The following is a 110,409-nucleotide window of genomic DNA, read 5'->3' on the forward strand; positions in this document are numbered from 1 at the left end:
CCTGATGTGCCGCTCATGCCAGTACCAAGGCACAGTGACATCTGGAACCATCTTTGACAAGACGCGCACACCGCTGCGTGTCTGGCTGGCTGCAGCTTGGTACCTGACCAATCAGAAACAAGGCGTGAGCGCCCTGGGGCTGCAGCGCGTATTGGGTTTGGGGAGCTACCAGACCGCCTGGACCATGCTGCACCGGTTTCGACGTGCCATGGTCCGCCCGGGCCGGGACAAGCTCAAGGGGCTTGTGGAGGTGGATGAAACGTACCTGTCCATCACGGATCGCAAGAATCCCGCCACCCCTGCAGGGCGCAAGAGCAGCACCACCAAAGTGTTGATGGTCATGGCGGTGGAGATCGTGGAGCCCAAGGGGTTTGGGCGCATCCGGTTACGCCGCATTGACCGAGACGCCGCCACCCACGTAATCCCCTTTGTGCAGGAGGACGCGCCGGCTACGCTGCTCACGCTACCGCGATGCGTTTTCGAGTGAACGTGCCACGCGGTTGACTGCGCCGTGGGTTAGATGCGACTCGACCATCGCACGGCTGAATTCTCCAAGTGGGCGGCAGCCTCGAAACAGCGTAGCACCCGCTAGGAAGGCTGACGCGTACCGGAAGATGTCGAATTCAGTTCTCCATTATTGGCCGGAAAGATCGATATTCCTTCACGTTGATTTTGAATATCATCTGCCTTAATTTCATTGTTTCCGACCGGATACGCCAATGACCGAATTAATAGCTGTCGTCACAATCACCTTGCTGGCCGTCATCAGCCCTGGGCCGGACTTTGCAACGGTTACGCGCAATAGCTTGATGCTGTCGCGCCGCGCGGGCGTGCTGACCGCATTGGGCATAGGCTTAGGCATACTGGTACATATCACCTATACGTTGATCGGCGTGGGCCTGCTAATCCAGCAATCGCTTTGGTTGTTTAACACCATCAACTGGTCGGTGCTGCCTATCTAATTTATCTCGGCATAAAAATGCTGTGCACGAAAGCTGGCGGCGCACTGACCGAAAAGCGTATGGCGCCGCTCTCGGATGGCGCTGCGCTGCGTACCGGTTTCCTGACCAATACGCTGAACCCCAAAGCCACGGTATTCATCGTCAGCCTGTTTATGCAGGTGGTGCGGCCCGACACTCCGCTGGCAGTGCAGATTGGCTATGGCGCTTTCATCGCTGCGGCGCACATGGGCTGGTTTAGCCTGGTGGCCTTATGCTTCTCTGCCGGTGCCGTGCGCGATCGTCTGCTGGCTTTCCGCCATTGGATCGACCGTGCCTTCGGCGGGCGGCTGGTCGGCTTCGGAGTACTGATAGCGGTGGCCCGGCGCTGATTGCGTCGGGCATTGCCCTCGCTGCGCGTGCCTTCCTTTTAGCGTGAGCCATGTCGCAGTAAGAGTTGGAGTACAGCGATTGATGCCCGCTTTACGGCCAGTGTTATGCCGAATTGCGGGCTCGACAACCTAACGATTGGCATCTATTGCGATTCTCGAATAGGTAGCAAGTTCAAGAATGTTTTCAGAATCGGCGCAATGTGATCGTGACGGTAGATACAACTGACCGGTACAGTGGCCTTGGAGCCCACGAGTTCAGTGAAGCCGAAGTCAGGCCACGAAATCATGGCTACTGTCTCGGGAACAATTGTCACGCCGACGCCGGCCAACGCCAGAGCCATGGCTGCATTGACGTCTTCAACTATGGCGACAACCTTTGGCTCCACTCGCGCGTTTTTGAATACGCCGATGACTTCGTCTGCGAAACTGGGGCGTCCTTCTCGCGGGAACAGGATCAAGGGCTCGTTACGAAGCGCGCTGCAATGAACTTGCTCACCAAACGAGCGAGCGCGCGACTTTTGCGCACCCAGAAATAGCCTCTCATTGGTTACGTTTCGGACAACTACACCCTCCTGATAGGGGTAGAAACGCCCGAACCCGATATCGATGGTGCCAGCGTCCAGCGCTTCAATCTGGCGGTTCTTGCTCATCTGCGTCAAGGACACAGTTGCCGAGGGAGCAACCGACAAGAGTTGCCGCAGCAGTAGCGGTAGCGTATGCAAAACGACGGTTCCGAAATAGGCGACGCGCAATTCCCCGATTTCACCGCGCGATGCTGCACGTGATCTCACCCTTGAGATCTCGGTAACGTGCAGTAGGCGCCTGGCATCCTCTAAAAATGTTGTACCCGCTGCCGTCAATTCGACGCCGCGGTGCGTGCGTTCAAACAGCACCACGCCGAGATCCTGTTCCAGGGCCTGTATTTGGCGGGTAATGGGCGGCTGGGAAATATGCAGGCGTCTTGCCGCAGCACCGATATTTCCCTCTTCTGCGACCGCGATGAAATAGCGAAGCTGCCGAAATTCCATTTAAGACCTCTGGTTTTCCCTAGGGGTGGACACCGCTAAGCCATACCGATCCCGTATTGCAAAGGCTAAAAAAAGGTATTGGACCGCATGACACGCGAATCTTAGCATTCATGTTTGAAGCACCAACTCATCGGTGTTTCAACCATGAGATCTTGAAAGGAGACGAGTCATGGATAAACGAGTTGCCGAGGTCGCAGGCGCGATCGTCGAGGCAGTACGCAAAATTTTGCTGGACAAGCGCGTCACGGAAGCCGAATACCGCGCGGGTGTCGACTATCTCACCGAGGTCGCACAGACGCGGGAAACCGCGCTGCTTCTGGACGTTTTCCTGAACAGCACCATCATCGAAGGCAAGGCGCAGCGCTCGCGGACCTCTGCGCCTGCGGTCCAGGGGCCGTACTTCCTGGAAGGTGCTCCTGTAGTTGAAGGCGTCCTCAAGACCTACGATACCGACGACCACAAACCGCTGATCATTCGCGGTACGGTGCGCTCGGACACGGGCGAGTTGCTCGCTGGCGCTGTCATCGACGTGTGGCACTCGACGCCTGATGGCTTGTACAGCGGGATCCACGACAACATCCCCGTGGACTACTACCGCGGAAAACTCGTGACGGATTCCCAGGGCAACTATCGCGTGCGCACCACGATGCCAGTGCCATACCAGATCCCCTACGAGGGGCCGACTGGGCGTCTGCTGGGCCACCTGGGCAGCCATACCTGGCGTCCGGCGCACGTGCACTTCAAGGTGCGCAAGGACGGTTTCGAACCGTTGACCACGCAATACTACTTCGAAGGGGGCAAATGGGTGGACGATGACTGCTGTCACGGCGTCACCCCCGACCTGATTACGCCCGAGACGATCGAGGACGGGGTGCGGGTCATGACCCTGGACTTCGTAATCGAGCGTGAGCAGGCCGAGCAACGCAAGTCGGCTACGGAGACAGTGGCATGAAGATCGAAGCGATCGATGTGACGCTGGTGGACGTCCCAGCTTCGCGTCCCATCCAGATGTCGTTTACCACGGTGCAGAAGCAGAGCTATGCGATCGTGCAGATCCGTGCGGGCGGGCTTGTCGGCATCGGCGAGGGCAGCAGCGTAGGTGGGCCGACTTGGAGTTCCGAATGCGCTGAAACCATCAAGGTCATCATCGAAACGTACTTGGCGCCGCTCCTGATCGGCAAGGACGCGACAAATCTGCGAGAGCTCCAGCACTTAATGGAGCGCGCCGTAACCGGAAACTATTCGGCCAAGGCGGCCATCGACGTTGCGCTGCATGATCTGAAGGCACGCTCTCTGAACCTGCCGCTGAGCGATTTGATCGGCGGCGCGATCCAGCAGGGCATCCCCATTGCCTGGACCCTGGCGAGCGGCGACACGCAGCGGGACATCGCAATCGCCGAGGAAATGATCGAGCGGCGCCGGCACAACCGGTTCAAGATCAAGCTTGGCGTGCGCTCCCCGGCAGATGATTTGCGCCATATCGAGAAGATTATCGAGCGCGTCGGTGACCGTGCTGCGGTGCGGGTCGATATCAACCAGGCCTGGGATGAGAACACGGCATCGGTGTGGATTCCGCGCCTGGAGGCGGCCGGTGTCGAACTGGTCGAACAGCCGGTGGCACGCAGCAACTTCGATGCGCTTCGGCGCCTGTCGGCCGACAACGGGGTGGCCATCCTGGCCGATGAAAGCCTGAGCTCGCTGGCGTCCGCCTTCGAACTGGCGCGCCATCATTGCGTCGACGCCTTCTCGCTGAAGCTGTGCAACATGGGCGGGGTGGCAAATACCCTCAAGGTCGCTGCGATCGCGGAAGCCTCGGGCATTGCGTCCTATGGGGGCACCATGTTGGATTCATCAATCGGCACCGCTGCTGCTCTCCATGTGTATGCCACATTGCCGACGATGCCCTTCGGATGTGAACTGCTAGGGCCCTGGGTGTTAGCCGACACGCTTACGCAGACCCAACTCGAGATCAAGGACTTCGAGATTCGGTTGCCCTCGGGTCCTGGGTTGGGTGTTGATATCGATCCGGACAAGCTGCGCCACTTCACCCGCGCGGGTTGATTGAAGTCAGTTAGGGGAAAATCACCATGTTGTCTCGTTTATCAATTCGTTTGGTCGTCTGGCTAGGCTGCGTAGGCTTGAGCTTGCTGGCAGTAACGGCGAGTGCTGCAGACTACCCGAGCAAGCCCATTCGATGGATCGTTCCATTCCCGCCGGGCGGTGCAATCGACATGGTTTCTCGTGTCTTGGCCCAGCGCGTGTCGCAAACGCTGGGGCAGCCGGTGACAGTGGAGAATCGTCCGGGCTCGGGCGGGATCATCGGCAGCGCGGAGGTCGCGCGCTCCCCGGCTGACGGTTATACGCTGCTGGTGAACTCGACAGGGCTGGCAGTGGACAAGTGGTTTTATCCGAACGTCGCCTACGATGCTCGGAAAGCATTTGCCCCCGTGGCGCTGTTGGCAACTATCCCCAGCGTTCTAGTGGTGCCGGCTGATTCCCCATACAAGGATGCCAGGAGCCTACTAGCGTACGCAAAGGCCAACCCCGGTAAGGTGTCATTCGCCTCTGCAGGCATGGGGACGTCGATCCATCTGGCGGCCGCTCTGCTGGCCGCTCAGGCCGGGGTTGACCTGCTCCACGTGCCCTACAAAGGGAGCACGCCAGCTGCCGCCGACCTGATCGCGGGGCGAGTCTCCATGATGGTCGATTCGATCACCGCACAGCAGTCGTTTATCAAATCTGGACGGGTGCGTGCGCTGGGTGTCACCAGCTTGCAACCCGCGCCCTCATTGCCTGGGATTCCTCCCCTGGCGCAAGCAGCCGACCAACCGAAGTTCGAGGTCCTGACATGGTTTGGCTTATTTGTGCCGTCACGTACCTCGCCGGACATCGTCAAGGTGCTCAACACAGCAATGAATGAAGCACTGAAGACCCCGGAGGTACAAAAGGCGCTGGCGGATATCGGCGCTTCAGCGCAGGGGGGAACATCGCAAGCTCTGGGCGTCTTATGGGACAACGAGATCGACCGATGGGGCCAGTTGATCGTCCACCATCGACTCAACACCCAATGAACTGTAATCGGAGAGATGAAGATGTTGACTGAAGGGATATCGATTCAATCGTATGACGGGCATACATTCGGCGCGCTCGTGGGCTCGCCGGCCAAAGCGCCCGCTCCCGTGATTGTGATCGCTCAAGAAATATTTGGTGTGAACGCGTTCATGCGAGAAACGGTGTCATGGCTGGTCGACCAGGGGTATGCGGCAGTTTGCCCTGATCTGTACGCGCGCCAGGCGCCAGGTACAGCACTCGATCCGCAGGATGAGGCGCAGAGAGAGCAAGCCTACAAGCTCTGGCAGGCCTTCGACATGGAGGCCGGCGTGGGCGATCTGGAGGCTGCTATCCGCTATGCGCGACACCAACCCTACAGCAACGGCAAGGTGGGATTGGTGGGGTATTGCCTGGGCGGTGCGCTTGCCTTTCTAGTGGCCGCCAAAGGATACGTGGATCGCGCCGTAGGCTACTACGGTGTTGGACTGGAGAAGCAGCTCAACAAGGTCCCGGAAGTCAAGCATCCGGCGTTGTTTCACATGGGCGGCCAAGACCACTTCGTGCCCGCGCCAAGCCGCCAGCTGATTACTGAAGGCTTCGGTGCCAATCCATTGCTGCAAGTGCACTGGTACGAAGAGGCCGGACACTCGTTCGCCAGGACGAGCAGTTCGGGCTATGTGGCGAGTGCCGCGGCGTTGGCCAACGAACGTACACTGGATTTCCTGGCGCCCTTGCAGAGCAAGAAGCCATGAATTTCATTCACGACTATCGTTCCCCGCGGGTGATTTTTGGACCCGACAGCCTCGCCCGATTGCCGCAGGAACTGGAACGTCTCGGCATTGACCGGGCGCTCGTGTTGACCACGCCTGAGCAGGCGCCCCTGGGACGGCAAGTAGCCGAGCCGGTCATCGGCCACGTGGCAGCCTTCTACGATGGTGCGACCATGCATGTACCCGCTTTGGTGGCTGAGGAGGCCTGCAAGATTGCGCGCACGAGTGAGGCTAATGGCGTCATTGCGATTGGTGGGGGATCTACTATCGGACTCGCTAAGATCGTGGCGCTCCGTACAGAGTTGCCCATCGTCGCTGTGCCCACGACATATGCAGGTAGCGAGATGACGTCCATCTTCGGTATCACAGAGGGTGGCGTCAAGAAAACCGGCCGCGACGCGCGTGTCATGCCCCGTGCAGTTATCTACGAGCCCCGGCTGACCCTAGAGCTACCCCTTAGCATCAGCGTGACCAGCGCGATCAATGCAATAGCCCATGCAGTTGAAGGCCTGTATGCGCCAGATGCCACGCCGCTGCTTACCATCATGGCCCAGGAAGGAATCGCAGCGACGGTACGCGCGATTTCCAGAATGTATCAATCACCAAGAGATCTTCAGGCTCGCGGCGACGCGCTTTATGGCGCTTGGCTCTGCGCGAGCGTGCTTGGCAACGTCAGTATGGCATTGCACCACAAGCTGTGCCACACGCTGGGAGGAACGCTCGATCTCCCTCATGCCCAGACCCATACGGTCGTGCTGCCCCACGCGCTGGCCTATAACGCGCGCGCGGTGCCAGACGCAATGCGTGTGCTGCGCATTGCCCTGGGGCATGACGATCCACCCACGGCCTTGTACGAATTGGCTCGCGACAATGGCGCACCCGTGGCCTTGCGCGATCTCGGAATGCGCGAGGAGGATATTGAGCATGTTGGCGACCTGGCATTGCAGGACCGCTATCCCAATCCGCGGGAACTGGATCGAGACGCATTGCTTGCATTGCTGCGCGATGCGTACCACGGACGCCCGCCTTCCGCTTGAGGAGGTTGGCATGGAATTTTCTTTTGATACAAGTTGACGCCCCAGGCGTTGGCCACTCCAGCCGCACAGCCGGGCGGAGTGAACACAACAACACCACCACCACCACGAGGTTGCGATGGCGCATCTGTCCTACTCTCCTCCGAGGAATTTCGACGCCCTTTACCGACAACGTGTATTCCAGTCCCATCAGGCCGTGCGCATGCATGACGCGGCAGCGCGAGAGTTGGCCGACCATAGCCTGACATGGCGTTCGGGCAACGTCGATGCGGCTTTGTACAAGGCACGCGCGCGGCGCCTAACCCTGTTCTCCTTTCGCTATGGTGCAGAGGTCGAAATTGCACCAAGACCGAGCGAGGAGTTCATCGTGGTGCATCATTCGATCAGAGGCGCCGCAGAATTGAGCGTTGACGGCCAGCATATGGTATTGCCCCAAGGGCGCACCGGCTGGATGGCCCCACGGCGAAATTGGCGCATGCGCTGGGAGGCGGGGTGTGAGCAACTCATCCTGAAAATTCCGCGCGACATGATCGAGGCGGGTGGTATCGCACCGATGGCACCACTTGCGACTTTGCCAGCAGGGCTGGATACGCAGTGGCTGCTGCTGGTCCAGGTGTTGCTGGGCGCGTCGTCCGCACCGACCTGCGCGGGAGAGCCCGCCGCGTGGGTGGAGCATATCGAGCAGGGCTTGGCTTCGCTGCTGCGCGCGGCCAGTTCCTGTAGTTTGCCGCGCGAGTCGAGCGATCGGAACTTCGTTGCGCGCGACCCCATCGCCCGGCTTCAGGCCATGGAAGACTATATGCGTGAGCGCCTTGGGGCGCCTATCGGACTGGCAGACCTATCAGGTGCGGCCGGCGTCAGCGCCCGGGTCCTGCAGCAGACCTGTCAACGTCACCGGCAGATGAGCCCCATGGAGTTGCTACGAGACATGCGCCTGGATGCTGTCCATGCGTGGCTATCCGAGCACCCGAGTGCCAACATCACCGAGACAGCCCTGTTCTACGGATTCGGCCACCTCGGCCGATTCGCCGCCTACTACCGGCAACGCTTCGGAGAGTCACCGCACCAGACGGCGCAGCGCCGGTGTTGCGCTCTCTCCTGACTGCGATATCGCAGCGTCAGTGCATGCCGAGCGCTACGGCGTGGCGACGGCCGGTATGTCTCTCGCGAGCACGACTGGTTTGCGCGCTGCAGGATCTGCAGGATGGGCTGCCGCTGTTGCGGGGCCGAACCGTTCGAGGCCTTGGCACCGTCCTTCCAGACCGGCTCAAATCCTTGCTGACCCGCGTAACGGCAACTGGAGTCAATGTTGCCTGACGGATGGGCTGTGGCGTCTTGCCTGGTGTTAGCGAACCGGATTCCCCCATCCATCGCTTCATCGCTTATCTCGGTGCCGCAGACGTGGTGATCCTGATCCTGCCCTTGGTCTATGCCCCATGCTTACGCAGGCGGCGGAGGCAGCCAAGACAGCACCGTAGCAGTACCAGCCTGAGAGCGTGTGTGGACGCCCCGGAGTGCCAAGCCCTCAGTTCGTTAAGGCAATGGATCGCGGTGCGGAGCGTCCTCGGCCATGAAGGCAAGCAAGGTACGGCGCAGCAAAGCTCCACTCTTCATCGCTGACATCCGTCTGATACGGCCTTCTTGGCGCCGCTCCAAGGTACGGAATCGCCCAGCCGATCAATTCAACAATTAAGAAAGTACGCGCACGCGCTAAGGCCGGCCGCATGGCATGTCGCCTGGGGTCTTTCTATTTTCACCAGTTTCGGACTCTGGGGATATCCCTTGGATTTTCGCAATCCGGATTCTGATTCATATACATATTCGCGCAGCGGATAGCTGAGATGAGCAGGCGTTCCTAGACTCCATTCAACGCAATGTTGAAAAAGGAGACTAAGCCATGTCCGAAATGGTCGCCAAGCCGTCTGCGCATGCCGAGCGCACAGTGTCTTTTTTACAGCCCAATGGTTCCGAAGTGCCTTTTCGGGTCTTTAGTTCGCAGGAAGTGTATGACCGCGAGCAGGAGCGAATCTTTCGCGGTGCGACCTGGTCCTTCCTCGGCTTGGAGGCGGAGATCCCGAACGTGTACGACTTCAAGAGCACTTTCATCGGCGACACGCCGGTAGTCGTGACGCGCACGCCCGATGGGTTGTCATGCTGGGTCAATCGATGCGCGCACCGCGGCGCGCAGGTCTGCCGCGAGCTGCGTGGCAACGCCCGCTCCCATGCGTGCGTGTATCACCAGTGGGGCTATTCGGCAAAGGGCGATCTGCTGGGCGTCCCGTTCCGCCGGGGCCAGAATGGAATGGCCGGCATGCCGGCCGACTTCAAGACCGAAGAGCATGGTCTGCAGCAGGTGCGCGTCGCCAGCTACCGTGGGCTGGTGTTCGGCACCTTTCGCCAAGACACGCCGTCGCTGGAGGACTACATCGGTCCGATGATGCGCCCCTGGATTGACCGCATCTTTCACAAGCCGGTGGTCTATCTCGGCTGCACGCGGCAGTATTCCAAATCCAACTGGAAGCTGTACCTGGAAAACGTCAAGGATGGCTACCACGCGAGCCTTCTGCATCTGTTTCACACAACCTTCAACATCTACCGCGTGGGGATGAAGGTGCGCCAGATGGCGGATGTGGGCGGCCTGCACAGCCTCTTGACCTCGACCAAGCCTGAAGTCGATACCAATACCGCTGCGGCCTACGAGGCCCAGAAGGTGCGCACGATGAACAACAAGCTCGTGCTGGAAGACCCAACCCTGCTCGGGCAGATCCAAGAGTACGAAGAAATCACCACCAACAACATCCAGGCCATCCTCCCCCAATTGGTGATCCAGCAGATCCACAACACGCTGGCGGCGCGCCAGTTGCTCCCCAAGGGTCCGAACAACTTCGAGCTGATCTTTCATTTCTTCGGCTACGAGGACGATACCCCGGAGTTGCGCGAACTGCGCCTCCTCCAGGCCAACCTCGTCGGTCCCGCAGGCTACATCTCGATGGAGGACACGGAGGCCACAGAACTGGTGCAGCGCGCCACGCGCATGGATCCGGACAGCCATTCGTACATCGCTATGGCCCAGGACGTTCCAGAGGAGACGGACTCTTCGATCACGGAATACATGATCCGACGCTTCTGGACCAGCTACCAGGCATTGATGGGGTACTGAGCATGGATACGAACAACGCACAACTCTGGACCGAAATCGCAATCTTGCAGCACCAGTACGTGAGCGCGCTCGACAGCGGAAACCTTGAGGCGTGGCCGCAATTTTTCACAGAGGACTGTCGATACGAAATCATTCCAAAGGAGAACGTGGATGCAGGGCTGCCGGCGCCGGTCATCTACTGTCGCAATCAGAAGATGCTACGCGACCGGGTGACCTCGCTGCGCAATGCCAACATCTACGAAAGCCACACCTACCGGCACCTGGTTTCGGGCCTGGTTCTGACGAACGTGGCACAGGACACCGTGCAAACGACGTCAAGTTATGTCGTGGTCATCACCGGCCTGACTGGCGAGTCCTCTATCTATCAGGCGGGGGCCTACCAAGACGAAGTAGTCAAGGCGAACGGCGTTTGGCGTTATCGCGCCAAGCGTGTGATGTACGACACCTTGCGCGTACAGACTCTGCTGGCCACTCCGATCTGAGACTTGGCGGCGATGTTGAGAATGCCGATTTCCGTATGCAACCTCTCAATGCAGGCCGCCACTCAAACGGTGAGGCAATGACTATTTTGTGAGAACGATGAATACTGCCTTCCTTCCCGATCCTGCTTCATTGCGTGTTCGTGTCGTGCGCAAAGAGGCTCTAACAAAGGACATTGTCCTGATTGAGTTGGCCAGTGTGGACGGCCAGCCTCTTCCCACGTTCACCGCGGGGGCACACATCGATGTGCAACTGCCGGGCGGCCTGACGCGCCAATATTCGCTATGCGACACCGCTGCAGAAACCTACCAGATCGCCGTTCTCAAGGAGCCGCAGGGACGAGGGGGATCGGTGGCGATGCACGACCTTGTGCATGCAGGCAGCGAGCTCGTTGTCGGCACGCCAAGAAACCTCTTCGAGTTGAGTGCATCAGCCCAGAGCAGTCTCCTGCTTGCAGGAGGAATCGGAATCACGCCATTGCTTTGCATGGCGCAATCACTGGCGACTGCCCGCCGGCCGTTTTCTTTGCATTACTGCACTCGCTCTGCCGAAGCGACGGCCTTCCGCGGCGCGCTCGCGGCAGCGCCTTACGCGGCGCAGGTGCACCACCACTACGATGATGGCACGCCCGAGCAAAAGCTGGATCTGCCTGCTCTGCTGTCCTGCCCTCAGCCTGGGATGCATCTGTACACCTGCGGGCCATCCGGCTTTATGGATGCGGTCCTCGCAGCGGCGCGGGCCTCGGGCTGGCCCGAGTCTCAGTTGCACTACGAGTTCTTCAAAGCCGAGCCTCCGCAATCAGAGAACGATGGCAGCTTTGAGGTCCAGGTGGCGAGCACCGGCGAGGTCATCCCTGTAGCCGCCGATGAGACGGTGCTAATGGCTTTGGCCGCACACGGGATCGAACTGCCCGCCTCGTGCGAACAAGGCGTCTGCGGTACTTGCCTCACGCGTGTACTGGGTGGCGAACCCGATCACCGTGATATGTACCTCACCCCGGAGGAGCAGGCCCAGAACGACCAGTTCCTACCGTGCTGTTCCAGGTCGAAGTCCGCTCGTCTGGTGCTCGATATCTGAGTTCAGGAGCAATCGCGTAGCACGTGGCCACTGCCAGGCGATTGCCTTTGATCCAGAGTGTCCTGGTGGATCGAAAACGGAGCCTCGATCCGATATCGCGCGTCTGCGTTCAGTGCACCCCCAAAAGCAGGGACTGCAACAACGAAGAGGATGGGGTCGAAAAGGTCCTCATGAGCCCACGTAAATTCTTAACCGGAGAATCGGATGCGTACGATCAACCTTGCCTCCCTCACCGCGGACGCGAAATTCAACCGATTCCATCTCAGCATATTGCTGTGGTGTGCATTGATTATCGTCATGGACGGCTACGACCTTGCCGTCGCCGGAATTGCGCTACCGAGCATCATGCAGGCGATGTCGATCGAGCCGGCGCATGCCGGTTTAATGGTGAGTTCGGCGCTCTTTGGCATGTTGTTCGGAAATCTGCTCTTCGGCACGTTGGGTGAGCGCATCGGCCGCCCCAAAGCCATTGCGATCTGCGTGTTTTTGTTCAGCGCGTTCACGGCCGCGGCCGGCCTGACCAACGACCCCAAGACCTTTGCGCTGGCCCGCTTCGTGGCAGGCCTGGGCATCGGTGGAGTGATGCCCAATGTGATCGCGCAGATGACGGAGTACTCGCCAAAGCGCATGCGAGCCATGTTGGTCGCGCTGATGTTCAGCGGATATTGTGTTGGTGGGGTGCTGGCGGCAGTGCTTGGAAAATCGCTGATTGAGGTCCATGGCTGGCAGTCGGTCTTTCTCTTGGCCGCCGCGCCGATCGTGTTGATCCCGTTCATCCTCCGCAGCATGCCTGAGTCGGTGCCGTTCCTCATTCGGAGGAAGGACGCGCGCGCGTTGCAACAGCTCGCCGCGAAAATTGATCCCACGTACACACCCCATCAGGATGACACCTTTGTCGGCATCGGCGCCGAGCAAGCCGGTGCAACCGCGCCGGTCAGGCAGCTCTTCCAGGACGGTCGCACGCCGAGCACCGTACTGTTTTGGCTGTCATGCGTGATGTGCCTGTTCATGGTGTACGCGCTGAGCTCCTGGTTGACCAAGCTGATGGCTTCGGCGGGCTACAGCATCGGCTCAGCCTTGACTTTCGTGATCGTGATGAACCTGGGAGGAATTTTGGGCGCGATCGCTGGCGGCTGGCTAGCGGATCGGCTCCACATCAAGTACGTGCTCGCAAGCATGTATCTGATTGCGGCAGGCTCGTTGGCCATGCTGGGGCAGGAGGTCAGCACTAGCCTGCGTTATGTGCTGATCGGTCTTGCAGGCGGAACGACCATCGGTACGCAGATCGTAGGCTGCGCCTACGTGGGCCAGTTCTACCCGAACACGATTCGTGCAACCGGGCTGGGATGGTTCCTTGGTGTCGGGCGTGTGGGAGCCATTGTGGCGCCGATCGTGATTGGTGCGCTTGTGGGCGCCGAATTGCCTCTGGGGCTCAACTTCGTTGCCATCGGCATTCCAGGCTTGCTGGCGGCGATCTTGATCTTCTGCATTGACCATGCGAAGTCGGCATCGAATGAAAAGGAGGCGGCCAAGAAATCGTGGGCGACAGGGCGGCCTGCTGCAGGCGTGGTATTGGGCCGCGACTCTTGATCGCTGTGATCTAACGACTCTTCATAGAACATGCCCCACCACAGCTCCGAAAGAACTCGCCATGAATGCCAATCAGCCAGCATCGCCGGAAGGCGCGCCTAGTATTGCTTCTTTCTTCATCGTCATTGCAACCGATCATCCTGGCATGTCTGAAGTGCGTGCGCGGGTACGGCCGTCGCATCGCATTTGGCTGCGCGAGCATCCGGGCCACGCGATCAATGTTGTCCATGGGGGGCCGTTGCTGGACACGCAAGGCGCCATGGATGGCACGCTTCTCGTTGTGCAGGCGGCGCATATCGACGACGTGCACGCCTTCGTGGCCCACGACCCCTACGTACAGGCAGGTCTGTTTGCCGAGCTGTCGGTTCGCACATGGGAATGGACCTTGGGGCGGGGAACCTCATAAATCCTGGGTACAGGCCTCCTACCCGCCGCTCAAGGAACGGACATCCGGACGCGGAGGCGAAAAACCTTACCGGGAGGAATTGCAGTCGGTCTTGGCCGTCTGGTTGATCAGTTCGTTGCAATAGCCGCCCACGACGGGATTTAACGCACTCCTAGCGTCTAGGTAAACACGCGTTGCGGCACGCCGTTGGCGTCGAAGTCCTGGCTCGTCAGCACGGCGCTTCTTCGAGCGCATTCACGTGGCGTTGCAACTGGCGAACGAACTCGGAGAACTGGGGTGTCTCGTCTGTACTGGAGCGCTCGAACTCCTTATAGGGCGTGACGGCTTGCAATACTTTGCCCACGTTGGTCGGTGTGACGACATCGATGGCTGCACGGTTTCCGAGGTTGGAATGGGGCTTGGTCAACAGACGATACAGCGCCCAAGAATCTACATGCGGGCATTGGTTCATGAGCGCTTGGGCCAGCCGGCGCTTGAGCGGCACCAGTTGCCAGTCGGGAACGCGCTGCCCCCGGTTGCCCAAGCTGATGGACAGTAGCTTGCCTGCCTTCAGCTCGCGGTTGATCTGGTCTTTGGACTTCCCAGCCAGCTTCCCGAACAGCGCGACCGGCAGATTGTTCGGCGACTCGTACATGGCCAGCATTTCCTCACGCTCGCGCTGGATGGCAGAGACCTCCGACTCAGGAGCATGCGCCGGAGGCGGCGGCACCTGCGACAGGCGCTGGAACGTGATTCCGCCGCTGTTGGGGGTCACGACGATGGGCGTGGCCGCCACGGGCGGTGAGCCGGAGACACCGGGCTCGGCGACCGTCGGGGCCACGTCCACCGCTTCCTCCACTTCCGCCATCGCTGGCACCCCGTCGATACGGATGGTCAGGTGCGCGCTCGCAGCTTGCACTTCGCCCTGTTCGAGCAGGTCCAGGCGATCGGCCCAGTCCTGCATCATGCGGCGACGCGGCTCCACGTACTTGGCGTGGTTGTAGGCCGAACTCACCTTGTTGGGGTCGGAGTGCGAAAGCTGCGCGTCCACCCAAATCTTCGGGTAGCCGATCTCGTTGAGTGCCGTCGAGATGGTGCCGCGGATGCCGTGCCCGGTCAGGCGCCCCTCGTAGCCCATGAGCTGCACGGCCTTGTTGAGGGTGTTCTCGCTGATGCGTTTCTTGAGTTCGCTGCGGTGCGACAGCAGGTACTTCTGCGCCGGCCGCATCACGCCCAGGAGATAGCGCACGATCTCGATGGCCTGCAGGGACAGGGGCACGATGTAGGGCGGCACGTCCTGCGGCCGCTTGCCGGCCTTGCGCATTTCGTCCTGGAGTTGCTTGACGACCTCCGGCGGGATGATCCAAAAGCCCCGGTCGAGGTCGAACTGCTCGGGTTCGGCCAACCGCAGCTCGCCCGTGCGCACCCCCGTCAGGAACAGTAGCCGCACGCCAAGCTGGGTCTGCCAGCCCCGGGGGTTGTAGCGTCGCAGCTTCTGAAGGAACTCGGGCAGTTCGGGCAGGTGCAGATAGGGGTTGTGGGCCACCGGGGGCTTGGGCTCGGCCACCACGTCCAGGTCCGCAGCCGGGTTGACTTCCAGCCCCTCGGCGATGACCAAGGCATAGCGGAACATCTGGTTGAACCAGGTGCGGACCTTCTCGGCCGTGGTGAACGCCTTGCGCTTCTCGATCGCCGCCAGGACGCCCAGGAGCTGGGGCCGGCGAATGTCATAGATGGACATCTTCCCTAGGGTGGGCAGCACGTCCTTGTTGAAGATGCGCAGGATCTGCGAAAGCGTACTCTGGCGGCCTTCCTTGAGTTCCTTGCGGCGATGCTCGACCCAGGCATCGAAGACGTTCTTGAAGGTGTATTCGCCGGCCAGCTTGGCCGCGTGCCGACGCTGATCGCGTTCGATTTGGGGATCGATCCCCCTGGCGATCAGGGCCTGGGCCTTGTCCCGCTCGGCGCGGGCCTCGCGCAGGCTGAGGGCAGGATAGCCGCCCAGGGCCATGCGCTTTTGCTTGCCCAGCCAGGAGTAGCGGAACATCCAAGACTTGCCGCCTGCGGCAGAGACCATCAGGCTCAGGCAGTCGTTGTCGTAGAGGGTGTAGCGTTTGCCGGTGGTCTTGGCCTGCCGGACGATCAGATCAGAGAGTGCCATTTCGAGGCTCCTAAGTAATGACTTAGGCCCTATGCTCGTCATGGTTCCCGCTCAGCCCCAGCAACTATCCGGAAGCCGCCTCACCCGTATTCCTGTGCCTAGATTGGCGCCTAAAAAAGGCTGGCTGTGGGTGGATTTCCGTGGCGCTCGCTGGAATGAAAAAAGGGGCCGAAGCCCCTCTTTTCAACGACTTACAGACGTCAGTAGAAGTCTGTAGATCATAACTTGGAGCGGGAGACGAGTCTCGAACTCGCGACCTCAACCTTGGCAAGGTTGCGCTCTACCAACTGAGCTACTCCCGCGTTGCTGGGGCTGTTAAAACACTAGGCCGATCAGCGAAGACCGGCATCATAGCGGTTTTCAAGGCCGTGTGCAAACGTATTTGCGGCCTGCCGTTAATATGTGGGCTGTTGTCTTCAGCCGCCCCTTCTTACATGCCGGATTCCTCCCGGGCCTTGCCCGCCACTCTGGTTCCCGCCACCCAGGATTTGACCTCGCTCAACACCCTGGGCCTGGCCTCGCGCGCCCCGGCTTTTGTCCGCTTGCGGTCGCCGTCGCAACTCGATGCCTTGTCGACGCTGGCCAGCCGCCATCGCGGCCTGTTGGTGTTGGGCGGTGGCAGCAACCTGGTGTTGCCGCCGCAGGTCGACAGCCTGGTGGCGCACGTGGCATTGCGCGGCGTGCGCCTGCTCGAAGCCCGGCCCGACGCCTGGATTGTCGAGGCCGGCGCGGGCGAGAACTGGCATGGCTTCGTGTCGGCTTGCGTGGCCAATGGCTGGGACGGCCTGGAAAACCTGGCCCTGATCCCGGGCACGGTGGGCGCCGCGCCGGTGCAGAACATCGGCGCCTACGGCGTCGAGCTGGCCGACCGCTTCCTGGGCCTGACGGCCTGGAATGTGCGGCAGCGTCGCCTGGTCGACATGGACGCCGCCGCGTGCCGCTATGCGTATCGCGACAGCGCGTTCAAGCACGATGCGCCGGGCGCGTGGGTCATTGTGTCGGTGCGCTTCGCGCTGCCGCGACCCTGGCGGCCGGTGCTCGACTATCCCGACCTGCGGCGCCAGGCAAGCCTGGCTGGCACGCCGACGGCCCGCGCCGTGTTCGATGCGGTATGCAGCATCCGGCGCGCCAAGCTGCCCGACCCCGCCGTCATCGGCAATGCAGGCAGTTTTTTCAAGAATCCGCTGGTCGATGGCGCCGTGCGGGACGATCTGGCTGCGCGGTATCCGGGGCTGGTGTCGTATCCCCAGCCGGACGGCCGCTACAAGCTGGCCGCGGGCTGGCTGATCGATCAATGCGGCTGGAAGGGCAGGCGACTGGGGCCGGCCGGCGTGCACGACCGGCAGGCGCTGGTGCTGGTAAACCGGGGCGGGGCCGCGGCAGCCGACATCATGGCCCTGGCCGCCGCCATTCAGCGCGATGTGGCCGAACGCTATCAGGTGGCGCTGGAGCCCGAACCGGTCGTGTGGCGCGACGCCCCGGCGGCCGGCGCCTGACGCCAGACACCTGACGCTGGCGTGCAAGCGGCGCGCGCAGGCGGGCTCAGAGTCCCAGCACGGCCTGCATATCGAACAGGCCGTTATGGCGGCCCTGCAGGAAGCGCGCGGCGCGCAGAGCGCCTTCGGCATAGGTGGCGCGGCTGCTCGAGCGGTGCGTGATCTCGATGCGCTCGCCGGTGCCGCAGAAATACACGGTGTGGTCGCCCACGATGTCGCCGCCGCGCACCACCGAAAAGCCGATGGTGCCCGGTTTACGCACGCCGGTGTCGCCATGGCGGGTCCAGGTGGCGACGTCGGGCAGCGCCACGTTCCAGGCCGAGGCGACGGTTTCTCCCATTTTCAGGGCCGTGCCGGACGGCGCGTCGACCTTGTTGCGGTGGTGCGCCTCGAACACTTCGACGTCGTAACCCGAATTGAGGATGCGCGCCGCCACTTCCAGCAGCTTCAGGGTGGCATTGACGCCCACGCTCATGTTGGGGGCGAACACGATGGCGATTTTCTGCGCCGCCACCTCTATGGCGGCGCGGCCGTTGTCGTCGAAACCGGTCGTGCCGATGACCATGCGCGTGCCATGCCGCACGCAGGCCTGCAGGTGATGCAGTGTGGAGTCGGGGCGGGTGAAGTCGATCAGGCAGTCGGCCTGCGCCAGCGCGTCGAGCTGGTCGGTAACGATGACGCCGGTGTCGCGCCCCAGGAAGGCGCCGGCATCCTGGCCCTTGGCCGTTGAGCCGGCGCGGCACAGGGCGACGGCCAGTTGCAGGTCGGGGCTGTTCAGCACGGCTTCGATGAGCATGCGGCCCATACGGCCGCCGGCGCCGGCAATAGCGATACGCATAAGGTTCCTTTTACAGTGTCAGTCGCTCACCGCGCGGTGCGGCGGGGCGAGCGCCGCGTCTTAGCGCAGCGGCTCGGCGCCGCCTCCCGGCTGCCCGATGCTGCTGCGCGGCAGGGCGTCGGGCGAGTTCAGGCGCAGCTCGCGCCGGGCGGGCGATGTGGCGGCGGGCTGGGCGGCCGGGTTCTGCGCCTGCGATGCGTCGGGTTGCGCTCCGCCCATGTCGGGCGCCGGCACCGGCTCGGCGCTGGTGGCTGGCTCGGCCGGTTGCGCGCCGCCCGGCGGCGTGCCCAGGGCGGGCAGCTGGGCCGGATCGGCGGGTTCAGGCGCGGTGGGGCCGTTGATGCCGGCGGCATCCTGGCGGGCAGTGTCGGCGTCGATCTGCTCGTCGGCCTTTTCCAGGGCCGGCTTGCCCTCGGCGTCGAGCTGGAACGGCTGTAGTTCCGGCTGTTCGTCGCCGCTCCAGCGCACCAGGCGGTCGTTGTCGAACCAGACGGTGAACTTGCGCTCTTGCGCCTTGCCGTAGCCTGGCTTGAAGTAATAAGGGTAGTCCCAGCGGTCGGCATGCAGCACGCTGGTCAGGGTGGGACTGCCCAGGGCAAAGCGCACCTGCTCGCGCGTCATGCCAGGCTGCAGCAAGGCCACCTGCTCCTGGGTGATCCAGTTCCCCTGCTGCACGGGGGCCTTGTACGGGAATCCCCATTTGTCGGACGTGCAGCCCGCCAGGGCGGCCGTAACCGTGGCCGCCGCGAGCACGGTTTTCAGGAACCGGGTCGGAATACGTGCAATCATGGACTCCAAGCGCCCCTATCTGTGATTTAAAGCCAGTAAAACCGTTATCATAAAGGTTTCATATTGCGGTAGCTCCGCCGGGCGGCAAAAAGGCTGTACATTGCCGGCGCGCTTGCCGCGATCTGCCCATGCCACACCGCGGACGGAGACCGATTACACCATGACCACCGACCAAAGCGAATTGAAAAACATGGGTTTGAAGGCGACCTTTCCGCGCCTGAAAATTCTGGACATTTTTCGTAAAGCAGATCAGCGCCATCTCAGCGCCGAAGACGTGTATCGCGCGCTTATCGGCGAAAACGTCGAAATCGGCCTGGCTACTGTCTACCGCGTGCTGACCCAGTTCGAGCAGGCCGGCATTCTCAGCCGCAGCCAGTTCGACAGCGGCAAGGCGGTGTTCGAGCTCAACGACGGCGATCACCACGATCACCTTATTTGCACGAATTGCGGCAAGGTAGTCGAGTTTTCCGATCCCGACATCGAAAAACGCCAGCACAAGGTTGCCAAAGACAACAATTTTGCGCTCGAAAGCCACGCCATGGTGCTATACGGCATCTGCGGCGACTGCCAAAAAACCCGTTAAGCCCATGACGCGCGCGGCGGCGGCCGATCGCGTTGCGCAATGCCCGCAACGCAGCCTTAGCTAGCGCGAGGGCTCGGCCAGCCCGCCCAGCATTTCACGCGCGTGTTCGCGCGTGGTGGCGGTGATCTTGATGCCGCCCAGCATGCGCGCGATTTCCTCGACGCGCTCGCCCGCATCCAGTTCGGCAATGTGCGAACGCGTGGTGCCGGCCGTTTCCGTTTTGCTGACCCGATACTGCGCCGTACCGCAAGCCGCCACCTGCGGCAAGTGCGTTACGCACAGCACCTGGTGACGCTCGCCCAGTTCGCGCAGCAGCTTGCCTACCACTTCGGCCACCGCGCCGCCCACCCCGCTGTCGACCTCGTCGAAAATCAGCGTGGGCACGCGCGCCGCGCGGCTGGCAATGACCGACAGCGCCAGCGAAATACGCGACAGTTCGCCGCCCGAGGCCACCTTGCCCAGCGGCCGCGGCGCGGTGCCGGCATGGCCGGCCACCAGGAATTCGACCAGGTCGCTACCGTGGGCCGATGGCGCCGCTCGCGACACCATGGGCTCGAAACGCCCGCCCTGCATGGCCAGCGTCTGCATGGCCTGGGTGACCTGCTTGCCCAGGCTCTTGGCCACCCTGGCGCGCGCGGCCGACAACTTGCCGGCCGCTGTTTCGTACTGCGCGGCGGCGGCGTCGGCCCGGGCGCGCAGGGCGTCGATATCGGCCGCCGCCTGCAGGTCGGCCAGTTGCGCCTGCACAGACTCGCGCAGGGCCGGCAGGGCCTCGGGCTCGGTCTTGAATTTGCGCGCGGTCTCGAACACCGCGCTCATGCGCGTTTCGACTTCGGCCAGGCGCTGCGGGTCGAGATCGACCCGGCTGACATAGTTGTTCAGGTCGGAGACCGCTTCGGACACCGCGATGCGGGCCGATTCGAGCTCGTCGGCCACGCCCTGCAGCGCGGGGTCGTGGCGCAGCATTTGCTGCAGCCGGTGCTGCGCGGTGTTCAGGCGGCGGCCGGCGGAATCGTCTTCGCCGTCGAGCGCTTCGAGTATCTGCCCGGCGCCGTCGAGCAGGGCCTGGGCGTGGGCGAGGCGCGACTGTTCTGTTTGCAGCGTGTCCCATTCGTCGGGTTGCAAGGCCAGTTGGGCCAGTTCGTCGGCCTGCCATTGCAGACGTTCGCGCTCGGCCGCCAGGCCGGCTTCGTCTTTCTCGGCCAGTTCGAGCTGCCGCGCCAGCGCGCGCCAGTCTTTCCAGGCCTGCGCGACGGCCTGGCGCAATTCGCCGTGCCCGCCGTGCGCGTCGAGCAGGTCGCGCTGGGCATCGGTGCGCATCAGGCTCTGGTGAGCGTGCTGGCCGTGGATGTCGACCAGGCTGTCGCCCAGTTCGCGCAGTTGCGCCAGGGTGGCCGGCATGCCGTTGATGTAGCCGCGGCTGCGGCCCTGGGCGTCTACCACGCGGCGCAGCGCCAGCTCGTCGCCGCCGTCGAGGTCGCGCTCGGCCAGCCAGGCGCGCAGCGTGTCGGGCACGTCGAACAGGGCGGTGATGTCGGCGCGCGCGGCGCCTTCGCGCAGCACGCCGACGTCGGCGCGTTCGCCCAGCGCGAGCGCCAGGGCATCGATAAGTATGGATTTGCCGGCGCCCGTCTCGCCCGAAAACACGGTGAAGCCGGCGCCGAAATGGATTTCGGCCTGTTCGACGATGACGAAGTCGCGGATGTGCAGGGTGCGCAGCATGGCCGGCTGTTATTCCACGCTATCGGATGCCTGCGGCATCAGGTTCCAGTGCAGCTTGCGGCGCAGGGTCGAGAAGAAACTGTAGCCCTCGGGATGCACGAAGCGGATGGTGTGCGGCGCGCGCTGCACCGAGATGCGGTCGCCCGGCTGCAGGTCGGACCACGTCTGCATGTCGAAGTGCACGCTGGCGCCGACTTCGACGCGGCCGATGGCGGTAAGCGTCATATTGAGCACGCCGCCGCCCGGGATGACGATAGGGCGGTTCGACAGCGTCTGGGGAGCCACCGGCACGAGCACCATGGCGTCCAGGCCCGGGTGCAGGATGGGGCCGTTGGCCGACAGCGCGTACGCGGTGGACCCGGTCGGGGTGGCGATGATCAGGCCGTCGGCGCGCTGAGCGTACATGAAGGCGCCATCGAGCTCGACCCGCACCTCGATCATGCCGCCGCGGCCGGCGCGGTTCAGCACCACGTCGTTGAGCGCCGGCGCCGTGTACATGAGCTGGTCGCCGCGCCAGACACTGCCCACCAGCAGCATGCGGTCTTCGGCCTGGTAATTGCCCTCGATGACCCGCGCCAGCGCAATATGCGCCTCTTGCAGGGGCACGTCGGTGATGAAGCCCAGCCGCCCGTGGTTGATGCCGACCAGCGGCACGCCGTAGGGCGCCAGGGTGCGTGCCGCGCCCAGCACGGTGCCGTCGCCGCCCATGACCACGGCCAGCGACGCGGTGGCGCCGATTTCTTGCAGGGTGGCCACGGGGTATTCGTGCACGCCCGTATTGCTGGCGGTGTCGGCCTCGACCAGCACGCGGCGCCCGGCCTGCTCGAGCATGTGCGCCAGGGCGCGCAGCGGAGCGTCCAGGCCGGTATCCTGGTGTCTGCCGATGAGGGCGACGGTGGGAAAATGCATGGCGAAAGCAACCGAGTGATAAAGGGAACAGCGGATTGGGCGATTATATGGGGCCGCATGTTCCGCCGCTGGACAAAAATCGCCCATTTCCAAAAGTTTCCCTACAATAGCTTATATGGATGATCGTGCACGCGCCTTGCTGAAAGCGTTGATTGAACGCCACATCGCCGACGGACAACCGGTCGGTTCGCGCACGCTTTCCAAGGTATTCGACCTCTCGCCGGCCACCATTCGCAATGTCATGGCCGACCTCGAAGACCTCGGTCTGATCCACAGTCCGCACACCTCGGCCGGCCGCGTTCCCACGCCGCGCGGCTACCGCATGTTCGTCGACTCGCTGCTGGCGGTGCAGCCCTTCGAATTCCAGCCCCAGCAGTTCGGCGAGGCCGCGCTCACGGCCACCGAGCCGTCGCGGGCGGTCAGCGCGGCGGCGGCGCTGCTGTCGAACCTGACGCAGTTCGCCGGGGTGGTGCTTACGCCCAAGCGTGCCCAGGTGTTCCGCCAGATCGAATTCATCCGGCTGTCGGGCAAGCGGGTGCTGCTCATCATCGTCACCCCCGATGGCGACGTGCAGAACCGCATCCTGTCGGTGCAGCGCGACTACTCCGAAGCCGAGCTGATCGAGGCCGGCAATTTCTTCAATGTCCATTTCGCCGGCAAGTCGTTCGACGCCGTGCGCCGCACGCTGACCACCGAACTGGCGCAGTTGCGCGAAGATATCTCGCGCCTGATGCAGGCCGCGGTGGAAGCCGGCGCCGAGGCTGCCGAAGATGGCGACGACATGATCATCTCGGGCGAGCGCAAGCTGCTCGATGTCACCGACATCGCGTCCGACATGGACCGCCTGCGCAAGATGTTCTCGCTGTTCGAGCAGAAAACCGACCTGCTGCAGTTGCTGGACATCTCCAGCCGCGCGCAGGGCGTGCAAATTTATATAGGCGGCGATTCGCAGCTGCTGCCCATGGAAGAAGTCTCGGTCATTACCGCGCCCTACGGAGCCGACGGCCGGGTCATCGGCACCCTGGGCGTCATCGGGCCCACCCGCATGGCCTACGAGCGCGTCATTCCCATTGTCGACATCACTGCGCGGCTGCTTTCCAACGCGTTCAGCCACAACCAATAAATCTGTAGCGGGCCAACCTTCTTTTCGCGGAGAGGGCGCCCAGAGGGGTGTTTTGTGTTTCTTCGCCTGTTCAAGTATTTGTGGCCCGAGCGCTACCTGCCCGAACCCCGCCAGGCGGACCCCTTCGACGACAACCCGCCTTCCCGCGCGCCCGGGCCCGTCGGCGTGCTGCTGGTCAACCTGGGCACGCCCGAAAGCACCGCGCCGCGCGACATCCGCCGCTATCTGGCGGATTTCCTGTCCGACCGCCGCGTCATCGAGATTCCCCGCTATCTATGGTGGCCCATCCTGCATGGCATGGTGCTGGCGCGGCGGCCGCGCCGCCTGCAGCCGCGTTACGCCGGCATCTGGATGGAAGAAGGCTCGCCGCTGCTGGTATACAGCCGCAGGCAGGCCGAAGGTGTGCAGCGGGCGCTGAGCCAACGCGGCCATGCGGTGCAGGTCGAGCTGGCCATGCGCTACGGCGAGCCGTCCATTGCCCAGGCCATCGAGCGGCTGCGCCAGCGGGGCTGCCAACACATACTGACCCTGCCGCTGTATCCCCAGTACGCGGCCAGCACCACCGCCACCGTGGTCGATGCGGTTGCCGCGCACGCCGCGCGCCTGCGCGACCAGCCCGAGTTGCGCTTCGTCAAGCGTTTTCACGACGACCCCGGCTACCTGGATGCCCTGGCCGCCCATATTTCCGGCTACTGGCAGGCCCATGGCCGGCCGCAGAAGCTGGTAATGAGCTTTCATGGCCTGCCACGCTATTCCATCGAGCTGGGTGATCCCTACTACCGCGACTGCCTCGAAACGGCGCGCCTGCTGCGCGAGCGCCTGGGACTCGCGCCCGAAGAGGTCGAAGTCACCTTCCAGAGCCGCTTCGGCGCCGCGCGCTGGCTCGAACCCTATACCGAACCCACTCTGAAGGTTCTGGCGGCCCAAGGTGTTACCGAGGTGGACGTGGTGTGTCCGGGTTTCCTGGCCGACTGCCTGGAAACGCTGGAAGAAATCAGCCAGGAATGCCGCGACGCCTTCCTGGGCGCGGGCGGGAGCCGGTTTCGCTATATTCCGGCCCTGAACGACGACCCCGCCTGGATCGACAGTCTGGCCAACCTGGCCGACAAACACTTACAAGGCTGGCCCACACGCGCCGCGCCAGGGCCGTAAACTGGGCGTCAGGGCATCCGCCGCGGCGGATGCCGGCGGCCTCCGCCGCCACTGACCGACCTTTGCAGGAGCCAGCGCATGAACACACCCGTGAAATCCGGCGTCGGCACGTCCTCCGCGCCCGGGCATGCCGATCTGAAAGAAGATCCCATCGAACGCGAGCTCGATGAAGCCCTGGAAGACACCTTTCCGGCCAGCGATCCCATTGCCATCACGCCCGAAGAGGCGCCGCAGCGCGATTCCGATGCCGCCATCGACGAGGCCCTGGAAGACACCTTCCCGGCCAGCGACCCGCCGGCTCCGGTGCGACCCGGCAAAACCTGACGCTGCCAGACCGCCGTCCGCCTCTTGAAATCACCCGATCGGCCCCCATTATCGGGGCCGACGCTATTGTTTTTTGGAGGAAATCCCCATGACGGCATCCCAAGAGCCTGTCGATCAAGCCCCCGAGTCCAACGAGCCGGCTCCCGCCGTGCCCGCCACCGTTGAGGCGCTGCAGGCCGAACTTGCCGCCGTGCGCGCTGAGCTCGAGGCTGCCCAGGCCACTGTCGCCGGACAGCAGGAGCAGGTGCTGCGCGCCCGGGCCGATGCCGAAAATGTGCGCCGCCGCGCCCAGGAAGACGTTTCCAAGGCCCGCAAGTTCGGTATCGAGTCGTTCGCCGAAAGCCTGGTGCCCGTGAAAGACAGCCTGGAGGCCGCCCTGGCGCAGCCCGACCAGACTCTCGAAGCCCTGCGCGAGGGCGTCGAAGTCACCCTGAAGCAGCTTACCGGCGCGTTCGAGCGCAACCTGCTGAAAGAAATCGCCCCGGCCCAGGGAGACAAATTCGACCCCCACCTGCACCAGGCCATCTCGTCGGTGCCGTCCGATCAGCCCGCCAACACCGTGGCGCAGCTGCTGCAGAAGGGCTACGCCATCGCCGACCGCACCCTGCGGCCGGCCCTGGTCATTGTGTCGGCCGGCCAGGCTTGAGCGTCATGTCCGGCTCCACCTCGTTCGACCCCAGCCAGGTCTTCGACGTATTCGCCATGTGCCCGGTCGGCTCAGCCGATTTCGACCAGGCCGTGGTCGAGGCGCCGGGCGACGACCTGCGCTGTGTGTTCTTGTGGGGCCAGAATTGTTACAATTGTAATTTGTTCAAGCAGGCCGCCTTGCTCCACCGCCAGGCGCTGCTTGACCTGGGGCTGACTTGGTTCCAGGCCGACGTGTACGCCGACGAGGCGCTGGGACGGCGCTTTTCGCTGCATGGCGTGCCCACCTTCGTGCTGTACCGCGGCGGCAGGCGCCTGGGCCGTATCACCGGCTGGCCGGGGCTGCCGCGTTTTACCGAGGCCATCGGCCGGCTCTTGAAAAACCCCTCCGGGGACCCCAGTTAGGCTAAGACCCCACTTTTATCCCTGTATTTCACGGATCTACATCAAGGTATTCCACCATGAGCAAAATCATCGGCATCGACTTGGGCACGACCAACAGCTGCGTGGCTGTCATGGACGGCGGCCAGGTCAAGATCATCGAAAACGCCGAAGGCGCCCGCACCACGCCGTCCATCGTCGCCTACATGGATGATGGCGAAACCCTGGTGGGCGCGCCGGCCAAGCGCCAGGCGGTCACCAACCCCAAGAACACCCTGTACGCGGTCAAGCGCCTGATCGGCCGCAAGTTCGACGAAAAAGCGGTGCAAAAAGACATCGACCTGATGCCCTACAGCATCGTCAAGGCCGACAACGGCGACGCCTGGGTGGAAGCGCGCGGCAAGAAAATCGCGCCTCCCCAAGTGTCGGCCGACGTGCTGCGCAAAATGAAGAAAACCGCCGAGGACTACCTGGGCGAAGAAGTCACCGAAGCCGTGATCACGGTGCCGGCGTACTTCAACGATAGCCAGCGCCAGGCTACCAAAGACGCCGGCCGCATCGCCGGCCTGGAAGTCAAGCGCATCATCAACGAGCCCACCGCGGCTGCGCTGGCGTTCGGCCTGGACAAGTCCGAAAAGGGCGACCGCAAGATCGCCGTCTATGACCTGGGCGGTGGCACTTTCGACGTGTCCATCATCGAAATCGCCGACGTCGATGGCGAAAAGCAGTTCGAAGTGCTGTCGACCAACGGCGACACGTTCCTGGGCGGCGAAGACTTCGACCAGCGCATCATTGACTACATCATTGGCGAATTCAAGAAAGAGCAGGGCGTCGACCTGTCCAAGGACGTCCTGGCCCTGCAGCGCCTGAAAGAAGCCGCCGAGAAAGCCAAGATCGAACTCTCGTCCAGCCAGCAGACCGAGATCAACCTGCCGTACATCACGGCCGACGCGTCCGGTCCCAAGCACCTGAACCTGAAGATCACGCGCGCCAAGCTGGAAGCGCTGGTCGAAGAGCTGATCGAGCGCACCATCGACCCCTGCCGCGTGGCCATCAAGGACGCCGGCGTGAAGGTTTCCGAAATCGACGACGTGATCCTGGTCGGCGGCATGACCCGCATGCCCAAGGTCCAGGAGAAGGTCAAGGAATTTTTCGGCAAGGACCCGCGCAAGGACGTCAACCCCGACGAAGCCGTGGCCGCGGGCGCCGCCATCCAGGGTTCGGTGCTGTCGGGCGATCGTAAAGACGTGCTGCTGCTCGACGTCACGCCGCTGTCGCTGGGTATCGAGACCCTGGGCGGCGTCATGACCAAGATGATCCAGAAGAACACCACGATTCCGACCCGTTTCTCGCAAACGTTTTCCACCGCCGACGACAACCAGCCGGCCGTGACCATCAAGGTGTTCCAGGGCGAGCGTGAAATTGCCGCGGGCAACAAGAGCCTGGGCGAATTCAACCTCGAGGGCATCCCGCCGGCGCCGCGCGGCCTGCCGCAGATCGAAGTCACGTTCGACATCGACGCCAACGGCATCCTGCACGTGTCGGCCAAGGACAAGGGCACCGGCAAGGAAAACAAGATCACCATCAAGGCCAACTCGGGCTTGTCGGAAGACGAGATCCAGCGCATGGTCAAGGATGCCGAGGCCAACGCCGAGGAAGATCACCGCATCGCCGAGCTAGCCCAGACCCGCAACCAGGCCGACGCGCTGGTGCACGCCACCCGCAAGTCGCTGACCGAGTATGGCGAGAAGCTCGAGGCCTCTGAAAAAGAAGCCATCGAAGGCGCCATCAAGGAACTGGAAGACGTGCTGAAAGACGGCGACAAGGCGGCTATCGACGCCAAGGTCGAGGCCCTGTCGACTGCTTCGCAGAAACTGGGCGAGAAGATGTACGCCGACATGCAGGCGGCCCAGGCTGCCCAGCAGCAGGCGGCCGATGAGGCCAAGCCGGTCGACGAGAATGTGGTCGACGCCGACTTCAAGGAAGTCAAGCGCGATCAATAATGGCCGTCCATGACGCCTGAATGCGCCCGGTAACCGGAGAATATCCGGCTACCGGGCGGATTCGTTCAGCAGCTACAAGATATTGGCTCCTCCCCGAGTCCATCCACTATGGCAAAACGCGATTACTACGAAGTCCTTGGCGTGGCAAAGAACGCGACGGACGACGAACTGAAAAAGGCCTATCGAAAGCTGGCCATGAAGCACCATCCGGACCGCAATCCGGATAACAAAGACGCCGAAGAAAAGTTCAAGGAAATCAAGGAAGCCTATGAGGTCCTGGGCGACGAGCAGAAGCGCGCCGCCTACGACCGCTATGGCCACGCGGGGGTCGATCCCAATGCGGCCGGCATGGGGGGCGCGGGCATGGGCGGCGGCTTTGCCGACGCCTTTGGCGATATCTTCGGCGAAATCTTCGGCGGTGCGGGCGGCCGGCGCGGCGGCGCGCAGGTGTACCGCGGCGCCGACCTGAAATACGCGTTGGAAATTACGCTGGAGCAGGCAGCGCACGGCTTTGACACCGAAATCCGTGTGCCCAGCTGGGAGCACTGCGACACCTGCCACGGCAGTGGCGCCAAGCCCGGCACCTCGCCCAAGACCTGCCGCACCTGCGGCGGCTCGGGGGCGGTGCGCATGCAGCAGGGCTTCTTCAGCGTGCAGCAGACGTGCCCCACTTGCCACGGCACCGGCAAGGAAATCACCGATCCCTGCCCGTCCTGCGACGGCGTGGGCCGCATCCGCCGCAACAAGACCCTGCAGGTGAAGATTCCCGCGGGCATCGATGACGGCATGCGCATCCGCTCCAGCGGCAACGGCGAACCGGGCATCAACGGCGGCCCATCGGGCGACCTGTATGTCGAAATCCACATCAAGCCGCACAAGATCTTCCAGCGCGACGGCGACGACCTGCACTGCGAGCTGACCATTCCGTTCACCACGGCGGCGCTGGGCGGCGAACTGCAAGTGCCTACGCTGGGCGGCAAGGCCGAGATCTCCATTCCCGAAGGCACGCAGTCCGGCAAGACTTTCCGCCTGCGCGGCAAGGGTATCCGCGGGGTGCGCGCCAGCTACCCGGGCGACCTGTACTGCCACGTGGCGGTCGAAACCCCCGTGCGGCTCAGCGACGAGCAAAAGGCCATCCTGCGCCAGTTCGAGACCTCGCTGAACGACGGCGGCGACCGCCATTCGCCGCAAAGCAAGTCCTGGACCGACCGCGTCAAAGAGTTCTTCAGCTAGCCTGCAGCCATCTCTTGCTTAAAGCAAAACCCCCTGCCACGAACGTGGCAGGGGTTTTCTTTGCGGCTGGCCGGCCCGCCGGGCCGGCGTGCCCGCCATCAGTTGGCAACCGGGGGGTAGTCCAGCTCGCCGAAGGTGTATTGGCCGTTTGCCTTGGCTTGGGCCAGTTCGGCGCGGACCTGTTCGCGGGTCTTGCCGGCGGCGGTGGCGACCTGCGCGGCAGGGTAGTCTTGCTCGCCAAAGGTGACCAGGCCGGCGGCCTTGGCTTGGGCCAGTTCGGCCTGTACCTGGGCACGGGTCGGCGCGTTGGCGTCGACGTTGCCGTACACGCCCTGGAAGGGCACGTTGTTGGGTTCGATGTTGGGCGAGGCGGCATACGCGCCGGCGCTCAGCAGGCCCATCGAAACGAGTAGAGCGGTAGCTAGGATTTTCATGATAAGACCTCCATTTGTCTGTTGATCTGGGACTGAATCCGGCGGCCTTCCGTCGTGGTTCGTTGTGTTTCCCGATGACTGAATTCTGCGCGCATCGAACATCGGGATAAACCCTGATTTTTTGAAAATATCTTTCCATTTTCCGGGGTAATGGGAAGATTCGAGGTCAATATTGCGGAAAGATGGGCAGCTCATCGGCCAGATGCGGCAATGTGCATCGGCGATGCCCAAAAAAAACCGGCCCAGAAGGGCCGGTTCGGAAAAGTGGGCGCGTAGCGTCTAGGGCGAGGCTTTTTCCGGGGCCGCCTGGCCCGGCGCGGCCGCCTTGCCCGCCGCGGCAAAGTCCCCGGCCACCGCCGTGCTGAAGGCCTCGGGCCGCAAGTACTTGCGCACGACGGCATTGACGATGTCGGGCGTCAGGGCGGCGATCTGGCGGTCCATCTCGGCTGACCATTCGAACGTGCGGCCACGCTTCAGGTAGTTGATCCAGGTAGACGCCAGCACGCTGTCCTGGGCGCGGGCCAGCTTGCGGTAGTTGAGCAGGGCGGCGATGCCGTCTTTGATTTCCGTTTCGGTGTAGCCGTCTTTCAGCACCCTGGCGAGTTCTTCGCCTATGGCTTTTTCAAGCCGTTCGCGGTTCTGTGGCGCGTAGATGGCGTACACGGTCCAGCTGGCCGTGGGCTCGAACGACGACACCGACAAATTGCTGCGCACGTTATACGACAGCCCCTCGGTTTCGCGTACCCGCTGCCACAGGCGCGAGGTCTCGGACGTGCCCAGCAGGAAATTGGCCAGGTAAAGGGCCGGGAAGTCGGCGTCGGTATCTTGCAGCTTCAGCGGCATGCGTGAGATGTAGAACGCATTGGCCTTGTCGGGGGTTTCGATATTGAAGCGCTTCGGCTCGATGGCCCGGTACGGGTCGGACGGGCGGCTATAGGCGGGCGCCTGCCGCCAGCCCTGCAGGCCGGTCGTCAGGGCCTGCTTGACCTTCTCGGCGTCGAAGTCGCCCACGGCCGAGAACTTGATGTGCCCGGCGCCGTAAAAGCGTTCGTGGAAAGTGACCAGCGCGTCGCGGTCGAGCTTGCCGGCCTCGGCCAACGCTTCGTCGAAGGTGGGCACGTAGCGCACGTCGTCGGCCGGCCACGGGTTGTCTTGGCGGGCAAGCGCGCGCGAGGCCAGGGCGGTGGGCTCGGTCATGCTGCTGCGGATGGACGTGATAGCCTGGCGCTGGTATTCCTCGACCTGGTCTTGGGGGAAATTGGCGTTGCGCACTACGTCCAGCACCAGGGCGACCAGTTCGGGCAGGTGCTCGCCCGCCGCCGACATGGCTACCGTGAGGTTGGTGCCCGAACCGCTGAACTCGACCTGGGCCTGCAGGGCATCGAAGCGGTCCTGGATCTCTTGCCGCGACAGCTTGGCGGTGCCGCGCTCGAGCAGGTCGGCCACCGCGGCGGCATTGACACGCTGGCCACGCAGGCTGTCGGCGTCGCCGAACTGCACCAGCAGTTCGGCCTGCACGCGGCCGCCGCGGGTCGCCTTGGGCAGCAGAGCCAGTTGCACGGCGCCATTGGGCAAGTCCAGCTGGCTGCGCTGGGTGAGCTTGTCGATGTTGGCGGGTGTCGGATCGAAGGCGTCGGCCTGCTTGAAATCGGGGTCGCCCCGGTAGTCTTTAAGCAGCGAGGCCAGGTCGGGGCGCTGCGCGAGCGGTGCGCGCTGCGGTTTTTCGGTGGGGATATAACGGCCTTCGGTGCGGTTGCTGGGCACCAGGTAGGCCGTGGCCACGCGCTGCACGTCTTCGAGCTTGGCATCGCGGACCCGGTCGCGCTGCAGGAAGAACAGGCGCCAGTCGCCGCCGGCAATGGCTTCTGACAGGGCCACGCCGATTTTCTCAGGGTCGGAATAGACCTGCTGCCAGGCGGTCAGCCACTTGCTGCGGGCGCGGTCGAGTTCCGCGGCGGTGAACGGTTGGGCGGCCAGCGATTCCAGGGTGGTAGTCAGGGCTTGCAGCGCCTTGTCCTGGTCCATGCCGGGTTGCAGCTGCGCGCCGAACATGGCCACGCCGGGGTCGAATTGATCCATGGTGAAGCCGAACACGTCAGCGGCCAGCTTGGTCGGCACCAGGGCGTGGTACAGGCGGCCCGAAGGCGTGTCGGCCAGGATGGTGGCGGCCAGATCGAACGGCACGTAGTCGGGGCTGCCGGCCGCCGGAATGTGATACATGGCGGCCACCAGCGGCGTGCCGCCCGCGCGGCGCAGGGTGATGGCGCGCTCGCCGTCCTGCACCGGCTCGACGGTGTATTCGGGCGGCAGCTTGCGCTGCGGGCGGGGCAGCTTGCCCAGCGTGGCCTGGATGGCTTCGAGGGTGGTTTGCGGGTCGAACTTGCCGGCCACGATCAGCACCGCGTTGTCGGGCTGGTAGTACTCGTGATAGAAGGCGCGCAATTGCGCGACATCGACGTTTTCGACGTCGGAGCGCGCCCCAATGGTGCTTTTACCGTAGTTGTGCCACTGGTAGGCCGCGGCCTGCATTTTCTGCATCAGCACCCGGAAAGGGTTGTTTTCACCGCTTTCCATTTCGTTGCGCACCACGGTCATCTCGGAATCGAGGTCCTCCTTGGCGATCAGCGAATTGACCATCGCGTCGGCCTGCCAGCTCAGGTACCACTTCAGCGTGTCGGGGTTGGCGGCGAAGCTGGCGAAATAATTGGTGCGGTCGGCCGAGGTCGAGCCGTTGGCTTGCAGGCCGCGCCGCGAAAATTCGCCCAGCGCGTTGCGGGTGGTGGGGGTGCTCTTGAACAGCATGTGTTCCAGCAGGTGCGCCATGCCGGTCTGGCCGTAGTTTTCCTGGCGCGAACCCACCAGGTAGGTCATGTTGACCGTGGTGGTGGGCTTGGAGGCGTCGGGCGCCAGCAGCACGCGTAGCCCGTTCGACAGCCGGTATTCGGTGATGCCCTCGACCGAGGCGACCTCGGAAACGCCGGCGGGGGCCGGCGCGGCGCCGGCCTGGAAGGCCAGGAAAGAGGTAATCAGCAGGGCGTTCAGGCGGGCCGACAGCCCCGAAAGCGAAAAGCGCATGGCGGATATCCGTATGACGGCGAATGTCGTTGGAGTGTATACGCCCCGGATGGTTCCTATTTGAAGTCGCGCCCGGCGCGGGTGTAACCTGTCGGAAACAGCTGTTCCACACAGACGGGATGCGCGAAGGCCTGCAGCGGGCTTCCCGTCTTGCGCCCACCCGGTCCGCCGCGGCCGGGGCGCGTCGTTCGCGCGTTCGCCGCCGGCATTCTGCCGGCCGACCTGACCGGAGGAACGACGGCCATGCTGACCGATCTCGTCACGCGCGCCCTGTCCCAGCTCGTGGGCGCGCCGCTTAGCCAAGACCGCATCAAGGGTAGATTCCGCTACGCCTATGCCAGCGACGACGGTCAATTCGTCGCCATCCTGACCCACGACCTGACCACCTACGTCGTCGACGTGCCGGCCGAGCGGTATTTCGCTGAATGCGGCGGCCTGCCGCGCGGCTTCGCCGGGCACGTGCTCGAAATGGAGGGAGCGCCGCCCCGGCCGCGCCGGTGGTCGGCCGCCAACGAGCTGTTCGACCTGGACATGGACGGCGACGACATTTCCTGGCGTCGCTGTCCGGGCCCGCAGGCGCACTTTGCGGCGCGCGTGGCGTAGCGGCCGCGGTTGGGGCATGGCTGGCGCGCGATCGCTACAATGCGCGCCATGGACTCCAATTCAGCCTGCCCGCCCGGCGCCATCCTGGTCGAATGCACGCATGCGCGCCATGCCGATGCCATCCTGGCCATTTTCAACGACGCCATCCTGACCTCCACGGCCCTGTACGAGTACCGGCCGCGCACGCCCGCCACCATGCGGGCCTGGTTCGAGGCCAAGCAGGCGGGCGGTTTTCCGGTCATCGGCTTCGAAAACGCCGGCGGCGAGCTCATGGGCTTTGCCAGCTACGGCGCGTTCCGCGCCTACCCCGCCAATAAGTACACGGTCGAGCACTCGGTGTACATAGATGCCCGTTTCCGTGGGCGCGGCCTGGCCGAGGCGCTGATGCGCACCCTGATCGCGCGCGCGCGCGAACGCCAGTTGCACGTGCTGGTGGGCGGCATCGATGCCGCCAACACGGCCAGCATCCGCCTGCATGAAAAGCTGGGCTTCGAGCACGCCGGCACGATCCGCCATGCCGGCTTCAAGTTCGGCCGCTGGCTGGACCTGGCGTTCTACCAACTGACGCTGGACACCCCGGCCGAGCCGCTGGACGGCTGACGCCGGCTGACGCTATTTCGACAGCAGGCGCATGGCCTGCTCCAGGCCCGCCACGGTTACCGGGTACATGCGCTGCTGCATGATGTCGCGCAGCAGCGCGATGGATTGCCGGTATTGCCACGACGCCGTGGGCTCGGGGTTGAGCCAGACGGCCTTGGGCCAGGCGTCCAGCAGGCGGCGCAGCCACACCGCGCCCGGCTCTTTGTTGTAGTGCTCTACCGAGCCGCCTGGCTGCAGAATTTCGTACGGGCTCATGGTGGCGTCGCCGACGATGATCAGCCGCCAGTCGGGGTTGTACTTGCGCAGCACGTCCCAGGTGTCGAAGCGTTCGTTCTGGCGCCGGCTATTGCTTTGCCACAGGCTTTCGTACGGGCAGTTGTGGAAGTAATAGACATCCAGGTTGCGGAATTCGCTGCGGGCAGCCGAAAACAGCTCTTCGACCCGGGCAATGTGGTCGTCCATGCTGCCACCCACATCCAGCAGCATCAGCACCTTGACGGTATTGTGGCGTTCGGGCACCAGCCGCAGGTCCAGGTGGCCGGCATTGCGCGCGGTGCTGGCGATGGTGTCGTCCAGGTCGAGCTCCAGTTCGGCGCCTTCGCGCGCGAACCGCCGCAGGCGCCGCAGCGCCACCTTGAAATTGCGGATGCCCAGTTCGAGCCGGTCGTCGTAGTCGCGGAACTGGCGCATGTCCCAGACCTTGACCGCGCTGCGGTTGCCGGCAGAATCGCCGCCCACCCGGATGCCCTCGGGGTGATAGCCGCTGTTGCCGAATGGCGACGTGCCGCCTGTGCCGATCCATTTGTTGCCGCCGGCGTGGCGCTCTTTCTGTTCTTCGAGCCGCTGTTTGAACAATTCCATCAGCTTGTCCCACCCGTGCCGCTCGATGGCGGCCTTTTCTTCCGGGCTCAGGCTTTTTTCGAACTGCTTGATCAGCCAGTCGATAGGAATGTCTTTGCCGGCGGGCAGGGCGGCCTCGATACCGCGGTAGTAGGCGCCGAAGGCCGCGTCGTAGCGGTCGTACAGCGACTCGTCTTTTACCAGCGCGGCGCGGGCCAGGTAATAGAAGCTGTCGAGCGTCGGCGCCATGATGTCGTGGCGCAAGGCGTCGAGCAGGGTCAGGTATTCCTTGACCGAGACTGGCAGCTTGTGGGCGCGCAGGTGGTAGAAGAAATCGGTCAGCATGGCGGCCGGGGCGTGGGCGGTCAGCGGCGGGCGTTGCCGCGCGTCATGGCGGCCAGGCGTTCCAGCAGCTGTACGTCTTGTTCGTTCTTCAGCAGCGCGCCCGCCATCATGGGCACCGAAGCGGCCGCATGGGCGTCGATTTGCGCCGCCGTGGCGCCTTCGGCCAGCAGCAGGCGCAGCCAGTCGAGCAGTTCCGAGGTGGACGGCTTTTTCTTCAGCCCCGGCGCCTCGCGCAGCGCGAAGAAGGTGTCCAGGGCGGCTCGCAGCACGTCCTGCTTGAGGTCGGGAAAGTGCACCGCCACGATGTCGCGCATGGTTTCGCGGTCGGGGAAGCGGATGTAATGGAAAAAGCAGCGCCGCAAGAAGGCGTCGGGCAGGTCTTTTTCGTTGTTCGACGTGATGATCACCAGCGGCCGGTGGCGCGCCGCGATAGTCTGGCGCGTTTCGTACACATGGAATTCCATGCGGTCGAGTTCGCGCAGCAGGTCGTTGGGGAACTCGATGTCGGCCTTGTCGATTTCGTCGATCAGCAGCACCACCGGTTCCGGCGCCTCGAAGGCTTGCCACAGGGTGCCCTGCACGATGTAGTTGCGGATGTCGCGCACCTTTTCGTCGCCCAACTGCGAGTCGCGCAGGCGCGATACGGCATCGTACTCATACAGGCCCTGGTGCGCCTTGGTGGTGGACTTGATATGCCATTGCAGCAGCGGCCGGCCCAGCGCCAGGGCGACTTCTTCGGCCAGCATGGTCTTGCCCGTGCCGGGCTCGCCCTTGATCAGCAGCGGGCGTTGCAAGGTCAGCGCGGCGTTGACGGCCAGTTTGAGATCGTCGGTGGCGACGTAGCGTTCGGTTCCATCGAAGCGGGGGGCGGCGGGACTTTGGGCAGCAGGCATGGGCGGTGGCAGAAGAGGGGCGCGCGGGGCAGTCCGCGCAATGGGTTGGCATGGCTCGGCAACAATTATCGTACAATCGCAGGGTTTTGTTAGCCGGGCGCAGACCCGGCGCTCATCCTTAGCCCAGTTTTCAGCCTTACCAAGAGCCATTCCAATGAAGTTGAGAACCTCTCTGTCCGCGCTGGCCATGGTGGCGTCCTGTTCGGTCGCCGGTCAGGCGGCTGCTGCCGATGCAGCGCCGGTCGGCAACGCCCAGAATGCCCGCGACAAAATCTCCATGTGCATCGGCTGCCATGGCATCAAGGGCTACAAAGCCAGTTTCCCCGAGCTGTACCACGTTCCGATGATCGCCGGGCAAAACGCCAAGTACATCGAAGCGGCCCTCCACGAGTACAAGAAAGGCGCGCGTAGCCATCCCACCATGGATGCCATCGCCGGCAGCCTCAGCGACCAGGACATCGCCGACCTGGCCGCGTACTACTCCAATCTCAAGTGATGCGAGGGCCCATCATGAAACGCTATATGCTGACGCTCGCGGGCGCCGTCCTGGCCGTTGCCGGCAGTGCCGCGCAGGCGCAAGACCTGGCCGCCGGCAAGGCGGTGTTCGACAAGTTCAACTGCGCGTCGTGCCACGGCGCCGACGCCAAGACGCCGGTCGACCCGGCCTATCCGATCCTGGCCGGCCAGCATGCCGACTACCTCGAACAGGCGCTGAAGTCGTACAAGCGCGGCGCCGCGGGCGCGCCGGCTTCGTCGAATGTGCGCAAGAACCCCATCATGGGCGCGTTCGCCGCGCAGTTGTCCGACCAGGACATCGAGCACGTCACCGCCTGGCTGGCGTCGCAGCCCAGCGACCTGGGCGTGCGCAAATAAGCCCGCGCCGGTAAAAAAAAACGCCCCACGGGGCGTTTTTTTTGGCCGAAGGGCAGGGCAGCCGGCACTAGCGTTGCGCGCGCTGGCGGATCAGTTCGATATAGGCGTCGCTGTCGAGCGGCGTGCCCAGGCGTTGCGCTTCCCAGACCACCTGGCCCAGGCATTCCATGATTTCGTGCGCGGCCTGGTGCGCGTCGGTGCGGTTGACCAGCCGCTGGTACGCCGCGCGGATGCCGCGCGGGTGGTCGATGGACAACTGCTCGGCGATGGCCAGGTGCATCGATAGATGCAGGAACGGGTTGGTGCGGCCCTGTTCGACCGGGTATTCGGCCGTCATGGCTTCGGGGTGTTCGAGGTCGCCGTAGTATTCGGGGTGTTCGAGAACCCAGTCCAGCGCCATGGATTCAAGGGGCGTCAGGACCTCGCCGGCGCGGTGTTTGCGCCAGGCCTCGATGAAGAACTCGCGGACTTGGTCGCGGGAAGGGTTGAACATGGATGCGGCGGCTGGACAGAATGGCAGGGTTCTATTTTACGCCCCCGGCAGGCCTGGCCGGACGCCTCGCCCCAATGCGAGCTAGAATTGGGGGTTGTCCGCCATCCGGTCCGGCAGCTGTGCGGTTTACCGCCTGCGTCCGCGCCCCCGGTCAGGCGTGCGCGCAAAACCACCCGGAGCAACTGGAGCATTCATGTCCTACCAACATATCAAGGTTCCCGCAGGGGGCCAGAAAATCACGGTCAACGCCGACTACTCGCTGAACGTGCCCGACCAGGCCATCGTTCCGTACATCGAAGGTGACGGCACGGGCGCCGACATCACCCCCGTCATGATCAAGGTCGTGGACGCTGCCGTGCAGAAAGCCTACGGCGGCAAGCGCAAGATCCACTGGATGGAAGTCTACGCCGGCGAGAAGGCCACCAAGGTGTATGGCCCCGATGTCTGGCTGCCCGACGAAACCCTCGAAGTGGTCAAAGACTACGTCGTGTCGATCAAAGGCCCCCTGACCACCCCGGTGGGCGGCGGCATCCGTTCGCTGAACGTGGCCCTGCGCCAGCAGCTCGACCTGTACGTCTGCCTGCGTCCGGTGCGTTACTTCAAGGGCGTGCCTTCGCCCGTGCGCGAGCCCGAAAAGACCGACATGGTCATTTTCCGCGAGAACTCCGAAGACATCTACGCCGGCATCGAATACCAGGCTGAAACCGAGCAGGCCAAGGAACTGATCCAGTTCCTGCAGACCAAGCTGGGCGTCAAGAAAATCCGCTTCCCGAACACCTCGTCGATCGGCATCAAGCCCGTGTCGCGCGAAGGCACCGAACGCCTGGTCCGCAAGGCCATGCAGTACGCCATCGACAACGACCGCGCCTCGGTCACGCTGGTGCACAAGGGCAACATCATGAAGTTCACCGAAGGTGGCTTCCGCGACTGGGGCTACGAGCTGGCCCAGAAAGAATTCGGCGCCCAGCTGATCGACGGCGGCCCGTGGTGCAAATTCAAGAATCCCAAGACGGGTCGCGAGATCATCGTCAAGGATTCCATCGCCGATGCCTTCCTGCAGCAGATCCTGCTGCGCCCGGCCGAATACGACGTCATCGCCACGCTGAACCTGAACGGCGACTACATCTCCGACGCCCTGGCCGCCCAGGTCGGCGGTATCGGCATCGCCCCGGGCGCCAACCTGTCCGACTCGGTGGCCATGTTCGAAGCCACCCACGGCACCGCGCCCAAGTACGCTGGCAAAGACTACGTCAACCCCGGTTCCGAGATCCTGTCGGCCGAAATGATGCTGCGCCACATGGGCTGGACCGAAGCGGCTGACCTCATTATCGCCAGCATGGAAAAATCCATTCTGTCCAAGCAGGTCACGTACGACTTCGCGCGCCTGCTCGAAGGCGCCACCCAAGTGTCGTGCTCGGGCTTCGGCCAGGTAATGATCGACAATATGTAATACCGGCGGGCGGCATTGCCGCCTGTTGCTTAAAAGCCGCCCTTGGGCGGCTTTTTTTTGCCTAAAAGCGCGTGGGTGTAGACAAATATTATCCGGATGTATTAAAAGAAATACCAACATTTACGTGCGCAGATAATCATTTCAATATTCGCACGCCCCCAGCGCCACCGCTTCGTAGACCCGCAGCGCGGTTGGGCGCCGCCCTTTGTTGTTAATGCGCCATAAATCCAGTGTTCATAAAAGTGAATTAAGTAACTATATGTTCTGGACGAAATTTCGGCGCCATAGGGAAATAGCGATGTACGCAAAGTCGCTAGAAATTTTTTGATTCCTTGTGTAGTTCCTCGTTTTGGTGGAAACCCCAGCATTCCCTAACGTATGGGTTCGAACTGTCTCCGCGGGTGGAGACAGAGGGCTTCCACTCTTGATCGGGATGAGGAAATGAAACTAACAAAAACCTTGCTCGCCGGCGCAATTCTTGCCGGTATCGGCGGCACTGCGTACGCTGAGACGTCGGTGACTTTGTACGGCTTGATTGACGTCGGGATCACCTATCAGCGCGGCAAAGTTGGCACCGACGACGTTAATCGCCCGCAATATGGTGGCGACTACCAATCCCGCATCGGTATGACCGACGGCATCCAGAGCGGCTCGCGCTGGGGCCTGCGCGGCACCGAAGACCTGGGCGACGGCCTGTCGGCGGTGTTCGTCCTGGAAAGCGGCTTCGGCGCCCGCAACGGCGAAAGCAAACAGGGCGATCGCCTGTTTGGCCGCCAAGCCACCATCGGCCTGAATCACGAATCGTTCGGCCGCCTCGACCTGGGCCGCCAGACCAACATCGCGTCGAAGTACTTCGCCGATATCGACCCGTTCTCGCTCAGCTACCTGAACTCCACCATGGGTTCGGCGTTCAGCGCGGCCGACACGGTTCGCTATGACAACATGGTGATGTACCAGACCCCCAGCTGGAGCGGCTTCCAGGCTGGCGTGGGCTACTCATTCTCGACCGACGACGTCGAAGGCCCGACCGGCTTCGAAGAAGACGACAACAACCGCGCCATCACGGCCGGTGTGCGCTACGTGGGCGGCCCGCTGCAAGTGGCCTTCACGTATGACCAGCAATTCCGCGCGCCCAGCCAGCCCCAGCCCCAGCAGTTCATCCTGGGCGCTGCCTACGACTTTGAAGTGCTGAAGCTGTCGCTGGCCTATGGCCGCACCAAGGACGGCGTGTTCCTGGGCCAGGGCTTCGACCTGGGCGGCGGCGCCGCCAACCCGAACACCCCCGCCAAGGGCCTGGGCAACACCAACGACCGTTTCACCTGGGACGGCCTGAAAATCAATTCGTACCTGGTTGGCGTGAGCGCGCCCATCGGTGGCGCCAGCAACGTGTTCGCCTCGTGGCAGCGCGCCGATCCGAACAAGGGTCTGGAAAACATGGACATCTACAGCGTGGGCTATACCTACGACCTGTCCAAGCGCACCAACCTGTATGCGGTGGGCTCGTATGCCGACGGCTATGCTTTCGTCGACGGCAACAAGATGACCACGGTCGGCGTCGGCCTGCGTCACCGCTTCTGATCAGGGTACGGGTTGCCCTTTTCCGAGCGGAGTCGGGGCACCTTGTTCTTGGCCATCCACATCGTGGATGGCCTTTTTTATGCCTGAATGGCAGGCGGCGGGGTAAATGGGACGGATTTGCACCATATTGGTGCATTCAATCACATGTTTTGGCGCTGCCTTAGGGCATTCCCCTAGTGTGACAATCCCGTTCATGGTGCAGAATCCTGTCCCATGCAGGTGAGGAGACAAACAGCCCTGCATGGGCGACCGGCGGCACCGGTATAACAAACTGGCAGTACCAATAAAAGCAAAATGCACAACGGCTGGCACCATTTCGTGCCGGCCGTTGTCGCTTACAAGGCTCGTTTTTGTGCATAACGGTTTCCATCGGTGCGCAACCGGATACTGATTCACACATGCCGGATACCCGCACCTCTCCCTCTCCGGCCGCCCGGCGTTATTGGCGGCGCAACCTGGCCCTGATCGCCGTGCTTACGGCCTGTTGGGCTGCGCTGACCTTCCTGCCCGCCTTTTTTGCCCGCGAACTCATGTTCGATTTCATCGGCTGGCCGTTTTCTTTCTGGATGGCGGCCTACGGCGCGCCGCTGTCGTACCTGGCGCTGATCGCCATCTATGCCCGCCTGATGAACCGCGCCGACCGGCGTGCCCGCCGTGACGGCGAGCGGGGCGGTTAATGCCTTTTACCGGCGACAACCCCCGTCAGTTCGAGATACGGCTGCGCCGCATCTATGTCCTGTATACGGCCGGTTTTGCCCTGCTGATCGTGCTGCTGGCGCTGGCCGAGGTGGCGGGCATGGCTCGCAACTGGATCGGCTACGTGTTCCTGCTGGTCACGGTCAGCCTGTATGCCGGCATTGGCATTGTCTGCCGCACGTCTGACCAGGTCGAGTACTACGTGGCAGGGCGGCGCGTGCCGGCCTTCTACAACGGCATGGCCACCGCCGCCGACTGGATGTCGGTGGCATCGTTCATCGGCGTGGCGGGCACGCTGTACCTGACCGGCTACGGCGGCCTGGCCTATATCATGGGCTGGACGGGCGGCTATGTACTGGTGGCGCTGCTGCTGGCGCCCTATCTGCGCAAATTCGGCCAGTACACCATTCCCGATTTCATGGGCGCCCGCTACGGAGGTAACCTGGCGCGGCTGGCGGGTGTGGCCTGCGCGGTACTCTGCTCGTTCACGTATCTGGTGGCGCAGATCTACGGCGTGGGCATCATCACCACGCGCATGACCGGCATTTCGTTCGAGCTGGGCATTTTCGTGGCGCTGGGCGGCATGCTGGTGTGTTCTTTCCTGGGCGGCATGCGCGCGGTCACCTGGACCCAGGTGGGGCAGTACATCATTCTGGTGGTGGCGTACCTGGTGCCGGTCGTGTGGCTGTCGGTCAAGCATACGGGCATGCCGCTGCCGCAATTGTCGGCCGGCACGGTGCTGCAACAGGTTACCGAGCGCGAGGCCCAGCTGGGCAAAGACGTTTCCGAGCTGCAGGTGCGGCAGCTGTGGAAGGCCCGGGCCGATGAAATGACGCAGCGCCTGCAGGCCCTGCCGGAATCCTGGGAACAGGAAAAAGACCGCCTGCGCGACCGGCTGGCAAAGCTGACCTCGGCCGATGCGCCCATGGTCGAGATCCGCACCCTGGAGCGCGAGCTTGAGGCGTACCCCGCAAGCGTCGATCAAGCCCGCGCGGCCTGGTCGCAGGCCCGCGCTATCTACGAGGCGCGCGGTTCGCCGCCGGTGCCGCATGCCGAGCCGTTTCCCGCTAAAGATCCCAAAGAGCGGCGGGAAATGCGGGTGAATTTCCTGGCCCTGGTGCTGTGCCTGATGCTGGGCACGGCGGGCATGCCGCATATATTGATGCGTTCATACACCACGCCGTCGGTGAGCGAGGCGCGCCGCTCGGTGTGCTGGTCGCTGCTGTTCATCCTGCTGCTGTATTTCATGGCGCCGGCGCTGGCGTTGCTGGTCAAGTATGAGGTCTACACCCAGGTGGTGGGCTCGGAGTTCGCGGCGCTGCCCAGCTGGGTACATGCCTGGAGCGCGGTCGACATCAACCTGCTAGACCTGCTGGACGTCAACCGCGACGGCACGGTGCAGCTGGGCGAGATCACCATGGGGGCCGACGTGGTGGTGTTGGCCATGCCGGAGATCGGCGGCCTGCCTTATGTGGTGTCGGGCCTGGTGGCGGCGGGCGGGCTGGCGGCCGCGCTGTCCACGGCCGACGGTCTGCTGCTGACCCTGTCCAACTCGCTGTCGCACGATATGTGGTACCGGCTGGTGTCGCCGCGCATGTCGGCCGCGCGCCGCGTGATGGTGTCCAAGATACTGCTGCTGGCGGTGGCGTTCGGGGCGGCGTGGGTGGCGGCCCGTAAGCCGGCCGACATTCTGTTCATGGTGTCGGCGGCATTTTCGTTTGCGGCCTCGTCGTTCTTCCCCGCCCTGGTAATGGGCATATTCTGGCGCCGCGCCAACAAGTGGGGCGCCACGCTGGGCATGCTGGCGGGCCTGGCGGCAACCTTCGGCTACATGGCGCACACCCATCCGTGGCTGCGCGAATGGGTATTCGGCGTGGATCGGGCGCAGCCGATGGAGTTGTGGTGGGGCATACAGCCCGTGGCGGCCGGCGTATTCGGCGCGCCGGTGGCCTTCCTGACGATTATCGTGGTGTCGTTGCTGACGCCGCCGCCCGATCGGGCCACGGCAATGCTGGTGCAGTACCTGCGCGAGCCCGACGGCCCGCCGTCGCCGCTGCCGTGATCAGTGGCCCACCGATTTCGAAAACACGTTCATGATGACCACGCCCGCGAGAATCAGCGCGATGCCCAGCAGGGCGGGGCCGTCGAGGTGCTGCTTGAAGAACAGCGCGCCCACCAGCGAGATCAGCACGATGCCCACCCCGGACCAGATGGCGTAGGCGATGCCCACCGGAATCTCGCGCAGCGTCAGCGCCAGGAAATAGAAAGCCACGGCGTAGCCGGCCACCGTGACCAGCGAAGGCAGCAGCCGGGTGAAGCCCTCGGCGCTTTTCAGGGCGCTGGTGGCGATGATCTCGGCCACGATGGCAATACCCAGGTACAGCCACTTCATGGGCGCCTCGCGGTAGTCTGGCGCAGCAGCACCAGGAGGGCGCCGGCGCCGCCTTCGCGCTCGGGCGCTTGCGAGAACGCCATGACGTCGGGTTTCTGCACCAGCCAGGTGCGCACCTTGTCTTTCAGCACGGGTTCCAGCCCCTGCGAGCCATAGCCTTTGCCGTGCACGATGCGCACGCAGCGGATGCCGTGCTCCAGGCATTCGTCCAGGAACGACAGCACGGCGTGGCGGGCCTGTTCGACCCGCAGGCCGTGCAGGTCGAGTTCGGCGCCGGCCGGCCATTGGCCGCGGCGCAGGTTGCGCGCGGTGTCGGGAGCGGCGTCGGCGCGCACGAACGCGGTGCCGCCTTCGGACAGCAGGTGCGCCACGTCGCCGCCGTCGGAAACGCCGGCATCGGCGCGCGCGGGGTTTTCGCCCACCGCGGCCGCGCGGCGCATGGCCACGGCGGCGCTGGCCGGGGCCGCCGCGGGCGGCGCAGGCGCACGGCGGCCCGTGTGTTTGAGGGGGGTGACCGCCTGGGTGGCGTGCCGAAAGGCGTCGGCGTCGTCGGCAGCGCGGGCGGGCGCGGCGGCCGCCTGGCGGGCGGCCTGCTCGGCTTCGGCCCGGGCCTGGCGGGCGGCCTGATGCAGGCGCTTCAGGTCGGCCAGGCCGCCTTTGCTACTGCGCATTCTCCAGCCACCGTTGCGCGTCGAGGGCGGCCATGCAGCCCGTGCCGGCGCTGGTGATAGCCTGGCGGTACACGTGGTCTTGCACGTCGCCGGCGGCGAACACGCCGGGCACCGAGGTCATGGTGGCCATGCCGGACAGGCCGCTCTTGGTGACGATGTAGCCGTCTTTCATGTCGAGCTGGCCTTCGAAGATGCCGGTGTTGGGCTGGTGGCCGATGGCGATGAAAGCGCCGGTGACGGGCAGGTCTTCGGTGGCGCCGGTGTCGGTGTGGCGTACGCGCACGCCGGTGACGCCGCTGTCGTCGCCCAGGACTTCGTCGAGGGTGTGGAACAGCTTCAGCTCCATGTTGCCATTCTCGACCTTGTCCATCAGCTTGTCGACCAGGATGGGCTCGGCGCGGAATTTGTCGCGGCGGTGAATCAGCGTAACCTTGCGGCAGATGTTCGACAGGTACAGGGCTTCTTCTACGGCCGTGTTGCCGCCGCCCACCACGACGACGTCCTGGTTTTTGTAGAAAAACCCGTCGCAGGTGGCGCATCCCGATACGCCGCGGCCCATGAAGGCCTCTTCGGAGGGCAGGCCCAGGTACTTGGCCGAGGCGCCGGTGGCGATGATGAGGGCGTCGCAGGTGTACACATTGCCGGTGTCGCCGGTCAGGGTGAAGGGCCGCTGCGACAAGTCCACCTTGGCGATGTGGTCAAAGACGATGTCGGTATTAAAGCGCTCGGCGTGTTGCTGGAAGCGCTGCATCAGGTCGGGGCCCTGGACGCCGGTGGCGTCGGCCGGCCAGTTGTCGACGTCGGTGGTGGTCATGAGCTGGCCCCCTTGGGCCAGACCTGTAACAAGTACCGGAGCCAGATTGGCCCGCGCCGCATAGACGGCGGCGGTGTAACCGGCGGGGCCGGATCCGAGTATCAAAACTTTAGCGTGTTTGGGCGTGGGCATAGGTAAGTATCTTTAGAGGGATGCCCAATTATAATGAGCCGCATGCCGCGTATTTCAACTGCTTCCCCGCGCGCCTCGCGCAACACCCGAAACGGCCCTTCGCCGCTGCAGACGCGACTCTCCGCGTTGCTGCGCGAAGCCCGCTGGATTCTGTTCGCCGCGCTGGCTGCCTGGCTGGCCCTGGTGCTGGCCACCTGGTCGCCCGCCGACCCGGGCTGGTCGCATTCCGTGCCCGGCGGCGTCATCCATAACCGGGGCGGCACACTGGGCGCCTACCTGTCCGACATCCTGCTGTACCTGTTCGGCTATTCGGCCTGGTGGTGGGTCGTGCTGCTGCTGCATCGCGTGCGGGCCGGCTACCGCCGCCTGGCCAGCCACTTGCGCGCGCCCGATGGCAAGCAGCCCGAAGTCCTGCCGCGCGTGCACTGGGAAGAGGGCGTCGGTTTCTTCCTGGTGCTGGTGGGTTCGCTGGGCATCGAGGCGCTGCGCCTGTACAGCTGGGGCATGCATTTGCCGGGCGGCACCGATGGCGAAAGCGGGGCCGGCGGCGTCATCGGCCAGATGCTGGCCAGCGCGCTGGCCGAGGGCGTGGGCTTTACCGGCGGCACGCTGGCGCTGCTGGTGCTGCTGGCCGTGGGCCTGAGCCTGTTTTTCTCGTTTTCGTGGTTGCACGTGGCTGAACGGGTTGGCGCCTGGCTCGAAGGCCTGGTGCGGCGCGCGCGCGACTCTTATACCGCGCGCCAGGACCGCAAGGTCGGCGAGGTCGCCAAGGCGGTGCGCACCGAGCAGGTAGAGGCCAAGCACGAAAAACTCACCCACGAACAGCCCGTGCGCATCGAGCCGGCCATTACGGTGGTGCCGCGCTCTGACCGGGTCGAAAAAGAAAAGCAGCAGACATTGTTCGCCCCGCCCGCCGGCGAAGGGGACCTGCCGGCCATCAGTCTGCTCGACCCGCCGGCGGCCAACCAGGAAACCGTGTCGGCCGAGACCATCGAATTCACTTCGCGCCTCATCGAAAAGAAACTGGCCGATTTCGGCGTCAACGTTACCGTGGTGGCGGCTCAGGCCGGCCCGGTGATCACCCGCTACGAAATCGAGCCCGCCACGGGCGTGAAGGGCAGCCAGATCGTCAACCTGGCCAAAGACCTGGCGCGCGCGCTCAGCCTGGTCAGCATCCGCGTGGTGGAAACCATTCCTGGCAAGAACCTCATGGGGCTCGAACTGCCCAACCCGCGCCGGCAAATGGTGAAGCTGTCCGAAATCCTCGGCTCGCAAACCTATCACGCCAGCCATTCGGTCGTGACCATGGCGCTGGGCAAAGACATCGCGGGCAACCCGGTGGTGGCCGACCTGGCCAAGATGCCCCACCTGCTGGTGGCGGGCACCACCGGCTCGGGCAAGTCGGTGGGCATCAACGCCATGATCCTGTCGCTGCTGTACAAGGCCGGCGCGGCCGATACGCGGCTGATCCTGATCGACCCCAAAATGCTCGAAATGAGCGTCTACGAGGGCATTCCGCACTTGCTGGCGCCGGTGGTCACCGACATGCGCCACGCCGCCAACGCCCTGAACTGGTGCGTGGGCGAAATGGAAAAGCGCTATCGCCTGATGAGCAAGATGGGCGTGCGCAACCTGGCGGGCTACAACACCAAGATCCGCGACGCCATCAAGCGCGAAGAACCCATTCCCAATCCGTTCTCGCTTACGCCCGACCAGCCCGAGCCATTGTCGCCGCTGCCCACCATCGTGGTGGTCATCGACGAACTGGCTGACCTGATGATGGTGGTGGGCAAGAAAATCGAAGAGCTCATCGCCCGCCTGGCGCAAAAGGCGCGCGCGGCCGGCATCCATCTCATCCTGGCCACCCAGCGGCCCAGCGTCGATGTCATTACCGGCCTGATCAAGGCCAACATCCCGACCCGCATCGCGTTCCAGGTGTCGTCCAAGATCGACTCGCGCACCATTCTTGACCAGATGGGCGCCGAAACCCTGCTGGGGCAGGGCGACATGCTGTACATGCCGCCGGGCACCGGCCTGCCGGTGCGGGTGCACGGCGCCTTCGTCAGCGACGACGAAGTGCACCGCGTGGTCGAGCACCTTAAGGCCCAGGGCGAACCCAACTATGTCGAGGGCCTGCTCGAAGGCGCGCTCGAAGGCGAGACCGGCGACGGCGTGGGCAGCGTCACGGGCATGACCGACTCCGAAAGCGACCCCATGTACGACCAGGCCTGCGAAGTGGTGCTGAAGCACCGCCGTGCCTCGATTTCGCTGGTGCAGCGCCATTTGCGCATTGGTTACAACCGTGCCGCACGGTTACTCGAGCAAATGGAGCAATCGGGTATGGTGTCGGCAATGCAATCCAACGGCAACCGCGAAATCCTGGTGCCGTCCAAAGAGGAAGCCTGATGCCTGGTCTACGCCGGCTGGCCGCCACGGCCGCGCTGCTGGTGCTGTGCCCCATGGCCGCCCTGGCGGCCGACGCCCGCGCGCAATTGAAATCTTTCGTGGCCGACATTAAAAGCGCCACGGGCAGCTTTACCCAGTCCACCACGGGGCCGCAGGGCCGCACGCAGCGGCCGCAAAGCGGCACGTTCGCCTTCCAGCGGCCGGGCAAGTTCAAGTGGGCGGTCAGCCAGCCTTATGAACAGCTGGTGGTTTCCGACGGGCAGCAGTTGTACCAGTACGATCCCGACCTGGCCCAGGTCACCTCGCGCAAGGTCGACCAGGCCATCGGCACCTCGCCCGCGGCCATCTTGTTCGGATCAGGCAACTTGGAGCAGGCCTTCCAGGTAGCCCCGCTACCGGCGCGCGACGGGCTGGAATGGCTGCGCGCCAAGCCGCGCAATGCCGACGCGGGCTTTGCCCAGGTCGACATCGGCATGAAAGACAACCTGCCCGTGCGGGTAGAGCTGCTGGATGCTTTCGGCCAGACCACGCGGGTCGAGCTGTCCAACATTCAGGCCAACCCGGCATTGCCCGCCAGCGAGTTCCGCTTCACCCCCCCCGCCGGCGTCGACGTCGTCAAGATGTAGCGCCGGGAAGCCGCCAGCATAAGTGCCCGAGCATCCTGAAATCGCCCGGCTCGAAGCCCTGGTCGAGCGCGTCGATGTGCCGGCCGGACCGGCCGGCACCGTGCGCTGGCGCCGCCTGGGCCAGGGCGACCCGCTGGTGCTGCTGCATGGCGGGCACGGCAGCTGGCTGCACTGGCTGCGCAACATCGAGGCGCTGGCGCGGCATCGCACCGTGTGGGTGCCCGACATGCCGGGCTACCTGGATTCATCTCCCGTGCCCGCGCCGTCCGGGGCCGACGACCTGGTTCCCTTGCTCGATATGCTGCAGGCCACGCTCGACCGCGCGGTGGGCGCCGGCACGGCCATCGACCTGGCCGGGTTTTCGTTCGGCGGGCTGGTGGCGTCCCGGCTGGCCGCGCAGCGCCCGCATGTGCGCCGCCTGGCCCTGCTGGGGTCCGGCGGGCACGGTACGTCGCGGCCGCGCACGCTCGACATGCAGCAGTGGCGCAAGGCGGCGTCGGCGATGCAACGGCGCGAGATGCTGCGCCACAATCTCAATCAGCTGATGCTCTATCGGCACCAGCCCGACGATCTGGCGCTCGACGTGCACGAAATCAGCTGCCTGGCCACGCGGTTTCGCAGTCGCACGGCATCGCAGGGCGACGGCATGGTGCGGGCGCTGCACCGCTATGGCGGGCCGGCGCTGCTTATCTGGGGCGAACACGACGTGACCGCCGTGGCGCGCCAGGTGGCGCCCGCCATCGCCGCGGCCGGGCCCGGGCGCGCATGGCGCGTCGTACCCGAAGCCGGGCACTGGGTGCAGTACGAGGGCGCGGCCATGGTCAACGACCTGCTGGCGCGCTGGTTCGACGGCCAGCCGTTGCCGTAGCGGCCGCCCATCAGGCGCTACGGCTTCTTGTAGGCCACGCAGTCCACTTCGACCTTGGCGTCGATTACCAGCCGCGATTCCACGCAGGCCCGCGCGGGCGGATGGTCGCCGAAGGTTTCCTTGAATACCTTGTTGAAGGCGGCGAAATCGCGCGGATCGTCCAGCCAGACGCCGCAGCGCACCACATGCTCGGGGCCGTAGCCGGCTTCGCGCAGAATGGCGAGCACGTTGCCGATGGCGGCGCGCGATTGCGCAACGATGCCGCCCTCTACCACTTCGCCGTCCTGCATGGGCACCTGGCCCGACACATACAACCAGCCGTCGGCCTGCACGGCGCGCGCGAACGGCATGTGCTGGCCGCCCTGGCCGGTGCCGCCGGCCACGCCATAGCGGATGATGCCGTTGGCGTCCGCGGAAGGGGTATTGCTCATGGTTGCTCCTGGGATGCGGGAATTGAAGAAAAAGCGTTGAAGCCGGCGCGCAGGTCGCCGCCGCGCGGCAGCCAGCGGCCCGCTCGCGCGCCGGTCAGTTGGCCGGCCCGGTACGAGAGCTCGCCGTTGACCCATACCGCGGCAATGCCCGCGGCGGGCTGCTGGGGGTCGACATAGCTGGCGCGATCGGCCACGCGGGCCGGGTCGAACAGCACCAGGTCGGCGTAATGGCCGGCGCGCACCAGACCGCGTTCGTGCAGCCCGAAACGCGCCGCCGACAGTCCGGTCATTTTGTGTACGGCCTCGGCCAGCGGAAACAGGCCCAGCTCGCGGCTGTAGTGGCCGAGTACGCGCGGGAACGCACCCCACAGCCGCGGGTGGGGCAGCGGGTCGTTGGGCAGGCCGTCCGAGCCCACCATGGTCAGGCGATGCGCCAGAATGCGGCGCACGTCGTCTTCGTGCATGCCGTGGTACACCGCGCCGGCCGGCTGCAGGCGTTGCGCGGCTTCGCGCAGCGGCACGCCCCAGTGCGCGGCGATGTCGGCCAGCTTGCGGCCCGCCATGCCGGGATGCGGATCGGACCAGGTAATGTCGATGTCGAAGTCGTCAGTTACCTGCTTCAGGTCCAGCGTGGACGAGCTGGCCGAGTACGGATAGCAGTCGCAGCCCACCGGCAGGTACTTTCCGGCGGTGTCCAGGCTGGCCAGCACTTCGCCGCTGCGGCCCCAGTTGCCGGCGCCGGCGCATTTCAGGTGCGACACGATCACCGGCACGCGGGCGTGCGCGGCAATGTCGTAGGCTTCTTGCATGGCTTCGAGTATTTCGGCGAATTCGGAGCGCAGGTGCGTGGTGTACAGCGCGCCGTGGGCATTCAGTTCTTCGGCCAACGCCTGCACTTCGGCGGTGTCGGCGTGCTGGGCCGAGGCGTACGCCAGCCCGGTGCTCAGGCCGATGGCGCCGTGGCGCAGGGCATCGCGCAGCTGCGCGCGCATGGCGGCGATCTCGGTCTCGGTGGCGCGCCGGTCCAGGCGGTCCATGTGATTGCTGCGCAGCGCCGTGTGTCCCACCAGCGCGGCCACGTTCACCGTGGGGCGCGCGGCATCCACCGCGCGCGTGTAGTCGGCGAACGTAGGGTATGCGAAAGCATCGCGGCCCCCCAGCAGGTTCATCGGGTCGGGCGGTTCGCCGCGCAGGGTCACCGGGGCGGCGCTGATGCCGCAGTTTCCCACCACCACGGTCGTCACGCCTTGCGACAGCTTGGGCAGCATGTCGGGGGTGCGGATGACGTTGGTGTCGTCGTGCGTGTGCACGTCGATGAAGCCGGGCGCCAGCGCCAGGGCGGTGCCGTCGACGCGGTGGCGCGCGGCGGCGCCCGCCAGCCGGCCGATGGCGGCCACGCGTCCGCCGGCCAGCGCCACGTCGGCCTTGAAACCGGCCGCGCCGCTGCCATCCAGCACCAGCACGTCGCCGATCAGGGTGTCGTACATCGGGTCAGTCTCCCAACGGCAGACGGTTGGGGCCGCCGCGGTACTCGTCCAGCGCCAGCTTGATGCGGCGCAGCCGCTCCTGCGTGGCTTCCTGGCGCGCCAGCGCCAGTTCGGTGGCCAGGATGTCGATGGCCAGCAGCATCGCGTAGCGCGACGACGACGGCTTATAGATGAAGTCGGTCTCGGCGGTGTGGATAGGCAGCACCACATCGGCCAGCCCGGCCAACGGCGAAGCCGGATCGGTCAGGGTCACGATGCGCGCGCCGTACTGCTTGACGATGCGTGTGCCCGCCAGGATCTCGGGCGTCAGGCCGGAAGTCGACAACACCACCACCACGTCGCGCTCGTCCAGCGTGGCCGCCACCATGCGCAGCAGCACGGCATCGCTGTAGGCCGCCACGGCGTAGCCCAGCCGCACCAGGCGCGACTGCAGTTCCTGCGACAGCACGGCTGAGGCGCCGCCCATGCCGAACACGTAGGTCATGCGCGCTTCGCGCACGATGCCGGCCGCCTGCTCGAACAGCGCCTCGGAAAAGCGTGGCAGGTGGGCGCGCAGCGTGGCCTCGATGTCGGCGTACAGGCGTGCGTAGAAAGTGCTTTCTTCGGGCGTGGAGGGGTCCAGGAAGCGCTCGCCCACCGCGCTGGCCTGGGCGAGCTTGAGCTTCAGGTCGCGCGTGTCGTCGCAGCCCACCGAGCGCGCGAAGCGCGAGATGGTGGCGATGCTGACGCCCGCCTTGTCGGCCAGCTGGTCTACGGTGGCGCCGGCCGCGGCCGCGATGTCGTCCAGGATGGCATCGGCTACCTTGCGCTCGGTGGCGCTCAGGGCGTCGCGGCGGCTGCGTATCTGGTAGACGATGTCGCGCGGAGATGGCATGCCGGCGGCATCGGCGCCTTGCCGGTTCGGGGATGTCCGGTTCTTTGGGGTCATAAGCTGATCTCGTCCAGGCGCGCGCAGGCGGCATGATGTCCGCCGCCCAGATCGCGCGCGGCAGGGATGGCGGTTGCGCAGACTTCGGCGGCATGCGGGCAGCGGGTGCGGAATACGCAGCCCGACGGCGGGTCGACCGGGCTGGGAATCTCGCCTTTGAGCAGGATACGCGAACGCGGCGCGCGCGGGTCGGGCACCGGCGCGGCCGACAGCAGGGCGCGGGTGTACGGGTGGCGCGGCTGGCTATACACGCGCCGCGTGGGGCCGCGTTCCATGACGCGGCCCAGGTACATCACCACCACTTCGTCGCACAGGTAGTCCACCACGGCCAGGTCGTGCGCAACGAACAACATGGTCAGCCCCAGGTCGCGCTGCAGGTCTTGCAGCAGGTTCAGCACCTGGGCCTGCACCGACACGTCCAGCGCCGACACCGGCTCGTCGGCCACGATGAAGTCGGGTTCTACCGCCAGGGCGCGGGCAATGCCGATGCGCTGGCGTTGCCCGCCCGAGAATTCGTGCGGGTAGCGGCTGCGATGATCGGCGTGCAGGCCCACGCGCTCCAGCAGCTCGCCGATGCGGGCGGCGCGCCGTTCTTGCGCCAGGCCGTGAGTATCCAGCGCTTCGCCCAGGATTTCGGCCACGGTCATGCGCGGGTTCAGGCTGGCGTACGGGTCCTGGAACACGATCTGCATGCGCCGCCGCCAGGGCAGCATGCGCGCCTCGCTCAGTCCGGTGATGTCGGTGCCGTCGAACAGGATGCGGCCGGCCGTAGGCGCGAAAAGCCGCAGCAGCGCGCGTCCGGTGGTGGTCTTGCCCGAGCCGGATTCGCCCACCAGCCCCACGATGGCCCTGCGCGGCACATCGAAGCTGACGTCCTCGACGGCGCGCACCACTTGCCCCCGGCGCGCGGCGCCGGTCGGAAAGTGCACGGTCAGGCCCTGCACGCGCAGTAGCGGCTCGGCGGATAGGGTGTCGGTCATTGCGGCGTTACCTTGATGCAGCGGGCCAGGTGCGCGTCGCGCACCGCGGCCAGTTCCGGGACGGCACGCGTGCAGGCGGGCTCGGCCAGCGCGCAGCGCGGCGCGAACGTACAGCCGGGCGGCAGGTCGAGCACGCTCGGCACGTTGCCGGGAATGGGTTGCAGCCGCTGGCGCGAGGCCAGCAGGGCCGCCGTGGGAATGCACGACAGCAGCCCGCGCGTGTACGGGTGTGTGGGCCGTTCGAACAAGTCGTCCACGCCAGCATCTTCGACCACCCGGCCGGCGTACATGACCGCTACCCGATGCGCGATTTCCGCCACCACGCCCAGGTTGTGCGTCACGAACAGGATGCTCATGCCGGATTCGGCCTGCAGGCGGCGCAGCAGGTCCAGGATCTGCGCCTGCACGGTCACGTCCAGCGCGGTGGTGGGCTCGTCGGCGATCAGCACCGATGGGTTACAGGCCAGCGCCAGCGCAATCATTACGCGCTGACGCATGCCGCCCGACATCTGATGCGGATATTCATGGATGCGGCGCGCCGCGGCTGGAATCTCGACCCGCTCCAGCATGTCGCGCGCGCGCTGCAGCGCCGCGGCGCGCGAGCCGCCTTCGTGCTGCAGCACTGCCTCGGCGATCTGGTCGCCCACGGTGTAAAGCGGGTTCAGGCTGGTCATGGGTTCCTGGAAGATCATCGCGATCTCGCCGCCGCGAATGCGGCGCAGCGTCGCGGCCGGCGCGCGGGCCAGGTCGTGCAGCGCGCCGTGGCGGTCGCGAAAGCGGATGGCGCCGGCTTCGATGCGGCCGGCCGGCTTGGGCAGCAGCCCCATGATCGACAGGCTGGTCACCGACTTGCCCGAGCCCGATTCGCCGACGATGGCCAGCGTTTCGCCGCGCGCCAGGTCGAAGGTGACGCCGTCCACCGACTTCGCCACGCCGTCGCGGCTGTGGAACCAGGTCTTCAGGCCATCTACCGCCAGGATGATGTCTCGTTGGGAGGCGCTCATGTCTATAGTTCCTTGCGCAGGCGCGGATCCAGCACGTCGCGCAGGCCGTCGCCCACCAGCTGCAGCGACAGCACCGACAGCACGATGGCGATGCCCGGGAACACCATGATCCAGTCGGCTGATCCCATGTACTGCTGGCCCGCGTTGATCATGGTGCCCCAGGTGGGAATATCGGGCGACACGCCCACGCCCAGGAACGACAGCCCCGCCTCGGCCAGGATGGCATAGGCGAAGATGAAGGTGCCCTGCACCAGAATCGGCGAAACCAGGTTACGCAGCACATGCACCGTAACGATGCGCCGCGTGGGCACGCCCAGCGCGCGGGCGGCCTCGACGAACGGCAGTTCGCGGATCACCAGCGTAGATGCGCGCACGATGCGGGCCAGGCGCGGCGCATACACGATGCCCAGCGCGATGACCACATTCAGCAACGATGGCCCCAATGCCGCCACCAGCGCGATCGCCAGCAGGATATCGGGAAAGGCCATCATCGCGTCGATCAGCCGCGACACCACCTTGTCGGCGCCGCGAAAGAACCCCGCCACCAGGCCCAGGGCAATGCCCAGCACGCCCGACAGCAGCACCACCAGGAAGCCCACCAGCAGCGACAGCCGGCCCCCGTGAATGACCCGGCTGAACACATCGCGGCCGAAGTCGTCGGTGCCGAACCAGTGCAGCGCGCTGGGCGCCTGCAGGCGGTTCATGATGGAGAGCTTGTATGGATCGAACGGGCTGATCCAGGGCGCCAGCGCGGCTGCCGCCACCAGCACCGCCAGCACGGTCAGGCTGGCCAGCACCGTCTTGCGCGCCACCAGCAGGCGCACGGCCTGCCAGCGCTCGGCGCCCGGCCCGGAAGAAATTGCTATCGCCATGTCAGTAGCGCACTCGCGGATCGACCAGCAGGTACAGCAGGTCGATGAAAAGGTTGATCAGGACATAGATGGCGGCAATGACCAGCAGCGCGCCCTGGATGACCGGGTAGTCGCGCCGCAGCACCGCCGACACCACCAGGCTGCCTACGCCGGGCAGGCCGAACACGGTTTCGGTGACTACCGCGCCGCTGACCAGCAGGGCGGTGGTCAACCCCAACACCGTCAGTATCGGGATCAGCGCATTGCGCGCCGCGTGCTTGAGGATCACCTTGCGCTCGGGCAGGCCCTTGGCGCGCGCGGTGCGCACGTAGTCGTCGCGCAGCACGTCCAGCATGCTGGCCCGGATGAAGCGGGTGATCAGCGCCGAGTTCACCAGCCCCAGCACGATAGCCGGCAGCACCAGGTGCGACAGCCGCGTGGCGATGCTGGCGTCGGGCCCGCCATAGCCCGCCACCGGCAGCCAGCCCAGCCTGACAGAGAAGATCTGCATCAGCAGCAGCCCCAGCCAGAAGCTGGGCACGCTGGAGGTGAACATGGAAAACGTCACCACAGACTGGTCCAGCGCCGTGCCCCGGCGCACCGCCGAAAGAATGCCAACCGGCAGCGCGATGGCGCTGGCAATGGCCAGCGACATCAGCGTCAGCCAGAAGGTCGGTTCGGCGCGATCGGCCAGCGCGGCCAGCACGGGCTTGTCCAGGAAGATCGACTGGCCCAGGTCGCCGCGCGCCAGTTGGCCCAGCCAGGTGGCGTACTGCACCGGCAGAGGCTGGTCCAGGCCCAGGCGCGCGCGCAGGGTGTCGATATCCTGCTGGCTGGCTTGCGGGCCCAGCATCACGGCGGCCGGGTCGCCCGGGGTCAGGCGCAGGATCACGAACACGATGGTGGCCACCAGGAACATCACGGCCACCAGCCCTGCCAGGCGGTTGAACAGATAGCGCAACACGGTCGCTTCCTTTCAGTGGGGGCGCTACTTGGCCGCCTTCCAGGCGTTCCAGAAGTACGGCCACGGCGAGGGCTGCACGCCCTGCAGGGCCGGCGATTTCGCGGCCAGCGAATTGAAGTCGCCCACCTTGATGAAAGGCACTTCGTCGAACACCGCCTGCTGCACGTCGGCCCAGCGCTTGACGCGCTCTTCGGGGTTCGAGGCCTGGTTGAAGGCGTCCAGCGCCTGGTTGCGGCGCGGCGTATCCCACCAGCCCGGCGAATCTTTCGACGGGAAATCGATCAGCGCGGGTTCGGGCAGGAACGGGCTGTGGGTAATGAAAATATCCCACAGGGCCGGGTCTTGCCGGCGTTGTGTCAGCGTGGCCCAGTCCACCACCTGCATGTCGACCTTGAAGCCGGCCGCCTTCAGGTATTCAGCCGCCACCAGCGCCATCTTGTAGTGAAACTCGTATTGTTGGCTGGTCAGGATGCGCAGGGTGCGGTCTTGCACCTGGGCTTCGTCCAGTAGTTTCTTGGCGCCGGCCGCATCGCCCTGGTTGTACACCTTGCCGCCCAGTTGGGTAGCCCACGGGTAGCCTTGCGGGTACAGGTCGGCGTCCAGGGCATAGAAGTCTTTATTGCCGAAGGCCGCGTACAGCATGTCTTCTTCGTTCAGCGCCAGTTGCACGGCGCGCCGCGCGGGCAGGCTCGACATGATGCCTTGCTTCGTGTTGAGCACCAGGCGCGGCCAGCCGAACGGCTTGAGCAGCATCGGGTCCGAACGGCCGTTCTTCAGCTTGGCGATCGATTCGACCGGCAGCGCGTCCACGTAATCGTACTGACCGGCCGCCGCGCTTTCGACGCGCGTATTGGCATTGCTGACCGGCGCGAAGCGGATCTCGTCCAGGTACTGCTTGCGCGCGCCGCCGTAGCCGTCGGGTTCGCCGTCTCGTGCACGGTAGCCGTCGAAGCGCGTCAGCTGGATGTACTGGTCGGGCACGCGCGCCTTCAACTGGTACGGGCCCGTGCCAATGAACTCTTTCAGGGGCGTGGCCAGTTTTTCCCGAGGCATCACCACCGCGGCACTGTTGTTCATGGCCAGCAGCGCGGTCAGCGGCGCATAGGGCTGCTTCAGAACGATACGCACCGTGTGCGCGTCGGGCGCCTCGATGGCGCTGATCAGCTTGGCGGCCTGCTTGCCGCGCGAGGCGGTTTCGGTCCAGCGTTTCAGCGAGGCCACGACGTCGGCGGAATCCATGGCCGAGCCGTCATGGAACGTGATGCCTTGGCGCAGCGCAATGGTATAGGTGAGGCCGTCGTCGCTGACCTGCGGCAGTTTTTCGGCGAGCAGCGGCGTAGCGTTCCACTTGGCGTCGAAGGTGTACAGCGTTTCGAAGATGTGCTGGGTCAATATCCCGACCAGATCGGCCGTGCTCGCCATGGGGTCCAGGGTGGGCGGTTCGCCGATGGTGGCGACCACGATAGTGCCGCCCTTGACGGGCGTGGCGCCCAGCGCCGGGGCCGCCAGGGCGGTCAGGCCGATCGCGCTGACGGCCAGCAGGCCGCGCAGCCCGCCACGGCGCCGCAAGCTACAGAAGTTCATGGGTCTGTCTCCAGTGGGGGTCAACAACACGCCGTGGCGGTCAGAAGCAGGTGGGCGCCACGCCAGTAATCCGGTACTGCTCGTCTATCAGCAACACTTGCCGCCATTTATCGAATGTCAGGCAGGGGTGGGAAATGTCGAATGCGATCATGTCGCCGACCTGGATATCGTCGCCAGCGTCGATGCTCAAGAACGCGTGCTGGTCCATCATGGCGGTCAGTTTCCAGCGCTGCGGCGCGGGCAGGGGCGCCGCGCCGCCGGGCCGGTAGTGCGCGGCCGGCACCGGCAGCCCGGCGTCAAAGGCCGCGTCGCGCTTGCCCAGCGCCACGATGGCGCGGCGCGGTTCCGGCACCGACTGCACATACGCCCATACTTGCAGGGCCGGCTGCAGGCCCGGGTCCAGGCGGCGCGCCACCGGATTGTGCGCGGCGATGCGCTCGGCCGCGCTGCGATAAATGCCCACGTCGTGCGACAGATAACAGCCCGGCCGCAGCACAATATCCAGCGGCATGCCAATATCCAGGCCAGAGAATTCCTCGGCCACCACGTCGAACCAGGCGGAGCCCGCGCCGGATATCAGGGCAGGGCCGTCCTGCCGCAGCCGGCCGTCGGCCGCCAGGCCGCGCAGCGTGCGCACCGCGCGCTGCAGGAACGCGCGGATGCCGTCTTCATCCTGCAGCACGCCTTCGTATACTTCGACCCCCGCCAGGGCCAGCGATCGGGGCCAGCGTTCCAGCTCGGCCAGCAGCGCGCCCAATTGCGCGTCATCGCGCACGCCGGTGCGTCCGCCAGCCACGCCAAGCTCGATCAGCACCGGCAGCCGCAGGCCCTGTCCGGAAAAGTAAGCGCCCAGTTGTGCGGCGTTGGCGGCCGAATCGACCAGGCAGAAATACGTGAAGTCCGGGTCGCGCAGCAACTCGGCCACCATGGCCATGTTGGCCCGGCCGACCAGCTGGTTGGCCATCAGCACCGTGCGTATCCCGTGGCGGTAGGCCGCGCGCGTCTGCGGCGCGGTGGCCAGCGTGATGCCCCAGGCGCCGGCCTGCAGCTGGCGGTGGAACAGGTCCGGGCTCATGGTGGTTTTGCCATGCGGCGCCAGCTTGACCCGATAGGCTTCCATGAAACGCTGCATCCACTGCAGGTTGTGGCGCATGCGCGCTTCGTACAGTACGGCCACCGGCAGGCTGACGTCTTCGCGCAGCAGGTTCCAGTCCAGCGCCGCCGCCTCGGCCGCCGGCCAGCCCGCGGGAAAGACGCCCAGGCCTTTGCCATCGGCATCGAGGGGCATACCGGCGTCGGGGGCAGGGGAGATGACGGGAGTTTTCATGGCGCGATGGTTGTGAAAAAAATTACCTTCAAATGGATCTAATGTGATTATTATGAAAATAATTTACACGCGGCAGTTGGGAGTTTCCCGTATGCCGTCCGCCGGGCAGTCTGGCGGAAGGCCTCCGGCTGCCATGGTGTAATGGCTGTTTTGGCCGCTTTGCGGCCCGCTGTCATTCCGCCGCCATGAGCAACGATCTGTTCGCCGCCGATCCCGCGCACCGGCCCTATGTCCCGCTGGCCGAGCGCCTGCGCCCGCGCACGCTGTCCGAAGTGGTCGGCCAGTCGCACCTGTTGGGCCCCGACAAGCCGCTGCGCGTCGCGTTCGATTCCGGTCGTCCGCATTCCATGATCTTCTGGGGGCCGCCCGGGGTCGGCAAGACTACCCTGGCGCGCTTGATGGCCGATGGCTTCGACGCCCAGTTCATTGCCATTTCGGCCGTGCTGGGCGGTGTCAAAGACATCCGTGACGCCGTGGTCACCGCGCAGGTCGCGCAAGGGCAGGGCCGCCGCACCATCCTGTTCGTGGACGAAGTCCATCGGTTCAACAAGGCTCAGCAGGACGCCTTCCTGCCCTATGTCGAAAGCGGCCTGTTCACTTTTATTGGCGCCACCACCGAAAACCCGTCGTTCGAGGTCAACTCGGCGCTGCTGTCGCGCGCGCGCGTCTATGTGCTGCAATCGCTCAGCGCCGACGAACTGCAGCAACTGATCGACCGCGCCGTGCACGCCCTGAACGAGGGCCGCGAGGCCGGGGCGCAGGTGCGCTTTACCGCCGACGCGCGCGAACAGCTCGCGGCCTGGGCCGATGGCGATGCGCGGCGCCTGATCAGCGCCGTCGAAGTCGTGGCCGAGTCGGCCCAGGCTGCCGGGCGCGACGAGGTCGACGCCGGCTGGCTGGAAACTTCGCTATCGCAGAACCTGCGCCGTTTCGACAAGGGCGGCGATGCGTTCTACGACCAGATCAGCGCGCTGCACAAGGCGGTGCGCGGCTCCGATCCCGACGCCGCGCTGTACTGGCTGGCCCGCATGCTCGACGGCGGGGCCGATCCCAAATACCTGGCGCGCCGGCTGGTGCGCATGGCCATCGAAGACATTGGCCTGGCCGACCCGCGCGCCACCGAACTGGCCATCAACGGCGCCGATATCTACGAACGGCTGGGCTCGCCCGAAGGCGAGTTGGCCCTGGCCCAGGCCGTGGTGTACATGGCCTGCGCGGCCAAGTCCAACGCCGTGTACAACGCCTACAATGCCGCTCGCAAGTTCGCCGCCGAGAACGGCAGCGCGCCGGTGCCCATGCATCTGCGCAATGCGCCCACCAAGCTGATGAAGCAGCTGGGCCATGGCCACGCCTACCGTTACGCCCACGACGAGCCGCACGGCTATGCCGCGGGCGAGCAATATTTCCCCGATGGCGTCAAAGCCACGTTCTACCGGCCGACCGATCGCGGCCTGGAAGCTAAAATCCAGCAAAAGCTGGCGTTCCTGCGCGAACTCGACGCCCAGGAACGCGCCAGGCGGCGTTAAGCGCTATATGGCCGCCGCCTTCCGTCAACCCTTACTCTGTCGCCCATGCTAGATCCGATACTGCTGCGCAAAGACCTGCAAACGGTCGTAAGCCGCCTGAAAACCCGCGGCGTCGACTTCGACACGCAACGATTCAACGAACTGGAAGCGCGCCGCAAGGCCGTCCAGACCGAAACCGAATCGCTGCAGGCGCGCCGCAACGCGCTGGCCAAGCAAATTGGCCAGCTCAAGGCCCAAGGGCAGGATGCCTCGGCGGTGCTGGCCGAATCGCAGGCCATACCGGCCCGCCTGAAGCAGCTCGAAGACGACCTGGCCGTCGTGCAGCAATCGCTGGGCGATCTGCTGATGGCCGTGCCCAACTTGCCGCACGAAAGCGTGCCGGCGGGCGCCTCGGCCGACGACAACGTCGAAGTGCGCCGCTGGCTGCCCGGCCCGCCGGCGGCCGACGGCAATCCGCCGCCGTTGCCTTTCGAGCCCAAAGACCACGTGGCGCTGGGCGAGCCCCTGGGGCTCGACTTCGATACGGCCGCCAAGCTGTCGGGCGCGCGTTTCTCGTTCATGCGCGGCCCGGTGGCGCGCCTGCACCGCGCGCTGGCCCAGTTCATGCTCGACCTGCAAACCGGCCAGCACGGCTACACCGAGTGCTACACGCCGTACATCGTCAACAGTTCCACGCTGTACGGCACCGGCCAACTGCCCAAGTTCAAAGACGATATGTTCTTCGTCACCAAGGGCGGCGAAGACGACGACCCCAAGGTCGACGAACGCGGCAACGCGCTGGCGCGCGAAGACCAATACCTGATCTCCACGTCTGAAATCACGCTGACCAGCGTGGCGCGCGACAGCATTATTCCCGCCGCCAATCTTCCGCTGCGCCTGACCGCGCACACGCCTTGCTTCCGGTCCGAGGCGGGCAGCGGCGGGCGCGACACGCGCGGCATGATCCGCCAGCACCAGTTCGACAAGGTCGAGATGGTGCAGATCGTCCATCCCGAAACGTCGTACCAGGTGCTGGAAGACATGGTGGGCCATGCCGAGCACGTGTTGCAGCTGCTCGAATTGCCGTACCGCGTGGTGCTGCTGTGCACGGGCGACATGGGCTTCGGTTCGGCCAAGACCTACGATCTCGAAGTGTGGCTGCCGGCCCAGAACACCTGGCGCGAGATCTCGTCAGTATCCAACTGCGAAACCTTCCAGGCGCGCCGCATGCAGGCGCGCTTCCGCGCCGCGCAGGGCAAGCCCGACTACGTGCACACGCTCAACGGCTCGGGCCTGGCCGTGGGCCGCGCCCTGGTCGCCGTCCTCGAAAACCACCAGCAGGCCGACGGCAGCATCGCCGTGCCCAAGGTGCTGCAGCCCTACATGGGCGGCCTGACCGTACTGCAACCCTGAGAAAACCCGCCCGCCGAAGCGCCCCGCGCGCTTCGGTCGGCGCGGCACGCACGACCGTCATATTCCTGTCGCGTCAGCCGCTTATGCTGCGCGCTATTCCCCCGCCTTTGATGTCAGCAATTGTACGAACGTAAAAAAGGGCCGCATCTTTGAGGCACAATATGCGCCGATACGCCACAGGCGGTTGTTGTCGTCAATGAATTGGGGAGATAACTCAACATGAGTTCCAGGATGATCGGTGATTTTCGCGTGCGTTGCGATGTCGTTGAAGACGGGACGCAAGGTTTCCAGGTTCGAATCTGGACCCGCCGCATCGGCGGCAACGCACCCGAGAAAAGCTGGACTGTACCGGGCCAGCAGCCGTTCGCAACACGCAGCGAAGCCGAGCAGCGCAGCCTGCAAATCTTCGAAGGCATCAACGGAGTGCGATTCAATGGTGAACCCGAGTTCGCGCATGCGTCCGCATAACGGCTGGTGGCAGGCGCCCGGCGCGCCGCGCCGCCTGCCTGATCCGCCGGCCGTGGTCCGGCGCCCGGCGCGCTGAAAAGACGGCGGATCGCCCTGGCTCACGAGGCCGGCAAGAAAAAAGGCTGCCCAAGGGGCAGCCTGTGGAACCGGGCGGCGCCATGCCGCCCGGGCACCGAAGTGTCAGGGCGCGTCAGTGACCGTGGCGGTGATGAGGGCCGCGGTGGTGTTTCCAATGCTTGTTGTGGTGGTGGCGGTCGCCATGGCGGCCCCCGTAGTAGTACACCGGGGCGGGGTACACGTAGCGCGGGCGATATACCGGCGCGGGTTGGTAGTACACCGGCGGGGGCGGCGCAACGTATACCGGTTGCGGCGCGACATACACCGGCGCGGGAATCACGACGCCCGGAATGCCAATAGCCACGCCGATGTCGACGCGCGCCATGGCGGCGCTCGAGATCAGCAGCCCCGCGGCTCCGATTCCGGCTATGAACCATTTTTTCATGTGCACCTGCCTTGCTGCGCAAGCAGCCGAGTTGATATGACGCCCTTATTGTCGGGTTTTTCCTCCGGCAGAACGTGAGCACGCCTGCTGCAATCGCGACAATCCGCAACATGCCCCGCTCCGTCCCCGCGCCGGGTTATTGCGCCGCAATGCACGGCGCGCGACAGGGCGGCGCGATGGGGTGTAATTGACTGAAATCACCTGTTTTTGGGCGCGGCGTGTGAGCGTCGTTACATTCACACACCAAGCGGCGTGCCCGTGGGGCTTTTGCGCCACATCGTTCGCCAGGCCGGCCACGCAGGCCGGGGCGTGGCGTTTGTCGATATACTTTGGCGATGCAGACCAAAATCCACGATCTCAAGCCGGGCTACTACTGGTACACCATGGCGTCGGACCCGCTGGCCATCATTCATATCCATGATGACGGCGGCGCCACCCTGATGGGCACCGACTACCGCATGGAAGCCCAGGGCGTGGCCCAGATGATCCAGCAGGGCGAACGCTTTTTCTGGATCGAACCCCCTACGCTGTAGCCAGCGCCGCCCCCGGTCCCTGGTCAGGGCCGCGCCCAGTCCGACAGTTCCGGGTAGTTCGACGGAAACAGCGCGCGCTTGGTTTCGTCGTCGTTTACCCGCTTGAACTCATGATTCGTGCCCACCGCGCGGGCACGCGCCGCGGCGGGACGCGCGTCGATGGCCTGGAACCAGCGCTTGATGTTGGGGTAGGCCGCCAGCGGGTCGGCTTCGCCTTTCAGCACGCGCGAGGCGCGATCCAGCCAGCCCCAGCCGGACATATCGGCAATCGAGTATGCATCGCCCACGATGTAATCCCGCCCGGCCAGGTGCGTATCCAGCACCCGATAATGGCGTTCCGCTTCGCGCCGGTAGCGATTACGCGCGTAATCGTTGTCTTCCGGCGCTGCAAACTGAAAATGCACCGCCTGCCCCGAGAATGGTCCCAGGCCCGTGCCCAGGAAGAACAGCCACGACAGCAATTCCGGCCGGTCTGCCGGCGTGCCCATGAAACGGCCGGTTTTTTCAGCCAGGTACAGCAGGATGGCGCTGGAATCGAACACTCGCGCCTCGCGGCCGCCCGGACCTTCGGTATCGACTATCGCCGGCACCTTGCCGTTGGGGTTGATGGCGCGAAACGCTGCCGCGTGCTGCTCGCCCTTGCTGGTATCCACCGGCACCACTTCATAAGCCAGGCCGGTTTCCTCCAGGAACAGCGCGACCTTGGCGGGGTTGGGGGTGGGGTGGAAATAAAAGCGGATCATCGGTAGTCTCCATGCCGGACATTAGGGAACAAGAACAGGGAACAGGCAAAATTCTAGATCAGTTGATCTAGAATAAGGCATGAGTCCCCGGCGCGGCAATATCGCCGGCTATCCAGCAAGGAAAAAAACATGGCCCGACCACGCGAATTCGATGAAACAGCCGTGCTCGACGCGGCAGTGCGCTGCTTCTGGGCGCGCGGCTTCGAAGCGACTTCGGTACGCGAGCTCGCCGAATCCATGGGCATTACTGGCGCCAGTCTGTACAACGCATTCGGCGACAAGCGCTCGCTGTACCGGCGCGCGCTCGACCACTACGTGGAAACCAGCTTCAGCGCCCGCGCCCGGCGCGTCGAATCATTGCCGCCGAGCGAGGCTCTGGCCGCGTTCTTTGCCGACATCGTCGAGCGCTCGCTGGCCGACCGCCAGCGCAAGGGGTGCATGATCATCAATTCGGCGCTGGAAGTGGCGCCGCACGACCCGGAATTCCAGCAAGTCGTCGTCAGTGTGCTGGGCCGCATCGAAGCGTTCTTCCTGCGTTGCGTCACCACTGGCCAGCAGGCGGGCACGATCATCACGACCCAGCCCGCCGACGACCTGGCCCGCCTGCTGCTCAGCGTGTTGATGGGGGTGCGCGTCATGGCGCGCGCCCGGCCCGAGCGCGCGCTGCTCGAAGGCATGGTGCGGCCGGCATTGGCGCTGCTGGCGGCCCCGGCCCCGGCTGCGTGACTGGCCGGCAATTTGCCTGCGCCGCCAACCGCGCCCGTGGCCAGGCTCAGCCCGGCATGGTCTTGCCCATTAACTCGAAAATGCCATCGATGCAGAACTGCACTCCCATGCAGATCAGCAGGAATCCCATGATGCGCGAAACCGCGTCTATGCCCGATTCGCCCAGCACGTGCACCACCCGTTCGGCGCTGCGCAGGCATATCCAGAACAGCAGCGCCAGCAATATCGCCACGGAAACCACCGCCAGGTGGTGAATCGGCTGCAGCCCGCCGTGGCTGTGCAGCGCCGAGGCGCTGCTGATGATCAGCGCGATGGTGCCGGGCCCCGCCGTGCCGGGCAACGCCAGCGGAATAAAAGCGATGTCGCGTGGTTTCGGGCGCTGCGGGCCGTGGGGCGTGGCCACGTGCACGGTGGGCTCGTCGGGCGCCATGTCGAGCTGCACCGAGGCTTCCGTCTGGCTGGGAAACAACATGCCGAAGCCGATATACCCTACGATCAGGCCGCCGGCAATGCGCAGGCCAGGAATCGATATGCCAAAGCCCGACATGATGGCGTTGCCGGCGTAAAAGCACACCAGGATGATGGCCGCCACGTAGATCGCCGCGCGGTCGATCTGGTGGTTGCGCTCTTGCGGGGTATAGCCGCGGCTCAGGGCCAGCAGCAAGGTGGTGCTGGTCAGCGGATTGGCCACGGGCAGCAGCGCCACCAGGCCCAGTCCGACATACTTCAGATATTCGAGCAGCACGCGAACTCCTCATGAAATGCCGGCGATTCAGGGCATCGTAGCATCCGGCTGGCGCGGCGCCGCGCGATGGCCGTAATATCGCGTCGGTTAGCATCGTGGCGAACTCACAAAGCACCTGCATGCACATGGCCGATTCCACAACGCGCGATGCGCACCCCTGGACGATCTTCCTGGTCTTCCTGCGCCTGGGCCTGACGTCGTTCGGCGGGCCGGTTGCCCACCTGGGCTATTTCCATGCCGAATTCGTGGCGCGGCGGCGCTGGCTCAGCGAACACGCCTATGCCGACCTGGTGGCGCTGTGCCAGTTCCTGCCCGGCCCCGCCAGCAGCCAGGTGGGCATGGCGCTGGGGCTGTCGCGCGGCGGCTACCTGGGCGCGCTGGCTGCCTGGGCCGGCTTTACGCTGCCTTCGGCCGCGTTGCTGGTGCTGTTCGCGCTGGGAATATCGCACTTCGGCCAGGCACTGGCGCCGGGCGTGCTGCATGGCCTGAAAGTCGTCGCGGTGGCGGTGGTCGCGCAAGCCGTCTGGAATATGGCGCGCAGCCTGTGCGCCGACGCGCGGCGCGCCGGCATCATGGTGGCCGCCGCGTGTGCCGCCAGCCTGCTGCCCTATGCCTGGACGCAGATCGGCATCCTGGCGGCGGCCGCTGTGGCCGGCCGCCTGTGGCTGGCGTCGTCCGGCCCGGCCGTGCACCAGGCGCTGCCCATGCCTGTCGGGCGCCGCGCCGGCGGTGCCTGGCTGCTGCTCTTCGCGGCGTTGCTGGCGGGCCTGCCGCTGGCGGCGGCCATGTTCCCCAGCCATGCCCTGGCGCTGGTCGACGCCTTTTATCGCGCCGGCTCGCTGGTGTTCGGCGGCGGCCATGTCGTACTGCCGTTGCTGCAGGCCGAGGTCGTGCCGCCGGGATGGGTCGACAACGATGTATTCCTGGCCGGCTACGGCGCGGCCCAGGCGGTTCCAGGCCCGCTGTTCACCTTCGCTGCTTTCCTGGGCGCTTCGCTGCGGGGCGAGCCGTCTGGCTGGCTGGGCGGCATGCTGTGCCTGGCGGCGATCTTCCTGCCTTCGTTCCTGCTGGTGGCGGGGGCGCTGCCGTTCTGGGACGGCCTGCGGCGCGGGCCGGGCGCGCGCTCGGTGCTGGCCGGCGTCAATGCCGCCGTGGTGGGCTTGCTGGCGGCCGCCTTGTACCAACCTGTCTGGACCAGCGCCATCCTGCAGCCGGCCGACTTCGCCCTGGCCTTGCTGGCGCTGGTTGCGCTGACGATCTGGAAGCTGCCCCCCTGGCTGGTGGTGGCGGGTTGCGCGGTGCTGGGCGCCGTGCTGGCTGTCTGGGCGGTGTAGCGGACGCGCGCCCGCTATGCCGCTGGCAGGGCCGGGTCGCGGGGAAAGTGCAGGCGCACGCACAGCCCGGGCTCGGCATTGCTCAGCTCCAGGCGGCCTCCATGCAGCCGGGCGATAGCCATCACGGTGGCCAGTCCCAGGCCGTAGCCTGGCACATGGCGATGGGCGCGGTAAAAGCGTTCGCCGATACGGTCCATTTTCGCGGCCGGTATGCCGGGGCCATTGTCGGCCACGGTCAGGCGGGTTTCCCGGTCGGTTTGCACGGTTTCAATGCGAATGCGCGCCGCGTCGCCGGCATATTTCAAGGCGTTGTCCACCAGCGTGGCGATGGCGCCGGCCAGCAGATCGGGATCGCCCACCATGGGCGCCGCGCCGCTGCAGTCGAACGTCAGCACCGCCTGCCGGTCTTCCGCCACGGCCTCGTACAGTTCGGCCACGTCGCGCGCGATGACGTCCAGCCGCAGCGGCTCGAAATGCTTGCGCCGCGTGCCCGATTCCAGCTCGGCGATCTGCAGCAGTTTTTCCGATACCTTGACCAGGTCTTCAAGTTCGGCCTGCAGGCTGTCCACCCGCGCGCGGATGTCAGTGCGCGAACCGTGGGCCCAGTCGATCGTGCGCAGTTGCACCAGCATGCGCGTCAGGGGCGTGCGCAACTGGTGCGCCACGGCGTCCGACACATTGCGCACGCCATGCATCAGCAATTCAATACGGTCCAGCATGCGGTTGATGTCGCTCGACAGCAGCGCGAATTCATCTTGCCGGGGGTGCGCCGGAATACGCTGCCCCAGCTCGCCAGCGCCGATCTGCGCCGCCGTGCGCCGGATGACCTCGACGCGGCGCTGCAGCACCCGCCTGAACAGCACGGCGCCCAGCAGCACCAGCAACGCAATGACGCCAGTGGCGGCGAGGCTGACTTTCTTGATCAGGTCGGTAAGATCGTAAAGGTCGCGCAGGTCGTGGCCGATGATCAGCGTGGAGCCATCCCGCAGCTTGCGCGCCACCAGATAGCCATGCACGGGTTGCCCGCGTAATTGCACCGAGCGCATCACGCCGCTGCCGTTCAGCGGCGCATCGGAAGGGTCCCAGGCGATATTGCCCGCCAGCATGCGGCCGGCAGGGTCCAGCAGCATGAACATTTCCGTGTCGGTGTTGACGTGGTCGGCCATTTCCAGCGATATCTCGCGGGCCAGCCCCGCCAGTCCGCCCTGCTCGAAGTGGGCGTTCATGCGCTGCGACGTGATCTGCACCTGGCGCGAGAACTGCGATTCCAGGATCTTCACGCTTTGGTAATACACGAAGAACAGCGACAGCAGCGACGTCAACAGGGCCAGGATGCTGTAGTTGAGCGTCAGGCGAAACGCCACCGAACTCCAGATGGCGCGCAGCCAGCGGGCCAGGCGCTTCATCACGGGCGCGCCTGCCCGCCCGCGTCGGCCTGCGCCGACAGGCGGTAGCCCACGCCGCGCACGGTGTGGATCAGCGGCGCTTCGCCCGGGCCGTCGATCTTCTGGCGCAGCCGGCTGATGTGCACGTCGATCACGTTGGTCTGCGGGTCGTAGTGATAGCCCCACACTGTGGCCAGCAGCATGGTGCGCGTCAGCACCTGGCCGGCATTGTTCATCATGTAGGCCAGCAGCTTGTATTCGCGCGGCTGCAGCGTAATGGCACGGCCGCCCCGCGCGACCTGGCCGCTGACCAGGTCCAGCGACAGGTCGGCCACGGTCAGTTGGCGGCGTTCGTAACCGGACGATGAACGCCGGATCAGCGCCTCGACACGCGCGGCAAGCTCGGGAAAGGCAAACGGCTTGGTCAAGTAGTCGTCGCCGCCCGCCTTCAGGCCGCGCACGCGCTCGTCCAGCGCGGTCAGCGCGCTGAGCACCAGCACCGGCGTCTTGCGGCCCAGCGCGCGCAGCGACCACAAAATCGACAGTCCGTCGACGTCGTTGGGCAGCATGCGATCCAGAATGATGGCATCCCAGTGCTCGGTGGTGGCCCGCTGCAGCGCAGTCGGCCCGTCCATGGTGATGACGGGGTCGTAGCCTAGTTCTTTGAGCCCGTTGGCGATATAACGGGCGTTGTCGGCATCGTCTTCGACGATCAGGCAGCGCCACATGATTATCTCCTGCAAGGCCTGGCCTACAGCGGCAAATTCTAGCCCAGCCCGGGGCCGCACCCCCGGCAACCCAGGCAGCATTACCAATAATTAATCATTCCGTAATGCCACCAGGCGGCGGCGCGTGCGTACCATCGGCAGGGTAATGAATGCACTGACGCTATCTTCTTCACAGGCCCGTAACCAGGGCCGTGCGCTGCAGCCGGCCGATTTCGCCGTGCTGGCGGACTTTCGCCACGAACTACGCCGCTTCGCCCTGCACGGCGAGGCTCAGGCGCAGGCCCGCGGCCTGGCGCCGCAGCAGCACCAGGCCCTGCTGGCCATCAAGGCCAGCAGCGACCCGCTGACCGTTACCGAACTGGCCGGCCGGCTGTGCATCAAATCCCACAGCGCGGCCGAACTGGTCAGCCGGCTGGTGCAAATGGGCATGGTGGCGCGCCGGGCCGATCCCGACGACGGCCGGCGCGCGCTGCTGCACCTGACGCCGCACGCCGAAAGCACCCTGGACGCGTTATCCACCGCCCACCTGGAACAGCTGCAAGGCATCCGCCCCTTGTTGATGGGCCTGTTGCAGAAGATTGGCCCCGAAGGCGGGTAGGGCGCCAGGCGCGCCCTACGCGGCGCCGTTCACCGTATAGACCCGCAGCCGGTGCCCGTCGGGGTCGGCCGCGACGAAGCTTCGGCCGAAATCCAGATCGGTAGGGGGTTGCACGATGGTGGCGCCCTTGGCCTGCCAGTCGGCGTGCAGCGCATCAACCAGCGCCGGCGCCTCGACCCTGAAACCCAGGTCGCTGCCGCCGCCGGCGGCGGTGGGCGGAGGCTCGGCGCCCGCCTTGCCCCACAGGCCCAGCGCCAGCCCGGTCGGCAGAATGAACAGGGCAAAGGTGGGGCTGGATTCCATCGGCTGCTGGTCGAGCAGTTGCGCATAAAAGCGTGCGCTGGCCGGCGCATCGGCCACATAAAGCAGAATACTGTTGCTGGCGATCATGGCGGGTCTCCGTGTGTAGGAACCTGCACTCTATTCGCACATGCTGCCAATTTTTGGCAGTATCAAACCTCCCGTTCGGGAATGCCTTGTGTTTCGCGCCAGTGCTTCAGCAATGCCTGGCGCCGGCGCGGGTAGCGGTCTTGCAGCGTTTCGGCCTGCGAGATCCGGTCGGTGCGGAAATGGCGGAAGTCGTGCCGCAGTTCGCACCAACCCACCAGCACGCGCACGTGGTCAAAGAAGGCCAGCGCGAACGGCCAGATGACCCGTTGCGATACTTCGCCGGCCGCGTCCCGGTAGATCATCGACAGACGGCGCTCGGTGCGTATCGCCGCGCGCAAGACCGACAAGTCGACACGCTCGGGCGGCGTTTGTTCGCCAGGGCCCACCAGCAATGCCGCCGTATCCAGCTCGACCCGCAGGTCGGCCGGCAGCACGGCGGCAATGCGCGCCAGCGCGCTAATGGCCGCGTCGCGCAATTGGTGGTCGGCCCGTTCGGCAACCCAGCGCGAGCCCAACACCAGCGCTTCGAGTTCTTCGGGCGGAAACATCAGCGGCGGCAACAGGAATCCGGGTTTCAGCACGTAGCCCACGCCCGGCTCGCCCTCGATCATGGCGCCCTGGGCCTGCAGGCTGGCGATATCCCGGTACAGCGTACGAATACTCACCCCGGTTTCCTGCGCCAGCACCTTGCCGCTGACCGGCCGGCGATGGCGGCGCAGCGCTTGCAGAAGCTCGAAGAGGCGTTCAGAACGGGACATAACCCGACAGTGTAGTCATGTCCCGGTTGCCAGGCTCAGCTAGCCATGAATACCGGCGGCCCACCCCACAGGTGCCAATCAGAACAATCGTCTGTTTTTTCAGAATTTTCCTCAGCTGTGGATGAGCGCACCCGGATAACCTCCGGAAATCGAGGCTCGATCACCCGATCCGTTCAGAAACGAGAGGTACACATACAGCAGAGAACTTAAGCACTGAGAAAACCGAAACACTGAGATTCCGCATCGAATCACCCAACGAAGTCACGAGTGTTCAGCTGCCGATTATTACGCCACACACGGCCTTGTAATTGCTGGATGCTCACACTTGTTTTGATACAGCAAATGAACAAATTCCTTGAAAAACACATGAACGAATCCACCGAAAAGCGCGTGAGCCGATATTGGCTGTTCTGGAAGCGCGGATGGTGGGCATGGCTGTATATGCTGTGCGCAAATCTGGTGAGTGTCGTTTTGTCTTTTCCTTTGGCCTGGGTATTCAGGAACAACGTGCCTCTCTATATCCTGTCTCTCCTGGCAGTGGTATTGGGCGCATCGATTCCGATTATCGGATGGCTTTTCGAACGCTTTGCAGTCAAATCGCCTCGTCTTCTGTAGGCGAGATTTTCGTTGATGCCGCCATTCATGGTTGGTCCGGGCGGCCTGTAGCAAGGCGCGCGTTGTGCCGGCCGTTGGCTGTGTCGGCCGGGGCAGTACCGTACCTGACGACAGCGAAACGGCCAGCCTGCGCCAGGCAACAAAAAAACCCGCAACGCCTAAGCTGATGCGGGTTTTCTGTATTTGGCTGAATGCCTGTGTACTGCCAACTGGCGGAGAGGGTGGGATTCGAACCCACGGTACGGGGTTACCGTACGCCTGATTTCGAGTCAGGTACATTCGACCACTCTGCCACCTCTCCGGTGTCCGTTTTCCGTGCCTGATGTTGCCACCCGGCGGGACGCTGCCTGCGGCGCCAGGCGCCGTGGTCGTCTGGCAGACGTCCGGACCTTCGCTTCACGAAAAAGCGAAGAGCGAGACTATATCAGAAAAAATCCTTCCGTGCCTAGGCCTGCGGGGCCATCGCCCAGCGGGCCGCCATTGCCCTGGCCATGCCCCCGTCCGGGGTGGGGCCTAGCCCGATGGCGAACGGGCTGGCGGCTACACTTGGGGCCGGCCTTTCATCACGGGTTCGGCCCGGATCCAGACAGGAGAATTCGCATGCTCAAAGGAAAAGTCGCCATCGTCACCGGTTCCACCAGCGGCATCGGGCTGGGTATCGCCACCGCCTTTGCGCAGCAGGGCGCCGATATCGTCCTGAACGGGTTCGGCGATGCGGCCGAGATCGAGAAACTGCGCGCCGGGCTGGCCAGCCAGCATGGCGTGAAAGTGCTGTACGACGGGGCCGACCTGTCGCGCGGCGAGGCTGTGCGTCAGTTGGTGGCCAACACCGTGCAGTCGCTCGGCCGCGTCGACATCCTGGTGAACAACGCCGGCATCCAGCACACCGCGCTGATCGAGGATTTTCCGGTCGAGAAATGGGACGCCATCCTGGCGCTGAACCTGTCGGCCGTCTTTCACGGCACCGCCGCCGCGCTGCCGCACATGAAAAAGCAGGGCTGGGGGCGCATCATCAACATCGCCTCGGCGCACGGGCTGGTGGGCTCGGCCAACAAGTCGGCCTACGTGGCCGCCAAGCACGGCGTGGTGGGCCTGACCAAAGTCACCGCCCTGGAAACCGCCGGCAGCGGCATTACCGCCAACGCCATCTGCCCGGGCTGGGTGCGCACCGGGCTGGTCGAAAAACAGATTACCGCGCTGGCCGAGAAAGACCACGTAGACCAGGACGCCGCCGCCCGCAAACTGCTTAGCGAAAAGCAGCCGTCGCTGCAGTTTGTCACGCCCGAGCAACTGGGTGGCACGGCGGTCTATCTGGCTTCGGACGCCGCCGCGCAGGTTACCGGCACTAGCATCTCGGTGGATGGCGGCTGGACGGCCCGCTAAGCGCGCTTTTCACTGTCAAGAAAAATACCAAGGAACCCCGGAACATGCTGTTCTTGCTTTCTCCCGCCAAGAAACTGGATTACGACACGCCGGTCCATGTCGAGCACCACACGCAGCCGCTGTTCGTCGAGCAATCGGCCGCGCTGATCAAGGTGCTGAAGACCCTCTCGGCCGATGACGTGGCCGCGCTGATGAGCCTGAGCCCGGCCCTGGCCGAGCTCAACGTGGCGCGCTATGCCGCCTGGTCGCGCAAGTTCACCCAGCACAACGCCCGCCAGGCCGTGCTGGCCTTCAACGGCGATGTGTACGAAGGCCTGCAGGCCGGCTCGCTGTCGCCGGCCCGGCTCGACTGGGCGCAAGAGCACGTAGCGATTCTCAGCGGCCTGTACGGGGTGTTGCGCCCGCTCGACCTCATGCAGCCCTACCGCCTGGAAATGGGCACGCGCCTGGCCACGCCCAAGGGCAAGAACCTGTACGAGTTCTGGGGCAGCACTATCGCCGACTACCTGAATGAACGCCTGGCCGGGCAGAAGACGCCCATTGTGGTGAACCTGGCCTCGGAAGAGTATTTCAAGTCGGTAGACCTGAAAGTACTGAAGGCGCGCGTCGTGCAGTGCGTGTTCCAGGACTGGAAGAACGGCGCGTGGAAGGTCATCAGCTTCCATGCCAAGCGGGCGCGCGGCCTGATGGCGCGCTATGCCATCGAGCACAAGGTCGCGAAGCCCGAAGGCCTGCAGAAGTTCGACAGCGAGGGCTATGCCTTCGACGCGTCGGCGTCCAGCGCCGACAAACTGGTGTTCCGGCGCAAAGCATAAAGCGGTCGTCCATGTCCGCCGGATTGCGCGTCTTCCTGTTTTTTTCGCTGGGCTATCTGGTTTCGTACCTGTTCCGGGGCGTCAACATCGGCTTCGGGCCGTACCTGACTCAAGAGCTGAACCTGTCGGCGGCCGACCTGGGTAGCCTGACCAGCCTGTATTTTCTGGGCTTCGCGCTAATGCAGCTGCCCGCGGGGCTGTTCCTGGATACCTGGGGGCCCCGGCGCGTCAATGCGCTGATGCTGCTGCTGGCGGCGGCGGGCACCCTGGTGTATGGGCTGTCGGATTCGCTGCCCGGCCTGATGGCGGGCCGCCTGCTTATCGGCGCGGGCGTGTGTGTTTGCCTCGGAGCAGCGTTCCAGGCGCTGGCGCAGACGTTTCCGCTGGCGCGCCTGCCCATGGTCAACGGCCTGGTCATGGCGGTGGGCGGGCTGGGCGGCGTGCTGGTGGGTTCGCCGCTGTCGTGGCTGCTGGAGCGCAGTTCATGGCAGTCGGTCAGCATCGGGCTGGCGTTTTTCACGCTGACCGTCGCGGCGCTGATCTGGTTCGGCGCGCCGCGCGAAGGCGCGCGTCACCGCAGTACGCCCACGCTGGCTGAGCAATGGCGCGGCACCTGCGCGTTGCTGCGCGACGCCCGCTACTGGCGGCTGGTGTCGCTGCCCGTCATGACGGGCGGGGCTTTTTATGGCGTGCAGTCGCTGTGGGTGCGCCCCTACCTTATCGAGGTCAACGGCCTGGACGCCGCGCATGCCGCGGGCCTGGTGTCGCTGCTGGGCTTTGCCATGATGGGCGGCAACGTGGGCCTGGGCGCCATGGCCCGCCGCATGGAGCGCATGGGCCTGGGGTTGTACGGGTTCGGCGGCGCCTGCATGGTGCTGTTCCTGCTGACGCAGGCGCTGATCATGATGCGCGCGCCCATTCCGCCCGCGCTGCTGTGGATCTGCTACGGCGCGTTCGGCTCGGCCAACATTCTGGTCTACGCGCTGCTGGCGGGGGAGTTCCCGCCGGAACTGCTGGGCCGGGTCGCCTCGACTACCAACCTGCTGATGTTCCTGACCATCTTCCTGTGCCAGGTGGGCATGGGCTGGATCGTCGACCTGTGGCCGCGCCAGGGCGGGGTGTACCCGCCTGCCGCGCACCTGGCGGCCTGGGGCGTGGTGCTGGCGCTGCAGGCGGGCTCGGCCATCTGGTATTTCTGGCCGGGACGCCGGCGCGCCACGTGATGTTTCCAGGTGCACGGCTCCTGCCAGGTGTCCGACCCCCGCAGGACACTGTACCCCTGAGATACCCCTCGCGCACAGCAGGGTCAGGCACCTGCGAAGCCTGACCCTTGCCAGCACCCTCGCATCATGCCGGCACCGCCGTCGGCCGGCTACGCGGCGGGTCGGCCACCGCGGCCAGTTCCTGGCGTATCTGCGTCGAGGCCCGCAGCATCTGCTTCAGCGGGTAGGCCAGGGCGGCCAGTTCGCCCTCGGTGTCGAACTGGCTGGGCAGATCAAGCGGCGCCGGGCGGCTGTCGTCGAGCATGTCCACGATGCCGGCCAGCGCCTGCCGCATGGGTTCGGGCGACTGCTTCAGGCTCGCCAGAATCGGCACCGCTGCCGTGATCTGCGAGGCCATGATGTGGTTCTGGATCAGCAGGTTGTTGAGCTCGGGCACGTTCATCTGGTGTGAGCGCGGCTCGCTCATCATGCGATAGAACGCCTCCGCGAAATTGCTGAACGCAATGTGCACGTTCTTGCGCGCCAGCCGCCAGGCGATGTCGGCTTCTTCCACGGTAGGCGTGCCCTCGGGCGGCGTGACTCCGGACGCATGGGCCTGCATGGCGCGGGCGTACTGCAGTCCGGTGCGCAGGTACGCGCGGTTGGCATTGGTGGCGGCGCGCGCCAGCGGCTTCATGTAGCGCGCTTCCCACCACGGCAGCACATAGCTGCAGACCAGCGCAATCGCGCAGCCCAGCGCCGTGTCCAGGGCGCGCTCGCCGATAACCTCCATCGACACCGTGCCCGGCGCCACGAAGTGGAACACCATCACCACGAACAGCGTGTTGAAGATGGCGCTGGCCATGTAATTGAGCTGCACCAGGCTGTTGCCCATGATGCAGGCCGCCAGCAACACGGCGAACAGCGCCTCGGGGCGCGTGGTCACGTGGAACAGCGCCAGCGCCAGCAGGCAGCCGATCAGCGTGCCCATCAGGCGCCAGCCGTTGCGCTGGCGCGTGAGGGCGAAGCCCGGCTTCATGATGATGATGATCGTCAGCAGCACCCAATAACTGTGCGCAGACGACAGCTGCGGCGTCGCCCACTGCGCGATCAGGCCCATGGCAAGGGCCGCCGCCAGGGTCACTCGCGTGGCATAGCGGAAATACGGCGAATCCAGCCGCAGGTTGCTGGTCAGCATGCCCAGCCGCAGCTCCTGGCGCGACATGAACTGGGTCAGCGACTTGTTGATGCGCAGCACGCTGGTGGGCTGCGCGTCGGGGCGGGCCGCCGTGTGGTCGGCCAACTTGCCGACGATGCGCGAGGCGTTGCGCAGGCGCCGCAGCACCTGCACAATCAGCGCCAGCATCTCGGGCTCTTTCTCGCCCATGCCGTGGTGCTTGAATTGTTCGACCTCGTATTCGATGGCGCGCAGCTCGGCCTTGGTGCTGCTGCGGTACTGCACCGGCCGTCCGCGCGACACATCCAGCGCGATGCTGTTCAGTTCCAGCGACATCTTGGTCAACGCGTCGCGCATGAACATCAGGCAATCGTGGCCGGCCAGCGCGCGCCGCAGCGCGGCGTAGTCGGTGTGGGTGGCCACCAGCGTATCCAGCAGCTGCAGCATGTCGACGAACATGTTCCACAGCATGACCCGCTCGCCATCGCGGTAGCCGCTGCCGCGCGGCAGGCTGCGCAGCACGATGTCGCGCGCGGCCTGGTGCTTTTCCGTCATGATCGACTGCGACTGGATCAACGCGCGGTAGATGTCGTCCAGGTCGGTGTTCTCGTCATAGAAGCGGCTGCGCGCGGCCATGTAGTCGGCAGTGGCGAACAGGGCCACCGACATGGCCTGGCGCTCTTCGCGCAGCCAGAAGATGCGGCTGAAGGCCAGGCTGAACGCCAGGTAGAACAGGGCGCCGCCCAGCGTGGCCGCGGAATGCGCCAGCACCTGGCTGGGCGCCATCGGCGAATGCATGGTCAGCGTCATGATGAGCATGCCGGCAAAGCCGATCAGCCCGCCGCGCTTGCCGAACACCGAGAACATCGAAAACAGAAAGCACTGGCCGATCACCGCCAGCCATAGCAGCAACGGGTAGGTGGACGCGGCCCCGGTAATGGTGACCGCGGCCGTGGCCAGCACGGCGCCGCCCAGCATTTCGTTGGTGCGGTGCCGTTGCGGCCCGCCGGGCTGGTCGATGATGGCCAGGCACTGCGCCCCGAATGTGGCCACCAGCCCGAAGCCGTATTGCCCGAACAGGCCCCCCAGCACCATGACGGGCAGCAGCATGCCCACCCCTTGCCGCACTCCGCCGAAGAAGTAGTGGCTGTAAAGAAAGCGCGGAATGCTGGCAATGCGTATATCCATGGGCGACGGCTTTTTCGGATGCGGTTGCCCAGTATAAGAAGATGCGCGAGCTTTTGCGTCTCCGGGCTACCCCGATATGCCAGCCATGAACAGGCGGCCGTCCGCCCCGTGCCGGTGCAGTCTGGCGTGGTCCTGGGGAAATGGGGGGCGGCGCGTTGGGCGGCGGGGCAGCCTGCGCAGCAGGCCTCGGGCGCCTGCATGCGTCCGAGCCCGTCGCACGGGCGCCGCCCCCCATTTCCCCAGGACCACGCCAGACGTCCCAGCGCCAAACAACACCCGCCAACCAACCGCCCCCGCCCCCCCGATTTGCCCCCGATCCCGCAACGCGGTAAATTTGCTGCCTTGCGCCGGTCTGCCTATCCGATACCGGCGCGCAGGCCTACCGGCTGCCCGGGCTACATTCCGGGCGCTGTGCGCCAGTAATAACTTGCTGTTGGCCGCGCCACAAGCGTGTGTTGCCAAAGCTTCCATTTCGACCTCCAGCGTCCCCCAGGGGCGTTTGCGCTGCGTTCCCGACGAACGCGTGCCGGGTCGGCAGGGTGTCCGGGTGGCGAGGCTCCGTGAGTCTCAAAGCGCCAGATCATGCTGCCGTCGCCGGTCCGGGTTCAGTTGCCGCCGTATCCGGGCGTGCCACGGTTGGGAAAACAGGGCCGGTACTGAAAGGAATACAACATGGAAACCATAGGCGCCGATATCGTCGTGCGCTGCCTGGCCGAAGAAGGCGTCGAGCACGTTTTCGGCTACCCCGGCGGCGCGGTGCTGTACATCTACGACGCGATTTTCAAGCAAGACAAATTCCAGCATATCCTGGTTCGCCACGAACAGGCCGCCGTGCACGCCGCCGACGCGTATTCGCGCGCGTCGCAAAAAGTGGGCGTGTGCATCGTCACCAGCGGCCCGGGCGTCACCAATGCCGTCACCGGCATTGCCACCGCCTACATGGACTCGATCCCGATGGTCATCATCAGTGGGCAGGTGCCCACCGCGGCCATCGGCGAAGACGCTTTCCAGGAATGTGACACCGTCGGCATCACCCGGCCGTGCGTCAAGCACAACTTCCTGGTGCGCGACGTGAAAGACCTGGCCGAGACCATGCGGCGGGCGTTCTACATTGCCCGCACCGGCCGTCCCGGCCCGGTCCTGGTCGATATTCCCAAAGACGTCACCCTGCAGCCCTGCAAGTACGTGCCGCCCAAGGGCGAGATCAGCATGCGTTCGTACGCGCCGGTCAACAAGGGCCACCAGGGGCAGATCAAGAAGGCCGTGCAGATGCTGCTGGCTGCCGAGCGCCCCATGATCTACGCCGGCGGCGGGGTCATTTTGTCGGATGCCTCGGCTGAACTGCGCCGCGTGGCCGAGCAATTGGGCGCGCCGTGCACCACCACCCTGATGGGCCTGGGCGGCATGGCCGGCACCAGCCGCCAGTACGTCGGCATGCCCGGCATGCACGGCACCTACGAAGCCAACATGGCCATGCAGCACTGCGACGTGCTGCTGGCGGTGGGCGCGCGCTTCGACGACCGCGTCATCGGCAACCCGCGGCATTTCGCGCAGAACGCCCGCAAGATCATCCACATCGACATCGACCCGTCGTCCATTTCCAAGCGCGTGCGGGTCGACGTGCCCATCGTGGGCAACGTTAAAGACGTGCTGGCCGATCTCAGCGCGCAGTACGACGCCGCGCGCGCCGATGCCAAGCCCGCGCCGCTCGACAAATGGTGGCAGCAGGTCGAGGCCTGGCGCGCCAAGGAATGCCTGAAGTACGCCCATTCCGACGAAGTCATCAAGCCGCAGTACGTGGTGGAAAAACTCTGGGAAGTGACCGGCGGCGACGCCTTCGTCACCTCGGACGTGGGCCAGCACCAGATGTGGGCCGCGCAGTACTACAAGTTCGACAAGCCGCGGCGCTGGATCAACTCCGGCGGCCTGGGCACCATGGGGGTGGGGCTGCCGTACGCCATGGGCGTGCAGATGGCCAATCCTGGCACGGACATCGCCGTCATTACCGGCGAGGCGTCCATCCAGATGAACATCCAGGAACTGTCCACCTGCCAGCAGTACCACCTGACGCCCAAGATCGTCTGCCTGAACAACCGCTTCCTGGGCATGGTCCGCCAGTGGCAGCAAATCGACTACGGCTCGCGCTATTCCGAGTCGTACATGGATTCGCTGCCCGATTTCGTCAAGGTGGCCGAGGCCTACGGCCACGTCGGGTTGCGCATCGAGCGGCCGGCCGACGTCGAGCCGGCGCTGCGCGAAGCATTCAAGAAGCACAAGGATCGCCTGGTCTTCCTGGACTTCATCACCGACCGCACCGAAAACGTGTGGCCCATGGTGAAGGCCGGCCGCGGGCTGACCGAGATGCTGCTCGGCTCTGAAGACCTGTAAGGAGGCGACCATGAAACATGTGATTTCCGTGCTCATGGAAAACGAACCCGGCGCGCTGTCCCGCGTGGTGGGCCTGTTTTCTGCGCGCGGCTACAACATCGAAACCCTGACCGTGGCGCCCACCGAAGACGCCACCCTGTCGCGCCTTACCGTGGTCACGGTGGGGTCGGACGAGGTCATCGAGCAGATCACCAAGCACCTGAACCGCCTGGTGGATGTGGTCAAGGTCGTCGACCTGACCGAAGGGGCGCACATCGAGCGCGAGCTCATGCTGATCAAGGTGCGCGCTGTCGGCAAGGAACGCGAGGAAATGAAACGCATGGCCGATATTTTCCGCGGCCGCATCATCGATGTCACCGACAAGTCCTACACCATCGAGCTGACCGGCGTGCAGGAAAAGGTACAGGCGTTCATCGACGCCCTGGACCGCAGCGCCATCCTGGAAACCGTGCGCACCGGCGTGTCCGGCATCGGGCGCGGCGAACGGATCCTGAAACTCTGAAGGCCCCCGGGCCTGCCACAAACCATCTAGAATCACCCGAAAATCGCACAATCCGGAGCACACGACATGAAAGTTTTCTACGACAAAGACTGCGACCTCTCCCTCGTCAAGGGCAAGACCGTTGCCATCATCGGCTACGGCTCGCAAGGGCATGCCCACGCGCTGAACCTGCACGACTCGGGCGTGAAGGTCGTGGTGGGCCTGCGCAAGGGCGGCGCCTCGTGGAACAAGGCCGCCAACGCCGGCCTCGAAGTGAAAGAAGTGGCCGAGGCCGTCAAGGTCGCCGACGTGGTCATGATGCTGCTGCCCGACGAAAACATCGCCGCGGTCTACCGCAACGAAGTGCATGCCAACATCAAGGCGGGCGCCGCGCTGGCCTTCGCCCACGGTTTCAACGTGCACTACGGCCAGGTCGTGCCGCGCGACGACATCGACGTCATCATGATCGCGCCCAAGGCCCCCGGCCACACGGTGCGTTCCACCTACACCCAAGGCGGCGGCGTGCCCCACCTGGTGGCTGTGCACCAAGACAAATCCGGCTCGGCCCGTGACGTTGCCCTGTCGTACGCCAGCGCCAACGGCGGCGGCCGTGCCGGCATCATCGAAACCGACTTCCGCGAAGAAACCGAAACCGACCTGTTCGGCGAACAGGCCGTGCTGTGCGGCGGTACGGTCGAACTCATCAAGGCGGGCTTCGATACCCTGGTGGAAGCCGGCTACGCGCCCGAAATGGCGTACTTCGAGTGCCTGCACGAGCTCAAGCTGATCGTCGACCTGATCTACGAAGGCGGCATCGCCAACATGAACTACTCCATCTCGAACAACGCCGAGTTCGGCGAATACGAGACCGGCCCCAAGATCGTCACCGAGCAGACCCGCCAGGCCATGCGCGACGCCCTGGTCGCCATCCAGACCGGCGAGTACGCCAAGAAGTTCATCCTGGAAAACGCCGCCGGCGCTCCCACGCTGACCTCGCGCCGCCGCATCAACGCCGAGTCGCAAATCGAACAGGTTGGCGGCAAGCTGCGCGCCATGATGCCCTGGATCGCGGCCAACAAGCTGGTGGACAAGTCCAAGAACTGATCGCGCCGCCAGGCGCCTCGGCAGGTGCCTGACTCCCCGCCAGGGATGTCAGGCGCCGAACTGGCCAGTTCATCTACCGGACGGCATCCCGAGCAGGGATGCCGTTTTTCTATGCATGCGGCGGGGCCGCAAGGCGGCCGGGATGAGTTAACCTTTCGGTTATCCGCCGCCATATTCAGTGACTATGCCCAATTTTTCCATGCGCGATTCCGAAAATCGCCACCGCAGCATCTATTTGCTGCCCAATGCCTTTACCACCGCGGCCCTGTTCGCCGGCTTCTACGCCGTGGTGCAGGCCATGAACGACCGCTTCGAAGTTGCCGCCATCGCCATTTTCGTGGCCCTGGTGCTCGACGGCATGGATGGCCGGGTGGCGCGGCTGACCAACACCCAGTCGGCGTTCGGCGAACAGTACGACTCGCTCTCGGACATGACCTCGTTCGGCGTGGCGCCGGCACTGGTCATGTATGAATGGATACTCAACGACCTGGGCCGCTGGGGCTGGCTGGCCGCGTTCGTCTACGTGGCGGGGGCGGCGCTGCGCCTGGCCCGCTTTAACACCAACATCGGCGTGGTCGACAAGCGCTTCTTCCAGGGGCTGCCCAGCCCGGCCGCGGCCGCCCTGGTGGCGGGTTTCGTCTGGCTGGCCATCGACAATAAACTGCCCATCCACGACAACGTCATGGCCTGGGTGGCGTTCTGCGTCACCATGTACGCGGGTGTCACCATGGTGTCCAACGCGTCGTTCTTCAGCGGCAAGAGCTTCGCCCTGGGGCGCAGCGTGCCTTTCTGGGGCATTTTGCTGGTGGTCGCCGTGTTCGTGTTCGTGTCCAGCGACCCCCCGGTGGTGCTGTTTGGCCTGTTCGTGCTGTACGGGCTGTCGGGCTGGGTGATCATGGCCTGGCGCTGGAACCGCGCCCGGCGCCTGCAGCAAGAGCGCCGCTCGCACGTCGAATAGCGCCCAGCCGCGCCCGGGCGGGCGCGGCCACTCGCCGGCGCGTGGCTAGCGCCAGCGCCAGTCGTCGTCGTACATCGGGTCGGGGCCGGGGTGAAAGCGCGTTACTCGCTGGCCGTCGCGGCCCATGTACACGTACATCAGCGAATTCCACACGCCCGACTGCTTATAGCGGTACGCCCACACCACCTCTCGCACGCTGGGCAGCCCCACTTCGTCTACCTGGGCCGGGGGGCCGAACTCGCAGCGCACCTGGTCGGCCGTCCACGCGCCCTTGGCCAGCAGCTTGAAATGCGCGTCGGTCAGAATGGGCAGCACCCGGTCGACCCGGCCGTCGGCCGCCACGTTGGCGCCCCACGCATACTGGCCGTAAGGCTGCTGGGTCCAGATGACGCGCTGGCCGCCGCCGGCCATATCGCAACTGAAGTTCGGCCGTCCGTATTGGGCCGCTACGTCGGCCAGGGGCGTGCCCGGCGGCACCTGGGCCAGGTTGCTGCAAGCGGCCAGGGCGCCGGCCGCCGCCAGGGCGGCAGCGCAGCGGGCCAGACGAAAAATGTTACAGTTCATCCCGGGTCTCCGATGGGCCGGCACGGGGCTCGCCAGGGCAAGCACCCGCTCAATAGGGCAATTCTAGCGAATCAGCTATAATGCTCGCCTGATTTGCCCGGCCTGTGTGCATGGCCGGGCAAATTGCTAGTTGAACGCAGTAGTGTAGATAAGCAAGCAGTACCCAAGCATCACGGCTTTTGCCGTTTTTTTAAAACCACGGCTGGGCGCCTCGGCCCTGCCGCAAGTCCGAAGAGGTCATTACATGTCCGTAGCCGACATCAAAAAAGCCGACATCGTCGCGCAGTTCCAACGCGCCCAGGGCGATACCGGTTCTCCCGAAGTCCAGGTGGCTCTGCTCACCGCCCGCATCAACGAACTGACCGGTCACTTCAAAGAACACATGAAGGACCACCACTCGCGCCGCGGTCTGCTGCGCATGGTCAGCCGTCGTCGCAAACTGCTCGACTATCTCAAGGGCCGCAATCCCGATTCGTACCGCGCACTGATCGAAAAACTCGGTCTGCGCAAGTGATCGACGGGGCAGGCTCCCCATGACGCAACCGTGGCCGGTGCGACGTTTGTCGCGGCGGCCACGGTTTTTCATTTGTAAGGAATCCTCGTCATGTTCAATAAAGTGACCAAATCGTTCCAATACGGCCAGCATACGGTCGTGCTGGAAACGGGCGAAATCGCCCGCCAGGCCTCCGGCGCCGTGCTGGTGTCGGTTGACGACACCGTCGTGCTGGCCACCGTCGTGGCCGCCAAGAAGGCCAAGCCCGGCCAGACCTTCTTCCCGCTGACCGTCGACTACATCGAAAAAACCTACGCCGCGGGCCGCATCCCCGGCGGGTTCTTCAAGCGTGAAGGCAAGCCGTCGGAAAAAGAAACCCTGACCTCGCGCCTCATCGACCGCCCGCTGCGTCCGCTGTTCCCTGAAGGCTTCTACAACGAAGTCCAGGTCGTGCTGCACACCGTGTCGGTCAACCCGGAAATCGATCCCGACATCCCCGCCATGATCGGCGCCTCGGCCGCGCTGGCCATTTCGGGCATTCCGTTCAACGGCCCCATCGGCGCCGCCCGCGTGGGCTACGTCGACGGCCAGTACGTGCTGAACCCCACCGCTACGCAGCTGAAGTCGTCGCAAATGGACCTGGTCGTCGCCGGCACCGAAAATGCCGTGCTGATGGTCGAATCCGAAGCCAAGCAACTGTCCGAAGACGTCATGCTGGGCGGCGTGGTCTATGGCCACGAGCAAATGCAGGCCGCCATCAACGCCATCCATGATCTGGTGCGCGACGCCGGCAAGCCCGACTGGGAATGGCAGCCCGAGCCCAAGAACGAAGCCCTGATCGCCGCCGTGACGGCCGCCGCCCAAGAAAAGCTGGTTGCCGCCTACCAAGAGCGCCAGAAGCAGGCTCGCACCGCGCTGCTGCGCAACGTTTACGCCGACGTGCACGCCGCGCTGGCCGAGCAGGCTGCCGCCGCCGGCCAGGATGCGCCCGATGCCGTCACCGTCGACAACATCCTGTTCGACCTCGAAGCCCGCATCGTGCGCGGCCAGATCCTGAACGGCGAACCTCGTATCGACGGCCGCGACACCCGCACCGTGCGTCCCATCGAGATCCGCCTGGGCGTGCTGCCGCGCGCGCACGGCAGCGCGCTGTTCACCCGTGGCGAAACTCAGGCGTTGGTCGTGGCCACGCTGGGCACCAAGCAAGACGAGCAGATCATCGACGCGCTCATGGGCGAATACCGCGACCGCTTCATGCTGCACTACAACATGCCGCCCTTCGCCACCGGCGAAACCGGCCGCATCGGCGTGCCCAAGCGCCGCGAAATCGGCCATGGCCGCCTCGCCAAGCGCGCCCTGGTGTCGCTGTTGCCGGCCCACGAAGATTTCCAATACACCATCCGTCTGGTGTCCGAAATCACCGAATCCAACGGCTCCTCGTCCATGGCTTCGGTCTGCGGCGGCTCGCTGGCCATGATGGACGCCGGCGTGCCCCTGCAAGATCACGTGGCCGGCGTGGCCATGGGCCTGATCCTCGACGATGGCAAGTTCGCCGTCCTGACCGACATCCTGGGCGATGAAGATCACCTGGGTGACATGGACTTCAAGGTGGCGGGCACGCAGAACGGCATTACCGCGCTGCAAATGGACATCAAAATCCAGGGCATCACCAAGGAAATCATGCAAGTGGCGCTGGCCCAGGCCCGCGAAGGCCGCCTGCACATCCTGGGCAAGATGCGCGAAGCCCTGGAAGGCTCGCGCGGCGAGCTGTCGGCCTTTGCGCCGCGCATGCTCACCATCAAGATCAATCCCGAGAAAATCCGCGACGTCATCGGCAAGGGCGGCGCCACCATCCGCGCCCTGACCGAAGAAACCGGCACGCAGATCGACATCTCCGATGACGGCACCATCGTCATCGCCAGCGTCGACGAAGCCCAGGCCAAGGAAGCCCAGCGCCGCATCGTCGAGCTCACGGCCGATGTCGAAGTCGGCCAGGTCTACGACGGCTCGGTGCTGCGCCTGCTGGATTTCGGCGCCATCGTGCAAGTGCTGCCGGGCCGTGACGGCCTGCTGCACATCTCGGAAATCGCCAACTACCGCATCGCCAACATCAACGATGTGCTGAAGGTCGGCCAGCAGGTCCGCGTCAAGGTCATCGAGGCCGACGACAAGGGCCGTCTGCGCCTGTCCGTCAAGGCTATCGGCGGCATCGAGCAGCAGCAGGCTGGGGGCGCCGAACCGGCGGCCCAGCCGGAATCGCAAGCCGAATAAGCTTCGCGTTTTCCCAGCCCGAAAAAACGGCACCGCAAGGTGCCGTTTTTATTGCATCTACGGTACATTCTGGACGCGCCGGCCAGTTGCCGGCACCGACTCTATGTATGGAGCAGGCATTGACCGGCACAGGATTCTTCCGCGCATGCTGACGCCACGGCTGGCAATCCGGGCCCTGGCCGGCTGCGCGCTGGCGCTGGCGGCGGGCTGTGTGTCCCAGCCGGCGGCGGTCGGCCCGCGCAGCGAAGACATGTCCATGGACCAGTTCGCGCAAACCGACTTCAACCGCACGGTCACGCTCGAAATCCGCGACAACCTGGCCAGCCTGTATACCCTGCTCGACAAGCTCTACCGCCGCAACCCGCGCGAATGGCGCAAGGCCGGCATGGCCGACCAGCCGGCCGCCGTGGCGCGGGTGCGCGCCATGATCGAAAACCGCACGCCGCCGCCCGGCCTGAGCGGCCTGCGCGACATACAGATCCTGGCCGTGTCGCTCGACCCGGCCTATCCGCGCGACCGTGTCGCGGCGTTCATCTACGGCCTGGCCGACACCCTTATCGCCGCCCACAACGACAAGACGCGCATGTACCTGTCTGATGTGCTGGACGGCCAGCGCATCTACAACGCCGCGCGCAACGTCGAGGCCGCCGCCTGGCTGCTGGCCTCGCGCCGCGACGCAAGCGGCGAGCCGCTGCTGCTGGCCAACGAGATGTCGCCCACCGCCACCAACCTGAGCTTCGAGCGCGAGTTCGGCGCCATCATCGGCAGGCTGGACCTGATCGCCAACCTGCTGGGCGAGAATGCCCGGCGCGTGGGCATCAACTACGCGCAGGGTCTGCTGTTCTTCAACTTCCTGCCGGTACGCTAAAATGCAAGCCCGCTTCCGGGGCGCCAGGCGCGCCCCGATTGAGCGTCTACAGGCCCCCACCGTGATCGATCTCGCCGCCATTCAAGCCGCCCGCGCCCGCTTGCAGGGGCAGGTCCACAAGACGCCGTTCACGCATTCGCGCACGCTGTCCGACATCCTGGGCGCCGAGGTCTGGCTGAAGTTCGAAAACCTGCAGTTCACCGCCTCGTTCAAAGAGCGCGGCGCGCTCAACCGCATGCTCGAACTCACCCCGGACGAGCGCGCCAAGGGCGTCATCGCCGTGTCGGCCGGCAACCACGCCCAGGGCGTGGCCTACCACGCGCAGCGCATGGGCGTGCCGGCGGTCATCGTCATGCCGCGCTTCACGCCCACGGTTAAGGTGGCCAACACCCGCCGCTTCGGCGCCGAGGTCGTGCTGCTTGGCGAAACCTTCGACGACGCGCAGGCGCACGGCTACCACTTGGCGCGCGAGCGCAGCCTGGTCATGATCCACCCGTACGACGATGCCGCCGTCATCGCGGGGCAGGGCACCCTGGCGCTGGAAATGCTGGAAGACCAGCCCGACCTCGACGCCATGGTCATCGCCATTGGCGGTGGCGGCCTGATCAGCGGCGTCGCCACCGCGGCGCGCGCCATCAAGCCGGGCATCGAAATCGTGGGCGTGCAGACCGAACGCTTTCCGGCCATGTACGCCGCCATGCGCGGCGTTGCCATGACGCCGGGTCACTACACCATCGCCGAGGGCATCGCCGTCAAATCGCCCGGCGTCATCACCCAGGAAATCGTGCGGCGACTGGTCGACCGCATCGAACTGGTCAGCGAAGCCGACATCGAGCACGCTATCGTGGTGCTGCTGGAAATCGAGAAAACCGTGGTCGAAGGCGCCGGCGCCGCCGGACTGGCCGCGCTGCTGCACGACCAGGCCGCGGCGGCCAACCGGTTTCGCGGCAAGCGCGTGGCGCTGGTGCTAACCGGGGGCAATATCGATCCGCTGATGTTGGGCGAGCTCATCGAACGCGGCATGGTGCGCGCCGGCCGCCTGGCCCGCATCCGTGTCGACCTGCGTGATTTGCCGGGCGCACTGGCGCACGCCACCAAGCTCATCGCCGACGCCCAGGCCAACATCACCGAAGTGCACCACCAGCGCGCCTTCACGGCCCTGCCGGTGCGCAATGTGGAGGTGGATTTCGTGTTGCAGACGCGCGGGCCCGAGCACATTCAGGAAGTCATCAACGTGCTCAATGCCGCCGGCTTCGCGGCCAGCAACCACGACCACTGACTGGCTCGCGGGCAGGGCGCCTGCGCCGCGCGCAGCCCTACAGCCCGTCGCGCGCCACCAAGGCCTTCAGGCGGTACAGGCGTTCGCGATGCAGCGTGGCAGCCAGGGGCTCCGGCTCGCGGCCCAAGGCCACGTAATCGTCCGGCACGGCGCGGATCGCGTCACGCAGTTTCGCGGCGTCGGCCTGCCACCACAACGACAGCAGCCGGTCGGGGTTGAGCGCGTCCAGCCCCTGGCGCCGCAATTCCGAGCGGCTGAAGTCTTTCAGGTTCCAGGTGGCCACCAGCACCTGGGGCGGTTGCTGCTGGCCGCAGCGCGCCCGCCGCGCCAGTCCGGCCGCGATCACGTGGAAATCTTTGGGGTCGCTGTAGCGCAGGCCGGCTTCGTAGGCCTGCAGGTCGGATTCCGTGGCTTGCGGAAAATGCCGGTTCATTTCCGCCCATTGATCGTCCAGTACGTCGGGCGGAATCGCCCACAGGCGGGCGGCATTGCGGCGCCATTCCACGCCGATGCGCTCGCTCCACACGGGTTGGTAGACGCCGCTGGCGGCCAGGCGCAGCATCAGGCGGCGCACGATGCCGGACATCAGCACGCAGGCGTCCAGCACGACAAAAGGGGCGGGGGTAGGGGCAGGCGCAGGCACGGCAACGGCGCGCGGCGCGCCGGAAAAGACGGTAGACGGCCGACACTGTAGCAGGAACGTGGCCCCGGTTTCTGGTAACAATAAATTGCGGGGACAGTCCGCCGGCGTGATGTCCGGTGTGAGCAAATGCCGTGTTGCAGCAGGCAATCTTCAGTCGCCTTTGAGTCGGTGTTTTCAGCAGTTATAGATTTGTTGCATCTATTAGGGAAAACCGCCTTGAGGCGGCTTTTCACTTCAAGTAGTTTGCGCGGGTAATCCCTAATCGGCGCAGTGTATCCAGGCAGCATGACATCCGCATGAACACCGCAGGGCGGCCCCTGCATTTACCGTGAAAAGACAGTCTCGGGAGAGTATTTGTGGATATTCCCAGCATCATCCAGTCCCGTCCCATTATTGCCCACACTCCCCTGGAAGGCAGCCTGGTATTCAAGCAGATGACAGGCCATGAAGGCCTGTCGCAATTGTTTGAATACGACGTAGAGCTGCTGGCCGACAATTTCAACCTGGATCTGAAACAGCTGCTCGGCAAGCCCCTGACGCTGGAAGTGGCCACCTCGTTGAAAGCCCGCTACCTGAGCGGGCAGATCGTGCGCTGCGTCATGGTGGGCCGCGAAAGCAGCACCTCGCGCAACTATATCTATAAGGCCACGGTGCGGCCGTGGCTGTGGTACCTGACGCAAACCTCGGACAACAAGATCTTCCAGCAAAAGACGGTTCCCGACATCATCAAGGAAGTACTGGGCGAATACGGCTATCCCTTCGAGATGAAGCTCACGGGCAGCTACCGCTCGTGGGAATACTGCGTGCAGTACCAGGAAACCGATTTCGCCTTCATCAGCCGCCTGATGGAACATGAAGGCATCTACTATTACTTCAAGCACGACAAAGACCAGCACACGCTGGTCATGACCGACGACATCGGCTCGCACGAGCCCGTGCCGGGCTACGAATCGATTCCCTACTACGGCCCCGACCGCGTGTCCACGCCGCAGGAAGAATACATATCGATGTGGGAAATCTCGGCCCAGGTCACGCCCGACGGCTACGCCACGGTCGACTACGATTTCACCAAGCCGGGCGCCAGCCTGGACGCCGTGTCCAAGCGCGCGGGTGGGTCCGAGCCGGGCAACCTGGAAATGTTCGAATGGCAGGGCGGCTTCCAGGAGGCCCAGCACGGCGAGCAATATGCGCGTGTGCGCCTGGAAGAATTGCAGAGCATCCAGGAGCAGGACCTTGGCATGAGCAATGCCCGCGGCCTGGCGCCGGGCCACCTGTTCACGCTGAGAAACCATCCCCGCAAGGCCGAGAACCGCGAATACCTGGTGGTGTCGGTGAACTACCGCATGAGCGTGGGCGGCTATTCCACCAACAGCGGCTCGGAAGAATTCTACGAAGAGTCTTTCTCGGCGCTGCCGTCCAGCGTGCAGTTTCGCGCCCCGCGCGTCACGCCCATTCCGCGCACCCACGGTCCGCAGACGGCTCGGGTGGTGGGCCCCGCCGGCAAGGAAATCTGGACCGACAAATACGGCCGCATCAAAGTGCAGTTCCACTGGGACCGCTACGGCCAGAAGAACGAAAGCAGCTCGTGCTGGGTGCGGGTATCCAGCCCCTGGGCGGGCGGCGGCTTCGGCGGGTTGCAGCTGCCGCGAATCAATGACGAGGTTGTGGTCGATTTCATCGGCGGATGCCCCGACCGTCCGCTGGTGCTCGGCCGCGTGTACAACGCCAACAACATGCCGCCCGTCGAGCTGCCGGGCAACGCGAACCAGAGCGGCTTTCGCAGCCAGTCGGTGTACGGCGACCCGACCATGTGCAACAAGATGATCTTCGACGACACGCTGGGCAACGAACTGGTGCATCAGCGCGCGCAAAAAGACATGTGCCATGAAGTCGTGAACGATCACAACCACACGGTGGGTTCCAACTACAGCGTGGATGTCAGCAAACACTACAGCATCAAGGCGGGGTCGCTGGCGGTGGAGGTCGCGAAAGAGACCAGCGTGACCCTCAAGGGACAGACCACGGTGAACCGGAAAGCCTATTCCGAGACTACGGTAGGGCCCGTTACCAAGGATACGACGGGTACCGTGGTCACATCGACCAAGGGGGTGTTGACCACTACCCAGCTAGGTGTACAGGGCATCAACGAGATAGGCGCGGTCGGGCATTCATTGATCGGCGCCTATGGTTCGATCATGGTCGGGAATTTCAACAAAACCATATTTGGCAATGTCGGCTAGGCGGGTTTCGCCACAAGGGAAGAGCACATGACCGACCCCTACGATCCCACCACGGTACGAGACGGCGTCGCCAAGGAAATCGCCGACCTGACCGAGGCCGCTGGTGGCCAGGCGCCCGACGACCAGACTATCCGGGACATCATTGCCAAATATGCCCGGCAAGGTGCAAACGGCAATCCGGCTTTAGAGGCCGGCGCGGAGAAGCGCGCCCTGGAATACTACGACCAGGGCATTTCGCCCGAGACGGCGGCTTCCGCGGCCGCGCGCCAGACTTATCAGGATGCAACGGGCCCGCGGCCCACCCTGGCCCAGGAAGCCGATCGGGTGCTGCGTTATCACGACGAGGATCAAATACCCGATTCCAGCGATATCGAGCGATACATTGCCGACAGGGAAGTCACCATTCCCGCGCATGAAAAAGCTCCGCTGGATCGCGCACTGGCCGATATGCGGGAAGCCTTTGACACCGCGAATATCCCGGAGCCGCTGGCCGCCCAGGCCGAGCTGGCGGCGGTGAACGCCGCCGCTGGCGGCACGGTGACAAGCGCCGGGCTGGACATCGACGGCAATCTCAATGTGACGGTGCATAAAGACGTCGAACTGACTTTCCAGGACTCCCAGATCAAGACTACCAAGCTGGATACCGTCTATACCCATCACAGCGACGTCGAGATCCACGCCAAGGATGTCAAGCTTACGGCCAGCAAAATCGACATTAATGCGCTGGTCGAGGAAACCAACCGGGTAAGCTCTTTCAAGAAGTCGGTGCGTAACGATTCGAGCCTGGTGATCGGCACTTTCCATCGAACCAACACCCCCGTACGCAATAACTCGTTGGTGGGCGCTTCACTGGATGCCAGCCTGGTCAATTTCAGCTTTGCTCCGATCAAAGTTGGGAACGCATATGAAATGTCTCATCACGGCATACGCCGTTATGGCATCAAGGGTGTCAACTACGAAACGCTTCGGAATTGGCAAGAAAAGACCAAGAAGAACATTCGGCGCGTGATTGCAGCGCTGATATTCATTTGATTCCGCCGAACAGGTCCTTAACTTGCGTGGCTTAATAGATGACTGATCCCTATGATGGCACGCCGCGGGTACTGCCCGGCTCGCAGGCGGCGCAAGCGGTAGATGAAGTTGGCCAGTTCTTTGCCGGCCGGACCGAGCCGGTGCCTCCTGCCGACATCGAATCGTTCGTGAAGCACAAGATTCTTGAATATGGCGGCGACCCGATCACCGCGGCCACGGCCGGCAACACGGCTTCGACATTGGCGCACCAGAACCCCGCCAATGCCCAGATGGTGGCCGAGAACGTGGTCGGCATGACCGTGGCGGACCCCGCGCTGGCGGGCAGCAAGGCCAAGACCGGAATACTGAACGACCTGAAGAATGCCAAAGGCGAGCTCAGTCCGGCGGATCAAAAAGACATTGCGTTCAGGCACGCGAACAGCCAGCTGCAGCAGGCCGGGGTCACCGATACGCAATCGTCCGCCGCGTTGCAGTCCAGCATCAACGCCTATATAGACCAGGGAGTCAGTCCCGACCTGGCCGCTGCCGCGGCCTTGGCTGAAATCCTTGCGCAGTCCATGCCGCAGGCCGACTCGTTCTCGATATTCGGCTACTTGAGCATGCTGGTGTACGGCGATACCAATTACTCGTTCAAGCAGATCGAGACAATGGACGTCACCAACCATGCTCTGCACACGCATCTTGCGAACACCACATACGAAATGCCGGGGCACAAATTCAGTCTGCTCTGCACTTCGTCTATCAAGACCTCGGCCACGGGTGAGTATGTGCGGGCGCATACGGCCAGCGCGCACGGGTTCTACGACGGCTTGTACATCTCTATGACGCCGAAGGCGGCGTCCTTGAACCTGGTCAATTTCAAGTTCGGCACGATGTCTTTTGGGTTGGGGGGACTGCTGGTTTCATTCGCGCCGCTGCGTATCTATCTTGCCATTTTTGATTCGGACCTGGTGTGGGCCAACCGGCCGATCAAGGAGGAGAAAGACAGACGCCGTACCTGGGCGCAAGTGCGGACCGCCGTGAAAAAGAGGTTCACCTCGAAACAACACAACGTGACGCCATGAGCACCCCATTCAACATCTTGCCCGGATCTTCCGCCGAATCCGCCGTCAAGGAAACCAGGTTATTGAGGCCCTTGCGCCCGGATAATGTCGCCGAGCAGATCATGCCGATCATGGAGAGATACGGCGTGGATTCGATGACCCGGACCGCCGTGGGCGAGGCGGCCACCCAGCTGGCGGGCGATCCCGCGCACCCGGATGCATCGGCCCTGGCGGAACAGCTGGTCGGCACCGCCGTCGCCGACCCGAAAGTGGCGGGCAACCAGGCCAAGAACCGGGTGCTGGCGCAACCCGACCTGCCTGAGCAGCAGCAGAAAGATCTGGCTGTGCAGGCGGCCGGCGAGGAAGCCGCAAAAGCGGGCGGCAGCAGCAGCGTTGCCCAGGAGCAGGCCCGTGAAGCGATGAACCAGGGGGCGTCTCCCGCCATGGCGGCCTATGTTGGGGCCGCGGCAGCGGTGTCGATTGCCGTTGCCAACAACTCGGCCTCGTCGGGCCTGGAAATCTTCGGGCACCTGAAGGCCCTGGTCCAGGGCATGGTGATAGAGACCTATCTGAAGACAGAAAACAAGACTGTGCTGGGGAAAACCACCTGGACTATCGGCAACAGTCTGGTCCAGACCACCTCAGACAAGCTGTCCATCCATTGTGACTACTACTATGCCGAGGCGCCCACCGACATCAGCGAACTCGACACGTCCAGCACGCGGTATTGGGGCGGCTATTACATGCGCTCGCCGATTCCGTTGTCGATGACGGGTGCCAGCTTCACCGGCTCGGTGAACAGATCGTCGGTCTATTACGCAAAAATGGGGTCCGCCGGCGTCGTGAAAGAAACGCTGGTGCCCCTCGATATTTATGTGGCGGCTTTTGGTACCGCCAGAGTGGCGGGGGCCGAGAAGCGCAATGTGAATCTGACGCTCGACGCAGGAATAATAAAACTCTGGCACGTGGGCAAGGCAATATTCTCGTAGTCTTATGAAAACAATAAAACCATTGCGTCTTATGGTGATGCCCCGGCCTTACAGGTGGCGTAATGGGAAGTACCTTGCCGTCACGCTGGCCTGCCTGGTCAAGTCCACGGACAAGGGCTGCCTGCTGATGCCGGACCATACGCTCTTGCATGACATCCTGCCGGAGCTGGACGCGGACGAGGTTCTCGATTTCATGATGCCGAAGCCGCATCCGGAGTTCCTGGTCAGTGGCAATGCCTATACCGCTCATCAGGCCGACAAGACCAAATGCATGGTCAGCGTGTCGGTGGGAGATAAGCGGAAAGAAGGGGTCGTGTTTGGCGATCGCTTCTGGATAGACAACCGCATTTCCGAGCCGCTTCCTTTTACGTTGATGCCGCTAGGTTGGGCGAATTCGTTCGGCGGCCCCAGCTGCCCGGACAACCCGCTGGGCACGGGCCTGGACGAGGTCGAAATCGGCGATACCCGGGCCATCAGACTGCCGAATCTGGAATCGCCGCTGGAGCGCATCCATCAGCGCGGCCAGCGGCCCCAACCTTTCAACTTCGGACAAATCCGGATCGATTGGCCGCATCGCATCAGCAAGATGGGTTCTTGTGACGAAACATGGATTCGGGAAGTCGGTACAGGTTTTTTCGACGATATGGACCCGTCGGCGTTCAACGCAGCCGCCGAGGATCAGATCTGGCTGGACAAGGCCGAATTGTCGATGGATGAGCGGTTCGAAATCTGGAATATGCATCCCGACCAGCATTGCTGGTCGGGCACGCTGCCTTCGCTGCGGGCGCGCTGCTTCATCAAGCGCAAGCATGCCGAGCGGCTGGACGAAGTGCAGATGCGCGCGACGACCGTTTGGTTCGTGCCGCATAAAGACTGCTACATCCTGCTGTTTCATGGCAATACCGCCATACAGGAAGACGACGCTTTCGACGTGAGTGTCATTATGGCGGGCATGGAGCGTATCGGCGAACCCCGGTCCATCGATCACTACGAAAGCGTTTTCGCCCGACGCATGAGTTTCGAAACCGCCGCCCTGTATGCGCTGAAAGATGAAGAGCTCATGCCGGCGGACATGCTCGCGCCGTGGATAGAAAATATTCCGCTGGATCAGCACACCATCATGTCGAAGATGCATCGGCTACGTCATGATGGGGAGGGCGGCATGAGTGGCGGATTCGTCGGGCCAATCAAGCCCATGACGCTGGCCGATTTGCCGGCGCTGGTCGAGAAAAGCGAGCAGATGCACGCGGAAACCACCGACGAGCTCAAGGAGAGCCGGGCCAACGCATTGGACAGCCTGAAAGCCGAAGCGGCGTCGAACCCGTCCGGCGTCGCTGGAAAGCTGTTGGACAGCATCGATGTCGACCTGGATGGCGGGCAACGTTCCGAGCCGCCCAAGTTGCCGACCGTCGGCCCGCCGAAGTTCGATGATTTACTGCAAAGTGTCGGCTCGTCGGAAGACCGCCGCATGCTCAGGCAGGCCGCAAAGGGCGCCGGGAAGCCCGCGTCGTCGCTGAGGGAGATGCACGATTTCAGCAAACAGGCGTTGCGCAAATCCTATCTGTATTCCGTGCATTATCAGCAGGGCGTTGCCAGGGTGGGCGAACATCGGGCAATCGAGATCCGGAACCGGGTATTGCAGAAGTACCGTCTGAACAAGCGGCTCAGCCAGATGGATCTGACCGGCGCGGATTTGTCGGGCCTGGATCTCAGCGGCGCGGATTTCTCGGGCGCCTGGATGGAGAGGGTGGACCTGTCCAACACCAACCTGGCTGGCGCGCTGTTCGATGAAACCGTGTTGGCGCGCGGCGTATTTGCCCACGCCAACCTGGAGGGCGCGCAACTCAAGCGTTGCAATATCAGTGAAGCGAGTTTTGAACAGGCGTCGCTCAAGCAGGCGGAGTTGTCGGAGCTGATATGCGAAACCACGACGACGTTCGTCGATTGCGATTTCAGCGGCAGCCTGTTGAACGACTTTGACTCGCAGCATATGCGCTTCTTGCGCACGGGTTTCCACGGCGCGCGCATGCGCGACGTCAGCTTCGAGTCCGCCCGGTTCGAGCAGTGCGCGCTGCATAACGTGGTGCTCGACAAAGTCGATTTCGAAGATTCTGTCTGCCAGGATGTCGAGATACTGGATTCGTCGATCATCAGCTCTACGGTAACGAATACGTCTTTCCTGCGGACCCGTATCGAGAAGTCGGTCATGCAGAAGGCCACCTTCACCGAGGACGTGAAATTCGAAGAGTCCGCGATCGAAAACACCCAGCTGGTTCAATGCATGTTCCGCGAGGTCAAGTTCACCAAAATGAGCCTGGCCGGATCGCAGTTCGAGCAATGCGATTTTTCATTGGCAGACCTGCGCGGTTGCGACTTGAGGCGCATCGCCACGCCCTCATCCATGTTCGTTCGCACCAATTTCAACGAAGCTGATTTGACGGGAAGCAACTTGATTCAGGGTAATTTCCAGAAATCCACGTTCCTGGGCTCGAAGCTGTCGGGGTGCAATTTCTTTCGCGCCGACATGTCGGAAACCATCCTGGACCCCGCCACGAAAACTGACCGGACCTATGTCCGTCGCACCAGGCTGGCGCCGTTCAGCGACAAGTCCGTCGCCCTGGGGGAGACCGGCGATGCGTGAAGCCAAGGCGCTGCTGCTCAGCAAGGCCGATACGCTCGAGACCATGCAGGATCTCGACCTGCGCGGCGAGGTATTCGAAGGAGACACGCTCAGCGGCATGGTGTTCTATCGGGTTGACTTCTCGTCGGCGTACTTTGCCAAGGTCGAGTTCAAGGATTGCATCTTTGTGGAGTGCCTTTTCGCCGATTCATACTCGGTCGATACCGATTTTTCTGGAACCACATTTCAACAGTGCGATTTTGAACGGGCGCGCGCCGAGAAATGCACATTCCATGGGACGAGTTTCTCGGGCGCCAAGCTGGTGGCGGCGGTTTTCAAGTCATGCAGTTTCCGGGAGTTCGAACTGAGCGACTGCGATGCCCAGGGCCTGGCGCTGGCCGGCCACGAGATGATCGGCTCGAACATCATCGACACCCGGCTGGACAAGGCGGACCTGAGCTATACCGATTTGTCCAGATCAGTGCTTTACGAACTCGACCTGCGCACGACTCGTCTGCAGGGGGCAATCTTGAAAGATCTGGCGCTGTCCGGCTGCAACGTGTCGGGCCAGAATTTTTCCGGACAGGAACTGTCCGGCTCCCAGTTCAATGAAGCCGTCATCAGCGATGCCGATTTTTCGGAAGCGCGGCTGGCCATGTGCAACTTCGGGGATAGCAAGATTGAGAATTCCAATTTCCTGGAGGCGGATGCGCGCAATTGCGTGTTCGTCAACGCCACCATCCGCGAGTCCGTTTTCAGCGGCGCCATATTGGCGCAGTCGCTCTGGAATGGCGCCTTGCTGTCGAAAACGAATTTCAGCTATGCTGACCTCAGCATGAGCGTCTTCAATCGCGCGACCGTGGACGAGTGCTATTTCGTGGGCACGAACCTCGAAAATGCCGATTTGTCGTATTCCAGGCTCGAGCGCTGCAATTTCGACGATGTCGGCCTGAACCGCACCAAGTTCCATCGGGCGATAACCGATTCCACTTCCATCAAGACGCGCCACGGCGCGATCGAGAAAGACGAAGAGTTGTTCGCGGCAGAAATCTGGCGCGTTTGATCAAGGAGATTGCTATGCCGTTCTGGGGATGCATGGGCTCTGGCAAGAGCATCGGTTTGGGGCCGTACATGACAGGCCCGTCCAAGAATGAAATGTGGAGCTGCATGAAGCTGCCCACCACTAACGTGTTCATTCAGAACAAGCCGGCCCACAATATCTATTCGGTTGCCCCCATTACCATCGACATGCCGACCAGCGTGGTGGGCGTGGCCTCGGGCACCTTGTTCATGCTGGGTGCGACGATCGCGCTGTTTTCCGTCACTGTGATCGCCTGCGGCGGAGTGGTGATCCGCTGGCTGTGCCTGGCGTTGCAGAATCTATGGAATACGCTGGGCATCTACCTGAAAATGGACCAGAAAAAAGTACTGGTGCTGGCTCCCTGAGCGGCATTGCCGCGTTATTCCGACCTGAGGCGCTTGTGGTTTACCGGCTGTTCATCACGGTGTTGGCGGTGCTGTGCATGGTCGCGGGGGCCGTGGCGCTGGGCTTGTGCGTTTACTTCGCGATCAAGATCGAAATGTTCACGCAGTACCCCTATTATTTGGGCGCATCGGCCATCCTCTATTACACCGGCCACATGCTGTGGCTGTATCGGACTCATATTGCCGCGAATGTTGCGCGTGAGATCACCCGCAATGGGCAGTCGGCCACAGGCGAGGTCATGGCGGTCGAATCGCTGGGGTATATCGAAGATTATCCCGAGCAGCAGTGGTACAAGGTGCAGCTGAGCGTTGTTCCCGACGACGGCGGCCAACAGCGATTCATGGCCGATGTCATCCAGCTGTTCCACGAGAACGCCCTGGCTTTCCTGCGCGTGGGCAACCGAGTGCCCGTGAAGTATGAGCTCGACACCCACCGGACCTTGTTGGTGGGCGAACACACCTTCGCGCAGATTAAATAATGCAAGCCGCCCGGCACGGCGGCCATCCTGTCCGCCGAGTACGCCGGCGTTACTGAACAAAAGCCAGCCAAGAATGGTATGCGGTTCGCCAGGACGAGCATCCCGCCGTCCCGGCGCGAATCAACGGCGGCGTTGGGCGCGCATGCCGTCCGGCCGGCGTTTGCGCATGAACGCCACCAACAGTCCGCCGCCCAGCAGCACCGAGGCGGCCGTCCCGATGATCAGCCCGGTCTGCTGGCCATTTTGCAACGCGCCCACACCGCGCGCCGTAAAGAAACCGGGCGCCAGCATCAGCGGCAGCCAGACCAGCGCCGACAGTGTATTGGCCAACTGGAAGCGCACCTGGCCCATGCCCATGATGCCCGCCACGGTGGGGATAGTGCTGCGCACCGGCCCCAGGAAGCGACCGATGAGCACCGATGCAAAGCCGTAGCGTTTGAAAAACAGCCGCGCGCGCGCCACGGCGCTGCGCTGGGTATTGAAAGGCCAGCGGCGCAGCAGCCCGGGGCCCAGCCAGCGACCCGCCCAGTACGACAGGGCATCGCCCACGACGGCGCCGGCGATCCCCCACGCCAGCACCGTCCAGGGCGACAGCGTACCCGCGCCGATCAGCCCGCCGGTCAGCAGCATCAGCGCCGTGGCGGGAATGAACAGGCCTACCAAGATCAGCGATTCGCCGAGTGTCAGCAGAAAAGTGATCGGCCCGGCCCAGTCGTGGTTGGCCTGGATGAACTGGCTGATTCGGTCGAGATAGGCGTCCATGCGTAGAAAAGAGAAGCAGACGCCGGCCATGTTACCGCACCGGCTGGCGCCCGCCCGGGCTTAATGCTTGCCGCGCAGCATGTCGTCGCGCGCATGCTCGGCGCGCGACGCGCCAATCGCGGTTTCCACCTGTTTCACTTCTTCCGGCGGCGGCAGCACGGCGGGCAGCCCGAGCGACTCGATCCACAGTTCGCGGGTCCAGCCCTTGGTGTGATACAGGTGATGGTCTTCGTCTTTTTCCACCGCCTCGAACGCCTGCTGCAAGACCTTGGCCTGGGTTCCGGTGGTCTTTTCGGCCAGCAGGCCGATCAGTTCCCAGTTCAGGTGGTCTTTGGTCTCGGCCAGCACCACGCATTCCGCCGCCACGAGCTGCGCGGCGGCGGGGTTGCCCTGCGCCTTGGCCAGCTCGATGGCCTTCACGAGCGACTCGCCGTGGTGGGCCACGATTTCCCGCGACGGCACCTGGGCCTGCGGGTCGAGTCCCAGTTGCTCGAATACGGTCAGCAATACCTGGCGGTGCGTGGTCGTTTCTTCCAGGTAGCCTTCCCATTCTTCTTTCAGGTCGTCATTGATAGCACAGCTGATTGCCGCCTCGTACACCTTGATGCCCCCCATTTCCGTCTCCAGGGCCTGGTAGAGCAGGTCGTGTGTCTGTTGCGTGTCGCTGGTATGCGCTTTGGCCATTTCTGTTCTCCGGGAAAATGACGGATTGCCGTCCGGGATGCTTGAGGAAAGCACACCCTAGCAAGCCGCATGCCCGGCTCGCCGGCGCGGCGGTGGAACAGGAAGGGGGAGGAGGGAGGTTCAACGGCGCAGGGCGCGGCCGGGAATGGTGCACCCACCCGGAATCGAACCGGGACGCCTTGCGGCGAGAGATTTTAAGTCTCTTGCGTCTACCAATTTCGCCATGGGTGCGGGGCAATGGCTGGCGGAAGCGGTGGGATTCGAACCCACGAAGGGCGCAAACCCTTGCCGGTTTTCAAGACCGGTGCCTTCAACCACTCGGCCACGCTTCCGTCTTGTGTCGACGGTAATGGTACCGCGACAGGAAAGTCCGGGCCGTGGACATGAACGCCGCGCGGCCGGTTTGGATATTCCGTAAAGGGCGCAATAATAATCTATTTGATCCTGGAGGCGTGATATGCGAGCTGTAGAGATATCCCAACCTGGCGGCCCCGAAGTCCTGGTGCCGGCCGATCGCCCCATGCCCGAGCCGGGCGCGGGCGAAGTGCTTATCAAGGTTGCAGCCGCGGGCATCAACCGTCCCGACGTCTTCCAGCGCAAGGGCAATTACGCGCCGCCTCCGGGCGCATCCGACCTGCCGGGCCTGGAACTGGCCGGTGAAATCGTCGGCGGCGACGCCGCGGCGGGCGGGTTCTCGGTGGGCGACAAGGTCTGCGCCCTGGTGGCGGGCGGCGGCTACGCCGAATACTGCGTCGCTCCGGTCGCGCAGTGCCTGCCCATTCCCAAGGGCCTGTCCGAAATCGAGGCCGCTGGCCTGCCCGAAACCTACTTCACGGTCTGGAGCAACGTATTCGACCGCGGCGCCCTGCAAGACGGCGAAAGCCTGCTGGTGCATGGCGGCGCCAGCGGCATCGGCACCACGGCCATTCAGCTGGCCCGCGCCATGGGCAACACCGTCTACGCCACCGTGGGCAGCGACGAACGCGCGCGCGCGGTCGAGGCGCTGGGCGCGGCGCGCGGCATTAATTACAAGACGCAGGATTTCGTCCAGGAAGTGCGCGACGCCACCGGCGGCAAGGGCGTCAATGTGATCCTGGACATGGTGGCGGGCGAATACATCAACCGCAACATGAAATGCCTGGCCGATGACGGCCGCATCGTGGTCATTGCCCTGCTGGGCGGCGCCCGTGCCGAGGTCGACTGCAACCAGATTCTGCGCCGCCGCCTCACGCTTACCGGCTCTACGCTGCGCCCGCGTCCGGTGGCCTTCAAGGCCGCCATCGCCCGCGCCCTGCGCGAGCGCGTGTGGCCCTTGCTGGAGCAGGGCGCCATCAAGCCTATCGTGCACGCCACCTTCCCGCTGGAGCAGGCGGCCGCGGCGCACGCCATGATGGAAGCCGGCGAGAACATCGGCAAAATCATCCTTACCGTGTAACAGAGCGGTCGCCGGGGCAGCGTATTTCCTGGTAAACAGGATACAATCTTTGGTTTGACCCGGATTTTGTCCGGGCCGACCCCTATCATTGCGCCATGACCTCTGTTGAAAACCGCGCCCGGCTCGTGCTGGGCAACTGGAAGATGCACGGCAGCCTGGCCGAGAACGCCGCGCTGCTCGACGCGTTGCGCGCGGCCGACCCGGCTTCGCATTGCGAAATCGGTGTCTGCGTGCCGTTCCCGTACCTGGCCCAGGCCGCATCGGCGCTGGGCGGCAGCAGCGTGTCCTGGGGCGCGCAAGATGTCAGCGCGCACGCCAAGGGCGCGTATACCGGCGAAGTTTCTGGCGCCATGCTGAGCGAGTTCGGCTGCCGCTGGACCCTGGCGGGCCATTCCGAGCGCCGCAGCCTGCACGGCGAAACCGACCAAGCCGTGGCCGACAAGGCCCGCGCCGCGCTCGACGCCGGCCTGACGCCGGTAGTCTGCGTGGGCGAGTCCCTGGCCGAACGCGAAGGCGGTAACACGCTGGGGGTCATCGAGCGCCAGCTCGAACCCATCCTGGCCCTGGGCGCCGACGCATTGGCGCGCATGGTGCTGGCCTACGAACCCGTCTGGGCCATCGGCACCGGCCGCACGGCCACGCCCGAGCAGGCCCAGGAAGTCCACGGCGCCATCCGCGTGGCCCTGCGCGGCCTGGGTGCTGGCCAGGTGCGCGTGCTGTACGGCGGCAGCGTCAAGGCCGCCAATGCGGCCACCCTGTTTGCCATGCCCGACATCGACGGCGCCCTGGTGGGCGGCGCGTCGCTGGTGGCCGACGAATTCTTGCGCATCGCCGCAGCCTAAGTTTCCGGAGTCTTCAATGTCTATGACCCTCACTCTCCTGCTGGTCGTACAGGTGCTGTCCGCCCTGGCGATCATCGTCCTGGTCCTGCTGCAGCAGGGCAAGGGCGCCGACATGGGCTCGGCCTTCGGCAGCGGTTCCGCCGGCAGCCTGTTCGGCGCTACCGGGGCGGCCAACTTCCTGTCGCGCACCACCAAGTGGGCGGCCGTGGTGTTCTTCGCCAGCACGCTGGGCCTGGCCTACGTCAGCCATAAAGGTTCGTCGTCCGCCGGCTCGGTCGAGTCGGGCGTAATGCAAGACTTCCCGGCTGACCGTTCCGTGCCGCAAGTGCCGGGCGCCGCCAACAGCGGCTCGTCGGTGCCGCAAAGCGCGCCGGCCCAGCCCGATGCCTCGGTGCCCCAGGCGCCGGCCGCCCAGCCGCAGTCCGAGTCCAAGCCTGCCGACGTTCCGGCCGCTCCTGCCGCGCAGCCGTCGGCGGAAAAACCGGCCGAACAGCCCGCTGAAAAGCCGGCCGAGACGCCGGCCACGCCGGAAGCGCCGAAGCCCGCTCAGTAACGCGGCTCGCCAGCAGTCTTCAAAACCCGCAGGGCCTACGGCCTTGCGGGTTTTTTCATGCTGCCTGCGTCAGCAGCGTGGGGAGTTCGCGCATGTCGTGGAATACATGGGCGACCCCAGCCCGCAGCAGGGCCTGGGTGCTGTCATGGCCCGGGCCGCCCGGGCTGTAGCCAAAAACCGTTGCCCCAGCCGCCACGCCGGCTGTGGCTCCGGTGACCGTGTCTTCCACCACCGCGCAGCGTTGCGGCGCCACGCCCAGGGCGTCGGCCGCGGTCAGGTAGACGTCGGGGGCGGGTTTGTTGCGGGCCAGGGCCTGGCCGCTGAAGAAGCGCCCTGCGAAATAGTCGTACACGCCGACTTTGCGCAGTTGCAGCTCTATCTTGACCATATCGGCACCCGATGCCACCGCGATACGCCCGCCGAACAAACCGTGCAGGGCATGTACTGCCTGTGGCGCGCCATCGATGGCCTGCAGGTCTTGCTCCAGGGCTTGGTTGCGCCGGTCGCGGAATTCGTCCAGCCATTCTGAAGTCAAGGTAAAGCCGGTGCGCGAATGGATAAGCGCGGCCTCGTCCTTGACCGTCTTGCCAACAAAGATGCGCAGCGCGTCGTCCTGCGTGATGGACCAGCCCAGCTCGCCCAGCATGGTGGCCAGTACGCGCGCCGTGATCGGCTCGGAATCGACCAGCACGCCATCGCAGTCGAACAGGACGGCCTCGAAACGTAAAACGGTCATGGGGGTGTCTGAAAAAAGTGACAGACCGGGTAGTGTAAAGTCCCGGCCGCCCGAACTTGGCTACCAGCAGGGTAGTGGAGGCGGGCAATCGTGATAGAATATCGGACTTTGCTGGGGTGGCCTTGAGTGCTGGGCAGCCTTGGCAAGCAGGCGCGACAAGCGCTTGATATACCCAGCCGACGTGGTGGAATTGGTAGACACGCTATCTTGAGGGGGTAGTGGCGAAAGCTGTGCGAGTTCGAGTCTCGCCGTCGGCACCAAGTTGCAGTATCAGGCAGTACGCAGAAATATACGAAACCCGCGTTTCTTCTAGAGACGGGGGTTTTTTGTTGGCTGTGTGTCTCAGGCTCAGTGCCGTACTGGGCCTTGCGGTTGCAGGACCATTGTCCCGGGAAGCCGATGATGCCGTTTGCCTCGCCTTGTAGATGCTCCGGCAAACGGCATTGTTTGCTTGTTACACCCCCCTAGCGCTTGGCCTGCTCCCCAGGGTTGTTCGCCCGCTCCAGAAAGAGGCGCACCAGGGCATCGGAGTTGTGGTCCAGCCATTCGGCCATCGCGATTTCTTCCTTGAGGATGCCTGCGCACACCTCGGCGGTTTCGGTGTCGCCCACGTACCGGGCCGCGGCCACCAGTTGCCGATAGGCGGCGACTTCCAGGTTTTCGAAGGCGAAGCTGAACATCGCGCCTTTCAGGATTTCATCGGAGGCAAGCGCTCCCGAAAATCCCTGGAACGTTGCCGTGATCTTGCCCGCCAGGTCTTTCAGCGCCGACGTGTCTCCGCCCCGGCGCTCTATGCACTGGCGTACCAGCCGCTGCTGGCCCCGGGTTTCTTCAATATGGCGTTGAATGCGCTGGTGTACTTCGGGGTAGTTTTCGATGCGGCCGGCCATGCTGGTGAGCATGGTTTCGGCCTGTTCTTCCATGGCGTGCGCGTCTCTGAGCCAGTCCATCAGGTGTTCGTCTGCTGGGTTGTTTTCCTTGTCCATTGCATTCTCCGGTTTGTATGGGCGAGAGCGCTTCCCAGCACATGGCGTGCCCGGTGGTGGGCGTTGGGTCGGCGCTGCAAGGATTCGCGGCCGGGTATGAAACTTGCGCGGCGGGCTTGGCTATTCGACTTCCACTGTAAGGAGACACCTATGAAGCCAAGCTCGACCACAAGCGGCGCTGGCCCAGCCGGCCGTAACCGGCAGGACCAGCAGCAACGCAAAGACGAACGAGTTGAACAGGCAGGCATCGAGCCTTCGACGGAAAGCCAGGCGGATATTGCCAATCGGGTGCAACAAGGGATCAAGGACGCCAATACGCGGACTTCGAAGAATCCAGATTCGAAGGCGGAAAGTCCCGACCATTACGACGGGAATCCGGCGGCGCATGCCGATGCGGACGGCGGCGTCCTGAAACCCGCCGACGATACGCCGGCCGTGCTGCGCAAGCGCTCCGGCCCGCGCGAATGAATAGCCGGCTGTCCAGTCAGCCAGCTGCCCCACCTGCTAAAAAAGGCGCAAACCCCCGCGAAAAGGCGCGAACCCCCGTGGCCACGCCATCGGGCCGTGGCCGGGCGCGCGCTATTGGCCCGACCTTGTTATAACAATGACTTTGGCATCCACGTCGGGTTGAGGAAACATGTCCGTTCAAACTTTGGGGCGTTGCGGTATTGCACTGTTTTTTGCTGCCCTGGCCGCCGGCTGCTCGTCGGGCGGCGGCAGTTCGAGTTCGGGCACTGTGGGCAAGTTGTTCAATCAATGCACCTGGAGTCCCAGCTCGTGCCGATACGAAGGCAAGTACGAGCCGGGCGAGGAAGAGTATGCCGAAGAGGAAGCTAGGCGCCTGAACCAGGCGCAGTCGATCAAGCTGCGCAGCCGTTCCAGTAACTGATTGAGGCCGGGACGCGGCCCGTCATGCGGCCGCTCCCGTCCCATGTCGCCCCCGCGCAGCTATGCCAGCGCCTGGGCTGCTTCGATCAACGGTCGGGGCGGCACCCAATAGAGCATCATCAACGATGCCGCCACGTGCCGCGCCAGGCCGAACAGGCGGCGGGCCATTGCGGTGAAGGTCAGCAGCCAGCCCAGCAGGGCCACGTACAGGAAGACCGGCGGCAGCAAGCCCAGGAAGTCGAAGCCCATGGCGCGATTCATCTGCCAGGTGCAGGCCGCGTACATGCCCAGCGGAAAGATGGCGCCCCAGTACAACGGGTCGTAGCGGAACGGAAACCGCTGGAAAACGTAGCGCCACACGCCCAGGCACAGCAGCATCGGGATCCACCACGTGCCCGTTGCCCAGTACAGCACAGTGAAGCCCTTGAGGAACGGCAGCAGCGACACCAGGTAGGGCGCCTGCGGCGCGTTCAGGATCAGCAGCGAGCCGGCCAGGGTGGATATCGCCATGGCGCCCATGTTGATCCAATAGGGCGGCGACAGATCGCCGGGCGAGAACGGAAAGAACGTGTAGCGGTAGAAAATCAGCGACATCATCCAGATGTACAGCATGCCGCCCCACAGCCACATCGACAGCGCCACCAGGTTCATCTCCAGCCGGTAGGGTTGGCCGATGCGAGCCGCCAATAGCGCGCTGGATACGGCCAGCGCCTGGGTGGCCACCACGGCAAGCAGCCAGGCGCCGCTGATGCTGCGGTCGAGCGCGGGCTTGCGGGCCTTGACCGTGAACGCCGTGAAGATGGTGTAGGTCAGCCCCAGCCACAGCACGATTTCCAGGGCCCACAGGGCGAAGCCCGTGGAGAGGTCGTTGCGCAGCAGGATGAACTGGCTGGCCAGGATGCCGGTGGCCGCCACCAGCGTGAAATACCCGGGCCCTTTGGCGTGGTCGATCATGTCGCCGAAGAAGCGGCGCGGGAAATAACAGGCGCGTAGCAGGTAGGCCAGCCACAGGGCGGCATACTGAATGATGTTGAGCGCGAACAATATTCGCGCCAGGCGCGGGTGGCCCATCATGTCGGAGGCGAGCGACACGATGCCGGTGGCCATGACCAGGCCAAAATAGGCCGGCGATAAATCTTGCAGGGCCGCGCGCCAATGCGGGCGCGCGTCGTCGGCGGGTTGCTGGGCCTGTCCGCTGGCAGCGGCGGGCAGGGGTTGATCCGCGTCCGGCGACTCCATTTTGTGTGTTCTCCTGGTGCGCGCCGCCCGGGGCCGTTGCACGGGAAGGGCGGCAATGCCTGATGTCAGCGCACAGTTTAAGCCTGGACGGGCGGGCGCGATGCGCCGCATTGCCAGCAGGTGCTGAACTGCGGTTCCAGCCATTCGCCGCAGGCATCGCAATGCCAGTGCGGCCGCACGCTGCTATCAGCGCGCCCGTCGATGATGCGCAGCGCAGCCTCGCGGTCGCGCTCGTCTTCCAGCCACAGGTCGGGGCCGCACTGGTCTACGGGGATTTCTCCGGCGCCGCCCTGCAGGTAGCGGCCGGTGATGTGGCAGGCAATGCCAGCCTGTTCCAGCAGATTGGCCCAATGCTGGCCAAGCAGCATGTCGGGCGCGCGTACCAGTCGGAACATCGGGGCCTCCGTGCGATGGGCGAGGGTTCATCATAATGGCTGCCGCGCGGGCGTACACTGGCTGGATTGCCGCAGGGCCGCCGCCACGACTGTGCGGGCCGGCCGCAGCTACCGGAGCTATTCATGAACAAAGTCAAGATTGATTTCGTGTCCGATGTGGCGTGCCCCTGGTGCGCCGTGGGCCTGGGCGGCTTGCTGGCCGCCATCGAACGCATCGGGCCCGAGGCCGAATTCGAAATTCACATGCAGCCGTTCGAGTTGAATCCCGACATGCCCAAGGGCGGGCAGAACACCGGCGAACGGTTGATGAAAAAGTACGGCTTCGACAAGCCGCGCCTGCAAGAGAACCGCCGGGTGATCGCCGAGCGCGCCGCGGCCGTGGGCATGCTCATGCACCAGACCGACGACAGCCGTTCGTACAACACGTTCGATGCGCACAGGCTGCTGCATTGGGCTGGCACGCTGGGCCAGGCGCAGCAGGTCGCGCTTAAGCGCAGCCTGCTGAAAACCTATCATTTCGACAATCTGGATACCAGCGAGTCCGATGTGTTGGCGCAGGCCGCGCGCGATGCGGGTCTGGATGCCGAGGCCGCGCGGGAAGTCGTGGCGTCCGGCCGCTACGCCGACGAGGTGCGGGCCGACCAGGAAAAGTGGCGCAACCTGGGCATTTCATCGGTGCCGTCGGTCATCATCAACGACAAGTATCTGGTGTCGGGCGGGCAACCGCCCGAGGTGTTCGAGCAGGCACTGCGACAGGTGGCCTCGGGCGGCTGATGTTCTGCAACGTGCCACGCGCGCAAAAGAAAGCCGCCCGGGGGCGGCACCGAAAACCAATGGGCCGGTTGCTAGGTAGCCGCGCTGAGCGCAGAGAGCAGCGAGTCCGCGTGACCGTACGATTTCCGCTTTATTTCCCGCATGTAGTCGAGCAGTTCCTGCTCGGCTGATGCGGGCGGGACCTGTCCCGGTTGCCGCATCAGTTTTCCGGCGGCCTGCAGGGTGCGTTGCGCCCGCAATTCGCCCGGACTGCATGGAAACTCCTCCCGCCTGGGGTGTAGGAGGTCCATAAAAACTCCTTTGAAACGCCGGCCACATCCAACGTGGCCGTTGGCGGGCATGATACTGAGGAATGTTGAAAATCCTGAGTCAAGAAATGAAAATTGGCGGGATAAAGCAGGCGGGTGGCGATTAGTCAAAGAAAAACCGCCCCGTGGGGCGGCTTTGGTTGGGCGTTTGATTTCAATCCAGCGTCAGGTGAGCTTCTTTTGCTACCTGCTGCCATTTTGCAATTTCGGCCTTGCGGAAGGCGTCGAGTTCGGCCGGCGTCGAGCCGATGGTTTCGGCGCCGATGCCCGCCAGCGCCTTGGCCACGGCGGGTTCTTTCAACACTTCGGCCAGGGCGGCGGAAACCTGCTGCAGAATGGCGGGCGGCGTGCCGGCTGGCGCGAACACGGCGTTCCATTCGTACGATTCGTAGCCAGGCACGCCCGATTCGGCGATGGTGGGCAAGTCGGGCGCGGTAGGCGAGCGGGTGGCGCCGCCAACAGCCAATGCGCGCAGCTTGCCGTTTTTCACGTGCTGCCAGCCCGAGCCCATCGAGGCGAACATGACGGGCACTTGCCCGGCCATCACGTCCAGCATGGCTGGGCCGCCGCCCTTGTAGGCCACGTGTTCCAGGTGCGTGCCGGCCAGCAGGTTGAACAGCTCGCCCGCCAGGTGTTGCGCCGAGCCCGGGCCGGCCGAGGCGAAGTAAACCGGATGCGCGGTGTCCTTGCCTTGCCGAATGACGTCGGCCACGCTCTGAAACGGTGCGCTGGGCGTGACCACCAGCATATTGGGCACGCGCAGCAGCAGCGATACGGGCGCGAAGTCTTTCAGTGTGTCGAACTGCATCTTGCTGTGCAGGGCCGGGTTTTGCGCGTGGTTCGAGGCGTCCAGCATCAGGGTGTAGCCATCGGGCTGCGCCTTGGCGACCACGGCCCCGCCGATCATGCCGCCCGCGCCGCCGCGGTTCTCGATGACGACGGGCTGGCCCAGTTTCTCGGCCAGCCGGGGCCCCACCAGGCGCGCCACCATGTCTACGGTGCCGCCGGGCGGGTAGGTCACCACCATGGTGATGGGCCGTTCAGGATACGCGGCCCAGGCGGTGGAGCTCGCCAGCAGGGCGGCGCCGGCGACGGCCGCGGCGCGGCCTGCCAGGGATGAGAGGATGGTCATGGATTGTCTCCTTGTATGCCAAATAGGGCCGACGGCGTGCCGGCCAGGATGATGCGCCGGGTCGCGTCGTCTTCCACCCAGTCATGCAGCCACTGGTGGGCCTGGGGGTAGTCGGCGTGGTGCCGGTTCTCGGTGTGGGGCCAGTCGCTGCCCCAGAGCAGGCGAGCCGGGGTGCAGGCGTCCAGCAGTTGCAGGGTGGCCTGGCGCCCTTGGCGCGCACGTTCGGGGGCGGGCCAGATGCGGTATGGCGCCGACAGCTTGACCCACACCTGGCCGCTGGCGGCCTGGTCGAGCAGATAGCGAAAGCCCGGGTCGCGCACGCCCAGCGCGGGGTCGGGCCGGCCGAAGTGGTCTACCACCACGCGGCAGCCGGCCGCCAACAGTGGCGCCAGCGCTTCTTGCAGGCGCAGAGCGGGGGTATGCACTTCCACGTGCCAGCCGAGCCGGTTGACTTGGGCCAGCAAGGCCTGCCAGCCGGGTTGGCCCAGGTCGGGCGTGGGCAGGCCGAACAGGTTGAGGCGCATGCCGCGCACGCCGGCGCGGTGCATGGCGTCCAGCTCGGCCGGCGCCATGTCGGGCGCCAGTACCGCGACGCCGCGCAGGCGGCCTGGGGCCTGGTCCAGGGCATCGAGCAGGTAGCGATTGTTCGTGCCCAGGAAGCTGGGCTGCACCAGCACGCCGTGCGACAGGCCGTGGCGGTCCAGCAAGGCCAGGTACTCCGCCAGCGGGGCGTCGTAGTCCGGCGTGTAGCGGCGCGCCGACTGCATGGCCAGCCCGCGCGTGAACACGTGCGCGTGGGTGTCGATGGCCAATGCGGCGTGGGCGGGTGATTCAGGTTTCAAGCCGTTCGTCTCCGGGCCGGCCGGCGGGGCCTGGAGGCGGCCGCGCGACGGGCTGTAGGGGGAATGGGCCGAATTCTAGGATCGGAGATATATATTGATCTATGCTAGAAAAGTTAAATTGTTATATTGAATCGATATGGAAACCCGGCACCTTCGTCATTTCTTGGCTGTCATCGACCATGGCAGCGTCAGCGGCGCGGCCAACTGGCTGGGCATCGCCCAGCCGGCGCTGTCGCAATCGCTGGGGCGCATGGAGCGCGAGCTGGGCGTGCAACTGTTCGAGCGCAGCCGGCGCGGGGCCGCGCCGACTCCGGCGGCGTTGTCCATTCTTGAAGACGTGCGCGTCAGCGTGGCGCGCATCGACGCCGCGGCGCGCCGCGCGCAGGACATTGCGCGCGGCAGCGCCGGCCAGCTCACCATCGGGCTGGTCAGCTCGGCGCTGTTCGACATGCTGCCGCGCGCATTGCGCGCGCTGCGGCGCGAGGCGCCCGGGGTGCGTGTCGCGTTGCGCGAAATGAGCAATGCCGAACAGGCCGAAGCCCTGGCCAATGGCGCGATCGACATCGGTTTAATGCACACGCCGGTGGCCGTGGCCGGCCAGATGCGCGAACGGCTGTTGCTGCGCGATCGCCTGGTGGCCGCGGTGCCGGACGAGTTCGACGTGGCGGCCGACGGCTCGGTGTCGCTGGCGCAGATCGCCGAGGCGGGCCTGGTGCTGTACCCGCAGAACCAGTTGCCCGTGTTCTACGCCGGCATTCTGGATGCCCTGCGCAAGGCGGGGTTGGCGCCGGTGGTGGCGCAAGAGGCCAATCGGACTCTGACCGTGCTGGCCTGCGTGGCGGGCGGCTGCGGGGTGGGGCTGTTGCCCAGCTGGATACGGGCGCTGGACTTCCGTGGGGTGCGCTTTTGCGAAGTGCGCGACGGCGGCGGGCTGCCCAGCTTCGACCTCAGCGCCATCTGGCCGGCGCGCTCGGTGCCCACGCTGGCCGATGTATTCGCCAACCTGGAACTCGGGCGCTGATACCGCCGGCGCCGGTTTTCAACGCGCTTTCATTCAACGCGCCTTTACCCCTTACGAT

Annotated in this window: 106 protein-coding genes, 5 tRNA genes and 3 pseudogenes (2 of these 114 running past the window's edge); 68 read left to right on the forward strand and 46 right to left on the reverse strand. The window is 64.5% G+C overall.

Annotated elements, in window-relative coordinates; all coding sequences use genetic code 11:
- Together BPET_RS07755 and BPET_RS07760 are read left to right on the forward strand one after the other, a co-directional pair.
- A pseudogene (locus tag BPET_RS07755) lies at positions 1–439 on the forward strand (IS1595-like element ISCsp2 family transposase) (its annotated part extends 185 nt beyond the left edge of the window); the annotation flags it as partial.
- A gap of 280 nt (positions 440–719) precedes the next feature.
- Positions 720–1,330: pseudogene (locus tag BPET_RS07760) on the forward strand (LysE family translocator).
- A gap of 143 nt (positions 1,331–1,473) precedes the next feature.
- On the opposite strand, the gene BPET_RS07765 reads toward BPET_RS07760, so the two are convergent.
- Positions 1,474–2,358 (reverse strand): LysR substrate-binding domain-containing protein, encoded by an 885-nt coding sequence (locus BPET_RS07765; protein WP_012248462.1) that lies wholly within the window; start codon positions 2,356–2,358, stop codon positions 1,474–1,476.
- Positions 2,359–2,527: 169 nt separating this feature from the next.
- On the opposite strand from BPET_RS07765, the gene BPET_RS07770 reads away from it, so the two are divergent.
- The 11 genes from BPET_RS07770 (at position 2,528) to BPET_RS07820 (ending at position 13,926) form a co-directional block, all read left to right on the forward strand.
- On the forward strand, positions 2,528–3,310 hold the full coding sequence (locus BPET_RS07770) for a chlorocatechol 1,2-dioxygenase (protein ID WP_012248463.1): 783 nt from the start codon (positions 2,528–2,530) through the stop codon (positions 3,308–3,310).
- Entirely contained in the window at positions 3,307–4,419 is a 1,113-nt protein-coding gene (locus BPET_RS07775; protein ID WP_011489354.1) for a muconate cycloisomerase family protein, read from the forward strand. Before BPET_RS07770 ends, BPET_RS07775 begins: the two co-directional genes overlap by 4 nt.
- Positions 4,420–4,445: 26 nt before the next feature.
- Complete coding sequence (locus tag BPET_RS07780; protein ID WP_012248464.1) at positions 4,446–5,429, forward strand: Bug family tripartite tricarboxylate transporter substrate binding protein; 984 nt, start codon at positions 4,446–4,448, stop codon at positions 5,427–5,429.
- Positions 5,430–5,444: 15 nt separating this feature from the next.
- Complete coding sequence (locus BPET_RS07785) at positions 5,445–6,161, forward strand: dienelactone hydrolase family protein (RefSeq protein ID WP_021224467.1); 717 nt, start codon at positions 5,445–5,447, stop codon at positions 6,159–6,161.
- The gene (locus BPET_RS07790) at positions 6,158–7,216 is read left to right on the forward strand and encodes a maleylacetate reductase (RefSeq protein ID WP_011489357.1); all 1,059 of its coding nucleotides are present in this window, start codon (positions 6,158–6,160) and stop codon (positions 7,214–7,216) included. Before BPET_RS07785 ends, BPET_RS07790 begins: the two co-directional genes overlap by 4 nt.
- A gap of 115 nt (positions 7,217–7,331) precedes the next feature.
- Positions 7,332–8,315: an AraC family transcriptional regulator gene (locus BPET_RS07795; RefSeq protein ID WP_011489358.1), complete on the forward strand. Its 984-nt coding sequence runs from the start codon at positions 7,332–7,334 to the stop codon at positions 8,313–8,315.
- A 795-nt stretch (positions 8,316–9,110) separates the two neighbouring features.
- Positions 9,111–10,373 carry an anthranilate 1,2-dioxygenase large subunit AndAc gene (andAc, locus tag BPET_RS07800; protein ID WP_012248465.1) on the forward strand — a complete coding sequence of 421 codons (1,263 nt, stop codon included), beginning with the start codon at positions 9,111–9,113 and terminating at the stop codon, positions 10,371–10,373.
- 2 nt (positions 10,374–10,375) lie between these two features.
- Positions 10,376–10,855 carry an anthranilate 1,2-dioxygenase small subunit AndAd gene (andAd, locus tag BPET_RS07805; RefSeq protein WP_011489368.1) on the forward strand — a complete coding sequence of 160 codons (480 nt, stop codon included), beginning with the start codon at positions 10,376–10,378 and terminating at the stop codon, positions 10,853–10,855.
- 97 nt (positions 10,856–10,952) lie between these two features.
- Positions 10,953–11,930 (forward strand): PDR/VanB family oxidoreductase, encoded by a 978-nt coding sequence (locus BPET_RS07810; RefSeq protein WP_011489369.1) that lies wholly within the window; start codon positions 10,953–10,955, stop codon positions 11,928–11,930.
- Between the two features lie 204 nt (positions 11,931–12,134).
- Entirely contained in the window at positions 12,135–13,520 is a 1,386-nt protein-coding gene (locus BPET_RS07815) for an MFS transporter (protein WP_012248466.1), read from the forward strand.
- A gap of 103 nt (positions 13,521–13,623) precedes the next feature.
- Positions 13,624–13,926 (forward strand): YciI family protein, encoded by a 303-nt coding sequence (locus BPET_RS07820; RefSeq protein WP_029044453.1) that lies wholly within the window; start codon positions 13,624–13,626, stop codon positions 13,924–13,926.
- A gap of 208 nt (positions 13,927–14,134) precedes the next feature.
- Here the strand turns inward: BPET_RS07820 and BPET_RS07825 are convergent, their stop codons facing one another.
- Both BPET_RS07825 and BPET_RS07830 read right to left on the reverse strand, forming a co-directional pair.
- Positions 14,135–16,066, reverse strand: a complete 1,932-nt coding sequence (locus BPET_RS07825) for a tyrosine-type recombinase/integrase (protein ID WP_011489372.1) — start codon at positions 16,064–16,066, stop codon at positions 14,135–14,137.
- A 226-nt stretch (positions 16,067–16,292) separates the two neighbouring features.
- Positions 16,293–16,368: transfer RNA gene (locus tag BPET_RS07830), tRNA-Gly, on the reverse strand.
- A 132-nt stretch (positions 16,369–16,500) separates the two neighbouring features.
- Between BPET_RS07830 and murB the strand changes: the two genes are divergently transcribed.
- The gene (gene murB / locus BPET_RS07835) at positions 16,501–17,562 is read left to right on the forward strand and encodes a UDP-N-acetylmuramate dehydrogenase (RefSeq protein ID WP_012248469.1); all 1,062 of its coding nucleotides are present in this window, start codon (positions 16,501–16,503) and stop codon (positions 17,560–17,562) included.
- A gap of 46 nt (positions 17,563–17,608) precedes the next feature.
- On the opposite strand, the gene dapB is transcribed toward murB, so the two are convergent.
- The gene (dapB, locus tag BPET_RS07840; protein WP_012248470.1) at positions 17,609–18,400 is read right to left on the reverse strand and encodes a 4-hydroxy-tetrahydrodipicolinate reductase; all 792 of its coding nucleotides are present in this window, start codon (positions 18,398–18,400) and stop codon (positions 17,609–17,611) included.
- Positions 18,401–18,631: 231 nt separating this feature from the next.
- Positions 18,632–19,189: pseudogene (locus tag BPET_RS26350) on the reverse strand (outer membrane protein assembly factor BamE); the annotation flags it as partial.
- Positions 19,190–19,349: 160 nt separating this feature from the next.
- Here BPET_RS26350 and fur point away from each other — a divergent pair.
- Positions 19,350–19,772, forward strand: a complete 423-nt coding sequence (gene fur, locus BPET_RS07850) for a ferric iron uptake transcriptional regulator (RefSeq protein ID WP_012248472.1) — start codon at positions 19,350–19,352, stop codon at positions 19,770–19,772.
- Between the two features lie 60 nt (positions 19,773–19,832).
- Here the strand turns inward: fur and recN are convergent, their stop codons facing one another.
- Positions 19,833–21,494, reverse strand: coding sequence for a DNA repair protein RecN (gene recN, locus BPET_RS07855; protein ID WP_012248473.1), 1,662 nt, complete (start codon positions 21,492–21,494; stop codon positions 19,833–19,835).
- Between the two features lie 9 nt (positions 21,495–21,503).
- Positions 21,504–22,403 (reverse strand): NAD kinase, encoded by a 900-nt coding sequence (locus BPET_RS07860; protein ID WP_041862795.1) that lies wholly within the window; start codon positions 22,401–22,403, stop codon positions 21,504–21,506.
- 115 nt (positions 22,404–22,518) lie between these two features.
- Here BPET_RS07860 and hrcA point away from each other — a divergent pair, with 115 nt between their 5' ends.
- From hrcA to dnaJ, 7 genes are all read left to right on the forward strand, one after another.
- Positions 22,519–23,526, forward strand: a complete 1,008-nt coding sequence (hrcA, locus tag BPET_RS07865) for a heat-inducible transcriptional repressor HrcA (protein ID WP_012248475.1) — start codon at positions 22,519–22,521, stop codon at positions 23,524–23,526.
- A 54-nt stretch (positions 23,527–23,580) separates the two neighbouring features.
- A complete protein-coding gene (hemH, locus tag BPET_RS07870) occupies positions 23,581–24,678 on the forward strand; it encodes a ferrochelatase (RefSeq protein WP_012248476.1) in 1,098 nt (365 codons plus the stop codon).
- 78 nt (positions 24,679–24,756) lie between these two features.
- Complete coding sequence (locus BPET_RS07875; RefSeq protein ID WP_012248477.1) at positions 24,757–25,002, forward strand: hypothetical protein; 246 nt, start codon at positions 24,757–24,759, stop codon at positions 25,000–25,002.
- A gap of 88 nt (positions 25,003–25,090) precedes the next feature.
- Entirely contained in the window at positions 25,091–25,648 is a 558-nt protein-coding gene (gene grpE, locus BPET_RS07880) for a nucleotide exchange factor GrpE (protein WP_012248478.1), read from the forward strand.
- A gap of 5 nt (positions 25,649–25,653) precedes the next feature.
- Complete coding sequence (locus BPET_RS07885) at positions 25,654–26,052, forward strand: thioredoxin family protein (RefSeq protein ID WP_012248479.1); 399 nt, start codon at positions 25,654–25,656, stop codon at positions 26,050–26,052.
- A gap of 56 nt (positions 26,053–26,108) precedes the next feature.
- Positions 26,109–28,031 (forward strand): molecular chaperone DnaK, encoded by a 1,923-nt coding sequence (gene dnaK, locus BPET_RS07890; RefSeq protein ID WP_012248480.1) that lies wholly within the window; start codon positions 26,109–26,111, stop codon positions 28,029–28,031.
- Between the two features lie 108 nt (positions 28,032–28,139).
- A complete protein-coding gene (dnaJ, locus tag BPET_RS07895; protein ID WP_012248481.1) occupies positions 28,140–29,264 on the forward strand; it encodes a molecular chaperone DnaJ in 1,125 nt (374 codons plus the stop codon).
- Between the two features lie 98 nt (positions 29,265–29,362).
- Here the strand turns inward: dnaJ and BPET_RS07900 are convergent, their stop codons facing one another.
- A complete protein-coding gene (locus BPET_RS07900) occupies positions 29,363–29,698 on the reverse strand; it encodes a DUF4148 domain-containing protein (protein ID WP_012248482.1) in 336 nt (111 codons plus the stop codon).
- A 279-nt stretch (positions 29,699–29,977) separates the two neighbouring features.
- The gene (locus BPET_RS07905) at positions 29,978–32,773 is read right to left on the reverse strand and encodes a M16 family metallopeptidase (RefSeq protein ID WP_041862796.1); all 2,796 of its coding nucleotides are present in this window, start codon (positions 32,771–32,773) and stop codon (positions 29,978–29,980) included.
- Positions 32,774–33,016: 243 nt separating this feature from the next.
- Between BPET_RS07905 and BPET_RS07910 the strand changes: the two genes are divergently transcribed.
- Positions 33,017–33,376 (forward strand): hypothetical protein, encoded by a 360-nt coding sequence (locus BPET_RS07910; protein WP_041862797.1) that lies wholly within the window; start codon positions 33,017–33,019, stop codon positions 33,374–33,376.
- A 39-nt stretch (positions 33,377–33,415) separates the two neighbouring features.
- Positions 33,416–33,976: a GNAT family N-acetyltransferase gene (locus tag BPET_RS07915; RefSeq protein WP_012248484.1), complete on the forward strand. Its 561-nt coding sequence runs from the start codon at positions 33,416–33,418 to the stop codon at positions 33,974–33,976.
- Between the two features lie 12 nt (positions 33,977–33,988).
- On the opposite strand, the gene BPET_RS07920 is transcribed toward BPET_RS07915, so the two are convergent.
- Positions 33,989–35,161, reverse strand: coding sequence for a vWA domain-containing protein (locus BPET_RS07920; RefSeq protein ID WP_012248485.1), 1,173 nt, complete (start codon positions 35,159–35,161; stop codon positions 33,989–33,991).
- A gap of 20 nt (positions 35,162–35,181) precedes the next feature.
- Positions 35,182–36,054, reverse strand: a complete 873-nt coding sequence (locus tag BPET_RS07925; protein WP_041862798.1) for an AAA family ATPase — start codon at positions 36,052–36,054, stop codon at positions 35,182–35,184.
- A gap of 154 nt (positions 36,055–36,208) precedes the next feature.
- Here BPET_RS07925 and BPET_RS07930 point away from each other — a divergent pair, with 154 nt between their 5' ends.
- Both BPET_RS07930 and BPET_RS07935 read left to right on the forward strand, forming a co-directional pair.
- Positions 36,209–36,550, forward strand: a complete 342-nt coding sequence (locus BPET_RS07930; protein ID WP_012248486.1) for a c-type cytochrome — start codon at positions 36,209–36,211, stop codon at positions 36,548–36,550.
- 14 nt (positions 36,551–36,564) lie between these two features.
- Positions 36,565–36,927 (forward strand): c-type cytochrome, encoded by a 363-nt coding sequence (locus BPET_RS07935; protein ID WP_012248488.1) that lies wholly within the window; start codon positions 36,565–36,567, stop codon positions 36,925–36,927.
- 67 nt (positions 36,928–36,994) lie between these two features.
- Here BPET_RS07935 and BPET_RS07940 read toward each other — a convergent pair whose 3' ends face one another.
- The gene (locus BPET_RS07940; protein ID WP_012248489.1) at positions 36,995–37,420 is read right to left on the reverse strand and encodes a DUF1841 family protein; all 426 of its coding nucleotides are present in this window, start codon (positions 37,418–37,420) and stop codon (positions 36,995–36,997) included.
- A 193-nt stretch (positions 37,421–37,613) separates the two neighbouring features.
- Between BPET_RS07940 and icd the strand changes: the two genes are divergently transcribed.
- The 4 genes from icd (at position 37,614) to BPET_RS07960 (ending at position 43,206) form a co-directional block, all read left to right on the forward strand.
- Positions 37,614–38,870: an NADP-dependent isocitrate dehydrogenase gene (icd, locus tag BPET_RS07945; protein WP_012248490.1), complete on the forward strand. Its 1,257-nt coding sequence runs from the start codon at positions 37,614–37,616 to the stop codon at positions 38,868–38,870.
- Between the two features lie 441 nt (positions 38,871–39,311).
- Positions 39,312–40,448, forward strand: a complete 1,137-nt coding sequence (locus BPET_RS07950; RefSeq protein ID WP_012248491.1) for a porin — start codon at positions 39,312–39,314, stop codon at positions 40,446–40,448.
- Between the two features lie 398 nt (positions 40,449–40,846).
- The gene (locus tag BPET_RS07955) at positions 40,847–41,125 is read left to right on the forward strand and encodes a DUF4212 domain-containing protein (protein WP_012248492.1); all 279 of its coding nucleotides are present in this window, start codon (positions 40,847–40,849) and stop codon (positions 41,123–41,125) included.
- Complete coding sequence (locus tag BPET_RS07960) at positions 41,125–43,206, forward strand: sodium:solute symporter family protein (RefSeq protein ID WP_012248493.1); 2,082 nt, start codon at positions 41,125–41,127, stop codon at positions 43,204–43,206. The genes BPET_RS07955 and BPET_RS07960 overlap by 1 nt, the downstream gene beginning before the upstream one ends.
- Here the strand turns inward: BPET_RS07960 and BPET_RS07965 are convergent, their stop codons facing one another.
- The 3 genes from BPET_RS07965 to trxB are packed head-to-tail and all read right to left on the reverse strand — an operon-like array spanning position 43,207 to position 45,153.
- Positions 43,207–43,536: a DMT family transporter gene (locus tag BPET_RS07965; RefSeq protein ID WP_012248494.1), complete on the reverse strand. Its 330-nt coding sequence runs from the start codon at positions 43,534–43,536 to the stop codon at positions 43,207–43,209.
- Positions 43,533–44,207 carry a Smr/MutS family protein gene (locus tag BPET_RS07970; protein WP_012248495.1) on the reverse strand — a complete coding sequence of 225 codons (675 nt, stop codon included), beginning with the start codon at positions 44,205–44,207 and terminating at the stop codon, positions 43,533–43,535. The genes BPET_RS07965 and BPET_RS07970 overlap by 4 nt, the downstream gene beginning before the upstream one ends.
- A complete protein-coding gene (gene trxB / locus BPET_RS07975) occupies positions 44,197–45,153 on the reverse strand; it encodes a thioredoxin-disulfide reductase (protein WP_012248496.1) in 957 nt (318 codons plus the stop codon). The genes BPET_RS07970 and trxB overlap by 11 nt, the downstream gene beginning before the upstream one ends.
- Positions 45,154–45,195: 42 nt before the next feature.
- Between trxB and BPET_RS07980 the strand changes: the two genes are divergently transcribed.
- Genes BPET_RS07980 through BPET_RS07990 form a run of 3 tightly spaced genes read left to right on the forward strand, consistent with a single transcriptional unit; the run spans position 45,196 to position 49,053 of the window.
- Complete coding sequence (locus BPET_RS07980; protein WP_085970203.1) at positions 45,196–47,559, forward strand: DNA translocase FtsK; 2,364 nt, start codon at positions 45,196–45,198, stop codon at positions 47,557–47,559.
- Positions 47,559–48,185 (forward strand): outer membrane lipoprotein chaperone LolA, encoded by a 627-nt coding sequence (gene lolA / locus BPET_RS07985; RefSeq protein WP_012248498.1) that lies wholly within the window; start codon positions 47,559–47,561, stop codon positions 48,183–48,185. The genes BPET_RS07980 and lolA overlap by 1 nt, the downstream gene beginning before the upstream one ends.
- 22 nt (positions 48,186–48,207) lie before the next feature.
- A complete protein-coding gene (locus BPET_RS07990; protein WP_012248499.1) occupies positions 48,208–49,053 on the forward strand; it encodes an alpha/beta fold hydrolase in 846 nt (281 codons plus the stop codon).
- Between the two features lie 17 nt (positions 49,054–49,070).
- Here the strand turns inward: BPET_RS07990 and BPET_RS07995 are convergent, their stop codons facing one another.
- Genes BPET_RS07995 through BPET_RS08035 form a run of 9 tightly spaced genes read right to left on the reverse strand, consistent with a single transcriptional unit; the run spans position 49,071 to position 58,609 of the window.
- Positions 49,071–49,484 carry a RidA family protein gene (locus BPET_RS07995; protein ID WP_012248500.1) on the reverse strand — a complete coding sequence of 138 codons (414 nt, stop codon included), beginning with the start codon at positions 49,482–49,484 and terminating at the stop codon, positions 49,071–49,073.
- Positions 49,481–50,971 carry an N-acyl-D-amino-acid deacylase family protein gene (locus BPET_RS08000; RefSeq protein WP_012248501.1) on the reverse strand — a complete coding sequence of 497 codons (1,491 nt, stop codon included), beginning with the start codon at positions 50,969–50,971 and terminating at the stop codon, positions 49,481–49,483. The genes BPET_RS07995 and BPET_RS08000 overlap by 4 nt, the downstream gene beginning before the upstream one ends.
- Before the next feature lie 4 nt (positions 50,972–50,975).
- Entirely contained in the window at positions 50,976–51,845 is an 870-nt protein-coding gene (locus BPET_RS08005) for a MurR/RpiR family transcriptional regulator (RefSeq protein ID WP_041862799.1), read from the reverse strand.
- A gap of 50 nt (positions 51,846–51,895) precedes the next feature.
- Positions 51,896–52,879, reverse strand: a complete 984-nt coding sequence (locus BPET_RS08010) for an ABC transporter ATP-binding protein (RefSeq protein WP_012248503.1) — start codon at positions 52,877–52,879, stop codon at positions 51,896–51,898.
- Positions 52,876–53,883, reverse strand: coding sequence for an ABC transporter ATP-binding protein (locus tag BPET_RS08015; RefSeq protein ID WP_012248504.1), 1,008 nt, complete (start codon positions 53,881–53,883; stop codon positions 52,876–52,878). Before BPET_RS08015 ends, BPET_RS08010 begins: the two co-directional genes overlap by 4 nt.
- A gap of 2 nt (positions 53,884–53,885) precedes the next feature.
- Positions 53,886–54,755, reverse strand: coding sequence for an ABC transporter permease (locus BPET_RS08020; RefSeq protein WP_012248505.1), 870 nt, complete (start codon positions 54,753–54,755; stop codon positions 53,886–53,888).
- 1 nt (position 54,756) lies between these two features.
- Positions 54,757–55,698: an ABC transporter permease gene (locus BPET_RS08025; RefSeq protein WP_012248506.1), complete on the reverse strand. Its 942-nt coding sequence runs from the start codon at positions 55,696–55,698 to the stop codon at positions 54,757–54,759.
- Positions 55,699–55,722: 24 nt separating this feature from the next.
- On the reverse strand, positions 55,723–57,282 hold the full coding sequence (locus BPET_RS08030; protein ID WP_012248507.1) for an ABC transporter substrate-binding protein: 1,560 nt from the start codon (positions 57,280–57,282) through the stop codon (positions 55,723–55,725).
- 40 nt (positions 57,283–57,322) lie between these two features.
- Entirely contained in the window at positions 57,323–58,609 is a 1,287-nt protein-coding gene (locus tag BPET_RS08035) for an amino acid deaminase (protein WP_012248508.1), read from the reverse strand.
- Between the two features lie 185 nt (positions 58,610–58,794).
- Here BPET_RS08035 and BPET_RS08040 point away from each other — a divergent pair, with 185 nt between their 5' ends.
- The 3 genes from BPET_RS08040 to BPET_RS27555 all read left to right on the forward strand — a co-directional run bounded on the left by BPET_RS08040 (position 58,795) and on the right by BPET_RS27555 (position 61,995).
- The gene (locus BPET_RS08040) at positions 58,795–60,135 is read left to right on the forward strand and encodes a replication-associated recombination protein A (RefSeq protein ID WP_012248509.1); all 1,341 of its coding nucleotides are present in this window, start codon (positions 58,795–58,797) and stop codon (positions 60,133–60,135) included.
- Between the two features lie 45 nt (positions 60,136–60,180).
- Positions 60,181–61,527 carry a serine--tRNA ligase gene (gene serS, locus BPET_RS08045; RefSeq protein ID WP_012248510.1) on the forward strand — a complete coding sequence of 449 codons (1,347 nt, stop codon included), beginning with the start codon at positions 60,181–60,183 and terminating at the stop codon, positions 61,525–61,527.
- Between the two features lie 219 nt (positions 61,528–61,746).
- On the forward strand, positions 61,747–61,995 hold the full coding sequence (locus BPET_RS27555) for a hypothetical protein (protein ID WP_012248511.1): 249 nt from the start codon (positions 61,747–61,749) through the stop codon (positions 61,993–61,995).
- A gap of 190 nt (positions 61,996–62,185) precedes the next feature.
- Here BPET_RS27555 and BPET_RS08055 read toward each other — a convergent pair whose 3' ends face one another.
- Positions 62,186–62,497, reverse strand: a complete 312-nt coding sequence (locus BPET_RS08055; RefSeq protein WP_012248512.1) for a virulence factor — start codon at positions 62,495–62,497, stop codon at positions 62,186–62,188.
- A 335-nt stretch (positions 62,498–62,832) separates the two neighbouring features.
- Here BPET_RS08055 and BPET_RS08060 point away from each other — a divergent pair, with 335 nt between their 5' ends.
- Positions 62,833–63,030 (forward strand): hypothetical protein, encoded by a 198-nt coding sequence (locus BPET_RS08060; RefSeq protein WP_012248513.1) that lies wholly within the window; start codon positions 62,833–62,835, stop codon positions 63,028–63,030.
- Between the two features lie 23 nt (positions 63,031–63,053).
- Here the strand turns inward: BPET_RS08060 and BPET_RS08065 are convergent, their stop codons facing one another.
- The gene (locus BPET_RS08065) at positions 63,054–63,773 is read right to left on the reverse strand and encodes a glutathione S-transferase family protein (protein WP_012248514.1); all 720 of its coding nucleotides are present in this window, start codon (positions 63,771–63,773) and stop codon (positions 63,054–63,056) included.
- Positions 63,774–63,902: 129 nt separating this feature from the next.
- On the opposite strand from BPET_RS08065, the gene BPET_RS08070 reads away from it, so the two are divergent.
- Positions 63,903–64,499: a TetR/AcrR family transcriptional regulator gene (locus tag BPET_RS08070; protein WP_012248515.1), complete on the forward strand. Its 597-nt coding sequence runs from the start codon at positions 63,903–63,905 to the stop codon at positions 64,497–64,499.
- A 46-nt stretch (positions 64,500–64,545) separates the two neighbouring features.
- On the opposite strand, the gene BPET_RS08075 is transcribed toward BPET_RS08070, so the two are convergent.
- Positions 64,546–65,244, reverse strand: a complete 699-nt coding sequence (locus BPET_RS08075) for a MarC family NAAT transporter (protein ID WP_012248516.1) — start codon at positions 65,242–65,244, stop codon at positions 64,546–64,548.
- A gap of 119 nt (positions 65,245–65,363) precedes the next feature.
- On the opposite strand from BPET_RS08075, the gene chrA reads away from it, so the two are divergent.
- Positions 65,364–66,578, forward strand: coding sequence for a chromate efflux transporter (gene chrA / locus BPET_RS08080; protein ID WP_012248517.1), 1,215 nt, complete (start codon positions 65,364–65,366; stop codon positions 66,576–66,578).
- A 14-nt stretch (positions 66,579–66,592) separates the two neighbouring features.
- Here the strand turns inward: chrA and BPET_RS08085 are convergent, their stop codons facing one another.
- Both BPET_RS08085 and BPET_RS08090 read right to left on the reverse strand, forming a co-directional pair.
- Positions 66,593–67,984: a HAMP domain-containing sensor histidine kinase gene (locus BPET_RS08085; RefSeq protein WP_041862802.1), complete on the reverse strand. Its 1,392-nt coding sequence runs from the start codon at positions 67,982–67,984 to the stop codon at positions 66,593–66,595.
- Positions 67,984–68,691 (reverse strand): response regulator transcription factor, encoded by a 708-nt coding sequence (locus tag BPET_RS08090; RefSeq protein WP_012248519.1) that lies wholly within the window; start codon positions 68,689–68,691, stop codon positions 67,984–67,986. Before BPET_RS08090 ends, BPET_RS08085 begins: the two co-directional genes overlap by 1 nt.
- 145 nt (positions 68,692–68,836) lie before the next feature.
- Here BPET_RS08090 and BPET_RS08095 point away from each other — a divergent pair, with 145 nt between their 5' ends.
- Entirely contained in the window at positions 68,837–69,289 is a 453-nt protein-coding gene (locus BPET_RS08095; RefSeq protein ID WP_012248520.1) for a MarR family winged helix-turn-helix transcriptional regulator, read from the forward strand.
- Between the two features lie 15 nt (positions 69,290–69,304).
- Here BPET_RS08095 and BPET_RS08100 read toward each other — a convergent pair whose 3' ends face one another.
- Positions 69,305–69,679 (reverse strand): VOC family protein, encoded by a 375-nt coding sequence (locus tag BPET_RS08100; RefSeq protein ID WP_012248521.1) that lies wholly within the window; start codon positions 69,677–69,679, stop codon positions 69,305–69,307.
- A gap of 62 nt (positions 69,680–69,741) precedes the next feature.
- Entirely contained in the window at positions 69,742–70,437 is a 696-nt protein-coding gene (locus BPET_RS08105) for a helix-turn-helix transcriptional regulator (RefSeq protein WP_012248522.1), read from the reverse strand.
- Between the two features lie 366 nt (positions 70,438–70,803).
- Between BPET_RS08105 and BPET_RS08110 the strand changes: the two genes are divergently transcribed.
- Positions 70,804–71,052, forward strand: a complete 249-nt coding sequence (locus BPET_RS08110) for a hypothetical protein (protein ID WP_151208947.1) — start codon at positions 70,804–70,806, stop codon at positions 71,050–71,052.
- A 210-nt stretch (positions 71,053–71,262) separates the two neighbouring features.
- On the opposite strand, the gene BPET_RS08115 is transcribed toward BPET_RS08110, so the two are convergent.
- Positions 71,263–71,353: transfer RNA gene (locus BPET_RS08115), tRNA-Ser, on the reverse strand.
- Between the two features lie 299 nt (positions 71,354–71,652).
- Here BPET_RS08115 and BPET_RS08120 point away from each other — a divergent pair.
- Genes BPET_RS08120 through BPET_RS08130 form a run of 3 tightly spaced genes read left to right on the forward strand, consistent with a single transcriptional unit; the run spans position 71,653 to position 74,473 of the window.
- Positions 71,653–72,435, forward strand: a complete 783-nt coding sequence (locus tag BPET_RS08120) for a 3-hydroxybutyrate dehydrogenase (RefSeq protein WP_012248523.1) — start codon at positions 71,653–71,655, stop codon at positions 72,433–72,435.
- A gap of 44 nt (positions 72,436–72,479) precedes the next feature.
- Positions 72,480–73,250, forward strand: coding sequence for a peroxide stress protein YaaA (gene yaaA, locus BPET_RS08125; RefSeq protein ID WP_012248524.1), 771 nt, complete (start codon positions 72,480–72,482; stop codon positions 73,248–73,250).
- An 11-nt stretch (positions 73,251–73,261) separates the two neighbouring features.
- A complete protein-coding gene (locus BPET_RS08130) occupies positions 73,262–74,473 on the forward strand; it encodes an MFS transporter (RefSeq protein WP_012248525.1) in 1,212 nt (403 codons plus the stop codon).
- A gap of 124 nt (positions 74,474–74,597) precedes the next feature.
- Here BPET_RS08130 and BPET_RS08135 read toward each other — a convergent pair whose 3' ends face one another.
- Positions 74,598–76,817, reverse strand: coding sequence for an FUSC family protein (locus BPET_RS08135; RefSeq protein ID WP_012248526.1), 2,220 nt, complete (start codon positions 76,815–76,817; stop codon positions 74,598–74,600).
- 672 nt (positions 76,818–77,489) lie between these two features.
- On the opposite strand from BPET_RS08135, the gene BPET_RS08140 reads away from it, so the two are divergent.
- The 4 genes from BPET_RS08140 (at position 77,490) to pssA (ending at position 81,748) form a co-directional block, all read left to right on the forward strand.
- Complete coding sequence (locus tag BPET_RS08140; protein WP_012248527.1) at positions 77,490–79,205, forward strand: acetolactate synthase 3 catalytic subunit; 1,716 nt, start codon at positions 77,490–77,492, stop codon at positions 79,203–79,205.
- A 10-nt stretch (positions 79,206–79,215) separates the two neighbouring features.
- Positions 79,216–79,707, forward strand: coding sequence for an acetolactate synthase small subunit (gene ilvN, locus BPET_RS08145; protein WP_012248528.1), 492 nt, complete (start codon positions 79,216–79,218; stop codon positions 79,705–79,707).
- Positions 79,708–79,773: 66 nt separating this feature from the next.
- Positions 79,774–80,790 (forward strand): ketol-acid reductoisomerase, encoded by a 1,017-nt coding sequence (gene ilvC / locus BPET_RS08150; protein WP_012248529.1) that lies wholly within the window; start codon positions 79,774–79,776, stop codon positions 80,788–80,790.
- Between the two features lie 184 nt (positions 80,791–80,974).
- Positions 80,975–81,748 (forward strand): CDP-diacylglycerol--serine O-phosphatidyltransferase, encoded by a 774-nt coding sequence (gene pssA / locus BPET_RS08155; RefSeq protein ID WP_012248530.1) that lies wholly within the window; start codon positions 80,975–80,977, stop codon positions 81,746–81,748.
- Positions 81,749–81,793: 45 nt separating this feature from the next.
- On the opposite strand, the gene BPET_RS08160 is transcribed toward pssA, so the two are convergent.
- A complete protein-coding gene (locus BPET_RS08160) occupies positions 81,794–82,336 on the reverse strand; it encodes a hypothetical protein (protein ID WP_407921176.1) in 543 nt (180 codons plus the stop codon).
- A gap of 220 nt (positions 82,337–82,556) precedes the next feature.
- Between BPET_RS08160 and rpsO the strand changes: the two genes are divergently transcribed.
- From rpsO to BPET_RS08180, 4 genes are all read left to right on the forward strand, one after another.
- On the forward strand, positions 82,557–82,826 hold the full coding sequence (rpsO, locus tag BPET_RS08165; RefSeq protein ID WP_012248532.1) for a 30S ribosomal protein S15: 270 nt from the start codon (positions 82,557–82,559) through the stop codon (positions 82,824–82,826).
- A 90-nt stretch (positions 82,827–82,916) separates the two neighbouring features.
- The gene (gene pnp / locus BPET_RS08170; RefSeq protein WP_012248533.1) at positions 82,917–85,076 is read left to right on the forward strand and encodes a polyribonucleotide nucleotidyltransferase; all 2,160 of its coding nucleotides are present in this window, start codon (positions 82,917–82,919) and stop codon (positions 85,074–85,076) included.
- Positions 85,077–85,221: 145 nt separating this feature from the next.
- A complete protein-coding gene (locus BPET_RS08175; RefSeq protein ID WP_012248534.1) occupies positions 85,222–85,944 on the forward strand; it encodes a hypothetical protein in 723 nt (240 codons plus the stop codon).
- Positions 85,945–86,005: 61 nt separating this feature from the next.
- Complete coding sequence (locus tag BPET_RS08180; protein ID WP_012248535.1) at positions 86,006–87,223, forward strand: threonine ammonia-lyase; 1,218 nt, start codon at positions 86,006–86,008, stop codon at positions 87,221–87,223.
- 37 nt (positions 87,224–87,260) lie between these two features.
- Here BPET_RS08180 and BPET_RS08185 read toward each other — a convergent pair whose 3' ends face one another.
- Positions 87,261–87,809: a PIN domain-containing protein gene (locus BPET_RS08185; protein ID WP_041863702.1), complete on the reverse strand. Its 549-nt coding sequence runs from the start codon at positions 87,807–87,809 to the stop codon at positions 87,261–87,263.
- Positions 87,810–88,222: 413 nt separating this feature from the next.
- Here BPET_RS08185 and BPET_RS08190 point away from each other — a divergent pair, with 413 nt between their 5' ends.
- From BPET_RS08190 to BPET_RS08225, 8 genes are read left to right on the forward strand one after another with little or no spacing between them, the layout of a single operon-like run.
- Positions 88,223–90,106, forward strand: a complete 1,884-nt coding sequence (locus BPET_RS08190; RefSeq protein ID WP_012248537.1) for a type VI secretion system Vgr family protein — start codon at positions 88,223–88,225, stop codon at positions 90,104–90,106.
- 27 nt (positions 90,107–90,133) lie between these two features.
- Complete coding sequence (locus BPET_RS08195) at positions 90,134–91,138, forward strand: hypothetical protein (RefSeq protein WP_012248538.1); 1,005 nt, start codon at positions 90,134–90,136, stop codon at positions 91,136–91,138.
- Between the two features lie 38 nt (positions 91,139–91,176).
- Positions 91,177–92,202 (forward strand): hypothetical protein, encoded by a 1,026-nt coding sequence (locus BPET_RS08200; protein WP_012248539.1) that lies wholly within the window; start codon positions 91,177–91,179, stop codon positions 92,200–92,202.
- On the forward strand, positions 92,199–93,170 hold the full coding sequence (locus BPET_RS08205) for a hypothetical protein (RefSeq protein WP_012248540.1): 972 nt from the start codon (positions 92,199–92,201) through the stop codon (positions 93,168–93,170). The genes BPET_RS08200 and BPET_RS08205 overlap by 4 nt, the downstream gene beginning before the upstream one ends.
- Before the next feature lie 4 nt (positions 93,171–93,174).
- Entirely contained in the window at positions 93,175–95,811 is a 2,637-nt protein-coding gene (locus BPET_RS08210; RefSeq protein ID WP_012248541.1) for a DUF2169 family type VI secretion system accessory protein, read from the forward strand.
- Positions 95,804–96,853, forward strand: a complete 1,050-nt coding sequence (locus BPET_RS08215; protein ID WP_012248542.1) for a pentapeptide repeat-containing protein — start codon at positions 95,804–95,806, stop codon at positions 96,851–96,853. The genes BPET_RS08210 and BPET_RS08215 overlap by 8 nt, the downstream gene beginning before the upstream one ends.
- Positions 96,854–96,867: 14 nt before the next feature.
- Positions 96,868–97,236, forward strand: a complete 369-nt coding sequence (locus BPET_RS08220; protein ID WP_012248543.1) for a PAAR domain-containing protein — start codon at positions 96,868–96,870, stop codon at positions 97,234–97,236.
- A complete protein-coding gene (locus tag BPET_RS08225; protein WP_012248544.1) occupies positions 97,173–97,754 on the forward strand; it encodes a hypothetical protein in 582 nt (193 codons plus the stop codon). Before BPET_RS08220 ends, BPET_RS08225 begins: the two co-directional genes overlap by 64 nt.
- A gap of 120 nt (positions 97,755–97,874) precedes the next feature.
- On the opposite strand, the gene BPET_RS08230 is transcribed toward BPET_RS08225, so the two are convergent.
- The 4 genes from BPET_RS08230 to BPET_RS08245 form a co-directional block, all read right to left on the reverse strand.
- The gene (locus BPET_RS08230) at positions 97,875–98,516 is read right to left on the reverse strand and encodes a DedA family protein (RefSeq protein WP_041862807.1); all 642 of its coding nucleotides are present in this window, start codon (positions 98,514–98,516) and stop codon (positions 97,875–97,877) included.
- A gap of 60 nt (positions 98,517–98,576) precedes the next feature.
- A complete protein-coding gene (locus BPET_RS08235) occupies positions 98,577–99,200 on the reverse strand; it encodes a hypothetical protein (protein ID WP_012248546.1) in 624 nt (207 codons plus the stop codon).
- A gap of 146 nt (positions 99,201–99,346) precedes the next feature.
- Positions 99,347–99,431: transfer RNA gene (locus BPET_RS08240), tRNA-Leu, on the reverse strand.
- Positions 99,432–99,442: 11 nt separating this feature from the next.
- Positions 99,443–99,532 (reverse strand) — tRNA-Ser (locus BPET_RS08245).
- 125 nt (positions 99,533–99,657) lie between these two features.
- On the opposite strand from BPET_RS08245, the gene BPET_RS08250 reads away from it, so the two are divergent.
- The 3 genes from BPET_RS08250 to secG all read left to right on the forward strand — a co-directional run bounded on the left by BPET_RS08250 (position 99,658) and on the right by secG (position 102,030).
- Positions 99,658–100,635 carry an NAD(P)H-quinone oxidoreductase gene (locus BPET_RS08250; protein ID WP_012248547.1) on the forward strand — a complete coding sequence of 326 codons (978 nt, stop codon included), beginning with the start codon at positions 99,658–99,660 and terminating at the stop codon, positions 100,633–100,635.
- 95 nt (positions 100,636–100,730) lie between these two features.
- Positions 100,731–101,477, forward strand: coding sequence for a triose-phosphate isomerase (tpiA, locus tag BPET_RS08255; protein WP_012248548.1), 747 nt, complete (start codon positions 100,731–100,733; stop codon positions 101,475–101,477).
- Between the two features lie 16 nt (positions 101,478–101,493).
- Positions 101,494–102,030, forward strand: a complete 537-nt coding sequence (gene secG / locus BPET_RS08260) for a preprotein translocase subunit SecG (protein WP_012248549.1) — start codon at positions 101,494–101,496, stop codon at positions 102,028–102,030.
- Positions 102,031–102,085: 55 nt separating this feature from the next.
- Here the strand turns inward: secG and BPET_RS08265 are convergent, their stop codons facing one another.
- Positions 102,086–102,766, reverse strand: a complete 681-nt coding sequence (locus BPET_RS08265) for an HAD family hydrolase (RefSeq protein ID WP_012248550.1) — start codon at positions 102,764–102,766, stop codon at positions 102,086–102,088.
- 175 nt (positions 102,767–102,941) lie between these two features.
- Between BPET_RS08265 and BPET_RS08270 the strand changes: the two genes are divergently transcribed.
- Positions 102,942–103,026 (forward strand) — tRNA-Leu (locus BPET_RS08270).
- Positions 103,027–103,230: 204 nt separating this feature from the next.
- Here BPET_RS08270 and BPET_RS08275 read toward each other — a convergent pair.
- On the reverse strand, positions 103,231–103,752 hold the full coding sequence (locus tag BPET_RS08275) for a ferritin-like domain-containing protein (RefSeq protein WP_012248551.1): 522 nt from the start codon (positions 103,750–103,752) through the stop codon (positions 103,231–103,233).
- 150 nt (positions 103,753–103,902) lie between these two features.
- Between BPET_RS08275 and BPET_RS08280 the strand changes: the two genes are divergently transcribed.
- Both BPET_RS08280 and BPET_RS08285 read left to right on the forward strand, forming a co-directional pair.
- Complete coding sequence (locus tag BPET_RS08280) at positions 103,903–104,220, forward strand: hypothetical protein (RefSeq protein ID WP_050978221.1); 318 nt, start codon at positions 103,903–103,905, stop codon at positions 104,218–104,220.
- A gap of 169 nt (positions 104,221–104,389) precedes the next feature.
- The gene (locus BPET_RS08285; RefSeq protein ID WP_041862808.1) at positions 104,390–104,641 is read left to right on the forward strand and encodes a hypothetical protein; all 252 of its coding nucleotides are present in this window, start codon (positions 104,390–104,392) and stop codon (positions 104,639–104,641) included.
- A 59-nt stretch (positions 104,642–104,700) separates the two neighbouring features.
- Here BPET_RS08285 and BPET_RS08290 read toward each other — a convergent pair whose 3' ends face one another.
- The gene (locus BPET_RS08290; RefSeq protein ID WP_012248552.1) at positions 104,701–105,879 is read right to left on the reverse strand and encodes a tellurite resistance/C4-dicarboxylate transporter family protein; all 1,179 of its coding nucleotides are present in this window, start codon (positions 105,877–105,879) and stop codon (positions 104,701–104,703) included.
- 77 nt (positions 105,880–105,956) lie between these two features.
- On the reverse strand, positions 105,957–106,274 hold the full coding sequence (locus tag BPET_RS08295) for a putative signal transducing protein (protein WP_012248553.1): 318 nt from the start codon (positions 106,272–106,274) through the stop codon (positions 105,957–105,959).
- A 123-nt stretch (positions 106,275–106,397) separates the two neighbouring features.
- Between BPET_RS08295 and BPET_RS08300 the strand changes: the two genes are divergently transcribed.
- A complete protein-coding gene (locus tag BPET_RS08300) occupies positions 106,398–107,048 on the forward strand; it encodes a DsbA family oxidoreductase (RefSeq protein WP_012248554.1) in 651 nt (216 codons plus the stop codon).
- A gap of 462 nt (positions 107,049–107,510) precedes the next feature.
- Here BPET_RS08300 and BPET_RS08310 read toward each other — a convergent pair whose 3' ends face one another.
- Together BPET_RS08310 and BPET_RS08315 are read right to left on the reverse strand one after the other, a co-directional pair.
- A complete protein-coding gene (locus BPET_RS08310; protein WP_012248555.1) occupies positions 107,511–108,488 on the reverse strand; it encodes a tripartite tricarboxylate transporter substrate binding protein in 978 nt (325 codons plus the stop codon).
- On the reverse strand, positions 108,485–109,330 hold the full coding sequence (locus BPET_RS08315; RefSeq protein WP_012248556.1) for an amidohydrolase family protein: 846 nt from the start codon (positions 109,328–109,330) through the stop codon (positions 108,485–108,487). Before BPET_RS08315 ends, BPET_RS08310 begins: the two co-directional genes overlap by 4 nt.
- 136 nt (positions 109,331–109,466) lie before the next feature.
- On the opposite strand from BPET_RS08315, the gene BPET_RS08320 reads away from it, so the two are divergent.
- On the forward strand, positions 109,467–110,351 hold the full coding sequence (locus BPET_RS08320) for a LysR family transcriptional regulator (RefSeq protein ID WP_012248557.1): 885 nt from the start codon (positions 109,467–109,469) through the stop codon (positions 110,349–110,351).
- 51 nt (positions 110,352–110,402) lie between these two features.
- On the opposite strand, the gene BPET_RS08325 is transcribed toward BPET_RS08320, so the two are convergent.
- Positions 110,403–110,409, reverse strand: partial view of a 3-oxoacid CoA-transferase subunit B gene (locus tag BPET_RS08325; RefSeq protein ID WP_012248558.1) — the 3' portion only. The gene runs 695 nt beyond the window's last position; the window shows 7 of its 702 coding nt (coding positions 696–702); the start codon falls outside the window, past its right edge — the gene reads right to left on this strand; its stop codon occupies positions 110,403–110,405.

Origin of the sequence: Bordetella petrii (assembly GCF_000067205.1) — a bacterium.
GTDB classification, from domain to species: domain Bacteria; phylum Pseudomonadota; class Gammaproteobacteria; order Burkholderiales; family Burkholderiaceae_B; genus Bordetella_A; species Bordetella_A petrii.

What these genes read in the sequence shown, in the direction of transcription:
- BPET_RS07765 (WP_012248462.1), bottom strand. Translation starts at nt 2,358, where the DNA reads ATGGAATTTCGGCAGCTTCGCTATTTCATCGCGGTCGCAGAAGAGGGA.
- BPET_RS07770 (WP_012248463.1), top strand. Translation starts at nt 2,528, where the DNA reads ATGGATAAACGAGTTGCCGAGGTCGCAGGCGCGATCGTCGAGGCAGTA.
- BPET_RS07775 (WP_011489354.1), top strand. Translation starts at nt 3,307, where the DNA reads ATGAAGATCGAAGCGATCGATGTGACGCTGGTGGACGTCCCAGCTTCG.
- BPET_RS07780 (WP_012248464.1), top strand. Translation starts at nt 4,446, where the DNA reads ATGTTGTCTCGTTTATCAATTCGTTTGGTCGTCTGGCTAGGCTGCGTA.
- BPET_RS07785 (WP_021224467.1), top strand. Translation starts at nt 5,445, where the DNA reads ATGAAGATGTTGACTGAAGGGATATCGATTCAATCGTATGACGGGCAT.
- BPET_RS07790 (WP_011489357.1), top strand. Translation starts at nt 6,158, where the DNA reads ATGAATTTCATTCACGACTATCGTTCCCCGCGGGTGATTTTTGGACCC.
- BPET_RS07795 (WP_011489358.1), top strand. Translation starts at nt 7,332, where the DNA reads ATGGCGCATCTGTCCTACTCTCCTCCGAGGAATTTCGACGCCCTTTAC.
- andAc (WP_012248465.1), top strand. Translation starts at nt 9,111, where the DNA reads ATGTCCGAAATGGTCGCCAAGCCGTCTGCGCATGCCGAGCGCACAGTG.
- andAd (WP_011489368.1), top strand. Translation starts at nt 10,376, where the DNA reads ATGGATACGAACAACGCACAACTCTGGACCGAAATCGCAATCTTGCAG.
- BPET_RS07810 (WP_011489369.1), top strand. Translation starts at nt 10,953, where the DNA reads ATGAATACTGCCTTCCTTCCCGATCCTGCTTCATTGCGTGTTCGTGTC.
- BPET_RS07815 (WP_012248466.1), top strand. Translation starts at nt 12,135, where the DNA reads ATGCGTACGATCAACCTTGCCTCCCTCACCGCGGACGCGAAATTCAAC.
- BPET_RS07825 (WP_011489372.1), bottom strand. Translation starts at nt 16,066, where the DNA reads ATGGCACTCTCTGATCTGATCGTCCGGCAGGCCAAGACCACCGGCAAA.
- murB (WP_012248469.1), top strand. Translation starts at nt 16,501, where the DNA reads ATGCCGGATTCCTCCCGGGCCTTGCCCGCCACTCTGGTTCCCGCCACC.
- dapB (WP_012248470.1), bottom strand. Translation starts at nt 18,400, where the DNA reads ATGCGTATCGCTATTGCCGGCGCCGGCGGCCGTATGGGCCGCATGCTC.
- fur (WP_012248472.1), top strand. Translation starts at nt 19,350, where the DNA reads ATGACCACCGACCAAAGCGAATTGAAAAACATGGGTTTGAAGGCGACC.
- recN (WP_012248473.1), bottom strand. Translation starts at nt 21,494, where the DNA reads ATGCTGCGCACCCTGCACATCCGCGACTTCGTCATCGTCGAACAGGCC.
- BPET_RS07860 (WP_041862795.1), bottom strand. Translation starts at nt 22,403, where the DNA reads ATGCATTTTCCCACCGTCGCCCTCATCGGCAGACACCAGGATACCGGC.
- hrcA (WP_012248475.1), top strand. Translation starts at nt 22,519, where the DNA reads ATGGATGATCGTGCACGCGCCTTGCTGAAAGCGTTGATTGAACGCCAC.
- BPET_RS07875 (WP_012248477.1), top strand. Translation starts at nt 24,757, where the DNA reads ATGAACACACCCGTGAAATCCGGCGTCGGCACGTCCTCCGCGCCCGGG.
- grpE (WP_012248478.1), top strand. Translation starts at nt 25,091, where the DNA reads ATGACGGCATCCCAAGAGCCTGTCGATCAAGCCCCCGAGTCCAACGAG.
- BPET_RS07885 (WP_012248479.1), top strand. Translation starts at nt 25,654, where the DNA reads ATGTCCGGCTCCACCTCGTTCGACCCCAGCCAGGTCTTCGACGTATTC.
- dnaK (WP_012248480.1), top strand. Translation starts at nt 26,109, where the DNA reads ATGAGCAAAATCATCGGCATCGACTTGGGCACGACCAACAGCTGCGTG.
- dnaJ (WP_012248481.1), top strand. Translation starts at nt 28,140, where the DNA reads ATGGCAAAACGCGATTACTACGAAGTCCTTGGCGTGGCAAAGAACGCG.
- BPET_RS07900 (WP_012248482.1), bottom strand. Translation starts at nt 29,698, where the DNA reads ATGAAAATCCTAGCTACCGCTCTACTCGTTTCGATGGGCCTGCTGAGC.
- BPET_RS07905 (WP_041862796.1), bottom strand. Translation starts at nt 32,773, where the DNA reads ATGCGCTTTTCGCTTTCGGGGCTGTCGGCCCGCCTGAACGCCCTGCTG.
- BPET_RS07910 (WP_041862797.1), top strand. Translation starts at nt 33,017, where the DNA reads ATGCTGACCGATCTCGTCACGCGCGCCCTGTCCCAGCTCGTGGGCGCG.
- BPET_RS07915 (WP_012248484.1), top strand. Translation starts at nt 33,416, where the DNA reads ATGCGCGCCATGGACTCCAATTCAGCCTGCCCGCCCGGCGCCATCCTG.
- BPET_RS07920 (WP_012248485.1), bottom strand. Translation starts at nt 35,161, where the DNA reads ATGCTGACCGATTTCTTCTACCACCTGCGCGCCCACAAGCTGCCAGTC.
- BPET_RS07925 (WP_041862798.1), bottom strand. Translation starts at nt 36,054, where the DNA reads ATGCCTGCTGCCCAAAGTCCCGCCGCCCCCCGCTTCGATGGAACCGAA.
- BPET_RS07930 (WP_012248486.1), top strand. Translation starts at nt 36,209, where the DNA reads ATGAAGTTGAGAACCTCTCTGTCCGCGCTGGCCATGGTGGCGTCCTGT.
- BPET_RS07935 (WP_012248488.1), top strand. Translation starts at nt 36,565, where the DNA reads ATGAAACGCTATATGCTGACGCTCGCGGGCGCCGTCCTGGCCGTTGCC.
- BPET_RS07940 (WP_012248489.1), bottom strand. Translation starts at nt 37,420, where the DNA reads ATGTTCAACCCTTCCCGCGACCAAGTCCGCGAGTTCTTCATCGAGGCC.
- icd (WP_012248490.1), top strand. Translation starts at nt 37,614, where the DNA reads ATGTCCTACCAACATATCAAGGTTCCCGCAGGGGGCCAGAAAATCACG.
- BPET_RS07950 (WP_012248491.1), top strand. Translation starts at nt 39,312, where the DNA reads ATGAAACTAACAAAAACCTTGCTCGCCGGCGCAATTCTTGCCGGTATC.
- BPET_RS07955 (WP_012248492.1), top strand. Translation starts at nt 40,847, where the DNA reads ATGCCGGATACCCGCACCTCTCCCTCTCCGGCCGCCCGGCGTTATTGG.
- BPET_RS07960 (WP_012248493.1), top strand. Translation starts at nt 41,125, where the DNA reads ATGCCTTTTACCGGCGACAACCCCCGTCAGTTCGAGATACGGCTGCGC.
- BPET_RS07965 (WP_012248494.1), bottom strand. Translation starts at nt 43,536, where the DNA reads ATGAAGTGGCTGTACCTGGGTATTGCCATCGTGGCCGAGATCATCGCC.
- BPET_RS07970 (WP_012248495.1), bottom strand. Translation starts at nt 44,207, where the DNA reads ATGCGCAGTAGCAAAGGCGGCCTGGCCGACCTGAAGCGCCTGCATCAG.
- trxB (WP_012248496.1), bottom strand. Translation starts at nt 45,153, where the DNA reads ATGCCCACGCCCAAACACGCTAAAGTTTTGATACTCGGATCCGGCCCC.
- BPET_RS07980 (WP_085970203.1), top strand. Translation starts at nt 45,196, where the DNA reads ATGCCGCGTATTTCAACTGCTTCCCCGCGCGCCTCGCGCAACACCCGA.
- lolA (WP_012248498.1), top strand. Translation starts at nt 47,559, where the DNA reads ATGCCTGGTCTACGCCGGCTGGCCGCCACGGCCGCGCTGCTGGTGCTG.
- BPET_RS07995 (WP_012248500.1), bottom strand. Translation starts at nt 49,484, where the DNA reads ATGAGCAATACCCCTTCCGCGGACGCCAACGGCATCATCCGCTATGGC.
- BPET_RS08000 (WP_012248501.1), bottom strand. Translation starts at nt 50,971, where the DNA reads ATGTACGACACCCTGATCGGCGACGTGCTGGTGCTGGATGGCAGCGGC.
- BPET_RS08005 (WP_041862799.1), bottom strand. Translation starts at nt 51,845, where the DNA reads ATGCCATCTCCGCGCGACATCGTCTACCAGATACGCAGCCGCCGCGAC.
- BPET_RS08010 (WP_012248503.1), bottom strand. Translation starts at nt 52,879, where the DNA reads ATGACCGACACCCTATCCGCCGAGCCGCTACTGCGCGTGCAGGGCCTG.
- BPET_RS08015 (WP_012248504.1), bottom strand. Translation starts at nt 53,883, where the DNA reads ATGAGCGCCTCCCAACGAGACATCATCCTGGCGGTAGATGGCCTGAAG.
- BPET_RS08020 (WP_012248505.1), bottom strand. Translation starts at nt 54,755, where the DNA reads ATGGCGATAGCAATTTCTTCCGGGCCGGGCGCCGAGCGCTGGCAGGCC.
- BPET_RS08030 (WP_012248507.1), bottom strand. Translation starts at nt 57,282, where the DNA reads ATGAACTTCTGTAGCTTGCGGCGCCGTGGCGGGCTGCGCGGCCTGCTG.
- BPET_RS08035 (WP_012248508.1), bottom strand. Translation starts at nt 58,609, where the DNA reads ATGAAAACTCCCGTCATCTCCCCTGCCCCCGACGCCGGTATGCCCCTC.
- BPET_RS08040 (WP_012248509.1), top strand. Translation starts at nt 58,795, where the DNA reads ATGAGCAACGATCTGTTCGCCGCCGATCCCGCGCACCGGCCCTATGTC.
- serS (WP_012248510.1), top strand. Translation starts at nt 60,181, where the DNA reads ATGCTAGATCCGATACTGCTGCGCAAAGACCTGCAAACGGTCGTAAGC.
- BPET_RS27555 (WP_012248511.1), top strand. Translation starts at nt 61,747, where the DNA reads ATGAGTTCCAGGATGATCGGTGATTTTCGCGTGCGTTGCGATGTCGTT.
- BPET_RS08055 (WP_012248512.1), bottom strand. Translation starts at nt 62,497, where the DNA reads ATGAAAAAATGGTTCATAGCCGGAATCGGAGCCGCGGGGCTGCTGATC.
- BPET_RS08060 (WP_012248513.1), top strand. Translation starts at nt 62,833, where the DNA reads ATGCAGACCAAAATCCACGATCTCAAGCCGGGCTACTACTGGTACACC.
- BPET_RS08065 (WP_012248514.1), bottom strand. Translation starts at nt 63,773, where the DNA reads ATGATCCGCTTTTATTTCCACCCCACCCCCAACCCCGCCAAGGTCGCG.
- BPET_RS08070 (WP_012248515.1), top strand. Translation starts at nt 63,903, where the DNA reads ATGGCCCGACCACGCGAATTCGATGAAACAGCCGTGCTCGACGCGGCA.
- chrA (WP_012248517.1), top strand. Translation starts at nt 65,364, where the DNA reads ATGCACATGGCCGATTCCACAACGCGCGATGCGCACCCCTGGACGATC.
- BPET_RS08085 (WP_041862802.1), bottom strand. Translation starts at nt 67,984, where the DNA reads ATGAAGCGCCTGGCCCGCTGGCTGCGCGCCATCTGGAGTTCGGTGGCG.
- BPET_RS08090 (WP_012248519.1), bottom strand. Translation starts at nt 68,691, where the DNA reads ATGTGGCGCTGCCTGATCGTCGAAGACGATGCCGACAACGCCCGTTAT.
- BPET_RS08095 (WP_012248520.1), top strand. Translation starts at nt 68,837, where the DNA reads ATGAATGCACTGACGCTATCTTCTTCACAGGCCCGTAACCAGGGCCGT.
- BPET_RS08100 (WP_012248521.1), bottom strand. Translation starts at nt 69,679, where the DNA reads ATGATCGCCAGCAACAGTATTCTGCTTTATGTGGCCGATGCGCCGGCC.
- BPET_RS08105 (WP_012248522.1), bottom strand. Translation starts at nt 70,437, where the DNA reads ATGTCCCGTTCTGAACGCCTCTTCGAGCTTCTGCAAGCGCTGCGCCGC.
- BPET_RS08110 (WP_151208947.1), top strand. Translation starts at nt 70,804, where the DNA reads ATGAACGAATCCACCGAAAAGCGCGTGAGCCGATATTGGCTGTTCTGG.
- BPET_RS08120 (WP_012248523.1), top strand. Translation starts at nt 71,653, where the DNA reads ATGCTCAAAGGAAAAGTCGCCATCGTCACCGGTTCCACCAGCGGCATC.
- yaaA (WP_012248524.1), top strand. Translation starts at nt 72,480, where the DNA reads ATGCTGTTCTTGCTTTCTCCCGCCAAGAAACTGGATTACGACACGCCG.
- BPET_RS08130 (WP_012248525.1), top strand. Translation starts at nt 73,262, where the DNA reads ATGTCCGCCGGATTGCGCGTCTTCCTGTTTTTTTCGCTGGGCTATCTG.
- BPET_RS08135 (WP_012248526.1), bottom strand. Translation starts at nt 76,817, where the DNA reads ATGGATATACGCATTGCCAGCATTCCGCGCTTTCTTTACAGCCACTAC.
- BPET_RS08140 (WP_012248527.1), top strand. Translation starts at nt 77,490, where the DNA reads ATGGAAACCATAGGCGCCGATATCGTCGTGCGCTGCCTGGCCGAAGAA.
- ilvN (WP_012248528.1), top strand. Translation starts at nt 79,216, where the DNA reads ATGAAACATGTGATTTCCGTGCTCATGGAAAACGAACCCGGCGCGCTG.
- ilvC (WP_012248529.1), top strand. Translation starts at nt 79,774, where the DNA reads ATGAAAGTTTTCTACGACAAAGACTGCGACCTCTCCCTCGTCAAGGGC.
- pssA (WP_012248530.1), top strand. Translation starts at nt 80,975, where the DNA reads ATGCCCAATTTTTCCATGCGCGATTCCGAAAATCGCCACCGCAGCATC.
- rpsO (WP_012248532.1), top strand. Translation starts at nt 82,557, where the DNA reads ATGTCCGTAGCCGACATCAAAAAAGCCGACATCGTCGCGCAGTTCCAA.
- pnp (WP_012248533.1), top strand. Translation starts at nt 82,917, where the DNA reads ATGTTCAATAAAGTGACCAAATCGTTCCAATACGGCCAGCATACGGTC.
- BPET_RS08175 (WP_012248534.1), top strand. Translation starts at nt 85,222, where the DNA reads ATGCTGACGCCACGGCTGGCAATCCGGGCCCTGGCCGGCTGCGCGCTG.
- BPET_RS08185 (WP_041863702.1), bottom strand. Translation starts at nt 87,809, where the DNA reads ATGTCCGGCATCGTGCGCCGCCTGATGCTGCGCCTGGCCGCCAGCGGC.
- BPET_RS08195 (WP_012248538.1), top strand. Translation starts at nt 90,134, where the DNA reads ATGACCGACCCCTACGATCCCACCACGGTACGAGACGGCGTCGCCAAG.
- BPET_RS08200 (WP_012248539.1), top strand. Translation starts at nt 91,177, where the DNA reads ATGACTGATCCCTATGATGGCACGCCGCGGGTACTGCCCGGCTCGCAG.
- BPET_RS08205 (WP_012248540.1), top strand. Translation starts at nt 92,199, where the DNA reads ATGAGCACCCCATTCAACATCTTGCCCGGATCTTCCGCCGAATCCGCC.
- BPET_RS08210 (WP_012248541.1), top strand. Translation starts at nt 93,175, where the DNA reads ATGAAAACAATAAAACCATTGCGTCTTATGGTGATGCCCCGGCCTTAC.
- BPET_RS08215 (WP_012248542.1), top strand. Translation starts at nt 95,804, where the DNA reads ATGCGTGAAGCCAAGGCGCTGCTGCTCAGCAAGGCCGATACGCTCGAG.
- BPET_RS08220 (WP_012248543.1), top strand. Translation starts at nt 96,868, where the DNA reads ATGCCGTTCTGGGGATGCATGGGCTCTGGCAAGAGCATCGGTTTGGGG.
- BPET_RS08225 (WP_012248544.1), top strand. Translation starts at nt 97,173, where the DNA reads ATGGAATACGCTGGGCATCTACCTGAAAATGGACCAGAAAAAAGTACT.
- BPET_RS08230 (WP_041862807.1), bottom strand. Translation starts at nt 98,516, where the DNA reads ATGGACGCCTATCTCGACCGAATCAGCCAGTTCATCCAGGCCAACCAC.
- BPET_RS08235 (WP_012248546.1), bottom strand. Translation starts at nt 99,200, where the DNA reads ATGGCCAAAGCGCATACCAGCGACACGCAACAGACACACGACCTGCTC.
- BPET_RS08250 (WP_012248547.1), top strand. Translation starts at nt 99,658, where the DNA reads ATGCGAGCTGTAGAGATATCCCAACCTGGCGGCCCCGAAGTCCTGGTG.
- tpiA (WP_012248548.1), top strand. Translation starts at nt 100,731, where the DNA reads ATGACCTCTGTTGAAAACCGCGCCCGGCTCGTGCTGGGCAACTGGAAG.
- secG (WP_012248549.1), top strand. Translation starts at nt 101,494, where the DNA reads ATGTCTATGACCCTCACTCTCCTGCTGGTCGTACAGGTGCTGTCCGCC.
- BPET_RS08265 (WP_012248550.1), bottom strand. Translation starts at nt 102,766, where the DNA reads ATGACCGTTTTACGTTTCGAGGCCGTCCTGTTCGACTGCGATGGCGTG.
- BPET_RS08275 (WP_012248551.1), bottom strand. Translation starts at nt 103,752, where the DNA reads ATGGACAAGGAAAACAACCCAGCAGACGAACACCTGATGGACTGGCTC.
- BPET_RS08280 (WP_050978221.1), top strand. Translation starts at nt 103,903, where the DNA reads ATGAAGCCAAGCTCGACCACAAGCGGCGCTGGCCCAGCCGGCCGTAAC.
- BPET_RS08285 (WP_041862808.1), top strand. Translation starts at nt 104,390, where the DNA reads ATGTCCGTTCAAACTTTGGGGCGTTGCGGTATTGCACTGTTTTTTGCT.
- BPET_RS08290 (WP_012248552.1), bottom strand. Translation starts at nt 105,879, where the DNA reads ATGGAGTCGCCGGACGCGGATCAACCCCTGCCCGCCGCTGCCAGCGGA.
- BPET_RS08295 (WP_012248553.1), bottom strand. Translation starts at nt 106,274, where the DNA reads ATGTTCCGACTGGTACGCGCGCCCGACATGCTGCTTGGCCAGCATTGG.
- BPET_RS08300 (WP_012248554.1), top strand. Translation starts at nt 106,398, where the DNA reads ATGAACAAAGTCAAGATTGATTTCGTGTCCGATGTGGCGTGCCCCTGG.
- BPET_RS08310 (WP_012248555.1), bottom strand. Translation starts at nt 108,488, where the DNA reads ATGACCATCCTCTCATCCCTGGCAGGCCGCGCCGCGGCCGTCGCCGGC.
- BPET_RS08320 (WP_012248557.1), top strand. Translation starts at nt 109,467, where the DNA reads ATGGAAACCCGGCACCTTCGTCATTTCTTGGCTGTCATCGACCATGGC.